The 115,343-nt window shown below is 68.4% G+C and carries 91 protein-coding genes, 8 tRNA genes and 4 pseudogenes (2 of these 103 cut by a window edge); 61 read left to right on the top strand and 42 right to left on the bottom strand.

The genetic code is table 11. From position 1 onward, the window contains the following. Positions 1 to 1,006 carry the 3' portion of an IS630 family transposase gene (locus EGX94_RS01470; RefSeq protein ID WP_081707440.1) on the top strand. 62 nt of this gene lie to the left of the window's left edge, so only the last 1,006 of its 1,068 coding nucleotides appear in the window; the start codon falls outside the window, past its left edge; its stop codon occupies positions 1,004 to 1,006. A 141-nt stretch (positions 1,007 to 1,147) separates the two neighbouring features. Then, a complete protein-coding gene (locus tag EGX94_RS01465; RefSeq protein WP_123825803.1) occupies positions 1,148 to 1,411 on the top strand; it encodes a hypothetical protein in 264 nt (87 codons plus the stop codon). Positions 1,412 to 1,784: 373 nt separating this feature from the next. On the opposite strand, the gene EGX94_RS14150 is transcribed toward EGX94_RS01465, so the two are convergent. Both EGX94_RS14150 and EGX94_RS01455 read right to left on the bottom strand, forming a co-directional pair. Continuing rightward, positions 1,785 to 2,384, bottom strand: a complete 600-nt coding sequence (locus EGX94_RS14150) for a 3'-5' exonuclease (RefSeq protein ID WP_051383836.1) — start codon at positions 2,382 to 2,384, stop codon at positions 1,785 to 1,787. A 684-nt stretch (positions 2,385 to 3,068) separates the two neighbouring features. After that, positions 3,069 to 3,521 (bottom strand): hypothetical protein, encoded by a 453-nt coding sequence (locus tag EGX94_RS01455; protein ID WP_021798172.1) that lies wholly within the window; start codon positions 3,519 to 3,521, stop codon positions 3,069 to 3,071. A 470-nt stretch (positions 3,522 to 3,991) separates the two neighbouring features. Here EGX94_RS01455 and EGX94_RS13595 point away from each other — a divergent pair. The 11 genes and pseudogenes from EGX94_RS13595 to EGX94_RS01405 all read left to right on the top strand — a co-directional run. Then, a pseudogene (locus tag EGX94_RS13595) lies at positions 3,992 to 4,945 on the top strand (DEAD/DEAH box helicase); the annotation flags it as partial. A gap of 18 nt (positions 4,946 to 4,963) precedes the next feature. Beyond that, positions 4,964 to 6,968, top strand: a pseudogene (locus tag EGX94_RS14145) (helicase-related protein). A 178-nt stretch (positions 6,969 to 7,146) separates the two neighbouring features. Next, a complete protein-coding gene (locus EGX94_RS01445) occupies positions 7,147 to 11,829 on the top strand; it encodes a DNA methyltransferase family protein (RefSeq protein ID WP_021798161.1) in 4,683 nt (1,560 codons plus the stop codon). Then, the gene (locus EGX94_RS01440; protein WP_021798171.1) at positions 11,822 to 12,274 is read left to right on the top strand and encodes a hypothetical protein; all 453 of its coding nucleotides are present in this window, start codon (positions 11,822 to 11,824) and stop codon (positions 12,272 to 12,274) included. Before EGX94_RS01445 ends, EGX94_RS01440 begins: the two co-directional genes overlap by 8 nt. Positions 12,275 to 12,281: 7 nt before the next feature. Beyond that, positions 12,282 to 13,349 (top strand): IS630 family transposase, encoded by a 1,068-nt coding sequence (locus EGX94_RS01435; protein WP_081707345.1) that lies wholly within the window; start codon positions 12,282 to 12,284, stop codon positions 13,347 to 13,349. A gap of 185 nt (positions 13,350 to 13,534) precedes the next feature. Further along, the gene (locus EGX94_RS01430) at positions 13,535 to 14,266 is read left to right on the top strand and encodes an IS5/IS1182 family transposase (RefSeq protein WP_021797142.1); all 732 of its coding nucleotides are present in this window, start codon (positions 13,535 to 13,537) and stop codon (positions 14,264 to 14,266) included. A gap of 75 nt (positions 14,267 to 14,341) precedes the next feature. Beyond that, positions 14,342 to 14,728, top strand: coding sequence for a TIGR02391 family protein (locus EGX94_RS14205; protein ID WP_081707439.1), 387 nt, complete (start codon positions 14,342 to 14,344; stop codon positions 14,726 to 14,728). 166 nt (positions 14,729 to 14,894) lie between these two features. Continuing rightward, positions 14,895 to 16,559 carry a hypothetical protein gene (locus EGX94_RS01420; RefSeq protein WP_021798162.1) on the top strand — a complete coding sequence of 555 codons (1,665 nt, stop codon included), beginning with the start codon at positions 14,895 to 14,897 and terminating at the stop codon, positions 16,557 to 16,559. 193 nt (positions 16,560 to 16,752) lie between these two features. Continuing rightward, positions 16,753 to 18,834, top strand: a complete 2,082-nt coding sequence (locus tag EGX94_RS01415) for a DUF262 domain-containing protein (protein WP_021798165.1) — start codon at positions 16,753 to 16,755, stop codon at positions 18,832 to 18,834. Positions 18,835 to 18,837: 3 nt separating this feature from the next. Further along, positions 18,838 to 25,347: a DEAD/DEAH box helicase gene (locus EGX94_RS01410; RefSeq protein WP_192962672.1), complete on the top strand. Its 6,510-nt coding sequence runs from the start codon at positions 18,838 to 18,840 to the stop codon at positions 25,345 to 25,347. Further along, positions 25,340 to 27,811 (top strand): 3'-5' exonuclease, encoded by a 2,472-nt coding sequence (locus tag EGX94_RS01405; RefSeq protein ID WP_021797110.1) that lies wholly within the window; start codon positions 25,340 to 25,342, stop codon positions 27,809 to 27,811. The genes EGX94_RS01410 and EGX94_RS01405 overlap by 8 nt, the downstream gene beginning before the upstream one ends. Positions 27,812 to 28,130: 319 nt before the next feature. On the opposite strand, the gene EGX94_RS01400 is transcribed toward EGX94_RS01405, so the two are convergent. Both EGX94_RS01400 and EGX94_RS01395 read right to left on the bottom strand, forming a co-directional pair. Then, complete coding sequence (locus EGX94_RS01400) at positions 28,131 to 28,712, bottom strand: hypothetical protein (RefSeq protein WP_123825801.1); 582 nt, start codon at positions 28,710 to 28,712, stop codon at positions 28,131 to 28,133. Positions 28,713 to 29,047: 335 nt separating this feature from the next. Then, positions 29,048 to 29,593 (bottom strand): hypothetical protein, encoded by a 546-nt coding sequence (locus tag EGX94_RS01395; RefSeq protein ID WP_043120351.1) that lies wholly within the window; start codon positions 29,591 to 29,593, stop codon positions 29,048 to 29,050. 598 nt (positions 29,594 to 30,191) lie between these two features. On the opposite strand from EGX94_RS01395, the gene EGX94_RS01390 reads away from it, so the two are divergent. Then, positions 30,192 to 30,620 carry a DeoR family transcriptional regulator gene (locus EGX94_RS01390; RefSeq protein ID WP_051383724.1) on the top strand — a complete coding sequence of 143 codons (429 nt, stop codon included), beginning with the start codon at positions 30,192 to 30,194 and terminating at the stop codon, positions 30,618 to 30,620. Here the strand turns inward: EGX94_RS01390 and EGX94_RS01385 are convergent. Further along, the gene (locus EGX94_RS01385) at positions 30,566 to 31,633 is read right to left on the bottom strand and encodes an IS630 family transposase (protein ID WP_021796543.1); all 1,068 of its coding nucleotides are present in this window, start codon (positions 31,631 to 31,633) and stop codon (positions 30,566 to 30,568) included. The two genes, EGX94_RS01390 and EGX94_RS01385, sit on opposite strands and share 55 nt — an antisense overlap. Between EGX94_RS01385 and EGX94_RS01380 the strand changes: the two genes are divergently transcribed. Then, positions 31,565 to 32,098 carry a DeoR/GlpR family DNA-binding transcription regulator gene (locus tag EGX94_RS01380; RefSeq protein ID WP_081707295.1) on the top strand — a complete coding sequence of 178 codons (534 nt, stop codon included), beginning with the start codon at positions 31,565 to 31,567 and terminating at the stop codon, positions 32,096 to 32,098. The genes EGX94_RS01385 and EGX94_RS01380 overlap by 69 nt on opposite strands. A 187-nt stretch (positions 32,099 to 32,285) precedes the next feature. Here the strand turns inward: EGX94_RS01380 and EGX94_RS01375 are convergent, their stop codons facing one another. The 5 genes from EGX94_RS01375 to EGX94_RS01355 form a co-directional block, all read right to left on the bottom strand. Next, positions 32,286 to 32,621 (bottom strand): ArsR/SmtB family transcription factor, encoded by a 336-nt coding sequence (locus EGX94_RS01375; RefSeq protein ID WP_226906038.1) that lies wholly within the window; start codon positions 32,619 to 32,621, stop codon positions 32,286 to 32,288. Between the two features lie 16 nt (positions 32,622 to 32,637). Beyond that, a complete protein-coding gene (locus EGX94_RS01370) occupies positions 32,638 to 33,846 on the bottom strand; it encodes an MFS transporter (RefSeq protein WP_021796548.1) in 1,209 nt (402 codons plus the stop codon). A gap of 585 nt (positions 33,847 to 34,431) precedes the next feature. Further along, entirely contained in the window at positions 34,432 to 35,013 is a 582-nt protein-coding gene (locus tag EGX94_RS01365) for a hypothetical protein (RefSeq protein ID WP_051383721.1), read from the bottom strand. A gap of 338 nt (positions 35,014 to 35,351) precedes the next feature. After that, a complete protein-coding gene (locus EGX94_RS01360) occupies positions 35,352 to 35,801 on the bottom strand; it encodes a hypothetical protein (RefSeq protein WP_123825799.1) in 450 nt (149 codons plus the stop codon). A 1,164-nt stretch (positions 35,802 to 36,965) separates the two neighbouring features. Then, positions 36,966 to 37,050: transfer RNA gene (locus EGX94_RS01355), tRNA-Leu, on the bottom strand. Between the two features lie 34 nt (positions 37,051 to 37,084). Here EGX94_RS01355 and EGX94_RS01350 point away from each other — a divergent pair. The 3 genes from EGX94_RS01350 to EGX94_RS01340 all read left to right on the top strand — a co-directional run bounded on the left by EGX94_RS01350 (position 37,085) and on the right by EGX94_RS01340 (position 39,599). Beyond that, on the top strand, positions 37,085 to 37,939 hold the full coding sequence (locus EGX94_RS01350) for a tetratricopeptide repeat protein (RefSeq protein ID WP_021796546.1): 855 nt from the start codon (positions 37,085 to 37,087) through the stop codon (positions 37,937 to 37,939). A gap of 142 nt (positions 37,940 to 38,081) precedes the next feature. Further along, the gene (locus EGX94_RS01345; protein ID WP_021796530.1) at positions 38,082 to 38,351 is read left to right on the top strand and encodes a GlsB/YeaQ/YmgE family stress response membrane protein; all 270 of its coding nucleotides are present in this window, start codon (positions 38,082 to 38,084) and stop codon (positions 38,349 to 38,351) included. A 165-nt stretch (positions 38,352 to 38,516) separates the two neighbouring features. Further along, complete coding sequence (locus EGX94_RS01340; RefSeq protein ID WP_021796552.1) at positions 38,517 to 39,599, top strand: tetratricopeptide repeat protein; 1,083 nt, start codon at positions 38,517 to 38,519, stop codon at positions 39,597 to 39,599. Positions 39,600 to 39,926: 327 nt separating this feature from the next. On the opposite strand, the gene bcp is transcribed toward EGX94_RS01340, so the two are convergent. Beyond that, positions 39,927 to 40,406, bottom strand: coding sequence for a thioredoxin-dependent thiol peroxidase (bcp, locus tag EGX94_RS01335; protein ID WP_021796547.1), 480 nt, complete (start codon positions 40,404 to 40,406; stop codon positions 39,927 to 39,929). A 213-nt stretch (positions 40,407 to 40,619) separates the two neighbouring features. On the opposite strand from bcp, the gene EGX94_RS01330 reads away from it, so the two are divergent. The 3 genes from EGX94_RS01330 (at position 40,620) to EGX94_RS01320 (ending at position 41,444) form a co-directional block, all read left to right on the top strand. Next, positions 40,620 to 40,916, top strand: coding sequence for a DUF3618 domain-containing protein (locus EGX94_RS01330; protein ID WP_192962671.1), 297 nt, complete (start codon positions 40,620 to 40,622; stop codon positions 40,914 to 40,916). A 43-nt stretch (positions 40,917 to 40,959) separates the two neighbouring features. After that, complete coding sequence (locus EGX94_RS01325; RefSeq protein ID WP_051383725.1) at positions 40,960 to 41,256, top strand: GroES family chaperonin; 297 nt, start codon at positions 40,960 to 40,962, stop codon at positions 41,254 to 41,256. Positions 41,257 to 41,371: 115 nt separating this feature from the next. Beyond that, positions 41,372 to 41,444, top strand: a tRNA-Lys gene (locus tag EGX94_RS01320). A gap of 491 nt (positions 41,445 to 41,935) precedes the next feature. Here the strand turns inward: EGX94_RS01320 and EGX94_RS01315 are convergent. The 7 genes from EGX94_RS01315 to EGX94_RS01285 form a co-directional block, all read right to left on the bottom strand. Beyond that, a complete protein-coding gene (locus EGX94_RS01315; protein ID WP_043120347.1) occupies positions 41,936 to 42,712 on the bottom strand; it encodes a type 1 glutamine amidotransferase in 777 nt (258 codons plus the stop codon). After that, positions 42,706 to 44,007 (bottom strand): MurT ligase domain-containing protein, encoded by a 1,302-nt coding sequence (locus tag EGX94_RS01310; protein ID WP_021796534.1) that lies wholly within the window; start codon positions 44,005 to 44,007, stop codon positions 42,706 to 42,708. The genes EGX94_RS01315 and EGX94_RS01310 overlap by 7 nt, the downstream gene beginning before the upstream one ends. Positions 44,008 to 44,123: 116 nt before the next feature. Further along, positions 44,124 to 45,047, bottom strand: a complete 924-nt coding sequence (locus tag EGX94_RS01305) for a hypothetical protein (protein ID WP_021796539.1) — start codon at positions 45,045 to 45,047, stop codon at positions 44,124 to 44,126. A gap of 302 nt (positions 45,048 to 45,349) precedes the next feature. After that, a complete protein-coding gene (locus EGX94_RS01300) occupies positions 45,350 to 45,868 on the bottom strand; it encodes a GNAT family N-acetyltransferase (protein WP_021796551.1) in 519 nt (172 codons plus the stop codon). Positions 45,869 to 46,200: 332 nt separating this feature from the next. Beyond that, positions 46,201 to 46,273, bottom strand: a tRNA-His gene (locus EGX94_RS01295). Between the two features lie 210 nt (positions 46,274 to 46,483). Beyond that, a complete protein-coding gene (orn, locus tag EGX94_RS01290; protein ID WP_028707057.1) occupies positions 46,484 to 47,101 on the bottom strand; it encodes an oligoribonuclease in 618 nt (205 codons plus the stop codon). 75 nt (positions 47,102 to 47,176) lie between these two features. Further along, entirely contained in the window at positions 47,177 to 48,388 is a 1,212-nt protein-coding gene (locus EGX94_RS01285; protein ID WP_081660783.1) for an MFS transporter, read from the bottom strand. A gap of 204 nt (positions 48,389 to 48,592) precedes the next feature. Between EGX94_RS01285 and EGX94_RS01280 the strand changes: the two genes are divergently transcribed. The 8 genes from EGX94_RS01280 to EGX94_RS01245 all read left to right on the top strand — a co-directional run bounded on the left by EGX94_RS01280 (position 48,593) and on the right by EGX94_RS01245 (position 58,547). Further along, positions 48,593 to 48,665, top strand: a tRNA-Arg gene (locus EGX94_RS01280). Between the two features lie 147 nt (positions 48,666 to 48,812). Further along, on the top strand, positions 48,813 to 50,264 hold the full coding sequence (locus tag EGX94_RS01275) for a PrsW family intramembrane metalloprotease (protein WP_021796550.1): 1,452 nt from the start codon (positions 48,813 to 48,815) through the stop codon (positions 50,262 to 50,264). Positions 50,265 to 50,404: 140 nt separating this feature from the next. Further along, a complete protein-coding gene (locus tag EGX94_RS01270) occupies positions 50,405 to 52,249 on the top strand; it encodes a GTPase family protein (protein ID WP_021796549.1) in 1,845 nt (614 codons plus the stop codon). Continuing rightward, entirely contained in the window at positions 52,246 to 53,901 is a 1,656-nt protein-coding gene (locus EGX94_RS01265; protein ID WP_021796544.1) for a GTPase, read from the top strand. Before EGX94_RS01270 ends, EGX94_RS01265 begins: the two co-directional genes overlap by 4 nt. 390 nt (positions 53,902 to 54,291) lie before the next feature. Next, positions 54,292 to 54,735 (top strand): hypothetical protein, encoded by a 444-nt coding sequence (locus tag EGX94_RS01260; RefSeq protein WP_123825797.1) that lies wholly within the window; start codon positions 54,292 to 54,294, stop codon positions 54,733 to 54,735. A gap of 335 nt (positions 54,736 to 55,070) precedes the next feature. Next, entirely contained in the window at positions 55,071 to 55,652 is a 582-nt protein-coding gene (locus tag EGX94_RS01255) for a hypothetical protein (protein ID WP_123825795.1), read from the top strand. Positions 55,653 to 56,041: 389 nt separating this feature from the next. Further along, complete coding sequence (locus EGX94_RS01250) at positions 56,042 to 57,028, top strand: IS630 family transposase (protein ID WP_226906059.1); 987 nt, start codon at positions 56,042 to 56,044, stop codon at positions 57,026 to 57,028. 397 nt (positions 57,029 to 57,425) lie between these two features. Further along, entirely contained in the window at positions 57,426 to 58,547 is a 1,122-nt protein-coding gene (locus EGX94_RS01245; RefSeq protein WP_081707346.1) for a polyprenyl synthetase family protein, read from the top strand. Here the strand turns inward: EGX94_RS01245 and EGX94_RS01240 are convergent. Beyond that, positions 58,493 to 59,560 carry an IS630 family transposase gene (locus EGX94_RS01240; RefSeq protein ID WP_081707345.1) on the bottom strand — a complete coding sequence of 356 codons (1,068 nt, stop codon included), beginning with the start codon at positions 59,558 to 59,560 and terminating at the stop codon, positions 58,493 to 58,495. The two genes, EGX94_RS01245 and EGX94_RS01240, sit on opposite strands and share 55 nt — an antisense overlap. 119 nt (positions 59,561 to 59,679) lie before the next feature. On the opposite strand from EGX94_RS01240, the gene EGX94_RS01235 reads away from it, so the two are divergent. The 3 genes and pseudogenes from EGX94_RS01235 to EGX94_RS14200 all read left to right on the top strand — a co-directional run. Further along, positions 59,680 to 60,384 carry an ABC transporter ATP-binding protein gene (locus EGX94_RS01235; RefSeq protein WP_021797053.1) on the top strand — a complete coding sequence of 235 codons (705 nt, stop codon included), beginning with the start codon at positions 59,680 to 59,682 and terminating at the stop codon, positions 60,382 to 60,384. After that, complete coding sequence (locus EGX94_RS01230; protein ID WP_021797061.1) at positions 60,381 to 62,753, top strand: FtsX-like permease family protein; 2,373 nt, start codon at positions 60,381 to 60,383, stop codon at positions 62,751 to 62,753. Before EGX94_RS01235 ends, EGX94_RS01230 begins: the two co-directional genes overlap by 4 nt. A gap of 18 nt (positions 62,754 to 62,771) precedes the next feature. Next, positions 62,772 to 63,341: pseudogene (locus EGX94_RS14200) on the top strand (methyltransferase domain-containing protein); the annotation flags it as partial. Positions 63,342 to 63,762: 421 nt separating this feature from the next. Here the strand turns inward: EGX94_RS14200 and EGX94_RS13575 are convergent. Continuing rightward, on the bottom strand, positions 63,763 to 64,830 hold the full coding sequence (locus EGX94_RS13575) for an IS630 family transposase (protein WP_043120840.1): 1,068 nt from the start codon (positions 64,828 to 64,830) through the stop codon (positions 63,763 to 63,765). Positions 64,831 to 64,895: 65 nt separating this feature from the next. Between EGX94_RS13575 and EGX94_RS01215 the strand changes: the two are divergent. Next, positions 64,896 to 65,006 (top strand): annotated as a pseudogene (locus EGX94_RS01215) (IS481 family transposase); the annotation flags it as partial. Positions 65,007 to 66,276: 1,270 nt separating this feature from the next. Here EGX94_RS01215 and EGX94_RS13570 read toward each other — a convergent pair. Next, entirely contained in the window at positions 66,277 to 66,654 is a 378-nt protein-coding gene (locus EGX94_RS13570; protein WP_021797140.1) for a transposase, read from the bottom strand. A 667-nt stretch (positions 66,655 to 67,321) separates the two neighbouring features. Continuing rightward, entirely contained in the window at positions 67,322 to 67,531 is a 210-nt protein-coding gene (locus tag EGX94_RS14195) for a hypothetical protein (RefSeq protein WP_021797139.1), read from the bottom strand. A 54-nt stretch (positions 67,532 to 67,585) separates the two neighbouring features. Between EGX94_RS14195 and EGX94_RS01200 the strand changes: the two genes are divergently transcribed. Together EGX94_RS01200 and EGX94_RS01195 are read left to right on the top strand one after the other, a co-directional pair. After that, positions 67,586 to 67,903, top strand: a complete 318-nt coding sequence (locus tag EGX94_RS01200; protein ID WP_123825791.1) for a hypothetical protein — start codon at positions 67,586 to 67,588, stop codon at positions 67,901 to 67,903. A 1,303-nt stretch (positions 67,904 to 69,206) separates the two neighbouring features. Then, on the top strand, positions 69,207 to 69,938 hold the full coding sequence (locus tag EGX94_RS01195; RefSeq protein WP_021797142.1) for an IS5/IS1182 family transposase: 732 nt from the start codon (positions 69,207 to 69,209) through the stop codon (positions 69,936 to 69,938). A gap of 17 nt (positions 69,939 to 69,955) precedes the next feature. Here EGX94_RS01195 and EGX94_RS01190 read toward each other — a convergent pair whose 3' ends face one another. Further along, positions 69,956 to 71,023, bottom strand: coding sequence for an IS630 family transposase (locus EGX94_RS01190; RefSeq protein ID WP_021797138.1), 1,068 nt, complete (start codon positions 71,021 to 71,023; stop codon positions 69,956 to 69,958). Positions 71,024 to 71,240: 217 nt separating this feature from the next. On the opposite strand from EGX94_RS01190, the gene EGX94_RS14190 reads away from it, so the two are divergent. From EGX94_RS14190 to EGX94_RS01135, 11 genes are all read left to right on the top strand, one after another. Beyond that, positions 71,241 to 71,843 carry a cysteine peptidase family C39 domain-containing protein gene (locus tag EGX94_RS14190; protein WP_404825114.1) on the top strand — a complete coding sequence of 201 codons (603 nt, stop codon included), beginning with the start codon at positions 71,241 to 71,243 and terminating at the stop codon, positions 71,841 to 71,843. After that, positions 71,795 to 72,670, top strand: a complete 876-nt coding sequence (locus tag EGX94_RS01180; RefSeq protein ID WP_021797144.1) for an ABC transporter transmembrane domain-containing protein — start codon at positions 71,795 to 71,797, stop codon at positions 72,668 to 72,670. Before EGX94_RS14190 ends, EGX94_RS01180 begins: the two co-directional genes overlap by 49 nt. A 7-nt stretch (positions 72,671 to 72,677) precedes the next feature. Beyond that, positions 72,678 to 73,745: an IS630 family transposase gene (locus EGX94_RS01175; RefSeq protein ID WP_081707359.1), complete on the top strand. Its 1,068-nt coding sequence runs from the start codon at positions 72,678 to 72,680 to the stop codon at positions 73,743 to 73,745. 70 nt (positions 73,746 to 73,815) lie between these two features. Beyond that, a complete protein-coding gene (locus EGX94_RS01170) occupies positions 73,816 to 74,424 on the top strand; it encodes an ATP-binding cassette domain-containing protein (RefSeq protein WP_021796919.1) in 609 nt (202 codons plus the stop codon). Positions 74,425 to 74,503: 79 nt separating this feature from the next. Continuing rightward, positions 74,504 to 75,217: an ABC transporter ATP-binding protein gene (locus EGX94_RS01165; RefSeq protein ID WP_043120661.1), complete on the top strand. Its 714-nt coding sequence runs from the start codon at positions 74,504 to 74,506 to the stop codon at positions 75,215 to 75,217. After that, positions 75,204 to 75,989 (top strand): ABC-2 family transporter protein, encoded by a 786-nt coding sequence (locus tag EGX94_RS01160; protein WP_021796923.1) that lies wholly within the window; start codon positions 75,204 to 75,206, stop codon positions 75,987 to 75,989. Before EGX94_RS01165 ends, EGX94_RS01160 begins: the two co-directional genes overlap by 14 nt. 322 nt (positions 75,990 to 76,311) lie before the next feature. Then, positions 76,312 to 77,994: an energy-dependent translational throttle protein EttA gene (ettA, locus tag EGX94_RS01155; protein ID WP_021796924.1), complete on the top strand. Its 1,683-nt coding sequence runs from the start codon at positions 76,312 to 76,314 to the stop codon at positions 77,992 to 77,994. 411 nt (positions 77,995 to 78,405) lie between these two features. Further along, entirely contained in the window at positions 78,406 to 81,078 is a 2,673-nt protein-coding gene (gene acnA, locus EGX94_RS01150) for an aconitate hydratase AcnA (protein ID WP_021796925.1), read from the top strand. Positions 81,079 to 81,357: 279 nt separating this feature from the next. Further along, positions 81,358 to 81,900, top strand: coding sequence for a DUF3060 domain-containing protein (locus EGX94_RS01145; protein ID WP_021796917.1), 543 nt, complete (start codon positions 81,358 to 81,360; stop codon positions 81,898 to 81,900). A 77-nt stretch (positions 81,901 to 81,977) separates the two neighbouring features. Then, on the top strand, positions 81,978 to 82,697 hold the full coding sequence (locus EGX94_RS01140; protein WP_021796918.1) for a response regulator transcription factor: 720 nt from the start codon (positions 81,978 to 81,980) through the stop codon (positions 82,695 to 82,697). Next, a complete protein-coding gene (locus EGX94_RS01135; protein ID WP_226906037.1) occupies positions 82,694 to 83,644 on the top strand; it encodes a sensor histidine kinase in 951 nt (316 codons plus the stop codon). Before EGX94_RS01140 ends, EGX94_RS01135 begins: the two co-directional genes overlap by 4 nt. A gap of 68 nt (positions 83,645 to 83,712) precedes the next feature. Here EGX94_RS01135 and EGX94_RS01130 read toward each other — a convergent pair whose 3' ends face one another. The 9 genes from EGX94_RS01130 to EGX94_RS01090 all read right to left on the bottom strand — a co-directional run bounded on the left by EGX94_RS01130 (position 83,713) and on the right by EGX94_RS01090 (position 92,616). Then, the gene (locus tag EGX94_RS01130; protein WP_021797978.1) at positions 83,713 to 84,351 is read right to left on the bottom strand and encodes a TlpA family protein disulfide reductase; all 639 of its coding nucleotides are present in this window, start codon (positions 84,349 to 84,351) and stop codon (positions 83,713 to 83,715) included. Then, complete coding sequence (gene ccsB / locus EGX94_RS01125) at positions 84,344 to 85,027, bottom strand: c-type cytochrome biogenesis protein CcsB (protein WP_021797965.1); 684 nt, start codon at positions 85,025 to 85,027, stop codon at positions 84,344 to 84,346. Before ccsB ends, EGX94_RS01130 begins: the two co-directional genes overlap by 8 nt. A 165-nt stretch (positions 85,028 to 85,192) precedes the next feature. Next, positions 85,193 to 86,626: a cytochrome c biogenesis protein ResB gene (locus EGX94_RS01120; protein ID WP_021797968.1), complete on the bottom strand. Its 1,434-nt coding sequence runs from the start codon at positions 86,624 to 86,626 to the stop codon at positions 85,193 to 85,195. 18 nt (positions 86,627 to 86,644) lie between these two features. Beyond that, positions 86,645 to 87,349 (bottom strand): cytochrome c biogenesis CcdA family protein, encoded by a 705-nt coding sequence (locus EGX94_RS01115; RefSeq protein WP_021797979.1) that lies wholly within the window; start codon positions 87,347 to 87,349, stop codon positions 86,645 to 86,647. Between the two features lie 6 nt (positions 87,350 to 87,355). After that, entirely contained in the window at positions 87,356 to 88,393 is a 1,038-nt protein-coding gene (locus EGX94_RS01110) for a tetratricopeptide repeat protein (protein WP_021797971.1), read from the bottom strand. A 160-nt stretch (positions 88,394 to 88,553) separates the two neighbouring features. Beyond that, the gene (locus EGX94_RS01105) at positions 88,554 to 90,065 is read right to left on the bottom strand and encodes an ammonia-forming cytochrome c nitrite reductase subunit c552 (RefSeq protein WP_021797973.1); all 1,512 of its coding nucleotides are present in this window, start codon (positions 90,063 to 90,065) and stop codon (positions 88,554 to 88,556) included. A 104-nt stretch (positions 90,066 to 90,169) separates the two neighbouring features. Further along, complete coding sequence (nrfH, locus tag EGX94_RS01100; RefSeq protein WP_043122164.1) at positions 90,170 to 90,658, bottom strand: cytochrome c nitrite reductase small subunit; 489 nt, start codon at positions 90,656 to 90,658, stop codon at positions 90,170 to 90,172. 135 nt (positions 90,659 to 90,793) lie between these two features. Beyond that, positions 90,794 to 91,492: a response regulator gene (locus EGX94_RS01095; RefSeq protein ID WP_021797970.1), complete on the bottom strand. Its 699-nt coding sequence runs from the start codon at positions 91,490 to 91,492 to the stop codon at positions 90,794 to 90,796. Then, a complete protein-coding gene (locus EGX94_RS01090; protein ID WP_021797972.1) occupies positions 91,489 to 92,616 on the bottom strand; it encodes a sensor histidine kinase in 1,128 nt (375 codons plus the stop codon). Before EGX94_RS01090 ends, EGX94_RS01095 begins: the two co-directional genes overlap by 4 nt. Positions 92,617 to 92,796: 180 nt before the next feature. On the opposite strand from EGX94_RS01090, the gene dxs reads away from it, so the two are divergent. Continuing rightward, positions 92,797 to 94,677: a 1-deoxy-D-xylulose-5-phosphate synthase gene (gene dxs / locus EGX94_RS01085; RefSeq protein ID WP_021797977.1), complete on the top strand. Its 1,881-nt coding sequence runs from the start codon at positions 92,797 to 92,799 to the stop codon at positions 94,675 to 94,677. A 25-nt stretch (positions 94,678 to 94,702) separates the two neighbouring features. Here the strand turns inward: dxs and EGX94_RS01080 are convergent, their stop codons facing one another. The 5 genes from EGX94_RS01080 to EGX94_RS01060 form a co-directional block, all read right to left on the bottom strand. Then, entirely contained in the window at positions 94,703 to 96,028 is a 1,326-nt protein-coding gene (locus tag EGX94_RS01080; RefSeq protein WP_021797966.1) for a ribonuclease D, read from the bottom strand. Beyond that, positions 96,025 to 96,624: a DUF3000 domain-containing protein gene (locus EGX94_RS01075; RefSeq protein ID WP_021797976.1), complete on the bottom strand. Its 600-nt coding sequence runs from the start codon at positions 96,622 to 96,624 to the stop codon at positions 96,025 to 96,027. The genes EGX94_RS01080 and EGX94_RS01075 overlap by 4 nt, the downstream gene beginning before the upstream one ends. 199 nt (positions 96,625 to 96,823) lie before the next feature. After that, entirely contained in the window at positions 96,824 to 97,240 is a 417-nt protein-coding gene (gene msrB / locus EGX94_RS01070) for a peptide-methionine (R)-S-oxide reductase MsrB (RefSeq protein WP_021797967.1), read from the bottom strand. 179 nt (positions 97,241 to 97,419) lie between these two features. Beyond that, positions 97,420 to 98,208: a sirohydrochlorin chelatase gene (locus EGX94_RS01065; protein ID WP_028706615.1), complete on the bottom strand. Its 789-nt coding sequence runs from the start codon at positions 98,206 to 98,208 to the stop codon at positions 97,420 to 97,422. A 348-nt stretch (positions 98,209 to 98,556) separates the two neighbouring features. After that, positions 98,557 to 98,628, bottom strand: a tRNA-Val gene (locus tag EGX94_RS01060). A 550-nt stretch (positions 98,629 to 99,178) separates the two neighbouring features. Between EGX94_RS01060 and EGX94_RS01055 the strand changes: the two genes are divergently transcribed. The 3 genes from EGX94_RS01055 to EGX94_RS01045 all read left to right on the top strand — a co-directional run bounded on the left by EGX94_RS01055 (position 99,179) and on the right by EGX94_RS01045 (position 99,461). Then, a tRNA-Gly gene (locus tag EGX94_RS01055) sits at positions 99,179 to 99,251 on the top strand. Positions 99,252 to 99,314: 63 nt separating this feature from the next. Then, positions 99,315 to 99,385: transfer RNA gene (locus tag EGX94_RS01050), tRNA-Cys, on the top strand. 1 nt (position 99,386) lies between these two features. Next, positions 99,387 to 99,461 (top strand) — tRNA-Val (locus tag EGX94_RS01045). A 380-nt stretch (positions 99,462 to 99,841) separates the two neighbouring features. Here the strand turns inward: EGX94_RS01045 and EGX94_RS01040 are convergent. Continuing rightward, entirely contained in the window at positions 99,842 to 100,696 is an 855-nt protein-coding gene (locus EGX94_RS01040; RefSeq protein ID WP_043123460.1) for an LppU/SCO3897 family protein, read from the bottom strand. Between the two features lie 206 nt (positions 100,697 to 100,902). Between EGX94_RS01040 and thrS the strand changes: the two genes are divergently transcribed. The 11 genes from thrS (at position 100,903) to EGX94_RS00985 (ending at position 111,022) form a co-directional block, all read left to right on the top strand. Continuing rightward, positions 100,903 to 102,954 (top strand): threonine--tRNA ligase, encoded by a 2,052-nt coding sequence (thrS, locus tag EGX94_RS01035; protein ID WP_021798870.1) that lies wholly within the window; start codon positions 100,903 to 100,905, stop codon positions 102,952 to 102,954. Next, the gene (locus EGX94_RS01030) at positions 102,947 to 103,558 is read left to right on the top strand and encodes an HIT family protein (protein WP_021798871.1); all 612 of its coding nucleotides are present in this window, start codon (positions 102,947 to 102,949) and stop codon (positions 103,556 to 103,558) included. The genes thrS and EGX94_RS01030 overlap by 8 nt, the downstream gene beginning before the upstream one ends. Next, positions 103,551 to 104,183, top strand: a complete 633-nt coding sequence (pgsA, locus tag EGX94_RS01025; protein WP_021798869.1) for a phosphatidylinositol phosphate synthase — start codon at positions 103,551 to 103,553, stop codon at positions 104,181 to 104,183. The genes EGX94_RS01030 and pgsA overlap by 8 nt, the downstream gene beginning before the upstream one ends. Beyond that, the gene (locus EGX94_RS01020; protein WP_021798876.1) at positions 104,180 to 105,067 is read left to right on the top strand and encodes an LpxL/LpxP family acyltransferase; all 888 of its coding nucleotides are present in this window, start codon (positions 104,180 to 104,182) and stop codon (positions 105,065 to 105,067) included. Before pgsA ends, EGX94_RS01020 begins: the two co-directional genes overlap by 4 nt. After that, positions 105,064 to 106,227 (top strand): glycosyltransferase family 4 protein, encoded by a 1,164-nt coding sequence (locus EGX94_RS01015; RefSeq protein WP_021798875.1) that lies wholly within the window; start codon positions 105,064 to 105,066, stop codon positions 106,225 to 106,227. The genes EGX94_RS01020 and EGX94_RS01015 overlap by 4 nt, the downstream gene beginning before the upstream one ends. Positions 106,228 to 106,462: 235 nt before the next feature. Then, positions 106,463 to 106,870, top strand: coding sequence for a glycine cleavage system protein H (locus tag EGX94_RS01010; RefSeq protein WP_021798879.1), 408 nt, complete (start codon positions 106,463 to 106,465; stop codon positions 106,868 to 106,870). 42 nt (positions 106,871 to 106,912) lie between these two features. Further along, positions 106,913 to 107,404 carry an FHA domain-containing protein gene (locus EGX94_RS01005; protein ID WP_021798873.1) on the top strand — a complete coding sequence of 164 codons (492 nt, stop codon included), beginning with the start codon at positions 106,913 to 106,915 and terminating at the stop codon, positions 107,402 to 107,404. After that, positions 107,404 to 108,105, top strand: a complete 702-nt coding sequence (ftsR, locus tag EGX94_RS01000) for a transcriptional regulator FtsR (RefSeq protein ID WP_123825787.1) — start codon at positions 107,404 to 107,406, stop codon at positions 108,103 to 108,105. The genes EGX94_RS01005 and ftsR overlap by 1 nt, the downstream gene beginning before the upstream one ends. A gap of 3 nt (positions 108,106 to 108,108) precedes the next feature. After that, positions 108,109 to 108,585 (top strand): bifunctional nuclease domain-containing protein, encoded by a 477-nt coding sequence (locus tag EGX94_RS00995; RefSeq protein WP_021797145.1) that lies wholly within the window; start codon positions 108,109 to 108,111, stop codon positions 108,583 to 108,585. 227 nt (positions 108,586 to 108,812) lie between these two features. Beyond that, positions 108,813 to 109,370 carry a MerR family transcriptional regulator gene (locus tag EGX94_RS00990; RefSeq protein WP_021797148.1) on the top strand — a complete coding sequence of 186 codons (558 nt, stop codon included), beginning with the start codon at positions 108,813 to 108,815 and terminating at the stop codon, positions 109,368 to 109,370. A 140-nt stretch (positions 109,371 to 109,510) separates the two neighbouring features. Further along, entirely contained in the window at positions 109,511 to 111,022 is a 1,512-nt protein-coding gene (locus EGX94_RS00985; RefSeq protein WP_123825785.1) for a YihY/virulence factor BrkB family protein, read from the top strand. Here the strand turns inward: EGX94_RS00985 and EGX94_RS00980 are convergent. The 4 genes in view from EGX94_RS00980 to EGX94_RS00965 are tightly spaced (each overlapping or abutting the next) and all read right to left on the bottom strand, a layout consistent with a single transcriptional unit that may run on beyond the window. Next, on the bottom strand, positions 110,992 to 111,765 hold the full coding sequence (locus tag EGX94_RS00980; RefSeq protein ID WP_021796916.1) for an adenosylcobinamide-GDP ribazoletransferase: 774 nt from the start codon (positions 111,763 to 111,765) through the stop codon (positions 110,992 to 110,994). The two genes, EGX94_RS00985 and EGX94_RS00980, sit on opposite strands and share 31 nt — an antisense overlap. Then, positions 111,765 to 112,439 carry a bifunctional adenosylcobinamide kinase/adenosylcobinamide-phosphate guanylyltransferase gene (locus EGX94_RS00975; protein WP_021796915.1) on the bottom strand — a complete coding sequence of 225 codons (675 nt, stop codon included), beginning with the start codon at positions 112,437 to 112,439 and terminating at the stop codon, positions 111,765 to 111,767. The genes EGX94_RS00980 and EGX94_RS00975 overlap by 1 nt, the downstream gene beginning before the upstream one ends. Continuing rightward, on the bottom strand, positions 112,436 to 113,506 hold the full coding sequence (gene cobT, locus EGX94_RS00970) for a nicotinate-nucleotide--dimethylbenzimidazole phosphoribosyltransferase (protein WP_021796914.1): 1,071 nt from the start codon (positions 113,504 to 113,506) through the stop codon (positions 112,436 to 112,438). The genes EGX94_RS00975 and cobT overlap by 4 nt, the downstream gene beginning before the upstream one ends. Then, a protein-coding gene (locus tag EGX94_RS00965; RefSeq protein ID WP_123825783.1) for a cobyrinate a,c-diamide synthase crosses the window boundary here: on the bottom strand, positions 113,496 to 115,343 show its 3' portion. 717 nt of this gene lie beyond the right edge of the window; 1,848 of the gene's 2,565 nt are visible here — the last part of the coding sequence; the start codon falls outside the window, past its right edge; it ends in the stop codon at positions 113,496 to 113,498. The genes cobT and EGX94_RS00965 overlap by 11 nt, the downstream gene beginning before the upstream one ends.

Raw genomic sequence — 115,343 nt, 5'->3', positions numbered from 1 at the left:
CAATTATGTGTTGGTGCGGATGAAAGCAGAAGCGATCCTGTACGCTTCTCGAGGCGTTGATGTGAGCATCATCGCTGAAATGGTTGAGCGCAGCGTGAAAACCATCCGGGAGTGGCTGGCCGGTTGGCGGGACAGCAGGATGTGCTCGGTGCTGACCGGGCATGCGGGGAACCAGAACGCGGCGAAACTCACCCGTGCCCAGAAGGAAGAACTCAAGGCCGTCTTGGCCCAGCCGCCCTCACAGTCCGGGATTGATGCCGAGTTCTGGGACGTCCCAGCGATACGTGACGTCGTGAAGATCCTGTTCGATGTCGAGTACGAGTCAGATTCTTCGTACCAGCTGCTCCTGCGGTTCTGCGGCCTGAGTTTCAAGCTGCCGGACCCGTTCGACAAGCACCGCGACGAGCAGGCCGTCACCAGGCGCATGGTCGAGGTGAAAGCCCAAGTCAAGGACCTGTTGGAAGCCGGTTGGGAGGTGTACGCGGCAGACGAGGTGCGCCTGGAGCACGAGGCCGAGACCCGCCGCATGTGGCTCCCGAAAGGACAGCGCACCAAACTGTCCGTGGACCGGAAGAAGACGTCCCAGTCGTTCTTCGGTGCTCTCTCGTTGACCAGCAAGAAGGTCAAGTTGTATCCGATCGAGGGGAACCAGAACACCGAGCAGACAATCCTCGCGCTGGACCGACTTCAACGCGAAACCGACACCGAGAAGATCGCGGTCGTCCTCGACAACGCCCGGTTCCACCACGCCAAGATGCTGACCGGTCTCTACGAGCCCGGTCAACTGCTGAAACGCATCACCCCGATTCATCTGCCACCGTATGCGCCCGACCACAACCCGGTCGAGCACGTCTGGAACACGGCCAAGAACAACATCGCGAACATCCAGCGCGAGACCCCCGAAGAAACCTTCGGCGCGTTCGCCTCATACATCACCGGCCGCACCTTCGACTACGACTTCGAACACCTCCCACCCCGCGACACCGAAAACGATCTTGTTTCATGACCGCCATACCATGGATTTGCGGAAATTGTGCATGAGCATTCTGGTCGGAGTGTCACGATCTGGGCGGAGCTGCTCTCTTCGGGGAGTTTTGATGAGAGGTCATTTCTGCGCGGGATGATTCGTCCTCTTCCATCTGACCACATGCTTGTCATAATCCCTGATTACTTGCCTCCCGAGTCCATGGTCAAAGAAGTGGAGGATGCCGTCGAGAAGGATTACGGGAGAATTCGTAACATACACGGCGGAACGGAGACGGGTAAGGTCATAGCGATATGTGATTCTTCATTCGGCAGTATCCATGCTGCGATCCGTGAGCTTGTCCTTGCTGGCTTGGAAGGTAATTTTCCCATGCGATCCGCTGTTCTCGGCGTGGGGATCCCAGATGCTGGGAGTCTTGGTTCGTAGTAATTAACTTCTCTGAATGGAGCACTGCCCGGGTGCGAATTGCTGGCCCGTCAGCCGGCGGACTCACGATCAATGGTGCTGCGAATGGTCGCCAACTGTGTGGTGTGTGCTTGATCGCCTTGTTGTGGTCCCGCTTCGGCCTGATGGTTCCCCGCCATCCTTGGGGTGGGGGAGGAACTGATCGCAAGGGTAGCGGGCCTCAAGGAGGGCGATCCTGTGCCGCAGGACTTCGGTCATCCGTTCATTCGATGGTCTGACTGTGAAACTTGACGGCCGCGAACCCGCCACGAGCTTGTCGCGCCCCGGCGTGATCGGAGGGGGCTCGGGATCATCTCACGTGGTGTCACACCGTCCGAAGCTGGACGCCTTCGCTTCAGCGGCTGTCCAATCGCTTCCGGAGGACTGGGCTGCACTGGATCGCAGCGACGATTCGGCCGCAGGCCTCCGCGTCGGAACTTGCCTCATGATGGTTGAGGCGAAACTGTGGTGCGCATGCCGAGACCACTGTGGGCAGCTTGTAGTCGGGGAGCCCGGGGATCAGCCTCCGGCTGAGTCGGTAACTGCAGAAGAACTGTTGGGGGAAGGTGGCTGTTCCGAAGAACGAGTCCAGGGAGCGCCAGACTCGCGAGTCGAACGAGGCATTGTGTGCGTACACGGGGCGATTCCCGACGAAGGATGCTGCATAGGGGGCCACATCTGGCCACATCGGGGCATTCCTGACGTCGCTGCTCGTTATTCCATGAATATATGTGAACTGGAACTTATCCAGTCCACGAGGTGGTTTGATGAGTGTTGCAAGTCTTTCGACAGGATTTCCCGTGGAGAACTTGACGAGGGCGATCTGGCAGGCTGATGCGTCGAGGTTGTTCGCGGTCTCGAAGTCCACCGCCACGAACTCCGGGAGCATGAGTTCATCCATGCTGGGAATCAATGAGGGTCTGCGCTGGCTCGTGCTCATGGCTCCGCTGTTCATGCTCTGCTGGCTGCTTGTCCTCTCCTGCTCGGCCCTCTTGGCCGCTTTCTCCTGTTCGACGAAGGCATGCCATTCCTCCTTGTGGGGAGAGGGGTCCAGGCCGTGCTCCCGGGCCGAGCACTCGCGGGCCTTGGCGAGACGCTTCCTCAGGTTCAGCCGCTGGTCCTCCCGCGGCGCTGTGATGTTGAGGCCCAGCCAGGCCTCGATGGTGGAGATCTCGGCATCGTAGGAATGCATCTTGTGCTGGATCTTGCACACTTCGATGACGTAGTGCTCCATGGCGTTGTCAGGATTGCGCAACGCGGCATTCTGCATGGCCTTCATGCATCCTGTGGCGATGGTGAGGGCCCCCTCCAGGTCCCCCGTCCGTTTCAGGGAGACCACGGTGTCATCCCAGTCGCAGATGTTCCTCCCCCTGTACCTCGGCATGCTCGGGGTCGTGAGGCCTGGTGGTGTGATGGGCGTGATGGGTTCGTACGCGGGCTGCACCCTGTGAATCCGCGGTGGTGCGGCGCTCGACTGTCGGGGGGCGGATGGTGCGAAGGATCGTGCGGTTGGCGCGGACCCGGGGCCACCGCTCCTGAAGAGTCTGCTGAAGAATTCGCTCAATGACATGGCTTTCCTATGGTTCAAGCGCCCGGATGCGGCGCGACGGCTCGAAACGGGCTGTTGGGCCCGATGGGGTCACTTCCTGCTCATGTGGATTATGGCCGTAGCTCCCTGCCACTCGATCTTGAAACTGAGCTCATCGTCAGATGCCGAGTAGGTGAAGTCCTTCGTCGAGTCAGTCGAGGCAAGGATCGACTGACTCATGGCTTCCGTGTCTCCCTGGCTCGTCCATGTGTAGTCACCGGCCTCGGTGGGCGCCTCGTAGCTCCCCTGCCAGAACAGGCCGGTCACGTCGCCGGTGTAGTTGACGGTCACGGTGTCGTTGACGATTGTGGCTGCGTAGTGGGTGTCATCTGTTCCTTCGTCGCGCTGCTCCCAGTCGCCGTTCAGGTCGGCGGGTTTCGGGGCCTCGATGGTCGTGCTGCTGGCCGGTGCCGTCGTGGACGAGCTCCCGCTGCTGCAGGAGGTGAGGCATCCGACCCCCAGGGCGAGAACGACTCCTGCGATGGCGATCCGATTGATCTTCATGCTTCCCCCGTTGGTCTTGCGGTCCCTGCATCTCGGCAGGAATCACTGGAGCTGGTGCGCGATGAGAGCACGGTGTCGAACGATGACTTAGCGCTCCCAACTCGCCGCGGCCGCCTTGGACGGGGGTGAGGGCAGGCAACGTGCGCAGCCGCACCCTAGCACTCGACTTTATGGGCTGATTCTGTGATCTGCATGGGAAGGCTTGTTCATAGCCTCCGCTGAGGAGGCTCCGGTTGGGCGGCTCTCTTGATCAAGCTTCTGTGGATGAGTCTCAGGGCTGAGAGTTCGCAGTCCCCGGCGAATCCCGTGGTCATCGTTCCCCGCCGAGGGTCGGAGTGGAGGCGGACGTGGGTACGTGGGCCCAGACCACATCGGCCGGTCCTCCCGGCGCTCGGCTCCCAACCCCACTACACTCGACCCCTAGGGGGCGCGGTCGTGCTCTCACAAGGGGAGTGAGGGGTGTCCCGCGCATGTCTCAGGGTCAGCTGCAACCCGGGTCACGGCTCAACGTCGCGCCGGGGTCAACCGTCGTGGTCCGCGACGAGGAGTGGCTCGTCACGGCGGTCGAGCAGGCCGACGACGGCGACCAGCTCCTCACCGTCCAGGGCCTCACGCCGCTCGTGCGCGGCACCACCGCCACCTTCTACGGGTCCCTCGAGTTCGACCCGTCCCGGCCCGCCGGCCCGGGTAACGGCATCCGCTCCCTCGACCCGCGCGACGCGGTGCCGGTCGCCGACGACTCCCCGCACTACCGCCGCTCCCGGCTGTGGCTCGAGGCCACCCTGCGCAAGACGCCCGTCCCCATCGGCGAGCCGGCCCTGGCCGTTTCGCACCGCGGGCTGGCCGACGCCCTCGACTACCAGTTCCGCGCCGTCGCCAGGGCCCTCGACCCCGCCAACCTCCAGCCGCGCATCCTGCTCGCCGACGCCGTCGGCCTGGGCAAGACCATCGAGATCGGCATGATCCTGTCCGAGCTCATCCGCCGCGGCCGCGGCGAGCGCATCCTCATCGTCTGCCCGCGCCACGTGCTGGAGCAGACCCAGAACGAGATGTGGTCGCGCTTCGACATCCCCTTCGTCCGGCTCGACTCGGTGGGCGTCCAGCGGGTCAGGCAGAAGCTGCCGGCCAACCGCAACCCGTTCACCTTCTTCAAGCGGGTCATCATCTCGATGGACACCCTCAAGCAGGACCGATTCGTCCACGACCTGCGCCGGCACCACTGGAACGCCGTCGTCATCGACGAGTCGCACAACGTCACCAATGCGAGCACCCAGAACAACGCGCTGGCCCGCAACCTGGCCGCCACCACCGACGCCCTCATCCTCGCCTCGGCCACCCCGCACAACGGCCGCCGGGAGTCCTTCGCCGAGCTCGTCCGCCTGCTCGAGCCCACCGCCGTCGGCCCCGACGGCGGGATCGACGAGCGCGCCCTGCGGCGCCTCGTGATCCGCCGCCACCGCAACAGCCCCGAGGTGGCCGGCGTCGTCGGCTCCGACTGGGCCGAGCGTCTGCCGCCGCGCAACGAGCTCGTGCCGGCCTCGCCCGCCGAGGACGCCGTCGCCGACGAGCTCGACGGCGTCTGGCTGCACCCGGCCGGCGGCTCCTCGCCGTACTCGGGCAGCACCCGGCTGTTCCCGTGGACGCTCGCCAAGGCCTTCCTGTCGTCCCCGGCGGCCCTCGACGCCTCCATCACCGAGCGCCGCAGGCGCCTCGACGCCGCCGCCCGGGCGGGCGCGACGGGCACGATGAGCCCGGCCCAGCGCGCCGAGGCCGACGCCCTCGACCGCCTCGCCGGGCTCAACGAGGCGGCGAAGGACTCCTCGGCCAAGTACGACCGGCTCGTCGACTACCTGCGCCGCATCGGCGTGGGCCGCAGAAGCGACATGCGGGCCGTCGTCTTCGCCGAGTGGGTCGCCACCCTCACCTGGCTCCAGCGGAGACTGACGGCGGACTTCGGCTTCAAACCAGGCCAGGTGGGGCTGCTGCACGGCGGCCTGCCCGACGTCGACCAGCAGGAGATCGTCGAGAGCTTCAAGCAGACGAACTCGCCGATCCGCGTGCTCGTCACCGGCGACGTCGCCTCCGAGGGCGTCAACCTGCACCAGCAGTGCCACGAGCTCATCCACTTCGACATCCCGTGGTCGCTCATCCGCATCGAGCAGCGCAACGGTCGCATCGACCGCTACGGCCAGCGCGCCCGTCCGCAGATCACCACCCTGCTGCTCGCCCCCGGCGCCGAGGGCTTCCGCGGCGACATCACCGTCCTGAGCCGCTTGCTCGAACGCGAGGAGGAGGCCCACCGGGCCCTCGGCGACGTGGCCGGGCTCATGGGCGAGTACAGCGAGGCCAGGGAGGAGGCCGAGCTCACCCGGGTGCTCGCCCGGCAGAAGAGCTTCGACGAGGCGGTGCGCACCGTCGACGAGGTCGCCTCCGGCGACGGCCTGGCCGCCCTCATGGCCGCGATCAGCGGCAACACCGCACCGGCCGACGGGCGGGACGGGCCGGCGGTCGAGCTGGCCGAGGCCGGCCCCCTGTACGCCGAGCCCGTCACCTTCCTGCGCGAGGCCCTCGAGGAGTACTACACGACGCCCGCCGCCCCGCCCTCCACGCGGGGCGGCGGAGTGGGCTGGCGCGAGCACCCCGGCGAGGGCATCGTCGAGTTCGTCCCGCCCGCCGACCTGCGCCAGCGCCTCGAGGCGCTTGCCCCAGGGTTATCTGAGCGACCGCGGCGTGCTCACGAGCTTCAAGCTCGCCACCGGTAGGGCCAGGGCCGCCCAGCTGCTGCGCGACGCCCTCACCGACGCCTCCGACAGCTCGTGGCCCGAGGCCCACTACCTCGGCCCGCTCCACCCGGTGCTCGACTGGGCCGCCGACCGCGCCCTGGCGATGCTCGGCCGTAACGAGATCTACGTCGTGCGCGGCCGCGTCGACAGTCCCACTGTGCTGCTGTGCGGAAGCCTCACCGACAGGCGCGGGCAGGTCGTCGCGGTGAGCTGGGTGGGCGTCGAGTTCCCCGGCCCCGCCAACTTGGCCATGCCGCCTGTGACCCTCTACGAGTCCTCGTCCGAGATGCTGCGCGCCGCAGGCGTCGGCGAGCGGATGAGCAACCCCGGGCCCGTCACCGGCGTCGACGCCCTCAAGAGCCTCATCGCCCCGGCCGTCGAGGCCGCCGAGGCGCAGCTGGACCTCACGATGGACCATGCCCGCGAGTCCGTCGCCGAGCGCATCGAGCACTGGAGCGAGCAGAACACGCAGTGGCGCGACGAGGCCGACGCCCTGGTCGCCAGCGAGTCCCTGCGCCGCCACTGGGCGGGCGTCGCCGAGCGCCAGCGGCTCGTCGAGCAGATGGCGCCCGACCGGCGGCTCGTGCGGCCGCTGCTCGTCGTCGTGCCCGAGGGCACCGCGCCCGAGGACGTCGCGCCCGAAGAAGTCGACGAGGAGGCCTGATCATGGCGAGTCTGATCATGGAGAGCAGCGACGTCCTCGTCGTCGGGGCTGGATCGGCGGGTGCTTCGTCCTCAGTGACTCGCCCGAGGGGGTCTGACCGTGGCGACCAGTGATGCCCTCGTCGTCGTGCCCGAGGACGCCGACGCGCCCGACGATTGTGACAAGGAGAACTGACCGAATGGCGACCAGTGACGCCCTCGTCGTCGGCGAGGACTGGATCAGCGAGCACTTCTTCACCAGCGACGCGCTCAACGAGTCCTTCCACGGGCTCGTGACCGACCGCCTCAAGCAGTGGCGGGCCGCGGAGGCGCCCACCCCGCTGTCGCGCTTCACCGCCGCCCGCGCCGACCTGCTCAAGGCGATCACCGGCCTCTACGGCGACGGCGGCGCCGGGGACGAGCCAGCCGACCCGGAGCGGGCCCGCGAGGCCTACCGGCTCGTCCTCGACGTCCTCGGCTACTCCACCGGCCAGTACCGGGTGCGCGACGACGGCCCCGTGCGCTGGTTCACCACCACCGGCGCCGACGCGCCACTGGCCGTCCTCGAGGCCGTGCCGGTGGACGCCCCCGAGGAGTTGCTCGACAAGAGCGCCGCCACCCTGCTGGAGCCCTGGCGGCCCGGGGCCGAGGCGCCCGACTCCGAGCTCATCGACTCGGCGTCGCGCCTGGTCAGCGCGCTCATGGTGCGCCCCGACGGCCCGGCCTTCGCCCTCGTGCTGGCCGGCCGCTGGCTCCTCGTCGCCGAACGGGCCCGCTGGCCCGAGGGCCGCTACCTGGCCGTCGACCTGCAGACCGTCGCCGACCGCAACGACACGAGGCGGGCGGGCGAGGTGCACACGGCGCTGACCTGCCTGGCCGCCGAGTCGCTGGCCCCCGACGCCAACGGCGACATCTGGTGGGCCGGCGTGCTCGAGGCCTCCATCCGCCACACCGTCGGCGTGAGCCAGGACCTGCGCGAGGGCGTGCGCGAGTCCATCGAGATCATCGCCAACGAGGTCATCGCCCGCCGCCGCGCCGGGGGCCTCGGGGCCCTGCCGGCCGACGAGGCCCAGCCGCTGGCCATGCAGGCGCTGCGCTTCATCTACCGGGTGCTCTTCCTGCTCTACGCCGAGGCCTCGCCCGAGCTCGGCGTGCTGCCCGTCGGCGCCCCCGAGTACGAGAACGGCTACTCCCTCGACCGGCTGCGCGACCTGCTGCTCGTGGAGCTCACCGGCGCCTCCCGCGACGGCACCCACCTGTACGACTCGCTGGCCGTGCTCTTCCGCCTCGTCGACCGGGGCAACCTCGAGCTCGGCGTGCCCGAGCGGGACCAGACCGCGGCCCTGCCCTTCCACGCGCTGCGCGCCGACCTGTTCCGGCCCGGGGCCACCGGCCGCATCGACGAGGTGGGCCTCGGCAACGCCGCCCTGCAGCAGGTGCTCGGCAGGCTGCTGCTCAGCAAGGAACGCGCCGGCAGGGACCGCGGCTTCATCAGCTACGCCGAGCTCGGCATCAACCAGCTCGGCGCCGTCTACGAGGGCCTCATGAGCTACACCGGCGTCTTCGCCCCGACCGACATGTTCGAGGTGGCCCCGGGCGGCAACCCCGCCAAGGGCTCGTGGCTGGTGCCCGTCGAGCGCGCCACCGACCTGGCCGACAAGGACTTCGTCATGGTGCACGACCCGGTGCGCGGCGACCGCCGCAAGAGCCACCGCACCGGCCGGTTCGTCTTCCGGCTCTCGGGCCGCGAGCGCCAGCAGTCGGCCTCGTACTACACGCCCGAGGTGCTCACCCGCTTCACCGTCGGCCAAGCCCTCGCCGAGCTCCTCGACCGGGACGGGCGCACCACCCCGGCCGACGAGATCCTGCGCATGAGCATCTGCGAGCCGGCCCTCGGCTCGGGCGCCTTCGCCATCGAGGCCACCGGCCAGCTCGCCGAGCAGTACCTCGCCCGCAAGCAGAAGGAGACCGGCCGGGCCATCGACCCCGAGGACTACCCGGTGCAGCTGCAGCGCGCGAAGGCCTTCATCGCCCTGCACAACGTCTACGGCGTCGACCTCAACGCCACGGCCGTCGAGTTCGCCGAGATCACCCTGTGGCTCGACACGATGGCGAAGGGCCTCGACGCGCCGTGGTTCGGCCTGCACCTGCGGCGCGGCAACTCCCTCATCGGCGCCCGCCACGGCTTCTACACCACCGGCCAGGTGGCCGACAGGAGCTGGCGCACCGGCCCGCCGGCCGACGTGCCGCTGACGGCGATGGCCGAGCGGGCCCGCACCGGCGAGCCCGTCGCTTCGGGCGCCGACGGCCGCATCCCGCACTTCCTGCTGCCCGGCGCCGGCTGGGGCGCCACCGCCGACGCCAAGGAGGCCAAGGAGCTCGCACCCGAGCGGGTCAAGCGGATGAAGGCCTGGCGAAAGCAGTTCCGGAAGGCCCCCAGCCCGGCGCAGACCAGACGGCTCGTCGCCTTCGGCGAGCAGGTCGAACGGCTGTGGACGATGGCCCTGCGCCGGCTCACCGTCGCCGAGCAGCAGACCCGCCGCCCCATCCGGCTGTGGGGCGCCGAACAGGCCGAGGCGCGCGAGCCGGTCGTCACCCGCGAGCAGATCGAGGCCTCGCTGGCCGATCCCGGCGGCGCCTACCGGCGGCTGCGCCGGGTCATGGACGCCTGGTGCGCCCTGTGGTTCGTGCCGCTCACCGGCGAGCAGGTGGCGCTGCCCGACTGGCAGGAGTGGATCGACGCCGTGGAGCAGCTCATCGGCGTCCCCGTGCGCATCAGGGCCGACCGGCGCCACCAGCCCGCCGACCAGCAGCTGACGGCCTCCGACGAGTGGGCGGCGCTGGCCGAGCAGGAGAGCTGGGCGCTGTCGGGCTCGACGGCCACGAGCGTCGAGCGGGCCCTCGCGGACCACCCGTGGCTGCGCGTCTGCGAGCAGGTGGCCGACCGGCAGGGCTTCTTCCACTGGCAGCTCGACTTCGCCACCGTCTTCGCCCGCGGCGGCTTCGACCTGCAGGTGGGGAACCCGCCGTGGGTGCGGCCGCGCAGCGACAGCTCGGCCCTGCTCGCCGAGGCCGACCCGTGGTGGATGCTCGAGAACAAGCCCTCCGAGGCCGCCAAGAAGCAGCGCCGCGCGGGCACCCTGCTCCGGCGTGGCGCCGTCGAGCTGCTGATCGACGGAACCACCGATGTCGAGGCGCTCAGCGCCTACGTCGGCGACGCCACGAACTATCCGGTGCTCGCCGGACTGCAGCCCGACCTGTACCGCTGCTTCATGGCGCAGACCTGGGCGCACCTGTCCGGCCGCGGCGTGATCGGCCTCGTGCATCCCGAGACGCACTTCACCGACGAGAAGGCCGGGGCCCTGCGCGAGGCGACTTATGGGCATCTGCGGCGGCACTGGCAGTTCGTCAACGAGCTGCAATTGTTCAAAGAAATTGATCATCATAATTCCTACGGCGTGCACGTCTACGGGCCCTCGCGGCGGGTCTCCTTCGACCACGCCTGCGGGCTCTACCACCCCGACACGGTGGAGCGCTCCTACCGGCACGACGGCTCGGGCGAGGAGCCCGGCCTGAAGTTCGCGGGAGCCTGGGACCAGCGGCCGCACGCCGGGCGCATCCAGCGCGTCGACGCAGGCGTGCTGGAGACATGGCGGGACATGCTCGAATCGCCTGAATCGCCTCCTGCGCAGGCCCGGATGCTCTACACGGTGAACCGCGCGAGCGCCGCCGTGCTCGCCAAGCTCGCGAAGAGCCCGCGCATGGGAGAGCTGGAGCTTGAGTTCTCACCGGGGTGGCATGAGACGGCGGACCGCCGGAAGGGCTACTTCGTCCAGCGCTGGGGCCGCCCCGACAGCTGGGATGATGTGATCCTGCAGGGTCCCCACCTGTTCGTGGCGAACCCCGCCTTCAAGCAGCCGAACGCGACGATGAAGAGTAACAAGGACTGGTCCGACGTCGATCTGGAGAAGCTGCCCGCCGACTTCATCCCCATCACCGCCTACAAGCCCGCCGGCGACCGCGCCACGTACGACGCCGACTACACCCACTGGGACGGCGAGCCGGCACGGAACCATTACCGGCTGGCGTGGCGCGCCATGGCCGCGAACACGGGTGAGCGGACCCTCATCCCCGCGATCATACCGCCCGGATCAACGCATGTTAATACTGTTTCCAGTGTCGGCGTTGAGAATCCTCGTGATCTGGTTCTTTCCCTTGCGTCGACGAGCTCATTGCTGGCCGATCTTTGCATACGGTCAGCTCCGAAGTCGGCACTGACCGTGGATTCTCTAGGGAGAATACCCAGAGTCTTGCCAAACACACCAGGATCTGATCAGCTTGTCCTGCGCACCTTGCGTCTTTCCTGCGCCACCGCCGCTTACGCTGATCTGTGGTCGGCCTGCTGGGACTCGGCCTTCGCCTCCGACTCGTGGGCGCTGTCGGCGCACAGTTCGGTGCGGCTCGGCGACGTGGGGCCCGAGTGGCGGCCGGGCACCCTGCTGCGCCGCGACCTCGACCGCCGTCAGGCCCTCGTCGAGATCGACGTCCTAGTGGCCCTCATGTTGGGCGTCACCGCCGACGAGCTGTGCATCATCTACCGCACCCAGTTCGCCGTCCTTCATGGCTACGACCACGGCAAATACCTCTACGACGCCAACGGCCGCCTCGTCCCCGTCGAGCTTCAGCGGCTGTGGGCCGTGAAGGGCGACACCCTCGCCGCAGACGAGCTCACCACCGAAAATGTCAGTGGCAGCACCTACACTTACAAACTGCCGTTCACCCGCTACGACAGAGAGGCCGGCATGCGCGCCGCCTACGCCGAGTTTGAATCGAGGCTGCACGGACAAGTATCAGACGAGAAGGGACAGTCGTCAAATGACTGACTTCAGTGTTGATTATCTCAACAAATTGCAAGAAGCTGTAGATCGCTTCCAAGATGCTTTTGAAGAATGGATGAAAACACAAGAAGAATTTGATAGGGAATCTTCACGAAGTCTTTTCCCGACAGTTCGGACGAAGCAGGGAGAAGACATCAACAAGGTGCGTCAGCTAGAACTTGACGTTGCTGCTGCGTCTGGGCCTGCCTCGCGGGCAGTACAGGTCACAGGGGCATACGTAGGTGTTTCGGGTGTGAGAGAACCGATTGATCCCATTGCAAACTGGTTCACAATGTCTCGACCGAAGCCATTGCTTGATCCGAGAGACGTGCGCATGGCTATTTCGACAATCAAAGGACGCTTGGATGCGCTGATTTTAGATGTTCAATCTATGGCCGTCATGAAACGAAACCGTATTTTTCGTGGATTTCCTGTGCTGTTTCGGATATGATTGGGACATGCAGGTTGAGGTCACCGGGGAAGAAACCGCCGTCCTGATCAGGTGGAAGAAGCGCGCGGACAATTATGTGTTGGTGCGGATGAAAGCAGAAGCGATCCTGTACGCTTCTCGAGGCGTTGATGTGAGCATCATCGCTGAAATGGTTGAGCGCAGCGTGAAAACCATCCGGGAGTGGCTGGCCGGTTGGCGGGACAGCAGGATGTGCTCGGTGCTGACCGGGCATGCGGGGAACCAGAACGCGGCGAAACTCACCCGTGCCCAGAAGGAAGACCTCAAGGCCGTCTTGGCCCAGCCGCCCTCACAGTCCGGGATTGATGCCGAGTTCTGGGACGTCCCAGCGATACGTGACGTCGTGAAGATCCTGTTCGATGTCGAGTATGAGTCAGATTCTTCGTACCAGCTGCTCCTGCGGTTCTGCGGGCTGAGTTTCAAGCTGCCGGACCCGTTCGACAAGCACCGCGACGAGCAGGCCGTCACCAGGCGCATGGTCGAGGTGAAAGCCCAGGTCAAGGACCTGTTGGACGCCGGTTGGGAGGTGTACGCGGCAGACGAGGTGCGCCTGGAGCATGAGGCCGAGACCCGCCGCATGTGGCTCCCGAAAGGGCAGCGCACCAAACTGTCCGTGGACCGGAAGAAGACGTCCCAGTCGTTCTTCGGTGCTCTCTCGTTGACCAGCAAGAAGGTCAAGTTGTATCCGATCGAGGGGAACCAGAACACCGAGCAGACAATCCTCGCGCTGGACCGACTTCAACGCGAAACCGACACCGAGAAGATCGCGGTCGTCCTCGACAACGCCCGGTTCCACCACGCCAAGATGCTGACCGGTCTCTACGAGCCCGGTCAACTGCTGGAACGCATCACCCCGATTCATCTGCCACCGTATGCGCCCGACCACAACCCGGTCGAGCACGTCTGGAACACGGCCAAGAACAACATCGCGAACATCCAGCGCGAGACCCCCGAAGAAACCTTCGGCGCGTTCGCCTCATACATCACCGGCCGCACCTTCGACTACGACTTCGAACACCTCCCACCCCGCGACACCGAAAACGATCTTGTTTCATGACCGCCATAGTGCGGAGTCACAGAGGGTTATGCAAAACTCCTGATTTTAATCTTCGGTGATTCCCGCTCCCGGGCGTGTCGGAACAGACAATGAGGACCTGCCCTGAGACAATAAAGCAACCAATGGCCGAAAATCTCAAAACAGGTCCTCACGTGTATCATACAACAGGTTTCTCCGCGGCCGCAATGGCAGCCTTGTGCACGATCCTCATCGAGACCCACCCTCGTCCCCCGCAGAGAACAGGCAGGCCCCGGGCGCTGACCACCGAACAGGAAATCAGACTCACCCTCGTCTATCACCGACGTAACCGCACCCAGGCCGAGCTCGCCGAGTCCTTCGACGTGGACCAGTCCTCCGTCTCCCGGGCCATCTGCCGGTGGACGCCCCGCTTGGCCGAAGCCCTCGAGGACTTCATCCCCACCGTGGACGACCTCGACTCGTCCCGGACCCTGCTCGTCGACGGCACCCTCGTGCCGTGCTGGAACTGGCGGGACCAGTCCGGCCTGTACTCGGGCAAGCACCACCGCACCGGCCTGAACCTCCAGGTCGCCTGCGACCTGGACGGTCGGCTGGTCTGGGTGTCCGACCCGGCCCCGGGCTCCACCCACGACGCGAAAGCCATCCGGCACACCGGCCTGCTCGACCACTTCCCCGACCCCCCGCCGATGGCCGACAAGGGCTACACCGGGCTGGGCATGATCACCCCGGAACGAAAACCTGCCGGCGGTGAACTCACAGAAACCCAGAAACAGTACAACAAGGCCATCAACACGCTACGCGCCCCGGTTGAACGAGCAATCGCCAACCTCAAAACCTGGCGGACACTCCACACCGGCTACCGAAGACCCCTGCACACCTTCCCCGAAACCATCACGGCCATCATCGCCCTAGAATTCTTCAAAAACAGTTTTGCATAACCCTCACAATACCCTGCATTTTCTCCTGCGAAATTCCATGCTGTTGTCTGGTCGAAGGCTGTAGAATTCTGGACGATTCATCAATACAGGGTTGCCGTCAGAGAGGCCGCCGAAGGGCTCACCAATCATTGGAAGAACAGATTGGGGAGAAACGATGTCGGTGGCACTAAATTCTGGCAAGAAACCCTCTCGCCGGGTGAACCAAAACCGGGAATTCCGAAACTTGTATGGCCGGGGGAATCCGCGGACAAGACGGTGAAAAGCGTGCAACGTGGTCTTGAACCTCTGGGCAAAGCATTGAACGCGCTTGCCACAGGGCTCAACATGACTGTACGGAACGTGGCCACACACACTCTAAATGAATTGTCCGAGCAGGAAGGGATGGAGCGGCTGGCAGCCTATAGCTACTTTGCCCGCCTGCTTGATCAGTGTGAGATAAGAAAGGCCGACGGTGAAGAATAGCTAATGTTTGCATGGGGGGTTAGTTTATCCATTGAGTCGATTGATGATTTTCAGATAGCGGCAAGTATCAAATTTATGGTGTGGTAAGAATCTTGGTTTTGAAGACGCTTTTGAAAAAGTTCGGAGGGCGGAGATTGTGGTGCTGTATTTTTGAAAGGATTTACTTGTGAATTTGGATGAGGCGCGAAAAGTTCTGACGCAAGAGAATATGCTCCGTGAAAGCCTCGGCAATGGTAAAAAATCCTGGACGGTCTTGATCGATACTTGGCGCACCGATGCTGACGACGGTGCAAGATATTCCGCTCTGGCTCCGGTGGAATATAGAGAAAAAGCGCTTGCCGGGATTGATTGGGATCTGAGTATTGGGCATGGAGCCCCAGGATTTAGGCGGCGCAAGAGTTCTGTCGAATATTTGAGAAATTGTAGTGAAGACATTGAGCCGATTGTTGTCTGTCAAGAATTCTATAACATCGTTCCAAACTCACGACTGATCTCCCAAGAACTCGTGCTTCTCATGGATCTCTGGCAAGATCCTGACTCGGGAAACTATTACGAGATCAAGGACGATGGGAGCAAGGAGGAGTCCATCCGATTCAGTAAACAAAGAGTCGAGATTCGTACTCCACTGCTCCGTCGCTACCAAGCTGCTCGGCAGCTTGATCTCCTGCTGTTCACCACGTCGACGGTTTCAATCATTACTGATGAACCGTTGTCCTCATTCTCAGACCTGGAAATTCCTGAGTTCGTGGATAATGATCACCATAGTGTATTGTCGCGGACGATTGGAGAACCGTTGTGTCTTGGGAGGAAAGAAATTGTTTCCTCTTTGGATGTCAAGACGATTCTTCCCCCTCCGCCACGGGAAAAATGCGGGGTGTGGCCGTGGAACGAGAATGACTCCGAAGAGTGGGGTGAATTCATAATCGGCGAAGATGGAGATGGCGGGCCAGTGCGCCACACATGCGAGCCCAGTAAACTTGCAGAACGCGGCGGTAATCCGGGTGCGCCATCCTGCTATACGCCAGTGTTCTTCAGACCGGACGTCCTCAAACAATATTATGATGACACCGATCTCTACACAGTCACCAGCGGTCATCTTACATGTGGGCGAAAATGGGGTGTTGACATACACACGGATGAGACTGATCGTGTCATGGTCTATTTGGGAGACATCGGCAGACGCATACCCAGGACCCATCATGCTCACTGGCGCTCCTACAACATCCCGCCCACTCGGAAGATGAGCATGGCAGCGGCTCGAAGAGATTTCTTCAACATCCCCACCGAGACCGAGAATCCCGAGCATCAGTTCAAAAATGCCTATGAAGATCTTCAAACCGCATGGCATGCGGCCTGGGGCTGGTCGCTCCATCGCCCTCTTGAGGGTGGTGATGTCGGAATCATCAAACGCCTTCGCATTCCAGTCGATGACACCCCTGCCGAATTCGAAGCGCAGATTCTGAATTTGACACGACTACTCATCGACTCACTCAACGAGAAAGAGATGGATCACCAGTTGACACGAGTTAAGGGCGAGCCGGGGATTGCAAAACTGAAACGTTTCCTTGAAAAAACTGGGTATGTTCACGTCGAACGCGACATCAGTTTCCTTAAAGGGCTGCAAAAACTTCGCTCAAAAACTGCCGCTCATGTCTCAGGAGTCAGCGGGAAGAAATATTTGGAGAAAGAGCTTGCAGGACAGGGACGGAGAGATTATGCGATTAGCCTGTTCGAGCAAGCTGTCGTCATGCTCAAGGACCTCGCGTCATTCGCCACTGAAGACCCCCGATCCGATGATGGCGACTCAACCAGAGAAGGTGAAGCCATCTGATGGAGATTCCTCTATTGCCAAAGACGCGGGTGTCTGCACTTACCGCAATCGAGTCTCAGCTGAGAAGCGCGAGGGAATGCTACCGGAGGTTGAAGCTTATTCACGGCATTGCAGATGAGGACGTGACAAGATGAGGACGTGACAAGGGGTAGCGCTTCTGAGCTCAACATGTCGGAACAGAGGAGGCTGAACCATGCAGGGCTCGCTTCAGGCGCTCACTGATGTCTTCGAGGGCAAGGACAGATGCCTCGTCATCCCCGTCTACCAGCGCAACTACGACTGGCGGACGGGCAACTGCGCCCGCCTCTTCGACGACCTGCTCGACGTCATCAGGTTCGAGCGCCCAAACCACTTCTTCGGGTCCATCGTCTACAAGGTCGAGGGCGCCATCGGCGAGATGACCATCATCGACGGCCAGCAGCGCCTCACCACGGTGAACCTGCTCTTCCTCGCGCTCCACGACTGCCTGACCGACGGCACCCTGGAGCCCGACGCCGATCTCGCCGAGTGGATTCACGACGACTATCTCAGCTCGAAGCACGCGGCCAACGGGCGCAGACTCAAACTGAAGCCTGTGAAGGCCGACGCCGACGCCTACGAGAAGCTGTTCGCCGCCGGGGCCGACCTCGACGAGTCGTCCAACCTCACGGCGAACTACCGCTACTTCGTCGAGCGCCTCGGCAGGCGCGAGGCCGAACCCGGCCGGCTCTTCGGCGCCATCCGCAAGCTTCAGGTGATGCGCCTGCAGCTGGAGGAGAGCGACGACGCCCAGCTCATCTTCGAAAGCCTCAACTTCACCGGCCTCGACCTCACCCAGGCCGACATGATCCGCAATTTCGTGCTCATGGGGCAGGGCCACGAGGAGCAGGAGCGGCTCTACGAGCAGTACTGGAACCCCATGGAGCAAGACGTCGACTTCAACAGCTCCGAGTTCATCCGCCACTGGCTCACCGCCCGGCTGGGCCGCACCGTGAAGAAGGACCATCTCTACGAGGAGTTCCGCGCCTGGGTGCGCGCCAGCACCCACGGCATTCCCGACGTACTGGCGCAGATGCGGGCCCATGCCCGCCACTACCGCGACCTGCGGAAGGCCACGGTCGGCGAACCCCGCGTCGACCGCCTGCTGCGCCGCTTCAACCTCGTGGACCGGACGGTCACCATGCCCCTCCTGCTGCCGGTCATGGACGCCTACCGGCAGGGCGAGTTCTCGGCCGACGAGCTGCTGACGGTGCTGACCGTGGTCGACACCTATCTCACCCGCAGATGGGTGTGCGGGCTGCCCACCAACGCCCTCAACAAGGTGTTCTCGCTGATCTGGCGCGAGGCCGTGAAGAAGCGCCGCGACGGCGACTCGCTGCCCGAGATCATCGTCCCCTTCCTGACCAGCAGGCAGGGTACGGCGATCTTCCCGGGCGACCAACTGTTCGGCGCCGAACTGATGAAGAGGGGCTTCTACCACATCCCCGCCGCCCAGCGGAACTACCTCTGGGAGCGCCTGGAGAACGGCGACTCGAAGGACACCCGGGACATCGCCGGCGCCCTGGCGGCCGGTGACATCAGCGTCGAGCACATCATGCCCCAGACCCTGAGCGGGGAATGGACGGAGAGCCTCGGGGCCCGCGCCAAGCACGTGCACGACACCTGGCTGCACCGGCTGAGCAATCTCACGGTGACCGGGTACAACCCGACCTACTCCAACGCCCCCTTCGCGCAGAAGCGCGACGGCGAGCAGGGGTTCAGGAACTCCCCCTACCGCATCAACAGCATGCTCCGCGACCTGGACGCGTGGGGCGAGGACGAGATGGTCGAGCGGGGCGCCCGGCTCTCGGAGATCGCCATGACGTGCTGGCCCGAGCCGGTCGTGCGCTACAGCCCGCGCCCCGATGCGCCCGAGGCGGAGCCGATGGGAGAGGAGACCGACTTCACCGGGCGCGCCCTCCGCGGCTGGGAGCACGACGGCGCCACGTACCCCGTGACCACATGGCGGCAGATGCTCACCGAGGCCGTCTTCCTGCTCGCCCGGCAGAACCCCGCCGCCGTGCGCCGCTACGCCGCCACGACGACGAAGTTCCGCACCCGTCCGGCCCAGGACGAGCCCGAGAACGGCTACGTCGAGGTGGCCCCCGGCCTGGACATGTTCGTGCTGACCAGTACGAGTGACAAGATGAGAACACTCCGCGGCCTCTTCCACGCGATGGGCCTCGACGCGGACGACCTGCTCTTCCACCTGCAGCCCGACGGCGATGCTGGGGGACCCGACGGCGATGAGGACTGAACCATGACCGAACTCTGCCCGCCACTGGTCGCAGGCCACCTGCGCGACGCGCTCACCGACTTCCTCGTCACCACCTTCGCGCTGTCCGACGACGACGCCCAGGCCGGCCTGAGCGCCTTCCTCACCGACCCCGCCGACGGCATCTTCAAGGGCCCCTACCTGCGCACGAGCATGCCCTTCGCTCCGGCGCCCGCGCGCGCCGAGCACGCGCTGGCCTGGATGCCCGCCGGCTTCCACCCCTACACCCACCAGGCCGCCGCCTTCGAGCGGCTCGACTCGTCGCGCCCCGGCGGCCCGCAGCCCACCCTCGTCGTCACCGGCACCGGCTCGGGCAAGACCGAGGCCTTCCTCATCCCCGTCCTCGACCACGTGATCCGCGCCAACGCCGCCGGCGTCACCGGCATGAAGGCCCTCATCCTCTACCCGATGAACGCCCTCGCCGACGACCAGGCCGGCCGGCTCGCCCGCCTCATCACCGCCGAACCCGCCCTGGGCGGGGTCAGGGCCGGCCTCTACACCGGCGACGACGCCACGGGCTCGGGCACGCGGGTCACCGACAGCGGGCTCATCGGCGACCGGCGGATCATCCGCGACGACCCGCCCGACATCCTGCTCACCAACTACAAGATGCTCGACCAGCTGCTGCTGCGCGGCGGCGACCAGCGCCTCTGGGAGGCCTCGGCCGACTCGCTCCAGTACCTCGTGCTCGACGAGTTCCACACCTACGACGGCGCCCAGGGCACCGACGTGGCGATGCTGCTGCGCCGCCTGGCCTGGGCCCTCGACGCCCGGCGCACCCGGCCCGCCGGCGACGGCCCCCACCCGCTGCGGCCCGTCGTCCCCATCGGCACCTCGGCCACCCTCGGCGCCGACGACGGCGCCGACTCCGACCGGGCCATGCGCGACTTCGCCCGGCAGGTCTTCGGCGAGGACTTCGACGAGGACTCGGTCGTGCGCGAGAGGCGCCTCGACCACGAGGAGTGGGCCGAGGGCGCCGCCGCCGGGCTCGACCGCATGCGCGTGCGGCCCGTCACCGTCAACTCCGTCACGGCCGCCCGGCTCGCCGACGAGGTGCGCGACCTGCCCCTCGCCGACCGCTGCCGCCGGCTCCTCGCGGGCATGTACGAGTACACCGACCCGAACGTGCAGGACCGGCGCTACCGGTACACCGGCGAGCAGCAGCTCCTGCTCGCCGAGGCCCACCCCTTCGTCCGCGCCTACCTGAAGGCCACGGCCCGGGCCACCGCCGTGCGCGACCTCGCCGAGACCCTGCTGCCCGGCGCCCCGGACTCCCTCGCGGACCGCAGCGAGTTCATCCTCGACCTGCACGCCGCCCTCGCCCACCTGCGCACCGCCCTCGGCCGCGTCGCCCCGAGCACCGAGACCCACCTGTGGATCCGCGAGCTCACCCGCATCGACCGCGAGGCCGCCGACGTGCCGCGCTTCCGCTGGGCCGACGACGGCGCGCCCGAGCAGGCCGCCCCCGCATTCCCCGCCGTCTACTGCCGCCGCTGCGGGCGCAGCGGCTGGGGCGTGCTGCTGGCCACCACCGGCACCGCCCTCGCAGCCCCCGACAAGGACAAGACCATCCGCGGCAGCCACGCCCGCCGCGAAGGACGCTTCCGCGCCCTCATCAGCGCGCCCCGCGAGGGCGCCCTCGACGCCGACGAGGACGGCCGGCCCCCCGGCCTGGCCTGGTTCGACCCGGGCAACCGCGCCTTCACGGCCGCCCCCGGCGCCGACGACGCCGCCGACCCCGACTCGCGGCCGCTGCCCGTGCTCGCCCTGACCGGCCCCGACGCCGACGCCCGCTCCGCCAAGGACCAGTGCCCCAGCTGCGGCGCCGACGACGCCATCAGATTCCAGGGCTCGGCCATCGCCACCCTGCTGTCGGTGAGCCTGTCCACCCTGTTCGGCGAGCGGGACCTCGACCAGGCCGAGAAGAAGGCCCTCGTCTTCACCGACTCGGTGCAGGACGCCGCCCACCGCGCCGGCTTCGTCACCGCCCGCTCCCGCGCCCTGGCCCTGCGCACCATGCTGCGCTCGGGCCTGAGCGAGCAGCCGTGCGGCCTCGACCGGCTCGTCGACGCCGTCATCGCCGCCGCCGGCGACGACCCGGGCGCCCGCCACCGGCTGCTGCCGCCGTCCATGGCCGACAACGAGAAGTTCCGGCCCTACTGGGCCGGGGCGCCCTCGGCCGTGCCGCCGGGGCTCGCCGACACGGTGCGCAAGCGGCTGCTGCTCGACGCCTCCCCCGAGTTCGGCCTCGTCTCGCGCTACGGCCGCACCCTCGAGCAGACCGGCACGGCCTGGGCGCAGGTGGACGCCGGCCCGGCCGCCTCGATCGCCGCCCTCGCCCGCCGGGTGCTGACCGGCTCGTCCCAGCAGCAGCTCAACGGCGCCCTCGTCGGCCTCGACGAGGCCACCTGCGTGCGCTGGGTGCGCGGCGTGCTCGAACGCATGCGCATGCAGGGCGCCATCGACCACGAGTGGTTCGGCCGCTTCATGGAGCGCGACGGCGCCCCCTACGAGATCTGGGGCGGGCGCCGCCCCAAGGACGCCATGCCCGCCTTCACCCCGTGGCGCTCCACGCCCGCCTTCCCGCGCCTGGGCAGGCCCGGGCCCAGGAGCCTGCTCGACCCCGTCACCGTCCCCCAGTCCTGGTACGCCCGCTGGACCGCCCGGGTGCTCGGCGTCGACGCCGGCCACGCGGGCGCGCTCATGCGGGCCCTGTTCGGCGCCCTCGAGGAGGAGGGCGTCGTCGTCGGCCGCGCCATCGCCGGCGGGGGAGCGGGCGACCGGGCCCTCGCCGTCCCCGCCCGCCGCATCGCCGTGGCCGCCGCGCCCGACGACCGGGGCGACCGGGTGATGATGCTGCGCTGCGACGTCTGCCGCACCCGCCACAGCGCTGGCCCCGACAGCGTGCGCGAGCTCGCCGGCGGGCCCTGCCTCGTCGGCCGCTGCCCGGGCCGCCTGTCGGCCGAGCCCGCCGGCCCCGGCAACTTCTACCGCCGCATGTACACGGGCGGCCGGATGGAGCGGGTCGTCGCCAAGGAGCACACCTCCCTGGTCGAGGCCTCCCTGCGCAGGCAGTACGAGAGCGGGTTCAAGAACGGCTCCGCCGACCCGGGCGCCCCGAACGTGCTCGTCGCCACGCCCACCCTCGAGATGGGCATCGACATCGGCGACCTGTCGGCCGTGTTCCTGGCCTCGCTGCCGCGCAGCGTCGCCAGCTACGTGCAGCGCGTCGGCCGCGCCGGCCGCGCCAACGGCAACGCCCTCGACGTGGCGCTCGTCACCGGCCGCGGCGAGCACCTGCCCCGCCTCAACGACCCAGCCTCGCTCATCAACGGCGCGGTGCGCCCGCCCGCCACCTATCTCAACGCCGTCGAGATCGTGCGCCGCCAGTTCATCGCCGCCCTCGCCGACGCCCGCGCCCGCGAGACGGGGACGAGCCCGAGCCGGGCCGACGAGACGATGACCCTCGCCCCGGGCGGCCTGCTCGCCGACATCGTCGAGCGCGCCGAGGCCGACCCCGACCGGCTCGTCGACCGCTTCGCGGCGGGTTTCGACGGAATCCTCGACGACGGCCTCGTCGACGAGCTCCGCGCCTGGGCCCGGCCGGATGGCGGCCCGGCGACGAGCGGCCTCGCCCGGTACGTCGAGCGGGCCGTCGACCGGTGGGACGCCGAGCTCGACGACCTCGACCGCCGGCGCGCCGACATCGACGAGGCCCTGCCGCACCTGCACGCCCTCGCCGCCGGGGCGAGCGAGGGCGGCGACGAGCAGAGCGCCGTCCGCGAGGCCGAGGCCGCCCGCCGCTATCTGGGCAGGCAGCTCGCCGAACGCCGCCAGGCCTACTGGATCCAGCCGCTGGAGCTGCACGGGCTGCTGCCCAACTACACGCTCATCGACGACCAGGTCGAACTCGACGTGCAGATCAGCTGGTTCGACGAGGACGCGCACGAGGTCAGGAACGAGCCGTACACCTACACCCGCGGCTCCGCCCGCGCCCTGCGCGAGTTCGCGCCCGGCGCCACCTTCTACGTCGACGGCCGCCGCATCCAGGTGGACAGCGTCGACCTGGGCAACCAGGGCCAGCACCTGCGCACCTGGGCGCTGTGCCCCGAGTGCGGCTACCGCGAGGACGTCACCGGCGGCCGCGCCCAGCCGGCCAGGTGCCCCCGCTGCGCCGGCACCGGCATCGCCGACATCGGCCAGCAGTACCAGGTGGTGGAGCTGTCCCGGGCCTCAGCGCAGGTGAGCCGCGACGGCTCGCGCATCGACGACACCGACGAGGAGCGAGCCAGGGCGGGCTTCACCGTCGTGCCGATGGCCGACATCGACCCCCGGCACGTCACCGAGCGCTGGTACGCCCAGGACGTCGGCCTCGGCGTCGCCTACGCCCAGCGGCTCGACCTGGCCTGGCTCAACCTGGGCCCGCGCAGGCCCGGCCCCACCCGCCGGATCGGCGGGCACCGGGTCGAGGCGCCGCTGTTCCGAGTCTGCGAGAGCTGCGGGCACCTCGACCAGGACCCCAACTCGAACTCCGCCCGGGAGCACCACCCCTGGTGCCGGCACCGCAACGACCTCGACGAGCACGCCCGCCAGATCGTCCTCAGCCGCTCGCTGACCACCCAGGGCCTCCTCATGACCCTGCCCTGGCAGACCGCCGCAGGCGACCTCTACGCCATCCCGAGCCTGCGCGCCGCCCTGCGGCTCGGCATGCAGAGGGCCTTCGGCGGCTCGCCCGACCACCTCGGCGTGGCGAGCGTCAACGCGTCGGCCGGGCCGGGCCGGCCGGTCGCCGACGGCCTGCTCATCCACGACCTCGTGCCCGGCGGCACCGGCTACCTGGCCGACGTGGCGCGCCCCGACAAGCTCTGGCAGATCCTCACGCAGGCCTACCTCGCCGTCCGCGACTGCCCCTGCCGCGACGAGGGCCGCCTGGCCTGCCACCGCTGCCTGCTGCCCTTCGCCGACTTCCAGGACCTCGACCTGGTGTCGCGCACCAGCGCCGAACGCAGCCTGCGCGAACTGCTCGGCGGCGAGGCCGAGACCGGCTCACAGCCCGGCTGGCGGATCACCGACCAGCCCCCGCACATCGACCGGGACGACGAGTCCTTCCTCGAGAAGCGCTTCCGCCGGGCCTTCACCCGGATGGTCGAGGCCGCCGGCGGCGTCTGCCACGAACAGGTGACCGGCAGGGGCAACATCATCACCGCCGGCTTCGGCCCGCTGACCTGGCGGCTCGAACCGCAGGTCAACGTGCTCGACAGCCGCCCCGACTTCGTGCTCCGCGGCGGCGGGCCCGACCTGGTGATCTTCACCGACGGCTTCGCCTTCCACGCCACCGCGGACGCCAACCGGCTCGCCGACGACGCGGCGAAACGGCAGGGCCTGCGCGAGGCCGGCACCCCGGTGCTCGCCGTCACCATGGACGACATCAACGCCTTCGAACAGCCCCCGGACGAGCGGGCCACGGCCGAGGGACCCTTCTGGTTCGACGAGCGGGTCATGGACGGCGCGAAGAACCTGCCCCCGTTCACCTTCGGCCAGGGCACCCAGCAGGCCGTGCTCGACGGGCCCTTCGGCATCCTGCGCCACTGGATGACCGCGCCGGGCGAGGCCCAGAACGACCTCGAGGCCTTCGGCTCGGCGGCGCCCATGTGCCTGTTCACCAGGGGCGAGCCGTGCGCCGTCGGCGACGATGCGGCCATGCCCCGGGTCGCCCGCGAGCTGCTCGTCGGTGCGCAGTCGCAGGGCTCCTTCCGCTGGGCCGACCCGGACGCCGCGCGCCCGCCGCGGGATCCTGATGGCGTGCGGTCGCAGGGCCCCAATGGTGCGCGGCCGCCGGGCCCGGTCGGCGGCGCGGAAACACGGCGTCCGGCTGGTGAGGCGGCGCATGGTTCGGCCGGTGGCGCGGAGGCGCAGGGCAGGGCCCCCGACGCCTGGTGGTGGCGCGACGGCCCGCTCGGCGTGCTCGTGCGCGCCGTCGAGGAGTCGCAGGTGCGCATCGGCGCCGTGCTCGTCCTCGACGACGGTCCCGAGGCCCTCGAACAGCCGGAGTTCAAGGACGCCTGGCAGCGTTGGCTCGGCTTCTCGAACGCGCTGGCGCTGCGCGGTCCCACGCATCCGACGTGGATCGCCACGGCCGGCAGCCTGGCGGCGACGGGCGCCGGAGCCGTCCCCGCCCAAGCCGTGGCCGCGCAGGGCGCGGCGGATGCGGCGCTGGCTCCCGAGTGGCTCGACATCCAGCAGGAGCTGGGCGCCGAGGCCGGCTTCTCGCCCGAGTTCTTCGGCAGGCTCGCCGGCGCCGGGCTGCCGCTGCCCGAGGTGGGCGAGGAGCTCGGCCCGGGCATCCCCGTCGACCTGTCGTGGCCGAAGCAGCGCGTGGCCGTCATGGTCGAGCCCGGCGAGCAGGACGTCGGCGATCTCGCGACCGAGGGCTGGCGGCTGCTGCCCGCCGACGCCGCACAGATCCTGAAGGCGATGGGGGAACATCATGGTTGAATCCTTTATCATTATGAGCAAGCAGGCCACCAGGCTTGACAACTCGCTCAAGCAGAAGGCCTACACCTTCCTCGAGAAGCTCGGGAAGGACGACTCGACCTCGGGCCTCCACATCGAACCCATCGAGAGGGCCGCCGACCCGCGGGTGCGCACCGGGCGGGTCGACCGGAAGTACCGGGCGGTGCTCTTCCAGCTCGACGCCGACGGGAAGCGCTACTACGTGCTGCACGGCATCTACAACCACGACGACGCGATCGACATCGCCCTGCGGACCAGGCTGAGCCTCAACCCGGTCAACGGCATGCCCGACTTCGACACGGCGGAGCGGACGGACCCGGCCGGCGCGGGCGAGGGGCCTCGGGAGCGGTCCGCGGCGGTTCGTTCGGGGGAGTGCTCTTCAGCGGGCTCGTCCTCTGCTGTCCGGTCTGCGGGGGGCTCACTCGCGGCGGGTTCATTCTCTGCGAGCTCGTCCCCGAAGGACCCGTCTTCTGCGGGCGAGGGGCCGGGGGGCGCGTTCCCGGAGGGCCTGTCCTCTGCGGGCACGGGGCTGGGGGAGCGGTTCCCGGCTGGCCCGTCCTCGGCTGTCCCGTCTTCGGAGGACCCGTCCTCTGGGGACACGGGGCCCCGGGAGCGGCCCGCCGCGGCCCGGGCGGAGGAGCGTTCTCCGGCGATCATCGCCACCGTCGACGAGCTCGTGAACGGGCTCGGCTTCAGTCCCGAGCTCGCTGCCCGGGCCGTCGCCCTGCCCGACGAGGACGCCCTCATGACCCTGGCAGTGGAATTGGAGGGCTGGCGCGCCTACGCGCTCATCGACCTGAGCGCCGGGATGTCGATCGACGACGTCCGCGAGGACCTCGGGCTCGACACCGGCGGCGCCGTCGAGGACACCGACGAGGCGATCGTCGACAGCCTGTGGGCCCCGGCCGCCCGGATGGAGTTCGCCGTCATCGAGGGGGTCGACGAGCTGCGCGCCGTCATCGACGGCGGCGACTTCGGCGCCTGGCGCGTCTTCCTGCACCCCACCCAGCGCCGCTACGCGGAGGGCCGCTGGAACGGGCCGTTCCGGCTGACCGGCGGCGCCGGCACCGGCAAGACCGTCGTCGTGCTGCACCGGGCCGACTCGCTGCTGCGGCAGAACCCGGATGCCCGCGTCATCGCCACCACCTTCACCCGCAACCTCGCCGACGAACTCGGCCGCGGCCTGCGCGTGCTCAACCCCGGGCTGACCCCCGCCAGGGGTCTCGGCCGTCCCGGCGCCTACGTGTCGGGCATCGACGCGCTCGCCACCGCCGTGCTCAGGAGCGCGGGGGAGAGTCTGGACGAGGCGACGGCAGCGGTGCTCGGCGCCGGCCGCACGGACCTGTCCGGGCGCACCAACGAGCAGAATGCCTGGCGCGAGGCGCTGGACGTCGCCGGTGAGGCGCTCGCCCCGCGGCTGCGCAACACGGCGTTCCTGAGCAGCGAGTACGAGCAGGTCGTCCTGCCGAATCTCATCACCGACGAGGCCGGATACCTCAGGGCGCGGCGCGCCGGCCGCGGGGTGCGGCTCAACCGCGCCGCCCGCAAGGCGGTGTGGGCCGTCGTGGAGCGCTACCGCGCCGACACCCGCCTCGCCGGGACGATCAGCCACGCCGAGGCCGCGGCCATCGCCGCCGCCTATCTGGAGCGGACCGGCCCGCTCGCCGACCACGTGCTCGTCGACGAGGGGCAGGACCTCTCGGCGAACCACTGGCGCCTCGTGCGTGCCCTCGTGGCCGACGGGGCCGACGACATCTTCATCGCCGAGGACTCCCACCAGCGCATCTACGGCGCCCGCCTCGTGCTGTCGCGCTACGGCATCGGCACCCGCGGCCGGTCGCGCCGACTCACGCTCAACTACCGCACGACCGCCCAGATCCTCGGCTGGGCCACGAACGTGCTCGAGGGCGGCCGCTACCTCGACCTCGACGAGGCCGAGGACAGCGTCGAGGGCTACCGCTCGGCCCGCAGCGGGCCCCGGGTGCGGCTCATCAGGGCCGACACGCTGACCGACGAGCTCGACAGGGCCGCCGAGACGATGCGGGCCTGGCGGGACGCCGGGGACACCGCCCCCGAGACCCTGGCCGTGCTCGTCCGCGCCCGGAGGACCCGTGACCTCGTGGTCACCGGGCTGGCCGAGCGCGGCGTCCCGGTGACGCCGGTCGACCAGGGCGGGGTCAGGCCCGGCCGTCCGGTCGTCATGACGATGCACCGGGCCAAGGGCACCGAGTTCGCCAAGGTGCTGCTCTTCGACGTCTCCCGGGGCTCGATCCCCGCCGCTCTGCGCGTCTACGACTACGACGAGGCCGAGCACGACGACGCCATGCTGCGCGAGCGCTCCCTGCTCTACGTCGCCGCCTCCCGCGCCCGTGACGAGCTGGTCGTCGCCTGGAGCGGCGAGGCCAGCGAGCTGCTGGGGCGGGAGCCGGGCCCGGCGCTTCACTGAGGCTTGTTCACAGGAGTCGCTCGCAGGAGCGTTCCCCCTTGTCAGATCTTTGTCCTGTCGTGCTGTGAATGAGCCTCACTGTGCGGTGATCGCTCGTCAATTCGCAATCTCCGCACAGTCAGCGCCACCCCGGGAATCTCCCGGCGGACTCCGGGAAGCTTATTCAAGGCTCTTGGCGAATCCGACTCTGGCTGGGTGTTTCCCTTGATGGCGCGCTTGTTTTGGACAATCCTTGAGGTTTATTCGCGGCGTCGACAGAGACGATCGTGACAAGGAGTGGCACTTCTGTCGAGGGGCCCTGTGAATAAGCTTCCTCCTGTCATCGGTCTGGTTCGGTGAGGACGGAGACGAGTTCGATGACGGTGATGGCACGAGTGCCGGCGGGTCGGGTGACGGTGTCGGTCCCGGATCGGCCGGCGGCGGTCCATGAGACGTTCCATGTACGGGTCGCTGTGACCGTGTACTCGCCGGTGTGTTCCCAGGTGTGTCCGCAGTACGGGGATGGGGCGTTGACTCCGTCCGGGTTGCGGTACGGAACTGTATGGTGGCAGGTCTGCCGGCGGCCGTCGCCGGTGTCCACGGTGAGGGCGCCGGGTGTGGCGGTGATGTCGATGGTCAGGCCGTCGGCTGTGACGCTGGTGTGGAGGACGCCGGGGTCGGGGGCGTGGAACCAGGTGTGGAATCCCACTGCGGTGGCGCCCCATTCGTTGGCGGCGGGGTCCGGGTCGAGGAGAAGGCCCGGTTCGGTCAGGGTGAGTGAGGCGATCGCCCGGCGGGCGGCCTCGGCGGGGTCCACGGCCGGGCCGGCGGCCGGGCCGCCACTGGCTGGGGTGTCCGGGCCGGTGGTATGGGAGACCGGGTAGAGGCAGCTGGTCGTGACAGTCGGATCAGGGTTGGCCACGAGTCGGCGACATTCCTCGACAGGATCAACCCCGCCACCACCGCCACCGGAGCCGGCGGGGGCCCAGTCCCCGGCCGCCGCCGGGGCCCACTGCCGGCCCGGCCCCTCGGAGACCGCTGGAACGAATCCGCCACCAGCGCCGGCGGCATCACCGGCAGACCGATAAGCATCCGACGCCGACACCGAATAATCAGAACCAAAATCAGACGTTTCAATACTGGTGTCGTGAGAAGTATAGCTGTCCTGTTCAGAACAATTAGTCCCAGTGCATGCGCTTGCCATGGGAGGGAAGCAGACGGATGCTCCCAGAAGAAGCAAAGTACTGCTTATGGAGATCAATTTCCGTTGCATGAGTCGATCGCCTCGCTTGTGCTTCCATAAATCTTGAGAGACCCATCCATGTCGTACTTGAAAAATAGAACGTGAGCGTTGTATCCGCCACCGACAATGGCACCGTTGGCGTCAACGAGGGGACTCTGGGAAGAGTCGACGCACACGGACAGGGTCGCTACCGAGTCTTCCCTCGTGATCTCAGGCGACCGCCGGACATAGGCGATCCATGATCGCGTACCCGGCTGTGACCGCCACCCCTTACTGGCCACCTGCGACAGACTCTGCGCCTCCAAGCCCGCGAAAGGCTGCATGACGTATTGGTTCATCTCAAGCGGCAGACTCTCAGCACCGCCTGCCGCGTAGGCGTCTTCCTCGAGCTCGAACAGGGCCCGGTAGACCCGCTCGGCCTCCGCGTACAACTCGTCCTGCGACAACGACGCCGACGCAGACGACACCAGCGCAGACGACGCCGGCGCCGACGGGCCGGCAGACCCCTGCCGGCCGCACGCCGGCACCACGACCACCGCGCAGAACACACCCAGGACCACGGCCCGGCACCATCGCCGACTCACGGAACGACCTCCACAGGGGGTGGGAAGTACACGACGCCATCATCGTCGCATACCCACCCCCGCCACCGAAAGGCCTGTGGAAAACCCCGCAACCGGCCGGCCTCGCAGAACCCGACCAGACCCGGCCCGCACCAGCCGGCCCGCATCAACCGGCCCGCGCCCAAGGGGCGGCGCCCAGGCGAACCCGGCACGCCGACACCTCAACCCGGCCAGACCGAACCAGCCGCAGACGGCGGGCGCAACACCCACGCGCGCACCTTCCCCGGACGGACGTACCTGGCGTCCGCGACCGGCCCCCCATCCCAGCGGACCACCCACTGGCAGGGCCGCCACCAGTCCCTGCTCCGATCCGGCACTGGTCGCACCGCGCATGACCGTCTGACGGCACCAGCGAGAAAGCACCGGCCCCGGGTCAGGTCAGGGGGCATTCCCGGCATCGGTGGGCAGCGCTCCGACCAAGAGGGATCCTCATGGCCGGACCGCGGTGAATAAGCTTTTCCTGCAGTGCCGATTCAGGTCATCTGTTGGGGGTGTGATGACAATGAGGAGAAACCAGGAGGAACGATCCCCGGGAATGGGCATCCGGGCACGCCAGCTGGCCATCGCCAAGGCGGTCATGGCCGGTGACGCCGCGACGGCCGAGGAACTCGCCGGTCTCATCGGCGTGTCGGTGATGACGATCTACCGGGACGTGAGCATCCTCGAGGACTGCGGCGTGCTGCGCAGGAACCGGGGCCGCATCGTCGCCGTGGTGAACGGCCTGCACGCCGTGGACGCCATTTTCAGGGTGGAGCAGGGCTCGGAGGAGAAGAGGATCATCGCCCGAGCCGGGGCCTCGCTCGTCGCGCCGGGGAGCTCCGTCCTGCTGGACGATTCCAGCGCCGGAGTGTGGCTGTTCAGATCCCTCGACCGCGTCGACACCCTGACGATCGTGACCAACTCTGGCTGTCATGAAACAAAATCGTTTCTGGTTTCGCGGAGTGGGAGGTGCTCGAAGTCGTAGTCGAAGGCGCGGCCGGTGATGTATGAGGCAAACGCGCCGAAGGTTTCTTCGGGGGTCTCGCGCTGGATGTTCGCGATGTTGTTCTTGGCCGCGTTCCAGACGTGCTCGACCGGATTGTGGTCGGGCGCGTACGGTGGCAGATGGATCGGCGTGATGCGCTCCAACAGCTGACCCGGCTCGTACAGGTCGGTCAACGCTTTCGCGTGGTGGAAGCGGGCGTTGTCCAGGACGACCGCGATCTTGCCGGTCTCGGTTTCTCGTTGGAGCCGGTCCAGGGAGAGGATCGTCTGCTCAGTGTTCTGGTTCCCCTCGATCGGGTACAACTTGACCTTCTTGCTGGTCAGGGAGAGCGCGCCGAAGAAGGACTGGGACGTCTTCTGCCGGTCCACGGACAGTTTGGTGCGCTGCCCTTTCGGGAGCCACATGCGGCGGGTCTCGGCCTCGTGCTCCAAGCGGACCTCGTCTGCCGTGTAGACCTCCCAGCCTTGGTCCAACAAGCTTTTGACTTGGGTCTTCACCTCGGCCATGCGCCGAGTGATGGCTTTCTCGTTCCGGTGCTTGTCGAACGGGTCGGGCAGCTTGAAACTCAGCCCGCACAAGCGCAGGAGCAACTGGTACGAGGAGTCCGCCTGGTACTCGACGTCGAACATGATCTTCACGACCTCACGTATCGCCGGGACGTCCCAGAACTCGGCGTGAACACCGGACCGGGAGGGCGGCTGGGCCAAGATGGCCTTGAGTTCTTCCTTCTGGGTGCGGGTGAGTTTCGCCGCGTTCTGGTTCCCGGCATGGTCGGTCAGGACCGAGCACATCCTGGTGGCCCGCCACTCGGCCAGCCATTCCTGCACGGTCCGCTCCGTGCGCTCAACCATTTCAGCGATGATACCCACATCAACGCCACGGGAGGCGTACAGAATCGCTTCTGCTTTCATCCGAACCAGCACATGATTGTCGGAACGCTTCTTCCATCTGATCAGGACGGCGGTTTCTTCCAGGGTGACCTCAACCTGCATGCCTCAATCATATCCGAAACAGCACAGAAAATCCACGAAAAATACGGTTTCGTTTCATGTCAGCCATCGTTGTTCATCGCGAACCAGGCGATATCGATGAAGGCGTCCGGGCTGGTCATCATCGGCGGGGAGTACCGTCCGTGGGCCCATTCGTCCATGGGGTCCATCACGATGGAGGCGCTCAAGAGGATCGCGACGGATTACTGCTTCCTGTCCGCGCCCGGGATCGTGGCCGTGTCCTGCGTCCACCCCTACGAGGAGGTGGCCGAGGTCAAGAGGGCCATGCTGCGGGCCGGGAGCGAGTCCGTCCTGCTCGCCGACCACGCCAAATTCTCCAGGAGGGGGATTTTCAGGTTCGCCGATGTCGGTGAGTTCGACCATGTCATCGTGGATTCGGGAACCCCGGAATCGATCCGTCTCGGAGCTGCGCATGAGGAGCCCAGACGTCATCGTCGCAGGCGATGAGCCCGTGGTGGCCGAGGGCTGATCCCGGTCCGGGGCGCTCGGGTGAGCCGGCAGAAGGGGCCCGACGCTTCACTGTGCGGTGATCGCTCGTCAATTCGCAATCTCCGCACAGTCAGCGCCGCCCGGGGTGCCGGTGACGCCGAGAGGGGCTGGTGATGCTCGCCCGGTCGCCGAGCGGGGTCTTCCCTCAGCGCGCCGCCCGGTGATGCGGTGGCGTCTCGTACAGGGCGTGCTCGCTGAGCTGGAGCGCATTGGTCACGAGTGCGATCACGTGCTCGCTGGGGCTCTGGTAGTGGTTCGTCGTGCCGTTCTTGCGCACCCCGATGAGCCCCGCAGTGCGCAGCTTGGCCAGGTGCTGCGAGACGGCCGGCATCGGTCGGTCGAGTGCCCGCGCGATCTCGGTCACGGACATCTCTCCCTGACTCAGCATCGCCAGGATCGACAGGCGTGTGCGGTCGGCGAGCAGTTTGAGCACCTCGGCCGCGTACTCGGCCTCATCGTCATGGGGTGGCTCGGGGCTCACGATCATCCTCACTGCTCTACGTCCGGTCCCACAGTACGACGCCCGCCCCCGCCGCGGCAGCACCGAGCCCCGCCATGACGAGCGCCGTCCGGCTCAGCCCCCAGTCCGCCAGCGCGCCGGTGAGCGGATAGCACACCAGCCAGCAGCCGTGCGAGAGCGAGAACTGCCCGGCGAACGCCGCCGACAGCCTTCGCTCGGGGACCGCGCGGGGGATCAGGCGTCCGATCGGCATCTCGACACCGGCCCAGCCGACGCCGATGAGCGCCCACAGCACCGCGATCGCCCCGGGTGCCCACGGGGCGGAGGCCCGGGCCAGGACCGCGGCAGCCGCCACGAGGGCCGTGCACAGCAGCGCAGCTCCGGGCAGCATCACGGCGCGCTCGTCCAACCGGTGGAGGATGCGCGGCAGGGCCAGCGCCGTGGCGATCGAGCCGGCCCCGTTCGCCGCCAGGAAGAGCGCGACGGCCGTCTGCGACATGCCGAAGTCCGAGCGGACGATCACCACCGTCTGTACCAGTACGTAGGAGACGACAGCGGCGATTGTCACATTGAGCGCCACGACTGGCCGCAGCGCCGGGGTCCGGAAGAACAGCTCGATGCCGACCCTCGCGCGAGTGCCGAAGGGCTCCTCGTCGTCATCGGTGGTGATGCCCAGGCCGTGCGGGATCGCTGCCGACAGCACGAGCAGTGCCGAGGCGGCGAAGCCGATCGCCGTACCGAAGAAGAGCGCGTCAGCCCGGACCACCAGCAGCAGCGCCGCGGCGAGCATCGGCGAGACGATCGTCTCGAGGTCCTCGGCCAGGCGTGCCAGTGAGAGGGCATTCGTGTAATCGTCCTCGTCGGGCAGCACAGCCGGCACGACCGACTGGAAGGTCGGCGTGAAGATCGCCGAGGCGGCCTGCAGGACGAAAACGAGCGCGAAGATCTGCCAGATCGCGTCGACGAACGGCAGGCACAGCGCCGCGGCCAGGCGCAGGCAGTCTGAGCCGACCATCACGGCTCGTCGCGGGAGACGGGCGACGGCTGCGTTCGCCAAGGGGGCGATGACGACGTAGGCGATCATCTTCACCGTGAAGATCGCCCCGAGCACGGCGCTCGCGTCGGCGCCCGCGATGTCGTAGGAGACGAGCCCCAGCGCGACCGTCGCCAGACCGCTGCCCAACAGTGAGCAGACCAGCGAGCCGAACAGGTGCGAGTACACCCGGTGGCGTAGAACCTTCATCATAGATGCATGATTGCACAATTATGAAAATAAAGACAGAGGGTGCGCACACGGGGCCTGCTCGGTCGGGGGCAGTCGGGAATGGGCCGCCCATGGCGTCGACACAGCCCGCGGGTCCTGCGCCGCCGGGGCAGCTCCTGATGGGCACGCTCGCGGAGTCAGGGAGGCTCGCGGTGATTGGGAGGAGGGATCCATCGGTCATCCTCCCGCCCAGAGGCGCAGCGGGGCGAGGCTCGCGCGGCTGAGGACGAGGGGCTGAGGGGTGGTCGTCCACGGCGTCACGCAATCCTGATCGTGTCTGCCGGGGTCGTGAAGAAACCACCGTGAACCTGCGAACACCGCGAGGCCTGTTCACAGCCTCAATGAACCAGGTCATGGCCAGGGGTTGCGTCTCTCGCTGAGCCTCCGTGAACAAGCCCCCACGGACAGGTCTCAAGGCGCCGATGAAGTCCCTTGGTCGGAAAAGACCGCGCGGAGCCCCCGCGCACGCCCCCGCACCCCCGGGAAGCTCATTCAAGGCTCCTGGTGAACTCTACTCTGGCTGGGTGTTTTCCCTTGGCAGCGCGCCAGTTTTGGACAATCCTCCTGTCATCGGTCTGGTTCGGTGAGGACGGAGACGAGTTCGATGACGGTGATGGCACGAGTGCCGGCGGGTCGGGTGACGGTGTCGGTCCCGGATCGGCCGGCGGCGGTCCATGAGACGTTCCAGGTACGGGTCGCGGTGACCGTGTACTCGCCGGTGTGTTCCCAGGTGTGTCCGCAGTACGGGGATGGGGCGTTGACTCCGTCCGGGTTGCGGTACGGGACCGTATGGTGGCAGGTCTGCCGGCGGCCGTCGCCGGTGTCCACGGTGAGGATGCCGGGTGTGGCGGTGATGTCGATGGTCAGGCCGTCGGCAGTGGCACTGGTGTGGAGGACGCCGGGGTCGGGGGCGTGGAACCAGGTGTGGAACCCCACAGCGGTGGCGCCCCATTCGTTGGCGGCGGGGTCTGGGTCGAGGAGAAGGCCCGGTTCGGTCAGGGTGAGTGAGGCGATCGCCCGGCGGGCGGCCTCGGCGGGGTCCACGGCCGGGCCGGCGGCCGGGGCGCTACCTGCTGGGGTGTCCGGGCCGGTGGTGCGGAAGACCGGGTAGAGGCAGCTGGTCGTGACGGCCGGGTCGGGATCGGCCACGAGTCGGCGACATTCCTCGACGGGATCAACCCCGCTACCACCGCCCCCGGAGCCGGCGGGGGCCCAGTCCCCGGCCGCCGCCGGGGCCCACTGCCCGCCCGGCCCCTCGGAAACCGCTGGAACGAACCCGCCACCAGCACCGGCGGCATCACCGGCAGACCGATAAGCATCCGACGCCGACACCGAATAATCAGAACCAGAATCCTGGATCGTGACGTCGCCCCCGAATCTCGGAGCATTCGAATCGACACAGCCGGAGTCATTCAAACTGCACCCGTGAGCTGGACTTTGCTGCAGAATAAAACACCCTGCCACTAGAGGAAAAGAGAGTAAAGCGGTCAAGCGCTTGGACATGATTTCACCGTCTCTCCGGTCGCATGAAATATTTTCAAAAATCCATCGGAATCATATTTGAAGAATACGTTGTTGATGTCGTATCCGCTGGCCACGAAATTCCCGTCGGCGTCGACGAGGGGACTCGCCGTGGAGTCGATGCACACGCTCAGGGAGACGAGGGAATCCGAGGGCGGGTCATCGGGCACCTGCTCCAGGACCGTGTACTGCGACCGTGTCCCTTCCTGCATCCGCACACGCCGCTCGGCCATCTGAGTAAGCATGGAGGACTCGCCGCTGGCGTATCCGGCCATGATGTACTGGTTCATCTCGACAGGGACACCATTGACCCCGCCCTCGAGAAAAGCCCGCTGCTCCAACTCGAAATACGCCCGGTAGACCCGCTCGGCCTCCGCGTACAACTCGTCCTGAGACAACGACGCCGACACCGACACCGACGACGCCGACGACGCCGGGCCGGCAGACCCCCGCCGGCCGCACGCCGGCACCACAACCACCACACAGAACACACCCAGGACCACAGCCCGGCACCATCGCCGACTCACGGAACAACCTCCACAGGGGGCGGGAAGCACACGACATCGCCATCGTCGCATACCCACTCCCGCCATCGAAAGGCCTGTGGAAAACCCGCCACCTGCCGGCCTCGCAGAACCCGACCAGACCCGGCCCGCACCAACCGGCCCGCGCCCAAGGGGCGGCGCCCAGGCGAACCCGGCACGCCGACGCCTCAACCCGGCCAGACCGAACCAGCCGCAGACGGCGGGCGCAACACCCACGCGCGCACCTTCCCCGGGCGGACGTACCTGGCGTCCGCGACCGGCCCCCCATCCCAGCGGACCACCCACTGGCAGGGCCGCCACCAGTCCCTGCTCCGATCCGGCACTGGTCGCACCGCGCATGACCGTCTGACGGCACCAGCGAGAAAGCACCGGCCCCCGCCCCTCACCTCGCACCGACCCCCGCGCCCCCACCTCGCATTCGTTCCCACCTCACGTTTGTGCTCCCACCTCGCGTTTGTGTTCGCACCCGGGATATGTCCGAGGTGTTGGCGGAAAAGTGAGGTGGGAACTGTGGTCGTCCGGCAGCCCGTCGGAGCGTGGACGATGGCGCCCGTCCCCACCTCGCACCGACCCCCGCGCCCCCACCTCGCATTCGTGTTCCCACCTCACGTTTGTGTTCGCACCCGGGATATGTCCGAGGTGTTAACGAAAAAGTGAGGTGGGAACGGGTCTGGTGGGTGGGGCCGTCATGAGAGATCGTCTTCGACTTCAGTGAGCGCGACCTTCGACTTCAGTGGGCGCGACCGCCCCGGCGAACGATTCGCTCCGGACATCATGAGGCTTATTCAAAACTTTTGACAAACCCGGCCCTGACTAGGTGTTCGTCTTTGACGACGCGCTGTTTTGAATAACCCTCCATACTCCGGCCCCGCCGTGGTGCGTGTGGGGCGACCAGTCGCAGTCGGAGGCCTTCGACGATGAGCTGGGTCCCGCCGCGCGTGGGGTGGCCCTGCCCTGCAGGGAGTTGAGGCGCCGCTTCGCCGCTGGATCCCGCCGCGTGTGGGGCGGCCGCGGGGCCCGGACGGTGCTCAATCGTGGTGCCGGAGAAGGGGCTCGAACCCTCACGCTGCGAAGCACAGGAACCTAAATCCTGCGTGTCTACCAGTTCCACCACTCCGGCGGGGCCCGGCCAGTCTAACCGGTAGGGTGCGGGCATGCCGCAGCAGAACCAGCCCTCCGAGCCCGCGCCCACGATCGACGAACCGGCCCGTGACTACGGTCCGGACCATCCGCGCGTCATCGCGGCCCGGCTCGACGCCGCCGACGGGCTCGGCGAGGCCGGTGATCCGGTCGAGGCAGCGCGGCTCTACGAGGAGCTCATCGCCGACTGCACCCGCATCGGCGGCCCCGACCACGAGGCCACGCTCGTGACCCGCAACGACCACGCCAACTGGGTCGGCAAGGCGGGCGACCCGGCCCGCGCCGCCGACCTGTTCGAGGCCCTCGCCGTCGACATGGAGCGCGTCTACGGCCCCGACGACCCCAACACCCTCGCCGTCCGCGCCGGAACCGCGGGCTGGCAGCTGCGCGCCGGGCGGACCGACGAGGCCGCGCGCATCTACGACGAACTCGTCCCCGACCTGGTGCGCGTTCTCGGCGATGACGACCCGCAGGTGCTCGACGCCCGGGCCGCCCACGCCGCCGCCCTCCGTGACCAGGGCCGCCTCGAGGAGGCCGTCGCGGTCTACGAGCTGCTGCTGCCCGCCCAGCTGCGCGTCCTCGGCCCCGACGACGAGAGCACCGGGGCCACGCGCAGCCAGCTCGAGGTGCTGCGGGCCGGCGCGTCCCGGAGTCCCGCTGAGGGGATTGGGGACGGTGCGAACGCGGGGGTGGTGACCATCGACCAGGATCCGTACTTGGCCGTCGTCGGGCCGGGGCGAACGCGGGGGCGTTCGGCTGCGGGGTGGGCCGTGAGCCGGCACGGGGGCGCGAGGACGGCCGCTCGGCGCTGGCGGGCTCGGTATACCCGATCCTTTTCGGCGAGCCGGTGGGCGCAGGATGCCCGCTGACGGGCTGAGCCGACCCTGAGCGGCCCACGACGGGTCGGGGTGCTTGTCACAGCTCGGTAACATAATGTGTTCACCGCGGACCGTCAGGGCCGCGGTGGGCACCTGCCGACAACGGCCGGTCAGCGACCGAAAGGACATCATCATGGGACTGCTCGCCTTCCTCCTGCTCGGCCTCATCGCGGGCGCCATCGCCAAGCGGATCATGCACGAGGACCGGGGCGGCTGCCTCGTCACGACGTTGCTCGGCGTCTTGGGCGCCATGCTGGGCGGCTACCTCGGCGCCTCCTTCCTGGGCGTGTCGCTGGGCTCCTTCTTCTCGCTGCGCACGTGGCTGCTGTCCATCGGCGGTTCACTGGTCGTGCTGTTCCTCTACGGGCTGCTCACCAACAACAGGCGCTCCGGACGCGGGTGAGGCCGGCGCCCGGCGGGCTCGTTCTGCCAGTTCTCGGCGGCCGCGGGCGAGGTGAGCGTCGGCGCGGGTGGGGCGGGCCCGATGGTGCGCAGCCGGGCCCGCCAACCCCCTCGTCCGCCGCCCGCGGCTCGGTCTGCGACACTGGCACCGGGCCGGAACCGGCCCGTGACGAGCCACGACCAGCAACACGACGAGGAACAGGTGACGCGGATGGCGCCCGAGCAGATCAGCCCGCTGGAGCAGACGATCATCAACCAGACCCGCGAGCTCGGCAAGGACCACCCCACGGTGCTGTCCAGCCGCGCCAACCTCGCGGCGCAGGTGGGCGAGGGCGGCGACCCGGCCCGGGCCGCCCGCCTGTACGAGCAGCTGCTGCCCGATCTGGAGCGCGTCCTCGGTGCCGACAGCGCCGACATGCTGCTCGGGCGCAGCAACCACGCCCACTGGGTCGGCTGCGCCGGCGACCCGGCCCGCGCCGCCGAGCTCGACAAGGAGCTCGCCGCCGACATGGAGCGCCTGCTCGGCCCCAACCACCTCAACACGCTCACCACCCGCGCCAACTACGCCGGGTGGCTCGGCGAGGCCGGCCACCCGGACCAGGCCGCCGAGCTCTACGAGAAGTTCGTCGCCGACCAGACCGCCGTCCTCGGCAAGGACAACGCCGACGTGCTCGTGAGCCGGGCCAACCACGCCGACATGCTGCGCCGGGCCGGCCGCAGCGACGAGGCCGCCGACGAGTTCGAGCGCCTGGTCGCCGACCAGACCCGCGTGCTGGGCGCCGACCGCCCCGACACCCTGGCCCTGCGCGCCAACCTCGCCGAGTGCCTCCTCGAATCCGAGCAGCCCGAGCGCGCCGTCGAGGTCTACGAGGGGCTCATTCCCGACGAGCGCCGCGTCCTCGGCGCCGACCACCCCGACGCGCTCGTCACCCGCGCCAACCATGCCGAGCTGCTCGGCAGGCTGGGGCGCGCCGACGACGCCATCGCCGAGTTCGGCCGACTCGCCGACGAGGTCGGCCCAGCCATGGGTCCGGCCCACCCGTTCACCGTGGCCGTGCGCGGCAACATGGGCAATCTGCTCGCCCAGCAGGGACGCATCGCCGAGTCCCTTGAGGTGTTCGAGGCCATCCTCGCCGACATCGAGCCCGAGTTCGGGTCCGACGACCCCAACACGGTCACGGCCCGCACCTCGGTCGAGTACCTGCGCGAGCAGCTGCGCCAGCGGGGCCCGACGTCCCGCGACCTCTGAGCCCGCGGCGGAGGGCCCGCCCGAGGATGGCCTCCAGCTGCGCCAGCAGGGCCCGACGACGACCTCTGAGTCGATCCGGCGTCCGTGACCGGTCTGTGCGATCATCCGCCGGTGCGCCCGCGCCTTCCGCTTACCGACGGCCGCCGGCTCCTTACCGACGGCCGCCGGCTCCGCAGGGCTCCCGCGGCCCCAGGGGCTCCTCGCGACCCGGTTCCCACGGGTCCGGGCCCCGGGGGACGTCGCCCGTCCCACTCCGGCCCCTGGTTCCCACGGGACCGGTCCCGTGGCGCCCCTGGACCGGACCCGCCGCTCAGTCGATCCCGCTGCTCAGCCGATGCCGAGTTCGCGGGCGATGCGGTCGACGTGCCCCTTGGCGCGCACGTTGTACATCGCCCTGCGAACGGTGCCGACCCCGTCCGCGTCGACGTCGATGATGAAGGTCGAGCGGATCAGGCCGGTGATCATCTTGCCGTAGATCATCCGCTCGCCCCACACGCCGTACGCCTCGATCGCCTCGTGCTCGGGGTCGGACAGCAGCGTCACCCGCAGTTCCTTGCGCTCGCGGAACTCCGCGAGCCTGTCCCGGGCATCGGGCGAGATGCCGATGACGTCGACGCCAGCCGCCGCGAAGGAGTCGACGTGGTCGGTGAAGTCGACTGCCTGCGTCGTGCAGCCGGGGGTGAGGGCGGCGGGGTAGAAGTACAGGACGACCGTGCGGGAGCGGTGATCGGCGAGACGCACCGTTCTGCCGTCCGCGTCGGGCAGGGCGAACTCGGGGGCCGTGGCGCCATCTGTCAGCTGAGTCATGACCCCACCCTATTGAGCCGGTGTGCCGCCGCCCGCCATCGCCGCCCACCGGCCCCGATTCGCCATCGGGGTCGGGGGTGGGAATAGGCTGTGGGCACCACCACCGGCGGTTCGGCCCCGTGTACGTGTAGGCGCGAACGGCCCCGGTGGTCCGAATCGAGGTCCCCGCACCGGCGCCGACACCCGGAGCGGATCTGAGCAATGGAGGAAGCCGTGGCCAAGTCCGAGACCAACATCGACCAGATCAGGGCGCGCATCGCCGCCTCGCGCCGTCAGGTCGCCGGCGGAGTGCAGGGTCTGACCGCGACTGTGCACCCCACCGCCGTGAAGAACCAGGCCGTCTACGAGGCCAAGACCTTCGCCAACGACAGCTACGAGAGCGCCAAGAACGCCTTCATCGATGAGTCCGGCCCCCGGTGGGACCGCATCGGCACCGTCGTCCTGGCCGTCGCCGGCGTCGCCGTCCTCGGCCTGTCCGTGCGCGGCCTCGTGCGGGCGATCCGTGGCTGACGAGCAGACGGCGCCCGACCCCGTCCCGGAGCTCCCCATCCGCATGCTCCACGAGCGCGTCCTCGTGAGCATGGACGAGGACAGGGGCGAGCGGCGGTCCGAGGGAGGGATCCTCATCCCGTCGACGGTGCAGATCGCCCACCGCCTGGCCTGGGCCCGCGTCGTCGCCATCGGCCCCAGCGTCCGGGCCGTCTCGGTGGGCGACAGGGTGCTGTTCGATCCCGAGGACCGCGCCGAGGTCGAGGTGCGCAACAAGGCCTACGTGCTGCTGCGCGAGCGCGACCTGCACGCCGTCGCCGACGAGAACCTGCCCGGGGGCCAGACCGGCCTGTACCTGTGAACGGGGCCGGACAAGGACCGATGCGTCCCCGCACCGGACGGCTCGGGGACGAGCGGGCCCGGCGCGGGCACGATTTGCGCGGCGGTGCCGAAGGACCTATAGTTCTTTGACGCACGCGCTGCTAGCTCAATTGGCAGAGCAACTGACTCTTAATCAGTGGGTTCAGGGTTCGAGTCCCTGGCGGCGCACGACAGGGGATTCCCGCCGTGATCGGCGGGGATCCCCTTTTCCGTTCCGTGCCGGTGGGGCCCACGGCAGATGGACGCCCACGATGGAACCCTCGCGAGGTCGCAGATGAGTTGGGTGGGGGATCCCTTTCCTTCGCGCCGCACCGGTGAGCGGCCCACCCGTGCTCACCGGACCGGCGTACGACGGCGCAGAACCGTTCTCGAACCACTCGCCCCCCCGGTCTCGCTTGCACGGAGACTCATTCACAGCGCCTGCAGATGACGCTGTGACCAGGGGCGACGAATCGCAATCCGGCCCCTGTGAATAAGCCTCATGGGCGCACGACGGCGCGGACCGACCGGCGCGGAACCGCGCGTGCAAGCCCTCGACTACCGATTCCACGTCGTCCTGGCGCGAACCGGCCGCCGCGGAACCGCGTGTGCAAGAAACGGTTGTTCGCAGTGGGGGTGCGGGCGTACGGCAGTGCGGACCGACCGGCGCGGAACCAGGCTCACTCGCGTTCGCCGAGCCAGCGGGTGTCCTCGGCCAGGTTCCTCGAGTGGCGCGCCACGGCGATGCGCTGGCGGCGCAGCTCGTCGAGCTCCGCGCTGATCCGCGCGTTCGGCAGGGGCCCGAGTTCGGTGCCCAGGGCCAGCTCGAGCAGGTGATCGGCCAGCGCGGGGTTGCGCGGCAGGTTCGGGCCGTGCGGGTATGACCCGATGACCCTGCCCTGGACGGCGCCCTCGGTGCCGTCGCCGCAGTTGCCGACCCCCAGCTCGACCTGCGCGAACGGCCTCGCGTCGGGGCCGAGCGTCGTGTAGCCGCCGTGGTTCTCGAAGCCGGTGATCAGGCTCGTGGAGCCGTCGGGTCGCTCCCAACGGGTGAGGATCTCGCCGACGGCGCGTCGAGGCCCGCGGCGGGTGGTGACGTCGAGCAGCCCCAGGCCCTCCATGACCTCGTCGTGGTCGCCCACGGTGAAGCTCCGTCCGCAGATCTGGTAGCCGGCGCACACGGCGAAGAGCACGGCCCCCCGGTCGAGGGCCCGGAACAGGCCGCCGTCCGCCTTCAGCTCGCGCACGGCGGCGATCTGGGCGAGGTCCTCGCCGCCGCCCAGCAGGTAGACGGCGCCGTCGTCCGGCACGGGCCGGCCGGGCTCGACGGTGACGAGCTCGGCGTCGATGCCACGCCAGACGAGGCGCTTGGTGAGCACCGTGCCGTTGCCGTGGTCGCCGTAGATGCCCAGCAGCGACTGGTAGACGACAACGATCTTGACTGGTTCGTTCACCATTCCACGCCGCCCATCTTGCAGAGATTGAGGAAGGCCGTGTAGGTGGCCAGGACGTCGACGGTGTCCTCGTAGGGGCGGGCCATCGCCTCGCGGAGCGAGTCGACGACCTCGTGGTCGACCTCGGCGTACGACAGGCGCACGGCCAGATCCTGGGCCCGCGGGCCGGTGCAGATGACGTGCCGGCCGGCGAGCCTCTCGAACTCGACGTCCCACAGCCAGCTGACGTCGGTGCCGTCGGCGATCGCCGAGTCGATGGCCAGGACGACCGGGTCGGAGGCCATGACGAGCAGGGACTCGGCCCAGCCGGCCGGGTTCTTCGCCAGGAGCAGCCGGGCCCGGTTGTCGCCGAAACGACCGATCGAGAAGCGCCCGGCGGGGGCCCGCACCGTGCCCATCGCCGCCAGCGCGACGGTCGGGTCGATGCCCATCTCGATGGCCGCGGCCAGCGCGCAGGTGGCGTTGCCGCGGTTGAAGCGTCCCGGTACCTGCAGGTCGAGCGTCCAGCGGGCGCCGTCCGGGCCGGTGACCTCGTCGCCGCGTACCGCGTAGTCGGCCCGGTGCTGGCCGAGCGCGCAGCCGGGGCAGTTCCACGAGCCGTCGCCGTCGTACTCGAGGATCGCCCCGCAGGACGGGCACAGGGCGGCGTCGGCGGTCCACCCGCCGATGCCCATGTCGACCCAGATGACCCGGCGGGCGGCCTCCGCCGACCAGGTGACGAGCGGGTCGTGGATGTTCGCGACGACGGTCGGCCCGTTCTCGCCGGCGTCAGTCAGGGCCGCGCGCCACTTCTTGCCGAGCGAGGCGATCTCGTGGTGGCGGTCGAGCTGGTCGCGGCTGAAGTTCAGCATGACGAGCACCTCGGGGCGGCCCCTGGTGATCATGTCGGGGACGATCTGCTCGTCCGTCTCGAGGATCGCCACCGGCGCCCTGACGTTCTGGGACAGGGCCGAGGCGATGCCCTCGCGCAGGTTCGCGCCGTCGGCGTTCGTCACGACGTCACGGGTGCCCCAGGCGGTCTCGGCCGCGGCGGCCAGGAGATGCGTCGTGGTGGTCTTGCCGTTCGTGCCCGAGACGGCCGCGATGCGCCGGCCGGCGATGAGCTCGGCGAACATCATCGGGTACAACCGGGTGATGACCTGGCCTCGGATCGAGGCGCCGGAGCCGCGTCCTGCCTTGCGGGAGGCCCATGCGGTGAGGTTCCCGATGCCGATCGCGGTGTTGCGCCAGAGCTTCCGGCCGATCGTCGGATCAACTGGTCGCGCGTGCCGGAACCGCTGGCTGGGTGATGAGGCCATGACCCCATTGTGGCAGCCCCGCGCGCCCACCTGGGCCCGGTGCCGTCCTCACGGGACCCGGCACGCAGCGCACGGGACGACGATGGTGCCCCGCGCGTCCGGTGCGGTGCCCGTCGTCAGCTCTGCGGATGCTCGTAGGGGTTGCGGGGCGACGTCCAGGCATCCTGTCCGGGGGCCTGCTGGCCCGGGAATCCTGGAATCTGCTGCGGGTAGGGCTGCTGCGGGTAGGGCTGTCCAGGGTAGGGCTGCCCGGGATAGGGCTGTTGGGGGCTCGGCTGGGGCGCAGCCGGCTGGCCGTACTGCTGCGGCGCCATGGTCTGCGGGGGCTGGCTGAACTGGGGTCCGGGCTGCTGGCTGTTCGCCCGGGGTGCGGGCTGCCGGCCGCTGTACTGCTGAGGTGTTCCGGTCTGCGGGGTCTGCTCCTGCTGGGGTGTCGCGGTCTGCGGGGGCCGGTCTTCGTATCGCTGGGACTCGGGCTTCTGCCCGTACTGCTGCGGTGCTGGGGTCTGCGGGGTGTACTGCTGGGGTGCGGGATCGGTGGTCCTCCTGGGATCCTGCGCCGTGTCGGGTGCTGGGGTCTGCGGGGTGTACTGCTGGGGTGCCGCGGTCTGCGGGGCCCGGCCGTACTGCTGAGGTGCGGTCGGCTGGCCGTACTGCCGGGAGGGGCCCGGCGCGCCCATGATGCTCTGCGCTGCCGACATGGGTTGGGCGTAGGGCTGTTGAGCCGGGTTCACGGCCGGTGGGGTGCGTTTGGCCGCGGTCTGCACGGCGGCCAGGGTCAGCAGGGCGACGCCCCCGAGGAGCAGCAGTGTGGTGGTGACCGAGTTGATGATGAGGATGCTGTTGGAGCTGCCGTGGATGAAGAAGCTGAAGGTGAGGCTCCACAGATGCCGGGCGATCAGGACACCGATGCCGACCGCCGCCATGGTGCGAGCACGGTCAGCGCGCATCTGCACGAGAACGAGGATGAGCAGGGCGACCAGCACGAGGAGGCTGAGGACCACCATGATGGTGGAGACGGCGGAATAGGCGGCGTACATGAATGGCACTTTACGGGACGACGGCCTCTTCCGGCGGGGGTGGGGCGACCGGGCGCTCGTGACGGGGCGGCGCTCCACGGGGCGATGTCCTCTCTCTCGACGAGGGTTCCCGTGTCCGGCGTCCGTGGTTCCGTCGTGTCCGGCGTCCGTGGTCTCCGTGCTTCCCGCCTCGTTCTCGTGTTGACACCCGGCTCATGTCCGAGGTGGAAGCGCAAGCAAGAGTGAGGTGGGAGCGGGCCAGCGGCCTCGGCAGCGGGTCAGCGAGTCCGACATGGGGAGTGGATCAAGGACGAGGGAGTGGATCAAGGGGCCGGACGGACGGCGAGGGTGAGATCCGCGTAGTGCAGCGTGGTGTCGACGTATTCGCCACCATCGCGACGGAAGCCGCCGGGGACGTGCCCGATCTCGGTGAAGCCGAGTCGTTCGTACAGCGCCCGTGCGGGGCGATCCGTCGAGACCACTGCGTTGGACTGGAGGGCGCGGAGGCCCAGCTGCGCGGCCGTGCTCATGCTGTGCCGCACCAGCCGCTCGCCGACGTCTCGGCCTCGGCCGGACGAGGCCACCGCATGACTGGCGTTGGCGATGTGCCCGCACCGCCCGATGCTGTTGGGGCGGAGGACGTGGACGCCCAGGACCCGACTGTCGCCGGTGCCCCTGGCGACGCCGGTGAAGGACTGGGCGGCGAAGAAGCCGGCCGCCTCGTCGGCGCCGAGCTCGTCGGTCTGCGGGAATGCGTCGCCTGTTGCGACGACCTCGTTCCAGACGGCGCGGACGCCCCCGACGTCCTGTGACGTGAGCCGCTCGACGGTGGTGCCCGTCATCGCTTCTGCTCCGTGTCCCTCCTTCGGGTCGGACCGGTGCGGGGCCCGATGCGGCCGGGACGCCCTGGGCGTTGCCGAGGGTGGTGGCGCCGGACCCGTGCGGGCCCGATCGAGCTCCCCGCGTCCCGTCCCCCTGCTCGACCGTTTCTCCGGCCTGACTCGCTTCCCGCCCCGCTTTTGTGCTGACACCTCGGACATAACCCGGGTGTTGACGCATACGTGAGGTGGGAACGGGTCGGGGAGAACGTCGAGGCCGGTCCGGAGGAACGTCGAGGCCGGTCCGGAGGAACGATGAAGGGTTCGGAGCGCAAGACTCCGAACCCTTCTCTCCGGGTGGATGACGAGATTCGAACTCGCGACCACCTGGACCACAACCAGGGGCTCTGCCAACTGAGCTACATCCACCATCGCCGTCCACGGCCGCGGAACCCGGGAGTTCTGCGAACAGACAGCCCGGTCATCCTAGCCGACGCCGGCATCAGGCCCCAAATCGGGCCGGGCGTCGGAGGCCCCGGGCCGGCGGCGGTTCCGGCGGCTGCTCGGTCGACGGTCCCGAAAGGAGTCGGCACGGCCGGAGGTCCGTCACCCCGCCCGCCGTGCCCGGGGACACCGGACTCAGGCCTGCTCGCGGCCGAATCCCGTGATGCTGCCCTGGCAGCGGGCCGCGATCTTCTTGGCCTCGCTCGCGGTGGGGCCGGGCTCGGGCACCATGACGGCCTCGCGGAAGTACATGAGCTCCTCGATCGATTCCTTGATGTCCGCCAGGGCGCGATGGTTGCCGTTCTTCTCCGGCGCGTTGAAGAAGGTGCGCGGGTACCAGCGGCGGGCCAGCTCCTTGATCGAGCTGACGTCGATATTGCGGTAATGCACGTAACCCTCGAGCTCGGGCATGTCCTTGAGCAGGAAGCTGCGGTCGGTGCCGATCGTGTTGCCCGCCAAGGGCGCCTTGCGCGGCTCGGGCACGTACTGCTTGATGTAGGCGAGCACCCGCTCCTCCGCCTCGCGCATCGTCGTCGTGCAGACCCGCAGGTCCTCGAGAAGACCCGACGTGGTGTGCATCTCGGTGACGAACTCGCCCATGTTCGCCATCGCCTCGTCGCTGGCCCTGATGACCACGTCGATGCCGTCCCCCTGGATGTTCAGCTCGCCGTCGGTGACGAGACAGGCCACCTCGATGAGCTCGTCATGGGCCAGGTCGAGCCCGGTCATCTCGCAGTCGATCCACACCAGCATGTTGTTGTTCACATCGGTCAACTCTAGTCGGGCGGGCCGGCCGTCCCCCGCGACGCTCCGGACGTCGCAAGGGACTCAGCCATCGGTCCTGCGCGGCACGTAGCGCGAGAGCCACCAAGTGCCGACCAGACCGATGACACCCACGGTCAGGGCGCTGGCCGGAAGACCGGCCGCCCCGGCGACGGCGCTCACGACGAGTGGGCCCACGGCGTTGCCGGAATCGGCGAACAGGCGCCAGCCGGCCAGGAACTGCGAACGGCCCCAGGTGGGGGAGACGTCGGCGCCGAGCGTTATGACGATTCCGGACGAGACGCCGTTGCCGACGCCGAGCAGGGCCGCGACGAGCGCGATGGTCGCTGCGTGGTGGGTCAGCGGCAGGACGAGGAGGCCGGCGCTCATCGTGGCGATGGCCGGAAGCGTCACCCAGCGGCGCCCGAGACGGTCCATGATGAGGCCGCCGGGGAAGAAGAGGAGAACGTCGCAGCCCATCGACATGGAGTAGATGAGGCTCGTCGTGGCGGCCGGGATGCCGTGCGCCTCGCACCACAACGGGATGATCGTCTGGCGCACCGCTCGGATGAGCATGAGGCCCAGGCATCCGGTGCCCAGGGTCAGCAGGACGCGGCGGTTCGCCCGCAGCACGGAGAGGGTCCGGGCGTGGTCGCCGCGGCTGCGCTGCCTGATGGCCGCCAGCCCGTGCTCCTCGCCGGGCAGGTCGGGCATCGTGAACGTGACGACGGCGGCGACGAGTGACATCCCCGCGGCGAAACCGAACGCCGCGGGAAGGCTCCATCGGTTGATGATGGCGGCGGCGGCCAGCGGCCCGATGAACCAGCCGACGCGCATGACACCGCCGAGCGTCGACATGGCGCGGGCCCGCCAGCTCAGCGGAATGCGCTCGGTCAGATAGGTCTGCCGGGCCAGGCTGAAGACCGACCCGGTGAGTCCGTGGCAGAGCACGGCCAGGGCCAGCAGGACGAGCGAGTGCGAGGCGAAGACGACGGCCATCATGACGGCGTCGACGAGGCAGGCCAGTACGATCGAGTACTTCTCGCCGATGCGATCGGTGACGAAACCGGCGGGCAGGTCGCCGATCGCCTGGGCGATGCCGGTCAGGGCCGTGATGAACGCGGCGACGCCGACGCTCGTCCCCAAAGCACGGGCCTGGATCGCGATGAGCGGGATGACGGCTCCGAAACCGATCGAGGCGAGGACGGTGGGCCCGTAGACCGCGGTGAGCGTGCGGACCCACGACCGCCGCGCTCGTTCCCCCTCCACGGACCCCATGGTCCCACCGCGCGCACCGGCTCCGTGGGAGCGTTCACCCATCGTCCGGCCCAGCGCGGGGCGCGACGACGCTCCACGTCTTCGCGATGGAGTCGGACGGGGCGGCCCTCGCCCGCGAGGGGCGCGATGTGCGCGTCCCGCCCCGGTGCCGCACCCGCCACTGCGGTCCGGTGCTGGTGCCGCTCAGTAGAATGCAACGAGCAGGGCCCGGTAGCTCAGCGGATAGAGCAGCAGCCTTCTAATCTGTCGCGCGTGGGTTCGATTCCCACCCGGGCCGCCTTCGCGGGACGGGGCGCATGGGGTGCGCCGCCCCGCCCCGCGCCCGGGCCCACCGCGCGTCGGGGCCGTGATCCTGCGCGTCGGAGCCGTGCCCGTCCCGTGCGTCCCCCGAACGGGTGTCGGCGGCCCCGGGTAGTCTTGCCGCGTGTCCACGCAGCTGCCCGCACCCGCCGCCCCCGCCGAGCACGGGGGCGAATCGATCGCCCGCGAGCGTCGCGACCGCAGGATCGCGGGCCTGCCGCGTCCGGTCGAGCCGGGGCTGACACGTTGGCAGCGTTTCCGCAACGGCCCGCTCGGCTGGCTGACCCTCGCGTTCCTCCCGTTCTGCGCCTTCCTGCTGTGGCTCACCTACCGCATGTACGAGGTGACGATCACCACCGCCGTCGGCGACTACACCGAGCAGCAGACCGGCACACGCTCGACGCCCACCATCGCCCAGTTCAACGAGGCCCTGTGGAAGTGCACGAGGCTCGCGTTCGTCACGCTCGCCATCGGCCTGGTCCTCTACTTTCTCATCGACCGGCTCCGCCCCACGACACTGCGCCTGAAGGCCGTCGCCCTGGCCTGGGGAGGGGCGGTCGCCGTGTTCGCCTCGTCGATGATCAACACGTGGGCCTCGACAATGGTCACCGCCGACGAGACCGACGAGCTGGGCAGCGTGCGTGCCGCCATCTTCATCGCGCCCTTCGTCGAGGAGGCCGCCAAGGCGACGATCCTGTTCCTCCTGGCCATCCTCGTGCGCCACCGGCTCCTGTCGGTCATTCAGATGGTCACGATGGCCGGTCTGTCCGCCGTCGGCTTCGCCGTCGTCGAGGACATCGTCTACTACGTCCGGATGTACCTGTACGGCTCCCTCGCCTACGGCGTCGACGCCGACGGCGCGTTGCGGCAGATCTTCTACCTCCGTGGCCTGCTCACCTGCTGGGGCCACCCGCTGTTCACGACCTTCACCGCCATCGGTGTGGGCGTGGCTCTGCGCAACCGCAGCAAGGTCGTGCGCGTCGTCGCGCCGCTCGCCGGCTACTGCTTCGCCGTGTGCGCGCACATGGGATTCAACGGCTCCCAGTCGGTCGGCGTCAGCACGGGGCTGCTGATCGCCGTCGGTGCCTTCCTCATCGTCTTCCTCCTGCTGCGCTACATCCGCCTGGTGCTCGCCGAGTCACGTCAGATGCGCGCCCGCCTGCAGGACTTCGTCTCGAACGGCTGGCTCGGCGTCCACGACCCGATCATGTTCAGCCGCTACCGAGCGCGCCTCAAGCTGATCTGCGCCGCTGCGCTGCGCGGGCCGCGCTGCCTTGTCGCCACCGTCCGCCTCATCCACGACATGTCGGAGCTGGCCCAGGTGCGCCTCGGCGTCGTCAACGGGCTGACCGGCGCCGCAGCCGTCGGGCGCGAGCGCGAGCTGCTCCTGAGCATCCGCGCCCTGCGAGGCCGGGCGCTCGACAACACCGACGGTCTCACGGTCAAACCGCCCACCTGGACGTGGCACAATCTCACGGCCTGGGTTCGCGCCCATCTGCCACGCCGCCGCCCCAGGACGCCCTTCTACGCGCCGCCCCCGCCGTCGCAGGTCCCCATCGGCGCTCCTCGGCGATAGCCTTGTGGAGTCCGCCGTGCGCACCGTCGGCGGACGGACCCGGTACCGGCGACGGCCCTCCGGGCCCGAGTCGGCCCGCACCGTCCGTGCGGGCCCGGCCCAGGCCCGCACCTGCTGTGCTGCGGCGGAAAGGAATCTGCATGGGTGCCACAGAGCTCGCCAGCGCGTTGAAGGGACTGCGCGGCGCACTTGAGTCCGTCCGCCTCCCCCTGCCCGGCCCCTCGGTCGGGGAGCATCGGGCGCGGCGCCGGGCCCTGCTCGACCAGCTCGACGACTATGTGCTTCCGCGCCTGGCCAATCTCGAGGCCCCGCTGCTGGCCGTCGTCGGCGGCTCCACCGGGGCGGGCAAGTCCACGCTGGTCAACACGCTCATCGGCCGCGAGGTGTCCCGCTCGGGCGTCATCCGCCCCACGACGATGAGCCCGGTGCTGGTCTTCAACCCCGCCGAGCAGGACTGGTTCGCCGACGAGCGCATCCTGCCGGGCCTGGCCCGCACCAACGTCAGCTCGACCGGCACGAGCTCCATCCAGCTGGTGCCCGAACCGAGCCTGCCCAGGGGCCTGGCGCTGCTCGACGCCCCCGACATCGACTCGGTCTCGCAGGCCAACCGGCGGCTCGCCTCCCAGCTGCTGCAGGCCGCCGACCTGTGGCTGTTCGTCACCTCGGCAGCGCGCTACGCCGATGCCGTGCCGTGGCAGTTCCTCACTTCGGCCGCCGAGCGCGGTGCCGCCGTCGCCGTGGTCTGCAACCGGATCCCGCCGGCCGGCATGAACTTGGTGCCCGGTGACCTGGCGCGTCTCATGAGCGAGCGCGGTCTTGCCGAATCGCCGCTGTTCGCCGTTCCCGAGACCGTCGTCGACGAGGCCGGGCTGCTGCCCGATGCGGCCGTCGCGCCGATCCGCGCCCATCTGGCCTCGCTGGCCGTCGACAACCAGCGCCGCGACGGCGTCGTCGCCCGGACCCTGGACGGCGCCGTGCGCGCCATGACGGAGCAGTCCCGCACCCTGGCCGGGGCCGTACGGGACCAGGCGGGCGTCGCCGACCAGCTGCGCCACGACGCCGAGACGGCCTTCGACGAGGCGGCCCGCGCCGTGAGCGTCCGCTCCGCCGACGGCACGCTACTGCGCGGCGAGGTGCTCACCCGCTGGCAGGACTACGTCGGCACGAGCGAGTTCACGAGGGCCATCGACAGCAGGATCAGCCGACTGCGCGACCGGCTCACCGCCCTGTTCAAGGGCGAGCCCTCGCAGGCCCTCCAGGCCTCGGCCGCGGCCGGGTCCGGCCTGGAGGCCCTCATCATCGAGCAGGGGCGGGCCGCCGCGGAGCGGGCGGGCGTCGCCTGGCGCGCCAACCCGGCCGGACGCGAGCTCGTCGCCGCCCACCCCGAGCTCGCCCGGGCCTCCGAGGGTCTCGACGAGCGCGCCCGGGCCGCCATCCGCGACTGGCAGGCCGACGTGCTCGCCCTCGTCACCGAGCAGGGCAAGGGCAGGCGCACCACTGCGCGGGTCGCCGCGGCCGGCGTCAACGGTGTCGGCGCCGCGCTCATGATCGTCATCTTCGCCCACACCGCCGGTCTGACCGGCGCCGAGATCGGGGTCGCCGGGGGCACCACCGTCGTCGCCCAGCGCCTTCTCGAGTCGATCTTCGGCGACGACGCGGTGCGGCGTTTGGCCAACACCGCCAAGAAGTACCTCGACACGCGCGTCGTGCGACTCATGGACTCCGAGCTCGAGCGCTACCGCTCGCTGCTCGACGAACTCGGGGTGGACGAGTCCGCCGCGGCCCGCCTCGAGGCCGCCGTCGCCGCCGTCGAGGACGTGAGGGCCGGCCGTCCGTCCGACCCGGCGCAGATCACCGCGGGCGAACAGCAGGATCCGCCGGTCGGGGCCCCGCGCGAGTCGGTGCGGATCGAACGGGTCGACGCCGACGGGGCGGGCTCCGTCGTGGATGCCGAGATCATCGACGAGACGGGGGAGCGCTCATGAACCTCGGGTCGGAACGCAGACGCAGGGCCGCGCTCACCCGGCTGAGCGAGCGCATCGGCGCCCTGTCCGAGGCGGCCGCGCTCAGTGAGGGGCGCGTCGAGGACGACGTCGTCGACTACGTGAAGGGCATCACCGAGAGGGCGGACCAGCGGCTGGCCTTCAGCGGCGACAACACGATCGTCGCCCTCGCCGGAGCCACCGGCTCCGGCAAGTCCAGCCTGTTCAACGCCCTCGCCGGCGCCCAGCTCGCTCGGAGCGGCGTGCAGCGGCCCACCACGAGACGCGCCATGGCGGCGTGCTGGGGTCCGTCGAACCCCGATCGTCTCCTCGACTGGCTCCGCGTCCCGGTCCGTACGAACGTGGGCCCCGGCAAGGGGCTCGACGGCCTCGTGCTTCTCGACCTGCCCGATCACGACTCGACCGAGCGCGAGAATCGGCTGGAGGTCGACCGCCTGGTCGCCCTCGTCGACATGCTCGTCTGGGTCGTCGACCCGCAGAAGTACGCCGACGCGGCCCTGCACGAGGGCTATCTGCGTCCGATGGCCGATCACGCCGACGTCATGGTCGTCGTCCTCAACCAGGCCGACCGTCTCACGGGCCCGCAGCTGGACCAGGCCACCGGCGACCTGCGCAGGCTCCTCGACTCGGAGGGGCTGCGCGAGGTGCCGCTGCTGTGCACCTCGGCGCTCACGGGCGCGGGCGTCGACGAGTTGCTCGACCGGCTGACCGGGACCGTCCGGACCAAGCGGGCCGCCTCGGCCCGCCTCGGCGACGACATCACCTCGGCCGCCGCGGCGCTGTCCGAGGGCATCGGCGGGGACGTCCCGGCCAACGTCAACTCCGACCGCGTGAAGCAGCTGGACGCGGCGCTGGCCCGTGCCGCCGGCGTCGAGCGCGTCGGCGAGGCCGTGCTCACCTCGATGAGCCGCCGCGGCAGGGCCGCCACCGGCTGGCCGTTCGTCTCGTGGGTCCAGCGGCTGCGCCCGGACCCGCTGCGCCGCCTGCACCTCGACCTCCCGGCGGGCAGGCGGAAGGATCTCGACGAGGAGCCGCCCGGCCCGACGGTGATCGAGCGCACCAGCCTGCAGACGGCCACCGGCGGCGTCGAGCAGGCTCGGGTCGGCACGGCGCTGCGCGCCCTCAGCGACGACTCCTCGCGCGGTCTGCCGCAGGGCTGGGCCGATGCCGTGCGGGCCGCCTCGAAGGCCCGCTCCGACCAGCTGCCGGCCGAGCTCGACCGGGCCGTGGCGGGCGCCGATCTCGAGCTCGGCAAGGGGCAATGGTGGTGGCGGATCGTGCGCCTCCTCCAGTGGCTGCTCATGGCCGCCGTCATCGTCGGCCTCGGATGGCTCGGCATCGACCTGCTGCTCGAGCACCTCGGGATGGGTACGATCCCCGCGCCCGGCTGGTGGGGCATCCCGGCGCCGGTCGTGCTGGCCGGCGGGGGATCGATCGCGGGCATCGTGCTCGGCGTCCTCGCCCGGTTCGGTGTCGCCGCGGGCGCCCGCGCGGCCCAGCGCAGGGCCGTCGACGCCCTCGTGGACGCCGTCTCGGAGGTCTCCGACCGGGCGGTCATCGACCCCATCGAGGCCGAGCTGGAGCGCCACCGCGATGCGCTCGTCGCCGTGCGGAGGGCGGCGCCGAAGAACTGATCGCCGGGCGGTTCATGACGGTCGGTCGGGTTCGTGGCGGGTCGGTTGTGTTGTTCTGCTGTCAGGACAGCGCTCGGTTGGTCTCCGGGTGCCTTCTTCTCGTTTCCGGTTGGGTTCTCGGTTTGGGCGGTTCGGGTAGTTGTCGGGTTCGGTTGGGTCTGCGGGGGTGGCCGGCTGGTGGGCGGTGGGGTTTTCCACAGGTCTTCCGGTGTGGGGGCGGGCATGGGACGATGGCGGTGTCGTGTGCTTCCCGCCCCCTGTGGAGGTTGTTCCGTGAGTCGGCGATGGTGCCGGGCTGTGGTCCTGGGTGTGTTCTGCGCGGTGGTCGTGGTGTCGGCGTGCGGCCGGCGGGGGTCTGCCGGCCCGGCGGCGCCGGCGTCGTCTGTGTCGGTGTCGGCGTCGTTGTCTCAGGACGAGTTGTACGCGGAGGCCGAGCGGGTCTACCGGGCGTATTTCGAGTTGGAGCAGCGGGCTTTTCTCGAGGGCGGGGTCAATGGTGTCCCCGTCGAGATGAACCAGTACATCATGGGTTGGTACGCGAAGTCGGAGAACACGGTCCTCGCCCAGATGGCCGAGCGTCGTGTGCGGATGCAGGAAGGGACACGGTCGCAGTACACGGTCCTGGAGCAGGTGCCCGATGACCCGCCCTCGGATTCCCTCGTCTCCCTGAGCGTGTGCATCGACTCCACGGCGAGTCCCCTCGTCGACGCCGACGGGAATTTCGTGGCCGGCGGATACGACATCAACAACGTATTCTTCAAATATGATGTCGACGACAAGATTAAGATCTACTCCAGTACTGCGAGAGGAGCTGATTCATGCACCGTCGCGTGACTATTTCTTGTTTGGCCGCCGTCATTTCTTTGGCGGCCCCTATTGCAGTCCAGGATTCCGCCCACGCATGCGATGTGGCATCAGGCGCATGTGACAGCCAAGGGAGAAGTAACTTCACGGGAAACGTGTCTGTGTCTGATTCTGGTTCTGATTATTCGGTGTCGGCGTCGGATGCTTATCGGTCTGCCGGCGATGCCGCCGGCGCTGGTGGCGGGTTCGTTCCGGTGGTTTCCGAGGGGCCGGGCGGGCAGTGGGCCCCGGCGGCGGCCGGGGGATGGGCCCCGGCCGGCTCCGGGGGCGGTGGGGATGCTCGTGTCGAGGAGTGCCGCCGGCTCGTGGCCGATCCCGACCCGGCCGTCACGACCAGCTGCCTCTACCCGGTCTTCCGCACCACCGGCCCGGACGCCCCGGCCGGTGGCGGCCCGGCCGCCGGCCCGGCCGTGGACCCCGCCGAGGCCGCCCGCCGGGCGATCGCCTCGCTCACCCTGACCGAGCCGGGTCTTCTTCTCGACCCGGACCCCGCCGCCAACGAGTGGGGCGCCACCGCTGTGGGGTTCCACACCTGGTTCCACGCCCCGGACCCGGGTGTTCTCCGCACCAGTGCCACTGCTGATGGCCTGACCATCGACATCACCGCCTCTCCTGGGCTGCTCACCGTGGACACCGGCGACGGCCGCCGTCAGGCCTGTCGCCGTACGGTCCCGTACCGCAACCCGGACGGGGTCAATGCCCCGTCCCCGTACTGCGGGCACGCCTGGGAACACACCGGCGAGTACACGGTCACAGCGACCCGTACCTGGAACGTCTCATGGACCGCCGCCGGCCGGTCCGGGACCGACACCGTCACCCGGCCCGCCGGTGCTCGTGCCGTCACCGTCATCGAGCTCGTCTCCGTCCTCACCGAACCGGACCGATGACACCCGAGAGCACACGGACCGGGACCATGCGCGGGGCCCCCCGCAGCTCCAGCCGGGCGACCCCACCCGACGCCTCGAGGCCTGCTCACGGTGCCCGCGGATCCATGGAGGTTTATTCACAGCACGACAGGGCGAGACCTGACAAGGGGAAACGCTCCTGCGGACGACTCCTGTGAATAAGCTTCACTGTGTTCGCAGAGAGTGCTGCGACCAAGAGGATTATTCAAAAGGCTGTTTGTACGGCTGGCATGAAACGGAATCGTATGTTTCGTGGGTTTCCTGTGCTGTTTCGGATGCGGTGGGGGCGTGCGGGTCGGGGTCGCCCCGGAAGGAGACCGCCGTCCTGGTCGGGGGGGAGGAAGCGTTCCGACAATCATGTGCTGGTGCGGATGAAGACCGAGGCGGTCCTGCACGCCTCCCGTGGCGTCGACGTGGGCGTCATCGCTGGGATGGTCGAGCGGACGGAGAGGACCGTGCAGGAGTGGCCGGCCGAGTGGCGGGGCACCAGGATGCGCCGGGTCCCGGCCGGGCATGCGGGGAACCAGGACGCGGCGAAACCCGCCCGCGCACAGAAGGAAGAACTCGAGACCATCCTGGCCCGGCCGCCCTCCCCGGCGGGTGTCCACGCCGAGTTCCGGGACGCCCCGGCCCTGCGCGAGGTCGTGAAGACCCTGTCCGACGCCGAACACCAGTCGGACCCCTCCCACCGGCTGCTCCCGCCCCTGTGCGGGCCGAACCCCGAACCGCCCGACCCGTTCGACAAGCACCGCAACGAGAAAGCCACCACCAGACGCGCGGCCGAGGCGACGACCCGAGTCAAGGCCCTGTTGGACGCCGGCTGGAAGGTCTACACGGCAGACGAGGCCCGCCCCGAGCACGAGGCCCGGACCCGCCGCATGCAGCCCCCCAGAGGACAACGCACCAGACCGTCCGTGGACCGGCAGAAGACGTCCCAGTCCTTCCCCGGCGCGCTCTCCCCGACCAGCAAAACAGTCACGCCGTACCCGATCGAGCAGAACCAGAACACCTGGCAGACAATCCTCGCGCTGGAACGACTCCAACGAGAAACCGAGGCCGGCAAGACCGCGGTCGTCCCGGACAACGCACGATCCCACCACGCGAAAGCATTGACCGCCCTCCACGAGCCCGGCCGGCTGCTGGAACGCATCACACCGATCCATCCGCCGCCGTACGCGCCCGACCACAACCCGGCCGAGCACGTCCGGAACACGGCCAAGAACAACACCGCCACCATCCAGCACGAGACCCCCGAAGAAACCCTCGGAGCATCCGCCCCATACATCGCCGGCCGCACCGTCGACTACGACTTCGAGCACCTCCCACCCCGCGAAACCAGAAACGATCCTGCTCCATGACAGCCATAGATTATCAAAGGTTGCGTGGCCATCTGCTGTCAACGGAGCCCTCCGCTTCCTTCGGATTAGTGGGTCACACGGCCGTTGCTGTCGTTGGGCAGCCGCAGGCGGGCATCGTGTTGGCCGCAGCCTGTCGGCACCTTGGGGCAGCGCTGCGTTTGGATGCCATCTCTCGATCGGTGCCGGACGCAGTCGTGGAGGAATCTGTCGTTTCGGACGAGACCCGTCTGCCTGAAGCGTTTCTGCGAGTGGATGCCGACTTGGCCGCGCTCGCCGCTGAGCAAATGTGTCTGGCTCTCGGATTCGCCAAGCGTTCCCTGCCAGGAGCGGATCAGGCGGTTCTCAAATTCACCAGGCTTGTCGCCCCTCGGCTCTACGAAATAATAGGAGTTAGTCCATGAGCGTCACCCGCGCCCCCGGAATGACCGGCGCTTGGGCCGAGCAGTACATGGTCTGGCTGCCTTTCATCCGGCAGGCTGTCTTGGAAACCGTTGATCGGTGGGGCGCTGCTGAGGCGATCCGCGAACTGGCCGGAACCGATCTGGCTGACGAGATGACCGAGTTGCTGGTCCGCGACTGGTACGAGCCCTTCCGCTCCTACCTGAATCGGACTGGCAAGATGATCCGGCCGGTGCTGGTCTGCTTGACTGCCCGCTCTTTGGGCGCTGACCCGGTGAAGGCCCCCAGTCTCGTGGCAATGGCCGAGATGATCCACTCATCCTCGCTGGTGCTGGATGACATCGCCGATGACTCTGACCTGCGCTGCGGTGAGCCGACCGTGCATCGAATGGTTGGCATTCGCACGGCGGGAGCGCTCGGATCATCCTGGCTGAACATGTGCTTCTTCATCCTGGCCAACTCCAAGTCGGACTTGCATGACAGCTCAAGGAGGCGGCTGGGACGCGAGCTTGCCTGGGAGCACTGGGTGATTGGTCTTGGCACCACTATCGATACGATGTGGCCGTCCGAGAAAACCATGGATCACGATCCACTCGAGTATCTGCAGTCGGTGTTGCATCGCTCGACTTCCTACACCTGTCGAATGCCACTCAAGATCGGCGCGAGTATAGCCAATGCCGACGACCGGGCATTCACGGCTTACTCGAGACTCGGTGAGGAGATCGGGCTGGCTTTCCAAGTGATCGATGACCAGCTCAACGTGGCTCCCGTGAGCGAAGAATGGGGCAAGACTACCGCCGAGGACATCACCGCGGGCAAGGTGACGCCGCAAGTACTGCTCACACTGCGACGAGCTGACCGCAACCGTGCTTCTGAACTGGTCCGTATTCTGCGGGCAAACACGACCGACCAGTCCGAGTTGCGAAACGCGGTCGGCATCATGCAAGAGTATGGTGCGCTCGCCGAGGCGCGAGAAATCGCAGACCAGCACTTGGAAACCTGTTTGCGCATCATCTCCGACGTGGACTTCCTCCGCGGCGATGATCATGAGCTGTGGTATGGCGGTCATGAAACAAGATCGTTTTCGGTGTCGCGGGGTGGGAGGTGTTCGAAGTCGTAGTCGAAGGTGCGGCCGGTGATGTATGAGGCGAACGCGCCGAAGGTTTCTTCGGGGGTCTCGCGCTGGATGTTCGCGATGTTGTTCTTGGCCGTGTTCCAGACGTGCTCGACCGGGTTGTGGTCGGGCGCATACGGTGGCAGATGAATCGGGGTGATGCGTTCCAGCAGTTGACCGGGCTCGTAGAGACCGGTCAGCATCTTGGCGTGGTGGAACCGGGCGTTGTCGAGGACGACCGCGATCTTCTCGGTGTCGGTTTCGCGTTGAAGTCGGTCCAGCGCGAGGATTGTCTGCTCGGTGTTCTGGTTCCCCTCGATCGGATACAACTTGACCTTCTTGCTGGTCAACGAGAGAGCACCGAAGAACGACTGGGACGTCTTCTTCCGGTCCACGGACAGTTTGGTGCGCTGTCCTTTCGGGAGCCACATGCGGCGGGTCTCGGCCTCATGCTCCAGGCGCACCTCGTCTGCCGCGTACACCTCCCAACCGGCGTCCAACAGGTCCTTGACCTGGGCTTTCACCTCGACCATGCGCCTGGTGACGGCCTGCTCGTCGCGGTGCTTGTCGAACGGGTCCGGCAGCTTGAAACTCAGCCCGCAGAACCGCAGGAGCAGCTGGTACGAAGAATCTGACTCGTACTCGACATCGAACAGGATCTTCACGACGTCACGTATCGCTGGGACGTCCCAGAACTCGGCATCAATCCCGGACTGTGAGGGCGGCTGGGCCAAGACGGCCTTGAGGTCTTCCTTCTGGGCACGGGTGAGTTTCGCCGCGTTCTGGTTCCCCGCATGCCCGGTCAGCACCGAGCACATCCTGCTGTCCCGCCAACCGGCCAGCCACTCCCGGATGGTTTTCACGCTGCGCTCAACCATTTCAGCGATGATGCTCACATCAACGCCTCGAGAAGCGTACAGGATCGCTTCTGCTTTCATCCGCACCAACACATAATTGTCCGCGCGCTTCTTCCACCTGATCAGGACGGCGGTTTCTTCCCCGGTGACCTCAACCTGCATGTCCCAATCATATCCGAAACAGCACAGGAAATCCACGAAAAATACGGTTTCGTTTCATGACGGCCATACAATTTCATTTCATATCTTTCGAACCGTGATCGGTGAGAGGAGACATCCCCATGACCACCACCGTTGAAACCAGTCGCGGGGTCATCCGCGTCAGTTCACTGACCAAGACATACCCCGGGCCCGCCCGCGGCCTGAAGGTGCTCGACAACGTTTCGGTTTTCTCCGAGCAGGGCAGTTACATTGCTCTGCGGGGCGTCTCAGGTAGCGGCAAATCGACCCTGCTCAACATCTTGGGGGGTATTGAGGTGTTCGATTCAGGCACGGTTGAGGTGAGTGGGGCAAACCTGGGCACCTTGCTGCGCAGGCAACGCACTGCCTTCCGGGCCAGGACCATCGGTTTCATCTTTCAGTTCTTCAACCTCCTGCCCACCCTCACTGCTCTGGAGAATGTGTCTGCTGCGCTTGAGCCGCTGGGCAAGGCAATTACAGAGCGACGCGAGCAGTCGATGGCCATGTTGGACGCAGTCGGGATCTCACACCTTGCCAACAACTTTCCTGCCCAGATGTCCGGTGGCGAGCAGCAACGCGTTTCGATTGCCCGGGCGATGGTCAAGCGGCCTCCCGTGATCCTGGCCGATGAGCCAACCGGTGCTCTCGATCACAAGAATGCAACGCAGATACTCGATTGCCTGGCCAGGTTGCAACAGCAGATCGGCACCACGATCGTCGTCGCCACCCACGATCCGATCGTCATCGGCTATGCCACCGAGACCTGGGAGATGCGCGATGGCGCCATCGAGGTCAGTCACTCATGATCCAGATCCACAATCCTGCCCGGTTCCTTCCGCTCAGCTCATTGCAGAAATTTGCCCTCGGCTCTGCCTGGTCGGTGGTCGGTCGGCTGATGTTGTTGATTGCAGTCGCGTCCGTGGCTTTTTCGATGTTGGTCGGTGAGTACTCGGCCATGTCGAGTGTCACGAAGGCGCGCGACACCTGGTATTCCGACGGTCAGCTCGCAGACATGGAACTGAGGTTCACTCCCTCGCCAAACCAGCCGTTGCCGCATTTTGATGGGCTGCCCGGGCTGGCCGATAGTGCGTCCCGCCAGATCCTGTCCGGACGCACGAGGCTGGCTGGATCCGGTGACCTAGCGCTGACCGTAATCTCTACCGATTCGGTGTGGGCAGGGACTCGGTTGAATATTCTGACACCTCTTGAGGGGGCCCTTCTTGCGCAGGATGACGAGTCTGGTGTATTGATCGACCAAGGCATGGCGAAGTACCACTCGGTCGGCGTTGGTGACTCACTGAACATCGAGGTTGGCGGTACCACGCGAACCGTGACCGTGCGCGGGGTCGTCCGAGACCCTGAGTTCCTCATCGCCCCGCTCAATACGAGCCTGTTCGTCTCAGCCAAGGGTTCCATGGGGGTGGTCTATCTGCCGCCGTCGTCGTCGACCGTGAACAGCGTCGTTTTCAACTTCGAGCCAGGCCAGGATCTCGACGCCGCCCGGCAGGTCGTTCTCGATGAGGCCGCCGCGCAGCACCTGACCGGGGCCTACGTCATGAAGCAGGATGAGCAGTTTTCCTACCAGTACGTCGAGAAGAACTTGGACGTCTTCGGCATCGTCATCCCCCTGATGGTGCTGGTGGGAGCGCTGTCGGCTGCCGTTGTGTCGATGTTCCTCTCGGCGCAGTGGATTGCGCGAGAGCGCAAGAGCATCGCAGTACTGCTCGTGCAGGGTCACGAACCCGCCGCAGTGGCCCGCGCCTACGTGCTGCCCTACATGTGGTTGGCCGCTTGGACAATCCTGATAGGTTTGTTGGGATCGATATTCGTGGGGCGTGTATTCCTGGGGAACTTCGCATCCTCGGTCGGGTTGCCGAGTGTGCCGTTCATCCTTGACCCCGTGATGATCGCCATCGGTTGTGCTGGCACAGGGGTCGTGTACGGGCTCGGCGCAGCGCTCGCCTTCGTAGGGATCTTCCGGATGTCGCCGCGCGATGCCATGACCCGCACTATCGATACCGCTCGCAGCGGCCGAATTAAAAAGGCCCGGCTGGGGGCTCTGGTGACAAGCACTACAACCCGCCTTTCAGTCAGAAACATCCAGCGCAACCCGCGGGTGTCTGCTCTGACCGTGCTGGCCATCGCGATCGGTTTTGGCCTGACGGCGGCTTATTTCCTGTCGTATTCCTCGGTGATCGCCACTTCTCGGTCGGCTGTTGACGGCAACCAGTGGGACCTGACTGTCGACTTCGCCCAGCCACAGTCAAACGCTCAGGCGGCAGCCCTCATGACGGAGACTGGCGTGAGCGAGTGGACGCCTATCATCAAGACGGTGGCCCAGGCGACCAACGGTTCGGCCATCGAGAACCTTATGATCGGCGGCTTCGACCCGAAGAATACCTGGCACAAGGTGACTCTTGTCGAAGGCTCTGACATCTCCGAATCCGATCCGGATGGCGTGGTCATAGAGGCCGGGCTTGCTCACCAGTTGGCGCTTGAACCGGGCGATGCCCTCACGGTGAACTCGACCGGAACTGAGCACGAGGCACTGGTAGCGGGGATCATGTCGTCTGCGTTACCCGGTGAGGTTCGCTCGACGCTGGAGTTCGCGAGCTCCCTCACGGGGAGTGACCGGTTCTCGGGTGCCCTGGTCAAGGCCCCACCTGGCGAGATTGCCTCGACCGCCGATGCACTGAACTCGGAATTGGTGGTGCAGCAGGCTCTGAGCAAGGAAGAGATAGTCAAGCTGATTGTCGCTTCTTCCGACCAGATCACAGCCTTGCTGTGGCTCGGTGCACTGACGAGCATTGCGGTGGCGCTGTTGTTCGTTGGGGCGTGTCTTGGCTACACGATCCTGGAGCGGAGGCGTGAGTACTCGTTGCTCAGCCTGCTCGGTTTCCGCAACCGGGCGATTCGCAGCACGGTGGTCATGGAGGCGTCGCTGCTCGGGCTGGTCAGTATCGTGATCGCCTTCCCGGTTGCCTGGCTGGTTTCGCGGCTGCTCGACGAGCGCATCTCGAATGCATGGTTCAACATCAACACTCAGTTGTCGGCTCAACCATTCTTGATCACCTTCGTTCCTGGGCTCGTTCTCCTACCGCTCGCCGCGTTGCCACTGGCCCAGTGGGCGCTGCGCGCCAGCAATCCAGGAAACCGCGAGCGAGGGATAGGCTGACATGAGAAAGAAACTGTCATGCGATGCACTTTGTTGACGGTTCTGCGGTGCCCTGCCTGCGGTTCGGCGGTGGTGTTCGTGTCCTCGGCGACAGACGGTTCGCAGATTGAATCAGGGACGCTGAAGTGTTTAGGCTGTGAACGGTCGTATGCCATCATCGATTCTGTTCCACGCATGCTGGTGGAGGAAAATCTGGACCGCCACTCAGTCAAGGGGTTCAGCTTCCAGTGGCGAGTCCGTCAGAGCGGTGCAGGCGAGGAAACTGGTGTGATCTATGGCTACCGGATTCCCCAGCCCGTCGAGTGGATGTCGCAGATCTTCTTCAGTCACCTGGATACCGCCGGACAACAGCAGTGGATTTTGGATGCAGGCTGTGGCTCGGCCGAGAAATCAGCCGAGCTGGCGGTGCGTTATCCCCAGCACCAAGTGGTGGCAATCGACCAATCAACTGCGATCAGGCAAATCGCAGCCCATTTCGGTGACGTCGCTAACCTACACTTCATTCAAGGTGGCGTGCTGCGACCGCCGTTGTTGGCTGGAGTGTTCGACCAAGTGGTGAACATCGGCGTCCTCCACCACACCAGGTCAACCCAAGCTGCCTTCGATAAGGTTGCCGACTTGGTCGAACCAGAAGGGAGACTGTTCGTCTGGTTGTACCCCCGCGAGGGGGAGGATTCGTTTTTGGACGGTCTATACCGACAGCGGGACCGTCACTTCGCGGGGCTGGGCAGTAAGCTGCCCAGCCCGTTGGTCATGGTATGGTGCCGCTTCTATGTAAAGATGTTCTCTAATCAAATTAAGGATTTCCTCGTGCGCGAGCACAAACGGAACTGTCAGATCTTCCCGCCTGAGATCTACCCGGTTTTCCACAACCGGGCCGAGATGACCCGCTCGGCAGTGTTTCTGTCGTTCGACAACGTCATGCCACGCTACCGGTTCCGCCGCGGCAGTCAGGAGGTTATCGGATGGTACGAGACCAAGGGATTCGGCGCTCCCAACATTATGACCGTCATGAAACAAAATCGTTTCTGGTTTCGCGGGGTGGGAGGTGCTCGAAGTCGTAGTCGACGGTGCGGCCGGCGATGTATGGGGCGGATGCTCCGAGGGTTTCTTCGGGGGTCTCGTGCTGGATGGTGGCGGTGTTGTTCTTGGCCGTGTTCTGGACGTGCTCGGCCGGGTTGTGGTCGGGCGCGTACGGCGGCGGATGGATCGGTGTGATGCGTTCCAGCAGCCGGCCGGGCTCGTGGAGGGCGGTCAATGCTTTCGCGTGGTGGGATCGTGCGTTGTCCGGGACGACCGCGGTCTTGCCGGCCTCGGTTTCTCGTTGGAGTCGTTCCAGCGCGAGGATTGTCTGCCAGGTGTTCTGGTTCTGCTCGATCGGGTACGGCGTGACTGTTTTGCTGGTCGGGGGGAGGGCGCCGGGGAAGGACTGGGACGTCTTCTGCCGGTCCACGGACGGTCTGGTGCGTTGTCCTCTGGGGGGCTGCATGCGGCGGGTCCGGGCCTCGTGCTCGGGGCGGGCCTCGTCTGCCGTGTAGACCTTCCAGCCGGCGTCCAACAGGGCCTTGACTCGGGTCGTCGCCTCGGCCGCGCGTCTGGTGGTGGCTTTCTCGTTGCGGTGCTTGTCGAACGGGTCGGGCGGTTCGGGGTTCGGCCCGCACAGGGGCGGGAGCAGCCGGTGGGAGGGGTCCGACTGGTGTTCGGCGTCGGACAGGGTCTTCACGACCTCGCGCAGGGCCGGGGCGTCCCGGAACTCGGCGTGGACACCCGCCGGGGAGGGCGGCCGGGCCAGGATGGTCTCGAGTTCTTCCTTCTGGGCGCGGGCGGGTTTCGCCGCGTCCTGGTTCCCCGCATGCCCGGCCGGGACCCGGCGCATCCTGGTGGCCCGCCACTCGGCCGGCCACTCCTGCACGGTCCTCTCCGTCCGCTCGACCATCCCAGCGATGACGCCCACGTCGACGCCACGGGAGGCGTGCAGGACCGCCTCGGTCTTCATCCGCACCAGCACATGATTGTCGGAACGCTTCTTCCACCTGACCGGGACGGCTGTTTCTTCCGGGGTGACCCCGACCTGCATGCCCCGATCATGTCCGAAACGGCACAGGAAACCCACGAAAAATACGGTTTCGTTTCATGTCAGCCATAAACCTGCTGTCGCATGTCGACCGCGCGACCGGGGAGTCCGTGCGGCGTTACGAGCACGACCATCCCGGGGTAATGCTGCACGTCGACGTGAAGAAGCTCGGCGAACTGGAGTGTTTGGTGTTTTTCGGGCGGTGGGTGGAAGTGATCGTGAGGTGGGGTTGGGTCGTGTCGGTGCCGGGATGCGGTGCGGGGTTTGAGGGGCGGGTCGTTCTCGGGGTCGTCCCGGGGGTCCGGGCCGGTGGCTGGGGTGGCCGGATCGTACGGTCTTGTGGCGCGGGCGGTCGGGGGCCGGGTCGCAGGATGGCGGAGGGAGTACCCCGGTCTCGGCGTTGATGCCGTGACCGTGGAGGGGCGCGCCGGGATCGGACGTCTGAGGGCGGGGCTCCGGGAGGCCCGCGTGGGGAACGGGTTCCTGGAGGGAGCGGTGGTCTTCTTCGCCCGGGGGTCCGGGTGGGCGTGGGACGCCGCCGCATCCGCCGCGGAGGAGGCGACCGCCCCGTCCGGTCCGTGTGCCGGTGGGTGGAGGTATCCGGGTCCGGCTGCTGCGCCCGGCGGAGCCGTCCCGGGTCCTCGACGGCCCGGCGGGGGAGGACCCGGCGGCCGTCATCGTCGGGTTCTTCGACGAGTCTCTGAACGGGCCTGCGGTTGCCGCCGGGTCCGCGCGGGGCCGGCCCGGAGCGGCGTCGAGGCCTCTCGCTCGGCGTGGTCCGCGGGATCGTGGTGGCGGCGGGTCCGGTTGCCCGTCGGCCTCGGGGACGGGCCGGGACGGATCGTGCCGGCGCCGGATCTTCCGGGCCGGCCGGGCCGGCTGGCCGGGGCGTCGTCGCCGCCGCGCCCGGGATGAGGCGGGTGGGCGGCGTCGCGCATGGTCCGGCCCGGCGGGGATTCGCCTACCTGGCGGTCGTCGTGGATTGCTCCCCGGGGGAGGGGTCGTCGGGGGCGCGATCGCCGGTCGCATGCGCGTCGGGCTCGTCGCCGGGGCCTCGGCCGTGGCCGTGCCGGGCCTGTCCGCCGATCCGTGGTGTCGGGGTCCTCCGCTCGGGTCGGGGGGGCTCGATGCGCGTCGGCCGGATGCACGGGGTTCATGGCCGGCCGCGGGGTCCTCCCGTCCGTCGGGCGGGCCGGTGGCTGCTGTGGCAGTGCCGCCGCCGAATCGTTCACCGCGGTCTCGGGGAAGGAACTCGTGAACCGTGGGGTCCGCTCGGCCCGGGACCATGCGATCCGGGACGTGACAGCCCGGACCGGGTCACGATGCGATCACGAGCGTCTCCACTCGGCGATCGACCACCGGACCCCCGACCAAGTCGACACAGAATGGAGACAACAGCACAAGGCAGCAGCCCGAGACCACCCATCAACCACTGCCTAAAAACCCATATCACTCCATGATGGAGTGCCGGACGGTGTTCCCGGAGGACGCGGGGATCGGGCCGACGCCGGCGAGGCCGGCGAAAGCGGCCTCGATCCTGACACGCCCCGGGTGCGACCACGCGGTCAGCGCGACCGCGGCGACGACCGGCCCGATCCCGGGCTGGTGGAGGAGGGCGGCCGCGGGGCCGCGCCGGGCCAGGTCGGTGATCCGCTCGGTGACGTCCCCGAGCTCGTTGTCGAGTGCTGTGACACGCTGGGCAAGCCTGACCGCTCCACCGCGTGCGGTTCGGGTGGCGAGGTCTTCGTTGCGTGTTCTCCACGCGGTGACCGTGACGACCCGCGTGGCGGTGAGCGGGTGGCGTGCGTCGATGCCGGGACCGACCACCCGCAGCAGCGCGGTGAACGCGTCGATCGTCGCGGTGCGCTCGGGCTCATGCGGTCGCGGGAGGCCAGCAGCACCTCGACGGCGGCGCGGAGGCCACCGTCGGCTCGTGGTCCGCGCAGCTGCATGTCCCGGAGCGGGAGCGCCGCGGCGGCAATGCGGCGGGAGTAGTCCACCGAGTCGGACTCGCCGATGCCGTGGTTCGCGCGGGCGTTCATGCGCGGGGCCTCAACGACCGCGTGTCCAGCATCCGATGCGGCACGCGCCAGACGCGCCCCACAGGTGCCAGCACCCAGAGCACACCGGCATCGCCACCGGCGCATCGCGCGGCCCGGGACACGGCGCGTGACAGACCCGCTGCAGTGGCGGGGAACTGCGCCTCATCGACGATCTCACCGATCGGGCGGGCCAGGATCGAGATGGCGTGGTTGCACGGGCGTGGGTGTCCGCACCGATGACGAACGGGCGGGTATGCGCGACGACGGCCATGACGATCGACGCTCCTGTCCTCATGATGGATACGGTCACGGCCGCTGAGCGGCCGGCGCCTGTCCGGGAGGAGGTCACGTCGGGGCGAATCCGTGATGGGCCACGACCTGCGGGGCCGGGCAGTCCCCCGATGAGGTCACCGAACGGAAAAGCACCACGAGCGGGCCAATGGCTTCGAGAATCACACCCGGATCGACACGACCTGCATCCATCCTGACCAGCCGACCCCGGACCAGCCAGGATCACACCCACACACGGCCTCGATGGGCCCGTTGCTGGAGCCGAGGCGCTCGAAGCAGACCAGGATGTCGGCCCGGCGTCTGGCCAGGGCGGTGACCTCGGTCAGCACGGTGGGGGCTGCCTGGCTGATGGAGTCGATGAGGCTGGTCATGACCTAGCGGCTCCGGCGCCGGTCGGGGTGGCGGTAGATGCTGATCGTCTTCTGTTGGACAGCTCAGATGGCCTCGACCTCGACGTGCTCGTCGCGACGGCGGCTCCGGCGGGCGATCGGCCCCTCGAGACGGGGGAGGTCCTGCTGCTCACGTGCCGCGGCGCATTCGTGCTCGCTCTTGCGGGGCTCATCGGGGCCAGCCTGGCTGTCATCGCCATGTCGGTGTCCGTCGCGGTCATCATCCTCGCGCTGTGCTTCGGACTGGGCCAGATGCTCGCCACCATGGTTCCGGCGCTGTTCAGCGGCGGTCGATTCGCCCTCATCGCACCCGACTGGGCGAACACGATCTTGCTCGGCGCTTGGCTGGAATAAGCGGTATGGCATTGAGTGCGCTTCGTTTTAGCAAGAAGTTGCCAGATAGTACCATCCCGTTAGTGCTTTCATCGGATATACCAAAGATAAATTAAATTGTACGTATGAGGGGTTTTGCAAAACTGTTTCTGAAAAATTCTGGTGCGATGACTGTTGTGATGGTCTCGGGGAAGGTGTGGAGGAGTCTTCTGTAGGGGGTGTGTGGTGTGTTCATCGGGTTCTATGGAGTTGACGATTATTCGTTTGACCGGAGCGCGTGGCATGTTGATGGCTGTTTGTGTTGTTTCTGGGTTTCTGTCGGTTCACCGTCGGCGGGTTTTCGTTCCGGGGTGATCATGCCCGGCCCGATGCGGCCATTGTCGGCCATTATCGGGGGTGTCGGGGAAGTGCTTGAGGGGACCGGTGAGTCGGAGGGCTTTTGCGTAGTGGGTCGTGCCCGAGGCCGGGCCCAGGTAGCCAGGCCGGGGTTCCGGTCGGATCGCAGGCGACTTGAAGGGTTGAGGCCGGTGGGGTGGTGTTTGGGTGGAGGCCGGGCTGGTCCTGCTGGGTCCGGCAGGTCACGAGGGTGCCGTCGCACGAATCACAAGGGTTGGGGACGGGTCGAGGTTCTCCACGGCGGGGGCGAAGTCCTCGAGAACCTCGCCCTGGGCGAGGTGTCCACCGGCAGATGGTTTGGGAGATTTGGAGGCTCGGCCTGCGCCGAAGGACTCGGCGAGCTCGCCCTTGGGCGCGGTACGGCGACGGTGGATGATCGTGGCCCGTGTTTCCTGTTGGGTGGTCAGTGTCTGGGGCCTTCCCGTTCTCTACCAGGAACGCGGGTGTGTCTCGATAAGGATCGTGTACAAGACGGCCGTTGTGGCTGCCATGAAAACCTGTTGCAGGACACATGCGAGGGCCTGTCTGGAGATCATCGGGTGTGCTTACCCCAATCATCTCTGCGGCAGAACCCTCCCCGCGCTTCCGACGCCCCGACAGAGACATGGACAACTCATGGAGACAAAGAGTTTTGCGTAACCCTCGTATGCCTAAAGACTATCCCAGTCAAGGATCTCACATATTGATGAAAATTATCCATAAAATAAAATCAAGTATAAGAATAAATAAAACATCAAATTTACTTCCAATAATATTATTATGTAGAGGGTTATGCAAAACTCCTGATTTTAATCTTCGGTGATTCCCGCTCCCGGGCGTGTCGGAACAGACAATGAGGACCTGCCCTGAGACAATAAAGCAACCAATGGCCGAAAATCTCAAAACAGGTCCTCACGTGTATCATACAACAGGTTTCTCCGCGGCCGCAATGGCAGCCTTGTGCACGATCCTCATCGAGACCCACCCTCGTCCCCCGCAGAGAACAGGCAGGCCCCGGGCGCTGACCACCGAACAGGAAATCAGACTCACCCTCGTCTATCACCGACGTAACCGCACCCAGGCCGAGCTCGCCGAGTCCTTCGACGTGGACCAGTCCTCCGTCTCCCGGGCCATCTGCCGGTGGACGCCCCGCTTGGCCGAAGCCCTCGAGGACTTCATCCCCACCGTGGACGACCTCGACTCGTCCCGGACCCTGCTCGTCGACGGCACCCTCGTGCCGTGCTGGAACTGGCGGGACCAGTCCGGCCTGTACTCGGGCAAGCACCACCGCACCGGCCTGAACCTCCAGGTCGCCTGCGACCTGGACGGTCGGCTGGTCTGGGTGTCCGACCCGGCCCCGGGCTCCACCCACGACGCGAAAGCCATCCGGCACACCGGCCTGCTCGACCACTTCCCCGACCCCCCGCCGATGGCCGACAAGGGCTACACCGGGCTGGGCATGATCACCCCGGAACGAAAACCTGCCGGCGGTGAACTCACAGAAACCCAGAAACAGTACAACAAGGCCATCAACACGCTACGCGCCCCGGTTGAACGAGCAATCGCCAACCTCAAAACCTGGCGGACACTCCACACCGGCTACCGAAGACCCCTGCACACCTTCCCCGAAACCATCACGGCCATCATCGCCCTAGAATTCTTCAAAAACAGTTTTGCATAACCCTCGTAGTATGGCTGTCATGAAACAAAATCGTTTCTGGTTTCGCGGAGTGGGAGGTGCTCGAAGTCGTAGTCGAAGGCGCGGCCGGTGATGTATGAGGCGAACGCGCCGAAGGTTTCTTCGGGGATCTCGTGCTGAATGTTCGCGATGTTGCTCTTGGCCGCGTTCCAGACGTGCTCCACCGGATTGTGATCGGGCGCGTACGGCGGCAGATGGATCGGCGTGATGCGCTCCAACAGCTGACCCGGCTCGTACAGGTCGGTCAACGCTTTCGCGTGGTGGAAGCGGGCGTTGTCCAGGACGACCGCGATCTTGCCGGTCTCGGTTTCGCGTTGGAGTCGTTCCAGCGCGAGGATCGTCTGCTCGGTGTTCTGGTTCCCCTCGATCGGGTACAGTTTGACCTTCTTGCTGGTCAGGGAGAGCGCGCCGAAGAAGGACTGGGACGTCTTCTGCCGGTCCACGGACAGTTTGGTGCGCTGCCCTCTGGGGAGCCACATGCGGCGGGTCTCGGCCTCGTGCTCCAAGCGGACCTCGTCTGCCGTGTAGACCTCCCAGCCGGCGTCCAACAGAGCTTTGACTTGGGTCTTCACCTCGGCCATGCGCCGGGTGATGGCTTTCTCGTTGCGGTGCTTGTCGAACGGGTCGGGCAGCTTGAAACTCAGCCCGCACAGGCGCAGGAGCAGCTGGTACGAGGAGTCCGCCTGGTACTCGACGTCGAACATGATCTTCACGACGTCACGTATCGCTGGGACGTCCCAGAACTCGGCGTGGATGCCCGTCTGGGAGGGTGGCTGGGCGAGGATTTTCTTGAGTTCTTGTTTCTGGTCGCGGGTGAGTTTCGCCGCGTTCTGGTTCCCGGCATGGTCGGTCAGGACCGAGCACATCCTGGTGGCCTGCCAGTCGGCCAGCCATTCCTGCACGGTCCGCTCCGTGCGCTCGACCATTTCAGCGATGATGCCCACGTCGACGCCACGGGAGGCGTACAGGATTGCTTCTGCTTTCATCTGCACCAGCACATGATTGTCGGGCCGCTTCTTCCATCTGATCAGGACGGCGGTTTCTTCCAGGGTGACCTCAACCTGCATGCCTCAATCATATCCGAAACAGCACAGGAAATCCACGAAAAATACGGTTTCGTTTCATGTCAGCCATACTTCTTTTTCCTGGATCGCAGGGTTTCTAATATATTCAATACTATTAAGGTAGTGTAAATTGGTTAAATTGGGATTTAAGCATCTTTCTCGAGTCCCTGATGTCGTTTTTCAACAATCCGCTACAGAGTGCGGGTTGGCGTGCGTCAGCATGGTGTCATCATATTTGGGAATATATGTATCTTTGGAGGAACTTAGGAGGTATAGTGAATTGGGGCGGGATGGGATACCTCTTAAGGGGATAACGGATCTTTTGGAGGATCTACAGATTAGTTATAATGTGTTCAATTGTGAGGTGGCTGATTTATTTAAAGATTCGAATATCGGGATATATATTGCACACTGGAATTTTACTCATTGGATTATTATTGAAGGAGCTTCTTCTCGTGGTGTGAGGATTGTAGATCCTCAAAGCGGAAGGCGCTGGGTGTCAATAGAAGACTTTTCACGATTTTTTACTGGAGTCGTTATATCTTTTAAAAAATCAAAGAAAAGGAAGACTACTAATATTTTATCTTCGATAAAAATTTCGTGTGAACGTTTTTGGATCCTTTGTAAAGAACCAGTGCTCGCCAATAAGCGTTCTATAGGACTAGCTATACTTGCTGCTGCAATTGTTCAACTAATTCCTGCTATAGTGGCTGCGTGGACGGGATTTTTGTTCGATAGGGTTCCTTCAGGAGTTTCAAGGAATTGGCTATTTTTTTGTATTATGACTCTAATCTTTTTTCGATCGGGGTCGCTTCTTCTGTAGCTTCGCGTGGAATTCTTTCTGCTCAAATTGGAGGACGAATTAATTATTCCATTGGGGAGCAGGCTATGAAATCCCTTTTGAGATCCCGATTTTCATATTTGGAAACTCGATCTGCAGGAGACATAGTAAACCGCATCTCGAGCATTCAAGTAATTCAAATTCTTGTGTCTGATGTATTACTGAATGCTATTTTTGATTTAATTGCAACCCTTTTTTACGGAGTAATTTTATTACGTGTTTCTATTTTAATTGGAATCATTGTTCTTGGAACGATCTTGTTGTATGTCATTACTCTATTGATTTCTGGTAGCAAGATGTATCAGTTAGCTATGGGTAGTGCTCAAATGGCGAGTATTACGCAAAGTAAGACCGTCCAGATCGCTTCAGCTATGGAAATCATAAAGGTATCACAAGCCGAAGAAAAAGTGTTGAATCAATGGAGAAATAATTTTCTTGACGAAATTAATTATGATATCCGTTACTCATCGTTTCAGTCGTTGATCGCAGCTATTGGTTCATTAATTCAATATTTTCTTCCTCTTTCTGTAACTGTGTATGGCTTGTATTTGGTGTCTATTAACGTTCAATCAATAGGAACGGTTGCAGCGATTAATACTCTATTGGGGTCACTGTTAGGTTCTACATTAAGTATTTCGTATGTCGTTCAACACTTCCTTTCTTCTCGTAGTGCTCTTGATCGTGTTCGAGATATCGTTTCGGCTCCTTGTGAAGATGATGAAGTTGAAAATTTATCTAAAGAAGAAGCTATGGCCGTCATGAAACGAAACCGTATTTTTCGTGGATTTCCTGTGCTGTTTCGGATATGATTGGGACATGCAGGTTGAGGTCACCGGGGAAGAAACCGCCGTCCTGATCAGGTGGAAGAAGCGCGCGGACAATTATGTGTTGGTGCGGATGAAAGCAGAAGCGATCCTGTACGCTTCTCAAGGCGTTGATGTGAGCATCATCGCTGAAATGGTTGAGCGCAGCGTGAAAACCATCCGGGAGTGGCTGACCGGTTGGCGGGACAGCAGGATGTGCTCGGTGCTGACCGGGCATGCGGGGAACCAGAACGCGGCGAAACTCACCCGTGCCCAGAAGGAAGAACTCAAGGCCGTCTTGGCCCAGCCGCCCTCACAGTCCGGGATTGATGCCGAGTTCTGGGACGTCCCAGCGATACGTGACGTCGTGAAGATCCTGTTCGATGTCGAGTACGAGTCAGATTCTTCGTACCAGCTGCTCCTGCGGTTCTGCGGGCTGAGTTTCAAGCTGCCGGACCCGTTCGACAAGCACCGCGACGAGCAGGCCGTCACCAGGCGCATGGTCGAGGTGAAGGCCCAGGTCAAGGACCTGTTGGACGCCGGTTGGGAGGTGTACGCGGCAGACGAGGTGCGCCTGGAGCATGAGGCCGAGACCCGCCGCATGTGGCTCCCGAAAGGACAGCGCACCAAACTGTCCGTGGACCGGAAGAAGACGTCCCAGTCGTTCTTCGGTGCTCTCTCGTTGACCAGCAAGAAGGTCAAGTTGTATCCGATCGAGGGGAACCAGAACACCGAGCAGACAATCCTCGCGCTGGACCGACTTCAACGCGAAATCGACACCGAGAAGATCGCGGTCGTCCTCGACAACGCCCGGTTCCACCACGCCAAGATGCTGACCGGTCTCTACGAGCCCGGTCAACTGCTGGAACGCATCACCCCGATTCATCTACCACCGTATGCGCCCGACCACAACCCGGTCGAGCACGTCTGGAACACGGCCAAGAACAACATCGCGAACATCCAGCGCGAGACCCCCGAAGAAACCTTCGGCGCGTTCGCCTCATACATCACCGGCCGCACCTTCGACTACGACTTCGAACACCTCCCACCCCGCGACACCGAAAACGATCTTGTTTCATGACCGCCATACTTTCTATAAGGAATTAACTGTTTCTTCCATTGGAAAGACTTTTACTGGATCCAACTGTCCAGTGTTCAAGGACGTTTCCTTCAGTCTTCATCCTGGTGAATTTGTTGGGTTGGTTGGAAAAACTGGAGCTGGCAAGACGACTCTTTTACGAATTTTAATTTCTTTGGAAAAAGCAACTGAGGGAGAGATCAAGTTTGATGGATGCAATTTGATTGATTTAAATTTGCGTTCCATTCGGTCTCTATTTGGTGTTGTAGCTCAAGAAAATGCATTTATTCCCGGTACAATTCGAGATAATCTAGAAATTTCTGTACCTGGTGAGATTTGCGACGAGAATATTATGAAGGCTCTTCGAGTGGCTGCACTTGATAAAGAGATCGAAAGAATGCCAATGGGGCTTAACACGTATCTAGGAGAGGGGGGAGGTGGGATTTCTGGTGGACAGCGTCAGAGGCTCTCAATCGCACGGGCTGTGCTTCGATCTCCTTCTGTTCTCGTGCTTGATGAAGCGACCAGTGCGCTTGATACGAAAACTGAACTTGAAATATTTAAAAATCTTAAAAATCTGGGCGTTACTATTATTTGTGCTACGCATCGTGAATCAACGCTTAAAAATGCAGATTTCGTAATGGAGCTTTCCGATGGGAAGTTATTCATCAAAACTCAATGAGGCTTGTCCATAGGAATCGAACCACGATTCGCATAAATCATGTAGTTCGTTTTATCTGATTTTGATGAAGGGAAAAGATATGGTAATGCAGCTCGTTAACGCCACGAAGCGGTATCGGGGTGTTCTCGCGCTGGCGGGGGCTTCTTTCACGGCCGAGGACGGTCGAATCTCATGCCTGGTCGGTCCGAACGGGGCGGGGAAATCCTCGGCCATCAGGGCGATGTGCGGGCTGCTCGTGCTCGACGAGGGCAGCGCATTGGTCGACGGGGCGCCGCTTCCGCTGCACCTCTGCCCGTTGAGGAGCTTGGGCGTTGTGCTCGGCCCGGAGTGCTGGGTTGGCTCCCGCACCGGTTACCAGAGCCTGCTCGGCTTGGCCCTGTCCAATGGGATCACGGCGTCGAGAGTGCGCGAGTGCATGGAGAGGACGGGCATCGCCGATGTTGCGGACCGCAGGGTCGCCGCCTACTCGCTGGGAATGAAGCAGCGGCTCTCGCTGGCCGCCGCCCTGCTCGGTGATCCCTGTAACCTGATCCTAGACGAGCCTCTGAACGGTTTGGATCCCAAAGGGGTGCGTTGGCTGCGCGGGCTCCTGCGCGAGCAGGCTGGCCGGGGACGGGTCGTTCTCCTCTCGTCCCACCTGCTCGACGAGATCGAGACGCTTGCCGACCGGGTCATCGTGCTCGACGGCGGTAGGGTCCTGGCCGAGTGCGGGGCTGACGGGCTGCGGGAGGCCGGCGGCTTGGAGGACTGGTTCTTCGCCGTCACAGAGGAGGCGTCCGATGCCAAAGGCTGATCGTGTCCATGTCGTGGGGGTCACAGCGGAGCGCGTGATGCGCGGCGAGCTGTACCGGGTCGTGACAACGCGCAGTGTCTGGTTCCTCGTGGGGGCCGAACTCCTGATCGTGGCACTCTTCTCCCTCTTGGTCGGTGTTCCTGGTGTACAGACGGCGGTACTCCTGGCCGGGATGCTCGGCGCCGTCATCGCAGGGGCCGAGTACTCCAGTGGGGCGCTTCTGATGACGCTCGTGGCGGTCGGGCGTCGGGGTCTGCTTTTCTGGGCGAGGGTTCTCTGCGCCGTGCTGGCCGCCGCCCTACCGGCCTTCGTGCTCATGGTGGTGCTCGTCCTCGTCCGCAACCCGTACCTGCACTTCGCCCAGGACGGTTCCGGCGGAGCGATCGGCCCCCTCGGGACGGGAGAGGCCCTGCTGCTCGTGTGTCGCGGCGCATTCGTGCTCGCGCTTGCGGGGCTCATCGGGGCCAGCTTGGCCGTCATCGCCAAGTCGGTGTCCGTCGCGGTCATCATCCTCGCGCTGTGTTTCGGACTGGGCCAGATGCTCGCCATCATGGTCCCGGCGCTGTTCAGCGGCGGTCAGTTCGCCCTCATCGCACCCGACTGGGTGAACGCGATCCTGCCCAGCGCGGTCCTCACCCGGTTGCTGGGCGGTGACTTCGCCTCGGGCACGGGTCTGCTCGACGCCCTACCGCTCACCGTCCTGTTGGCCCTGGCATGGTGCCTGCCCTTCGTCCTGTGGGGGCATCACACATTCGTGCGATCCAGCCTCTGACCAACCAGGGCCGTGGTTTCGGAAGTGGGTTGCGCGAGGAGCGACGAGCCGGAGTCCGAGCCCGCCCTGAGCGGGTGAGCCGGGTGCGACCGGTTCTGCGACGGCCTGCTGCGCTGGCATACTTGGTCGAGTTGCACCGGCATCACCCGATGCCCTCGCAGGCGCCGCGGCCCCGGCAGTCCCCGTCACGGGGCGCCGGTGGACGACCCGCCGCGCGGCACGGCGGCCGGTGCCAGGCCCGGTTCGCCGGACAGCAGGCAGTCGACCGCGCCGGTCCTCGGCGAGCGGTCACCACACAGACGCGAAGGAAGACCACGCCCTCATGGCTGAATTCATCTACCAGATGCACGACGTGCGCAAGACCGTCGGCGAGAAGCTCATCCTCGACAACGTCACGCTGTCCTTCTTCCCGAATGCGAAGATCGGCGTCGTGGGCCCCAACGGCGCCGGCAAGTCGACCCTCCTCAAGGTGATGGCCGGCCTCGAGCCCATCAACAACGGCGAGGCCTTCCTGGCCAAGGGCGCCACGGTGGGTCTGCTCCAGCAGGAGCCCCCGCTCACCGAGGGCAGGACCGTCCTCGAGAACGTCCAGGAGGCCGTCGCCGACGTCAAGGGCATGCTCGACCGCTACAACGAGATCAGCGCCGCGCTGGCCGATCCCGACGCCGACTACGACGCCCTGCTCTCCGAGTTGGGCGAGCTGCAGGAGGCCCTCGACCACCGCAACGCCTGGGACGTGGACTCCCAGCTCGAGCAGGCGATGGACGCCCTTCAGTGCCCGCCCCCCGACACGCCCGTCGACGTCCTGTCCGGCGGCGAGCGGCGCCGCGTCGCCCTGTGCAAGCTGCTCCTCGAGCAGCCCGACCTGCTGCTGCTCGACGAGCCCACGAACCACCTCGACGCCGAATCCGTCAACTGGCTCGAGGGCCACCTGAAGAACTATCCGGGCGCCGTCCTGTGCGTCACGCACGACCGGTACTTCCTCGACAACGTCGTGGGCTGGATCTGCGAGGTCGACCGCGGCCGCCTCTACCCCTACGAGGGCAACTACTCGACCTACCTCGAGACCAAGCGCAAGCGCCTGCAGATCGAGGGTCAGAAGGACGCCAAGCGCGCCAAGATCCTCGAGAAGGAGCTCGAGTGGGTGCGCTCCAGCCCGAAGGCCCGCCAGGCCAAGAACAAGGCCCGCCTGGCCCGCTACGAGGAGCTCGCGGCCGAGGCCGAGCGCTTCCGCAAGATCGACACCGGCGAGATCAACATCCCGCCGGGCAAGCGCCTCGGCGCCGAGGTGCTCCGGGCCGTCGACCTGCACAAGGGCTTCGACGACCGTCTGCTCTTCAACGGCCTCGACTTCACCCTGCCACGCGCCGGCATCGTCGGCATCATCGGGCCCAACGGCGTCGGCAAGTCGACCCTGTTCAAGATGATCGTCGGTCAGGAGAGCCCCGACTCCGGCGAGCTGACGGTCGGCCAGACGGTCGAGATCAGCTACGTCGACCAGGGCCGCGCCGGCATCGACCCCGACCGGACCGTGTGGGAGGTCGTCTCCGACGGCCTCGACCACATCAGGGTCGGCGCCTTCGAGATGCCCAGCCGCGCCTACGTCGCCTCCTTCGGCTTCAAGGGCCCCGACCAGCAGAAGCCCGCCGGGGTGCTGTCCGGCGGCGAGCGCAACCGACTCAACCTGGCGCTCACGCTCAAGCAGGGCGGCAACCTGCTGCTGCTCGACGAGCCCACCAACGACCTCGACGTCGAGACCCTTCAGAGCCTCGAGGACGCCCTGCTGGAGTTCCCCGGCTGCGCCGTCGTCATCAGCCACGACCGCTGGTTCCTCGACCGCATCGCCACGCACATCCTCGCCTTCGAGGGCGACGAGGACAACGACCCGAAGTGGTTCTGGTTCGAGGGCAACTTCGCCGACTACGAGAAGAACAAGATCGCTCGGCTCGGCGAGGAGGCCGCCCGGCCCCATGCCAGCCGTCACCGCCGCCTCACCCGCGGCTGAGCTCACCGGCGCCGTCCTCCCGGCGCACCGCGCGGGCCGGCCCCTCGAGGCCGGCCCGCGTTCCGGTCCGGGGCCCAATCCCCCGCGGGCCGGGGCGATTGCTCCAACGTCACACCGTACTTCCCGGCGATGCCGCCCATCCCCCGCGGGTCGGGGAGATCGTGTCGATCGGGGGACTCGTCGCTGTCCATGACGTGCCCGTCCCCCGCGGGTCGGGGCGGTTGCGGACCGATGGCGTCCGCCGCGGGCACGACGGACCCGGTCTCCGCTCCACGGTGTTATCTTGATGCCGAGATGAATGGCCGGGGCGTCGTCCCGCGACCCCCGTGCCCACACATCCCGTCCACATCCCGCGGGGCGCCCGCATCGTGCGGCCCTCCGCAGTCGACACCAGATGCCCGGGAAGAGTCAATGAGTCTGAACAGTTTCGATGCCCGCCACGATCTCGTGGTGGGGGACACCAGCTACGAGGTCTTCCGCGTGAACGCGGTCCCCGGCCACGAGCACCTGCCCTACAGCCTGAAGGTCCTGCTGGAGAACCTGCTGCGCACCGAGGACGGCGTCACGGTGAGCGCCGACGACATCAGGGCCCTGGCCGCCTGGCGGCCCGACGACCAGCCGCACCACGAGATCCAGTACTCGCCGGCCCGCGTCATCATGCAGGACTTCACCGGCGTGCCGTGCATCGTCGACCTCGCCACCATGCGCGAGGCGATGTCCGCACTCGGCGGCGACCCGGCCCGCATCAACCCGCTCAGCACCTCGCAGATGGTCATCGACCACTCGGTCATCGCCGAGCACTTCGGCACCCCGCAGGCCCTGCGGCAGAACACCGACATCGAGTACGGCCGCAACCGGGAGCGCTACCAGTTCCTGCGCTGGGGCCAGGGCGCCTTCGACAACTTCACCGTCGTTCCCCCGGGCACCGGCATCGTCCACCAGGTCAACATCGAGCACCTGGCCCGGGTCGCCTTCACCCGCGAGGTGGACGGCGTCCTGCAGGCCTACCCCGACACCTGCGTCGGCACCGACTCGCACACCACCATGGTCAACGGCCTCGGCGTCATCGGTTGGGGCGTCGGCGGCATCGAGGCCGAGTGCGCCATGCTCGGCCAGCCCGTCTCGATGCTCATCCCGCGCGTCGTCGGCTTCAGACTGAGCGGCGAACTGCCGACCGGCGCCACGGCGACCGACCTCGTGCTCACCATCACCCAGATGCTCCGCGAGCACGGCGTCGTCGGCAAGTTCGTCGAGTTCTTCGGCGAGGGCGTCGCCCGGGTGCCGCTCGCCAACCGAGCCACGATCGGCAACATGAGCCCCGAGTACGGCTCGACCATCGCCGTCTTCCCGATCGACGAGGCCACCCTCGACTATCTGCGCCTGACCGGCCGCGACGAGCAGCAGGTCGCCCTCGTCGAGGCCTACGCCAAGCTGCAGGGCCTGTGGCACGACCCGTCCCGCGAGGCCGAGTACTCCGAATACCTCGAGCTCGACCTGTCGAGCGTCCGCCCCTCGATCGCCGGCCCCAAGCGCCCCCAGGACCGCATCGGCCTCGACGAGGCACAGCGGGTCTTCCGCCGTGATGTCGCGGACCACGTGAGCGAGGCCACCCGGCCCCTCGAGACCGAGATCGACGGCCGGCCGGTGCGCCTCGACAACGGCGCCATCGGCGTGGCGGCCATCACGAGCTGCACCAACACCTCGAACCCCTCGGTCATGATCGCCGCCGGCCTGCTCGCCAAGAAGGCCATCGGGAAGGGCCTGCGCCGCAAGCCCTGGGTCAAGACGACCCTCGCGCCCGGCTCCCAGGTGGTCACCGACTACCTCACCAAGGCCGGCCTCATCGAGCCCCTGGCCGCCCTCGACTTCGACGTCGTCGGCTACGGCTGCACCACCTGCATCGGCAACTCCGGCCCGGTCCTCCCGCAGGTCAGCACCGCCGCCAACGACAACGGCCTGGCCATCACCTCGGTGCTCTCGGGCAACCGGAACTTCGAGGGCCGCATCAACCCCGACGTCACGATGAACTACCTGGCCAGCCCGCCGCTCGTCGTCGCCTACGCGCTCGTCGGCACGATGGACGCCGACCTCACAAGGGAGCCGCTGGGCATCGGCGCCGACGGCGAGCCCGTCCGCCTGGCCGACATCTGGCCGAGCGAGGACGAGATCGAGCAGGTCGTGAGCAGCTGCATCGACCCCGAGATGTACCGGGCCGACTACGCCGACGTCTTCGCCGGCGACGAGCGCTGGCGCAGCCTCGCCACGCCCACCGGCGATCTCTTCGCCTGGGACCCGGACTCCACCTACGTGCGCCGCCCCCCGTACTTCGAGGGCATGCCCGCCGAGCCCGAACCGGTCGAGGACATCACGGACGCCCGCGCGCTCCTCAAACTCGGCGACTCCGTGACCACCGACCACATCAGCCCCGCCGGCGCCATCAGGTCGGACACCCCGGCCGGCCAGTACCTGCTCGAGCACGGCGTGGCACCGCTCGACTTCAACTCGTACGGCTCGCGCCGCGGCAACCACGAGGTCATGATGCGCGGCACCTTCGCCAACATCCGCCTGCGCAACCAGCTCGCGCCCGGCACCGAGGGCGGTTTCACGAGGAACTTCGCCAGGCCGGAGGCGCCGGTCACGACCGTCTACGAGGCCTCGCTCGACTACCGGGCGGCGGGCGTCCCGCTCATCGTGCTGGCCGGCAAGGAGTACGGCTCGGGCAGCTCGCGCGACTGGGCCGCCAAGGGCACGCTCCTGCTCGGCGTGCGGGCCGTCATCGCCGAGAGCTTCGAGCGCATCCACCGCTCGAACCTCATCGGCATGGGCGTCCTGCCGCTCCAGTTCCCCGCCGGCAGCAGCGCCGACTCGCTCGGTCTCACCGGCGAGGAGACCTTCGCGATCAGGGGCGTCGAGGGGCTCAACGACGGCTCGGTCCCGGAGACGATGACGGTCGTCGCCGCCGGACCCGACGGCTCCGAGGTGAGCTTCGACGCCGTCGTGCGCATCGACACTCCCGGCGAGCGCAACTACTACGTCAACGGCGGCATCATGCAGTTCGTGCTGCGCAACCTCGCGCGCGACTGACCCGTCGGCGCCCGGCGCATCCGGGGCCGAGCCGGGACCCTGACGACGACATCGGAAAGGTTGACACGGCGCCCGGCGCATCCGGAGCCGAGCCCCATGTCGCCGGACTGCGACATCGCCGCGACAGCCCTGCGGCATCGTGTCCGTAGGCTCGACTCAGACGGGATGAACGGGAACGGGCGGACGCTCCCCGGGCCCACTCATCCGGTCCCGCCCAGAAGAGAGATCACCGCCCCGGCGCCGCAGAACCGCGGGCGGGCCGACGAAAGGACCACGATCATGTCCCCGATGAACCGCGGCGCGAAGTCCGTCCTCTCCCTCGCCGGCGTCGTGAGCGCCGCGCTGCTGGCCTGCGGCTGCTCGCTCAGCGTCGACGACTCCTCGTCGTCCGCCACGACCGCCTCGACGTCCCAGACCACTGCGAACGCCCCGGTGTCGTCGGCGTCCACGAGCCCGCGCGACACCACCGCGAGCGGGGCGCCCGGCCAGGACGCCGGCATCACCGACCCCGACTGGCTCGACGCCCTCTCGCGGGCCGAGCTCGAGATCTCGGCCGACGACGCCGACGACATCGTGGGCGACGACCAGCTCCTGCGGGTCGCCGTCGACTGCCCGGAGGTCGAGATCACCGGCAGCAACAACACCGTCGTCGCCCGGACGGCCCCCGAGGTGACGGTGACCGGCGCCAACAACACCGTCTACGTGATGGGCGTCATGGAGGTGACGATCAACGGCGCCGGCAACACCATCGTCTGGAGCGGGGACTCCGCCCCCGAGGTGGAGCAGGTCGGTACGGACAACGTCGTCCGCCGAGCCGGGTGAGAGCCGGCCCGGCGGACCGTCGGGGCGGGCCGCGGGGCACACGACGTCCCGCCGCCCGCCCGCCAGGAGGAGCAGCCATGAGCGATGACCAGTCCAGGCGGACGGTCCTGCTCGTCGACGACGAGCAGGCCATCACCGATGCCCTGGCCCCCTGCCTGCGCCGCTGCGGATTCGTCGTCCACGTCGCCCCGGACGGCGAACGGGCCCTTCTCGTGCACGACCGGGTCCGGCCCGACATCGTCGTGAGCGACGTTCTCATGCCCCGCATGGACGGCCGCGAGCTCGTGCGCCGCATCCGCGCCAGGGGAGGGTGGACGCCGATCATCCTGCTCACCCAGATCGACGTCTCCCACGAGTGCTCGGCGGCACTCGACGAGGGCGCCGACGACTACCTGTCGAAGCCCTTCGACCCCCAGGAGCTCGTCTCCCGCATCCGGGCCGTCCTGCGCCGGGCCTCGGGCGCCCCCAGACCGCTGTCGGCCGCCGACAGGGTGACCTGCGGCGAACTCGTCGTCGACCGCGTCGCCCGCAGGTTCTTCCTCGCCGGCCGCGAGCTGTCCCTGACCCCGAAGGCCGCCATGCTGCTCGACTACCTCGTGACGCACCCCGGGGAGCTCCACACCCGTGAGCGCCTGCTCGCGGCGCTGTGGGGCATCGACTTCGCCACCTCGACCCGGGCCGTCGACCACCGCATCCGCGAGATCCGCCGCGTGCTCGGCGACGACCCGCTGGCCCCGCGGTACGTCGAGACGGTGCCCTCGGTCGGCTACCGCTTCATCGGACGGTCCCGCGCGTGAGCCCCGATCCGCTGAGCCCCGGCCGGGACGCCGGCCAGGAGAACGTCGGCCGCGGTCGCCGGGGCCTCGTCCTGCGGCTGGTGCCCGTGCTCGTCGCCGCGCCCGCCGCGCTCGGCTGGTGGCTGGCGGGGGAGCGGCGCGCACTGGTGCTGGCGGTCGGGCTGCCGGTCGTGCTGCTCGCCGCCGGCTCGGCGCTCAGCGCCGTGCTGCTCGCCGACCGCCTGCTGCGCGCCCGTTCCGCGACCCGCGCGGAACGGGCGCGTCGCGACGCCGAGGAGGCTGCCCGCCGTGCGCACCGCCAGTTCCTGCGACGTCTCGACCACGAGCTGAAGAACCCGCTGACGGCCATGCGCGCCGCCGCGAACAGTCTCGATGACGACGGGAGCAGGGCCATCATCGACGCCCAGTCCCTGCGCATGGGACGCCTGCTCAAGGACCTGCGCAGGCTCGCCGAGCTCGAGGTCGCGCCCCTCGAGGCGGAGCAGGTCGACCTGGTCGAGACCGCCCGCGACGCGGTGGCCGCCGTCGAGCAGGACCTGGCCGTCTCCGGGCAGGGGCGCTCCTTCGCGCTGAGCTTCCCCGAGGCGCCCTGGCCGCTGCCCCCCGTGCGCGGCGACGCCGACCTGCTCTACTCGGCGGTGCACAACATGGTGTCCAACGCCGCGAAGTACACCGGCCCGGATGCCCTCATCGAGGTGCGGGGCTCCCAGACCGGGGGATTCGTTGCGCTCGAGGTGGCCGACACCGGCATCGGCATCCCGGCCGAGGAGATCGACCAGGTGTGGGGCGAACTGAGCCGGGCGAGCAATGCGCAGGGCCGGCCCGGACAGGGTCTCGGGCTGGCCCTCGTCGCGACGATCGCCGCCCGCCACGGGGGCAGCTGCTCCCTCAGCTCGCGGCTCGGCGTCGGGACGAGCATCACGATGAGCCTGCCGGCCGACGGGTGAGTCCGCCGGCCGGCGGGATCCGGCGAGCGCCGCTGCTGCGGCGTCCCGGTCCCGTGCCAGCCCCGGGGTCAGCCCTGCCCGGTCACCTTGTTCACGTCGGCGATCATCTGGCTCGCGCTCAACGCGCCCGGATGGGCGATCTGCACGACGCCGTCGGCGTCGATGAACACATGGCTGGGAATGCCCATGACGCCGAACGAGGCGGCGATGCGCGAGCCCTCGTCGGGCACCTGGGTGTACGTCAGCCCGAGCGCGTCGACGTAGCGCTGCACGTCGGAGGAGTCCTCCGACAGGTACAGGCCGATGGCCTCCAGCCCGGCCTCCGCGCCGTGCTGGTAGGCCGCCTCGACGTCGGGCGCCTCGGAGCGGCAGGAGGCGCACCAGCTGGCCTCGAAGACGAGCCAGACCGGACGGCCGCGCAGGGCGCTGAGCGTCACGGTCCGCCCGTCGATCGTCGTCGCCGTGAAGTCCGGTGCCGTCTGGCCGGTCTCGACGAGCCGTCCGGTGCCGCCGCTCACCTGCACGGCGGTGATGGCGTCCTCCTGCGCGTCGCCGTGGTGGTTCACCAGCCACACGCCGGCGATGACGACGCCGGCCGTGACCGTCAGGACGAGCAGCGTGAACAGTGGGCTGCGCCGGAACCTCGTCCAGGCGGACCCCTCCGCCCCGGCCCCCGGTCCCGTGTCGCTGCCGTGACGGTCAGGCATAGGAGTGCAGACCTCCGAAGAAGAGATTGCCCAGGAACGTGAAGATCACCGCCGCGAAACCCAGGATGAGCAGCCACGCGGCCCGTTTGCCGCGCCAGTCGCCGACGACCCGCGCGTGCAGATAGGCGCCGTAGAACAGCCAGGTGACCAGCGACGCGGTCTCCTTCGGGTCCCAGCTCCAGTAGCGCCCCCAGGCCACGTTGGCCCAGATGGCGCCCAGGATGATCATGAGCGTGATGAGGGGGTACGCGATGACGACCGCGTGGTAGCCGAGCTCGTCCAGGCGCTCCTTGCCGGGCAGCCGGACGCGCCCCAGATGGCCGTGCAGCAGGTAGAGCACCGCGGCGGCGAACGAGACGGCGGCGGCGCCGTAGCCGAGGGAGGCCGTGATGACGTGCAGGGGCAGCAGGAAGCCGTTCTGCAGGGCCGGCATGAGTTCGGTGGCCTCGTCGTCGAGGGTCAGCGAGTACAGGCTCAGCGCCAAGCACACCGGCAGCACGGCGAGGGCCAGGACGCGCAGCCTCGTGCGCCACTCGACGACCACCATCGCCAGCATGATGCCCCAGGCGAACGAGACGGCGAACTCGTACTGGTTCGACAGCGGCGCCCGGTGCACGACGATCGTGCGCAGCACCAGGCAGGCCGTGAAGCAGAGGAGCGCGAGTTGGCTGAGCACGGTGGCGTAGTGCGCCAGGCCCCTGCTCCTCGGCCTCGCGAGCTCGGCTGCTCCCCCCTCCCGCGGTGCGCGGTCGTGGTCGTACGGGCGGTCGCGACGACGATCTGGGCGATGAGCGCCAGGGCCACCGCGATCGTGCCCGCGACCAGGCAGTACCGGGAGATCTCAAGCATTGTCGGCGTCCTCCTCGACGGTGTCCCCAAGGCTCGCGGCCATGCGGTCAAGACGGTTCTCGAACGACGTGTCGTGGCGGTCCGGGCAGGCGAACCGCACGAGGGCGCCGCCGGAGGGGTCCTCGCTGATGCGCACCCAGACGCGGCGGTGACGGGCGAACATCGTCGTGCAGATACCGACCAGGAGCAGCCCCGAGCCGACCCACACCCAGGCGGCGCCCGGGTCCCGGGCCACGAGCAGCCCGGCGTAGGCCTTCTCGCGGTTGAAGGTGAACTTCAGCCCGCCGACCGTGCCCTGCGTGCCCTGCTGGACGGTCCCCGAGCCGCGCAGGGTCCGCTCGCCCTCGCCGTAGACCTCGATGCGCACCTGACCGGGCGCCAGCTCGGACGACGTCGCCCCCGAGGCCGCGGCCATCACGTAGACGTCGAGGTGCTGGTCCGGCAGCGTGACCATGCCGTAGGCGTTCTGCTCGTCGTCGGTGGTCCACTGCAGCGGGATCACCTGCGTGGTGATCCCGACGCCATCGGCGTCGGCGATCGTCACGTCGGCGGCCGTGCCGAAGGAGCTCTGGTTGAAGGACACCCCGTCGACGGTGAGCGGGTGGTTGACGCGCACCGACTGGCGGGCCACCTGCTGGTCGCCCCGGTAGACGGCCAGATCGCTGACGTAGTCCTTGGGGGAGCCGTCGTCGTAGTAGCTGTCCTCGAAGGAGATGAGCTCGGCCTGCAGGCCGGTGCCGTGGCCCACGTCGACGCGGCCCTCGAGCGGGATCGTCACGTTCTCGTCGTGGAATCCAGCCGCGCCGGTCAGGGTGAAGCCGACCAGGATGATGATGAAGGCCGCGTGGGCGAGCACAGTGCCGAAGGGCGCGAAGCGGAAGCGGTCGGCGTAGAGCTGGTCGGGGCGCTCCGGGTCGGTCACCACCCGGAAACGGGCCTTCGACAGCATCGACCGGACCCGGTCGTGGGCCTCGTCGACGCTCAGCGGGGTGACCGCCCGGGAGCGCGTGCGGGCGCGGGCGTAGAAGCCCTCGGTGACACGCGTCTTCGGGTGCACCGCATTGCGCCACAGCACGGGGATGCGGTGCACCGTGCAGGCGATGATCGACAGGGCCAGCAGCACGAGCACCGCGAGGTACAGCGGCGAGCTGAACATGTGGAAGAAGCCGATCGTGTCGAGCACGCTCGTCCAGCCGCCGTACTTCGTCCTCGCCTGCTCCAGCCAGGAGTTGTACATGTCGGCGTCGGCGCGCACCGTCGAGTCCGCCTGGTCGATGAGGATGCCGAGCAGGCTCAGGACGCCCATCGCCAGGATCAGGACCAGACCGACCTTCTTGTTGTGGAAGAAGCGGTAGATCGCCCCGAAGAAGTCGCCGATCCCGATCTGGGGCGCCTCCTCGTCGTACTCATCATTCGCTGTCGCCATTGTCTCCCCACCTCGTCATCAGGGGGCCAGGACCGGCAGGTAGCCGGCCAGACGCCCGAACAGGTTCGTGATGATCAGGAAACCCGTCACCGCCAGCAGCGCGCCGCAGACGCGCGAGACCGCCACGTGGTGGCGCCGGAGCCAGCCGAGCCGGTCGCACAGCTTCGAGGCCCCCGCGGCCACCAGGATGAAGGGTATCCCCAGCCCCAGGCAGTAGACGATCATGAGGAGGGCGCCGCGGCCCGCCGAGGAGCTCATCCGGGCGAGCCCGATGATGCCGCCCAGGACGGGGCCGATGCACGGCGTCCATCCCGCGCCGAAGCCGACGCCCAGCAGGAGCGAGGCGAGTCCGGGGCGGGACGACGAGCGCCCGGCGCGCAGCAGCGGCTGACTGCTCCGGTCCAGCGGACCCAGTGGGACGAGGCCGGCGACGTGCAGGCCCAGGAGGATGAGGATCGCCCCGCCGACGGTCCGCAGCACCGCCCGGTGGCCGGCCAGGAGCTCGCTCAGCGCCCCGAGGGACGCCCACAGCGCCATGAACACCGCCGAGAAGCCCAGGACGAAGAGCAGCGCTCCGGTCACCGCCCGCCGTCGCGAGCCCGTCGCGCCGTCGCGCCCCTGGGCCACGTAGCCGATGTAGACCGGCACGATGGGCAGGAAGCAGGGCGACGCGAACGAGACGATGCCCGCGAGCAGCGCGATGGGAAGGGTGACCGGTTCCATGGTTCCTCATGGCGTCGAGGAGGCGCTGGGCGTGGGGGTCCCGGTCTCGTCGAGGCTGCTCATGTGCGTCCTGACGGTCTCGGCGTACTCGCCGTTGGGCTCCAGCTCGAGGTACTTGTTCCACTCCTGCTTGACCTTGTCGGCGTCGGGCGGGTCGATCGACAGGTAGTAGTAGCCCAGGTCGAAGTGCAGCTCCGCGTTGTCCGGGTCGAGGGTGTTGACGATGTCCCAGTGCTCCTTGGCGCAGTCCAAGTCGTTGCTGTTGAAGCACGAGACGCCGAGGGTCAGCTGGGCCTCGGCGTCGTCGGGTTTGAGCTCGACGACCCGGGCCTGCCACTTCGAGGCGTTCGCGTAGTCCCCAACCTTCGCGTAGAGCGAGGCGAGCCGACCCATCGAGTCGGTGTCCTGCGGGTTGTCCCGGACCTTCTGCTCGAGCTCGGCCACCTGGGCCGCGTCGAGCGTCGGCGTGGCGCTGGCCGAGGCCATCATGGCGGAGGACGACGCGTCCGAGCCCGAGGAGCCCGAGGGCGCCCCGAGCTTGTAGACCGCCAGCACCACCGCCACGACGAGGGCGACGATGACGACCCGCGCCACCCAGGCGGTGGCGTCGGCCCGCTGCCGGCCGGCCCCGCTGCGCCGCTGCGCGGTCGCCGTGGCGCGCTGCTGTCGCGTGGACGGGGCGGGGGAGTCGTCCGCGTCGGCCCCGGTGACGGGTGCTCGCCGGCCGGCCCCGCGGGCCGTCCGGCGGCGGGTCTCGGACGCCTCGTCGATCTCGTCCAGGGCGACCGGGTCATCGGGGTCGGGTTCCTCGTCCGCGTCGGCCTCGATGATCTCCCCCGATGCGTCGAGCGCGGTGATCGCGTCGATCCTCGCGAGCTGCTGCTCGATCCATTTCCGGCGGGCCTGCGGCGCGGTGTCCAGCGATCCGCGCAGCTCCTCCCTTCGGTCGGCCAGCTCCTCGTCGCTCGCGTCCGGGGGCATCCCCAAGGAGTCCAGCAGCGTGCGTCTGACCCCTGACAGGCTCGAATGCCGCGTCATCATCATCTCCGGTTCGTCATCGATCCGAATTTCTCGCTGTCCGACAGTGTGACAAGCGCGAACCCGGTGCGGTATCCACCGTCGGATATGTGCTGGGCACAGGAGGTGCGGCGCCGGTACACGTACCGGTGCCGCACCTCCTGGCTCGTGGCCGACCGTCACCGCCTCACGACGGGGAGTCCGATGGGGTCGGGGCGGCCGCCGTGGCGGTGTTGATCGGGGCCGAGCCGGCCGGCTGCGGGGCGGCCTCGTCATGGGGCCGGCCGGGTTCGGGCGTGCTCGGGACATCGGCCCCGGCCAGTGCGAGCTGGCCCTGCCGTGCCGTGTCGGTCACGTCGTTGAGGATCCGCAGCGAGTACTCCGGGGCGTGGAAGCCGTGGGAGTTCTCGGATTCCACGTAATCCATGTAGAAGTTCGCCTTGCGCTGGTAGTTGCGCGCCGCGTCGATGCGATCCTGCGGGGTGCCGTTGGTCTGGGCCGCCTCGATGTCGTCGATGAGGTCGACGAGGGCGTCGAAGGAGACGTCGCGGGCCTGGTAGAACCGGGTCTGGATCGTCGCCACGCGCGCCTTCATCTCGTCGTCGGAGGCCTTGTGGCAGGTGCCGCAGGTTCCGTTGACGTCGGCCATCGGCGAGGTGACGTGGTGATTGCTGACCTTCTTCGCGCCGGCGCTCTGGTAAGCCATGTGGCAGTCCGCGCAGGTGACGCCGGCCTGGGCGTGGGGCCCGTTCGACCAGGTCTCGAAATCAGGGTGCTGGGCCTTGATGATCGAGGCGCCGGTCAGCTTGTGCGTGAAGTCCGTGAAGTTGATCTGCTGGTAGTAGTTGTACTCGTCGTCGATCGTCAGACCGTTGTTCCACGGGAATGTGAGGTTCTTGTCGGTCGGCGACTGGTAGTACTCGACGTGGCACTGGGCGCAGACGTAGGTGCGCATCTCCTGGGTGGAGGCGTCGCTGTTCACGTCGTAGTCCTTGACGCCTTGCGAGGCCTTGTAGGCCGCGATGCCCTTGATGAAGGCCGGACGGGTGACGCGCAGCTTCATCGTCGCGGGGTCGTGGCAGTCGATGCAGGACAGCGCGCCGTAGTGCTCGGCGATCGGGTAGGCCTCGTCGTAGGTCATCGAGTTCATCTTCGACCAGCCGGCCTCGGCGTCGCCGTTGCCCAGGTCGGTGAACAGCTTCGGCACGCTCACGTGGCAGTTGAGGCAGTAGCCGGGCTGCTTCACCTGGGTCGTGCGCTTGGTGTGGCGCTGGTCGACGAGCATCCAGTTGTGCCCGCGGGGCTCGGTGTAGTCGAGCGAGAACGCGTAGCCGGCCCACATGGTCACGAGCCGCTGGTCATGCGCCAGGTTGTCATAGCTGGTCCACTCGCGGGGGTCGTCGGCCGTCGGGGTGCGCGGGAAGTAGTTCCCCGGGTCCGGGTCGCTGGTCTTCATGTACGACTCGTACTCCTCGGGGAAGTTCTGCCCCCAGACGGCGGGATCGATCGTCGTCTCGTCGAGCGCCACCACCTCGGTGAACTGCTCCTTGCCCTCCTCCTTGTGGTTGAAGATGCTCATGAGCAGTGCGGCGATCCCGATGATGATCAGGGCGCCGGCGACGAGGAACACGATGAACATGGCGGTCCTGTTCATGCGCGAGATCCGCGGCACGTGCCGCGACTGGTTCGATCCGCTCATCCTCTTCTCACCTCCTGTGCCTGTGCTCGTGGCGCCGACCGGCCGGGTTGGCCGGATCGGACCCCTCCTGTGGGACGGCCGCGGCCGTCGGTGATCCCGTGCGCTCACTTGTCATGGCCCACGCCCTCGTGGCAGCGGATGCACATGATCTGCTCGTCGTCCTTCTGGCTGGCGAGCACGTCGTGGGTGAATCCGCCGTGGCAGCGGATGCAGTTCTCGTTGACGATCCGCAGCGAGACGTCGCGCGCCCGGATGTTCTGCGGGTAGTCGCCCGTGGTGAACGCGATCGAGTGGTGCAGGCCGTTCTCGGCCTTGACGGCGTACTTCCCGATGAGGTCGTGCGGCGTGTGGCAGTCATTGCACTCCGCCACGTGGTGGTGCGGGCCGGCGGTGTAGGCGTCGTAGTAGTCCTGCATCACGTGGCAGCTGGCGCAGGCCTTCGGGTCGTGGCCGAGGTAGGACATCCCGTTGGCGTAGACGAAGGTGAAGGCCGCCAGCCCCACCAGGACTCCGACGAGCAGCCCGCAGATCCCGGGAAGCCAACGGCGCGCAACGGCCAGCGCGCCCTGCGTTCGACGGCGCCCGCTCGTCATGATCGTCCTCCTCCGCCGCGATGCGGATCTCACACTCCCATCATGATGGGGACGGGTTGTCGCGTCCATGGGGACGAGGGCACAACAAGGGCACAGAACGGATAGAAAAATTCCCGGCGCGGGGTTGTGCCCGGCTCAGGTCCGGGCGGCGAGGCCGTTCCGGACGAGGTACGCGGCGGCCTGGCCGCGGGTGCTCATGCCGAGCTTGCGCAGCGCATTGTGCACGTGGTTCTTGACCGTCCCCTCGGTGATGGTCAGATGAGTGGCGATCTCGCGGTTCGACATGCCCTTGGCCACGAGGGCCATGATCTCGAGCTCGCGTCGGCTCAGGCCGTGCGCGGCGTCGAGTCGGGGCCCGATGATCCGGTGCCCGTCCAGGCCGTTGCGCAGCTGCTCGAGCAGCCCGCCGACCAGCCGCGGCGACAGCGGGGACTGGTCGGCCATGACGCCGCGGATCATCCGGAGCAGCTCGGCGGGTTCGAGGTCCTTGAGCAGATAGCCGTCGGCCCCGGCGCGGATCGCCTCGGCCAGCAGTTCGTTCTCGTCGTGGACGGTGAGCATGACGATCTTCAGGCCCGGGTGGCACTCGCGCAGGATCGCGGCGGCGCGGGCCCCGCCCATGACCGGCATCTCCAGGTCGAGGATCACCACGTCGGGATCGCTGGAGTCGATCGTCTCGAGCGCCTCCAGCCCGTTCGAGGCCTCGCCGACGACCGTCATGTCGTCCTCGCGGTCGATGAGGGCTCCGACGGAGCGGCGGAAGAGCGTCTGGTCGTCGGCGATGACGACGCGGATCGGATTCCCGCGCTCCTGCTCCGGCGGGATCGTGCTCATGCATGCATCCTTTCGCCGTGGTTCTCGTCGCGCAGGGCGAGGGGCACGACGGCGCTCACGCACGTACCCGCCCCGGGGATGCTCATGATGCTCAGACGCCCGCCGATCCCCTCGATGCGTTCGCGCATCGACAGCAGCCCGAAGCGGCCGGGGTCGGCGGGCGAGCTCTCGAAGCCCACCCCGTCATCGCTGATGTTGACGGTGGTGCCGCCCGGCCCGGTGCGCACCGTCACGTCCACGCAGCTCGCCTTCGCGTGCTTGCGCACATTGGTGAGCGCCTCCTGCACGACGCGCAGCAGCTGCAGGCGCGTCCCGGCGGGCAGGGGGGCGTCCGGGCCGGTCAGCTCGACCCGGCAGGTGATGCCGGTGCGGCGCTCGAAGGCGCTCGTCGCCGAACGGATGCACGAGGCCAGCGGACCGGTCGCCTCCTCGGGCAGGTGCAGGTCCCAGATGGCTTCACGGACGTCGGAGTAGGCCAACGCGCAGTCCTCGCCGATCCGGGCGAGCTCGGCGGCCGTCCCCTCGTCGAGCTCCTCGCGTTCGGCCAGGGCCGACAGCCTCAGGTGGGTGGCGCCGAGGACCTGCGCGACGCCGTCGTGCAGCTCCCGCGAGATCCGTTCGCGCTCGCCGGCGATCGTGCGGGCCTCAGAGTCGTCGGCCCGCACCGCCCTGGCCATGAGCCGCTCGGCCATGCCGGCCAGCGCCGTCAGGACGAGCTCGGCTGCCAGGCGCCGATCGGGGTCCGTGCTGCGCGGGTCGACGTGCCACAGCCAGCCGAATCCCTCATCGGGGTCGCCGAGCTGCACCCCGACGACCTCCTCCTCGGCCATCGTGCGCGGACAGCTCGGCTGCGAGCCGGTGAGGATGCAGGTGCTTTCCGGGTCGAACAGGCAGGCCATCGGGGTCAGCTCCCAGTCCGAGCGCACTCCGGCCTGCATCTGGACCGTCCGGCAGCACGTGGTGTTCAGACGGCGGCGCACGCACAGGCCGCTGAGTCTCGGGCCGAGAGTGGCGTGGACCTGCGCGACGACGTCGGTGAGCGCGGCCACCAGCTCGGCGACGGGCAGCGCGAGACCCCCGCGCTGCTGGTCGTCGTCGCCTGCCGGCGTGCGTCGTGAGGTCATCAGGGGCTGCCCGTCCTCTTCGTCAAGCCCGTCCTCCTCCCGAGGAGGTCGCGGCGTCCGCTTCGGCCCCACCATAGCGGGAATCGCCCCGCAAATGTTGGGGCGCGGCCGTGGATAATCTCCCGCTGTGGAACGGTACCGGCTCCGTCCGGTTCGGCGACCGGCCCTAGACTGACGCACATGGCGCTGCTGGACCGTATTCGCAAGCCCTCCGACCTGCGCACCCTCACCGCGGGGGAGCTCCGGTCGTTGGCGCAGGAGATCCGTCAGTTCCTCGTGACGAACGTTGCGCGCACCGGCGGCCACCTCGGTCCGAACCTGGGCGTCGTCGAGCTCACGATGGCGATCCATCTCGTCTTCGACTCGCCGAAGGATCCCATCGTCTTCGACGTCGGGCACCAGAGCTACGTCCACAAGATCCTCACGGGGCGCGCCGACGGATTCGACCGGCTGCGCCAGAAGGGCGGGCTGTCCGGCTACCCGAACCGGGGCGAGTCGGAGCATGACTGGTTCGAGAACTCCCACGCCTCGGCTGGCCTCAGCTGGTCCGAGGGCATGGCGCGCGCCTTCGCCCTGACCGGTCAGCGCGACCGCACCGTCGTGACGGTCGTCGGGGACGGCGCGCTCACCGGCGGCATGGCCTGGGAGGCGTTCAACAACATCGCGGACGAGCCCGAGCTGCCCATGGTCATCGTCGTCAACGACAACGGGCGCTCCTACTCGCCGACCGTCGGCGGCCTGTCCCGGCAGCTGTCCGGGCTGCGCACCGATCCGCGCTACGAGAGGGCCATGGAGAGCCTCAAGGCCAACGTCTCGCACACCCCGCTGGTCGGCAGGCCCGCCTACGACCTGCTGCACGGCCTCAAGATCGGCCTCAAGGATGTCCTCGCCCCGCAGGGGCTGTTCAGCGACCTCGGGCTGAAGTACATCGGTCCGATCGACGGCCATGACCTCGAGGCGCTCACCGTCGCCATGCGCCAGGCCAAGGGCTTCGGCGGGCCGGTCATCGTCCACGCCATCACCCGCAAGGGCAAGGGCTTCGTGCCGGCGGAGAACCACGAGCGCGATCGCTTCCACGCCATCGGGAGGATCGACGAGTGCACCGGCGAGCCGCTCACGCCCTCGGTCGAGGCCACCTGGACCGACGCCTTCGGAGCCGAGCTCGTCGCGCTGGGCGCCGAGCGCGAGGACCTCGTGGCGCTCACTGCGGCGATGCTCCACCCGGTGGGCCTGGGGCGCTTCGCCGCCGCCCATCCCGACCGGGTCTTCGACGTCGGCATCGCCGAGCAGCACGCCATGGGTGCGGCCGCAGGCATGGCCCGGGCCGGGCTGCACCCGATCGTGGCCGTCTACTCCTCCTTCCTCAACAGGGCCTTCGACCAGCTGCTCCTCGACGTGGGCATGCACCATCTGGGCGTCACCGTCGTCCTCGACCGCGCCGGCGTGACCGGCTCGGACGGTGCGAGCCACGACGGCGTCTGGGACTGCTCGATCGCGGGCCTCGTGCCGGGCATCCACCTGGCCTGTCCGCGCGACGCGACGCGGCTGCGCGCCGCGCTGCGCGAGGCCGTCGACATCGACGACGCTCCGAGTCTCATCCGCTACTCCAAGGACAAGCTCCCCGACCCGATCGAGGCCGTGGACAGGCGCGACGGCGTCGACGTCCTGGCCCGCGGCGAGCGTCCGGAGGTGCTCCTCATCGGCTTCGGCCAGCTGACCGGCACGGCGCTGGGCGTCGCGCGGATCCTCGCGGCCCGGGGCCTGTCGGTCACCGTCGTCGACCCGCTGTGGGCGCTGCCGATGGCCGAGCCGCTGCTCGCAATGGCGGCCGAGCACGCCCTCGTCGTGACGATCGAGGACAACCAGGTCGTCGGCGGTCTCGGCTCGCAGCTCGAACTCGCCCTCGACGCGGCGAGCGTCGAGGTGCCGATGCGCCAGTTCGGCATCCCGCAGGAGTACCTGCCCGTCGCCACGCGCGCCGAGGTGCTGTCCGATCTCGGTCTCACCGCCGAACCGATCGCCGAGTCCGTCGCCGCAACCTGGAGCCGCCTGGCCCGCTAGCGGTCGGGCGCCGGACCGCCCGGTCTCAGTCCCGGTCCGCGGGCGGCGTCGCGCCCAGCGCGGCGACGAGCACCGGCGCGCACAGCCGGCACTGCCATTCGCGGGCGCCGTGGGCGGCCAGCCTCGCCGCGGCGTGCTCCGCGTCGACGGCCTCGAGCGGCTCCCAGGCGAGCCAGCGCAGCGTCTCGGGGGCGATGAGGTTCTCCGGCGGCACCTGGAGCGCCTTGGCCAGGCGGTTCATCGCCGGGCGCACACGTTGCCAGCGGCGCCAGGCGTCGGGGTTGGTGCGTTGCCAGTTGCGCGGCTGGTGCGAGGGGCCCTCGTGGGGCACCCGCAGGCGGGGCAGCTCGGACTCGGGCATTCGTGCGACGCGCGTCGCCGCGGCGACCCAGCGCCCCCGGTAACGGCGGGCGTTGCGACGCTTGAAGCCCACGATGGTGTCCATCTGCGCCATGCCCGGCACCTCGGGGCTCTCCTTGGTGATCCGCCCGGCCAGTTCGCTGATCGCCTTGTCAGGGAGGATCTTGCCGGGGGCCCGGTCGAGGTCGTGGGCCAGCCGGTCGCGTTCGCCCCAGATCTCGCGCACCAGCGCCAGGCCGCGGCGGCTGTGCACCGTGTGGAGACCGTTGACGTGGCGCCACGGCTCGGCGGGCGGGTCCGGCGGGGTGCGGTGGGAGTCGATCATGTGCGCGAACTCCTGCTGCGCCCAGGCCCACTTGCCCTCCTCGTGCAGCTGGCGCCACAGCAGGGCGCGCAGCTCGATGAGCAGTTCGACGTCGAGGGCCGCGTAGGCGACCCAGTCGGCGGGCAGGGGGCGCTTGGACCAGTCGGCGGCCGAGTGCTCCTTGAGCAGATGGACACCGAAGTAGCTCTCCGTCATCGGGCCGAGCCCGACGCGCGGCAGCCCGAGCAGGCGCCCGGCGAGCTCGGTGTCGAAGAGCCGCTCGGGGAGCAGGCCGAGCTCCACGAGGCAGGGCAGGTCGGAGCTGGCTGCGTGGATGATCCACTCGGCGTCGATGATCGCCTCGCGCAGCGCGCCGAGGTCGGCCACCGAGCCGTCCCCGGGCTCGAAGGCCTGCGGGTCGATGAGCCAGGTGCCCGCGTCGGAGCGGCGCAGCTGGAGGAGATAAGCACGGCCGCTGTAGCGGAAGCTCTGGGCCCGCTCCGTGTCGATGGCCACCGGGCCGGTGCCCGAGCCGAGCGCCTCGATGCACTCGGCGAGCAGCGCGTCGTCGTCGACCAGGGGCGGCATGCCCTCCCGGGGCATCGCGAGGATGGGCAGTCCGGACTCGGGGTCGATCCGGCCGTCGAGCTCCGTCTCGGTCTGCGTGCCGTCAGCCGGATCCTTCATCGTGTTCCTGTCGCGAGGGGAGCGGTGCGGAGAGGGGTGATTTTCTCGGGCAGGGGAGGCAGGCCCGCCGCCTGGCACATGAGCTGCTGCCATGCGCGCAGATGGGCGGTGATGCCCGGGGGATCGTCGAGCAGGGGGGTCCAGCTCGCCCGGATCTCGATCTCGGCGCGATCGGGTTCGGCGCCCAGCGATCCGAACGAGCGGCTCGTCACGGTGGTCACCGTGCCGGCCGGGGCGGTGAGGGCCGCACCGTGCTCGTCGAGCGCCTCGACGAGCCAGCTCCAGGCGACCTCCCCGATGAGGGAGTCGGCGACCATGTCCGCGTCGGTGTCGGCCCGTACGAGGGTGACGAGCCGCCAGTCGCCGTCCCAGGCGTCGTTGCCGGCCGGGTCGTGCAGCAGGATGAGTCGTCCGAGGCCCTGGTCCTCGTCGCCGGCCCCCAGCCCGGCCTCCATCGCGTGCCCGTACGGCGCGATGCGCTGCGGGGCGCCGATCGTCTCGACGTCGATGCCCGGCCTCCAGCGGAACGCCTCGAGCTCGGCGACGACGCGGTCGAAGTCGTCGCGCCCGGGGCGAGCGCGCAGGTCGGTGGACATGCCTCGACCCTATGGTTCACCCGCTCGCCGGGCCGGGTGCCACGCCGCGGCCCCCGGTGACCGGCCCGTCCGCCGGGCGGTTCCGTCCCCCCGCCGGCCGAGGCCCTCGGCTCCGCGACCGTCCGGTGGACGGACGGCCCTCGGTGCTCGTCCACGCGACGAGCACCGACGCTCCCTCGACAAGCCGCCGGTGGGCGCCTCAGTGCTCGTCCGCGGGGACGAAGCTCAGGCAGATCGAGTTGATGCAGTAGCGCTGGTCGGTGGGGGTGCCGTAGCCCTCGCCCTCGAAGACGTGGCCCAGGTGGGAGTCGCAGCGGGCGCAGCGCACCTCGGTGCGCGGGCGTCCGGGGATCGAGGCGTCGGGCAGGTAGCGCACCCGGTCGGCGGCCAGCGGCGAGTAGAAGCTGGGCCAGCCGCAGTGGGAGGCGAACTTGGTCTCGGAGCGGAAGAGCTCGGCGCCGCAGGCGCGGCAGCGGTAGACGCCTTCGGCAACGAGGTCGGTGTACTCGCCGGTGAAGGGGGCCTCGGTGCCGCCCCTGCGCAGCACCTGGAACTCCTGCGGGCTCAGCTGCGCGCGCCACTGCTCGTCGGTCCACTCGTCGCGGTGCTCGTCCATGGGTCCTCCGAATCCTCCGTCCGCCGCCCCAGGCCGGTCCCATCCGGCCCGCGCCCATGAGCGATGACAGGGTCCCGGGCGGCGCTGCAGGGGCCGCCGCGGGCCCGCCCCGGTGGAGCGCCCGGCGGTGCGGGCCCGCGGGGGACCCGCGTTCCCGCGTCAGCCCGTCGCCCGGCGGATCACAGGGCGATGAGCTCCGGGGAGCTCGTGATGACGTCGTCGCCCAAGTGCTCGTCGGCCGGGACGTCGTCGAGCATGTCCATGGTGGTGAACGCGTAGCGGCTCATGACGAGCTCGATGATCCGCTCGTCGGCGCCCAGCGGGGCGCTCACCGTGAGCGCCCCGGCGGCCAGGGCCTGCTCGGCGGCCGCCATGAAGCGGTCGGAGGCGGTGAGAAAGAGCGAGCCGACAGCGATGCTCCGGCGGCCCTGGTCGCGCAGCAGGCCGATCGCGGCGGCGATGGACGAGCCGGAGCCGTCGACGCAGGCCATGGCGACCGGCAGGCGGTGGTGCGAGCTCCACTGACGGGCGCGGCGGGCGATGAGGCTCTGACCCCGGACGTCACCGGTGTCCGGGGTGGCCAGCACGAGCCCGTCCAGCTCGAGCGCGTGGCAGCTCGACAGGGCGTTGCGCAGCCGGATGTCGAGAATGTTGAGCAGCTCGGTGGCCGGGCCGATCGGGCGGGCCATGGCGAGGTTCATGTCGGGATGGGTCGTGCGGACGAGCTTGAACATGTCGACGGCGGCCTGACCGGCGTCGACCGCCTGGGTCAGGGACATGGGGACGAACACGGCCTCCCGCGTCCCGTGGGAGGCAAGGGCGCTGATGACCTGCAGACCGCTCGGCGGGCAGTGATCGAGGAAGGCGAGATGGACGGGGAGCTCGGGGCGCTGGATCTGCATCTGCTTGCGGAGCAGCCGAATCTCCTCGGCGCCGTCAGCCAACAGGATCAATGCCGGTGCAGTCATCTGCGTGCCCTTGTCTCTTGTAGTGTCAGGGCGGCGCCATTGCCGTTGTCTTGTCTCAAGCTTCGGACATCTCGGAGGGATTGGCAAATCGTCTGTCCACGATGTGACACGAAAAATTCATGTCACCCTTCGGTGCGTCTCCGTCCTGTGGGCTGCGGGGCTGCTCGCGAACAGAAGAATCTTCTGCTCAGGCCGGGGTCGGAGGGCTTTTCCCCAGATTCGCCCAGAGCGTGCCGGTCGGGTGCGCGGAGGCGTGCTGCGCGGAGCGCTCGTCTCGCATGGTGAATGGATGGCCGGTCGGAAGGACGGCCGGGGAAGCGTCGGCGCATCGCCGACGGCTCGGTGGGGTGGGCGATACTGGGTTCGAACCAGTGACCTCTTCGGTGTGAACGAAGCGCGCTACCGCTGCGCCAATCGCCCGGGGCGGAACAAAGCTAGCGCACCGTCGCGCGCCGGGACAAACCGGACACGGCGGACGGGCCCGGTGCCGGCGTCCTGTGCCGGGTGTTCCCGCGGGCCCGACGGGGCCGGTGCGCCCGGCGGTCACTCGGGAGGGGGCGCTCCCGCGACTGCGGGCCCGACGTACGCCGGTTGCGCGGCCGCGGGCTGGTCCCAGGGCACTTCCGCGGGCCGTGGGTCCTGCCGGTGCCGAGGCCGCTTCCGGCTCATCATCGAACCGCACTTCCGGAGGCCGACGGCTTCCAAGGGACCTCGTCCGGAGGGCCCTCGCGGGGTCCACTGGCGGGTCCCGGGGGGCGTCGGGGCGTGAGGCGTCGCGACGACCCGGGCATCTCGGGGAAGGAGAACTTTTCGGTGTGACATACCTGTGACATACCTGGTCGGAGTCGTGTCGGCACGGTCGGGCCGGATCCTGCGGGAGCGCCCGAGTTGTGCCGTCAGGGTGAGTTCGCTAATGTGGTCCCCGCACTTCGGCGAGGTGAGCCGGCGAGGCGGCCTGCCGAGAAGCGCTGCGGACGTGGCTCAGTTGGTAGAGCATCACCTTGCCAAGGTGAGGGTCGCGGGTTCGAGTCCCGTCGTCCGCTCGGAGAGGTCTTGGCCCCATCCACTGACCACGAGACTCCGTGGTGGAGGCAGGCTCTTCACCCGGTGGAGTGGCCGAGAGGCGAGGCAGCGGACTGCAAATCCGTATACACGGGTTCAAATCCCGTCTCCACCTCGGGCGGCTGGCGCAGTGGTAGCGCGCTTCCCTGACACGGAAGAGGTCACTGGTTCGAACCCAGTGTCGCCCACCAGAACGATCCCCCGGCACCCGCCGGGGATCGTCGTTCTCCGGGCGCTTGCTCCTTCCGTGCGTCGGCCGACCGTCTCTCATGGATGGGGGGTGGACGCCCGGTCCTCCCGGGCGCGCTCGCCCCTTTCTGTTCCCGCCCGACCCCTGCCCGGCCCGCAACGTCTCGTCCGGTCCGCCGCCCCTCCTCCCGAGTGGTCGTCGCCCGCGCCGGCCCGGCCCCCTCCCGTCGTCCGAGCCGCCTCGTGGCCCCGGCCTCGTGCCCCCGTGTCCGGCTGGACGGACTGGGGGAGAGGACGGCTGCGGGTGGCGGACCGCAGTCCGCCACCCGCAGGATGGTCGTCGTCGGGACGGGACGTCACGACGGAGTCGTCGGCCGTCGGCTCACTCCGGCTGCGAGATGCAGTAGGTGCGGGCCGGCGTGTCGTAGGTGAGACCGCCCGTCGAGGTGTCGGGGCAGGTGGCGTCGTACTCCTCGATGATCTGGTCGACGCGGATGTAGGCGTCGGGATCGCTGCAGTCGATGCTCTGGTACGTCAGGTCGTTCAGGTCCTCGGCGTAGCAGCTGCCCTCGACGAGCTGGGGAACCAGGCACATCTTGGCCGACGAGCCGGACCTCTGGACGGTGATCTCGTCGTAGGTGCCGCCGTAGTTCTTGTCCGTGTCGGTCACGTCCGTGCAGGTCTCGGCGGCGCCGGCCTTGGCGACGTAGTAGGAGCCGGCGGTGCTGCAGTCGACGCGCTTGGTCTTCACGTCGTCCTTGCTGCCGGACAGGGTCACGCACTTGCCGACGTCCTTCGTCGCGTCGTGCGAGGTGCGCAGGTGGTTGATGACCAGACCGGCCGCCGCGAGAAGGACGACCACCAGGATCGCCGAGACGATGGCGACGGCCCGGGACCTGCCCTTCTCGGCCGGGACGCTGCCGCCCATGAGGGCATCGCCGCCGGGGACGGGGCCGCCCGGGGGGATCTGACCGGCCGGCGGGACGGGGCCGCCGGGAGGAATCTGACCGCCCTGCGGGGGCTGGGCCCCGGTGGGGGCGAACTGCTGGGGCTGAGGAGGCTGTTGGGGCTGACCGGCCCGCTGGGGCTGGCCGTACGCCTGGCTGAGGGCGTCCTGGCCGGTGAGGGGCTGACCCTGCGCCCTGGTGGGCGCGTCGGGTCCGGTCGAGGGCTGCGGGGCCCCGGCGTCCTCGGCGGGACCGGTTCCGTTCGGGCTCGGGTTCTGCGGATCACTCATAGTGCGTGAGTATCGCACACCGGGCATGTCGGCGACAGGGGCCGGACGGGACCGGGGCGCAGGCGACATGACCGTCGACGGTCGAATACGCCGTCGCTCCTGACGGATGGGGCAGAATGTTACGAGGCTCCCCGCATCGGGGCCCGCTCCCGTCCGCGCGGGGGCGTCATCACGAGCGGCCCGGTTCGCCGCCGAAAGGAACAGAAGTGTCGGTGTCAGTCGTCATCGTCAGCGATCCCGGGGAGGAGTCCAGGGCGGTCGACAGGGGGACCACGGGTCTGGACCTCTTCGGCGACGACACGTCCGTCGTCGCCATGCGAGTCAACGGCACCACCGTCGACCTGGCCACCGAGCTCGCCGACGGCGACCGGGTCGAGCCCGTCCTCGCCACGAGCGGCGAGGGCCTGGCGATCATCCGGCACTCCGCCGCGCACGTGACCGCCCAGGCGCTCCAGGAGCTCTTCCCACAGGCCCGGCTCGGCATCGGCCCGCCCATCACCGACGGCTTCTACTACGACTTCAAGACCGACCCGCTGGGCCCCGAGGACCTCAAGGCGATCGAGAAGCGGATGCAGGCGATCATCAAGCAGCGCCAGCGCTTCGTCCGCCGCGTCGTCACCGAGGAGCAGGCCCTGGCCGAGGAGGCCGACGAGCCGTTCAAGCTCGAACTGATCGCCGACAAGGGACGACCCGGTGCCGACGACGGCTCCCGGGTCGAGGTGGGTGGCGCCGAGCTGACCGTCTACGACAACGTCCGCCGCGACGGGACGGTGGCCTGGAAGGACCTGTGCCGGGGCCCCCACGTGCCGAACACCGGCTACCTCAAGGCGGTCGCCCTCACGAGGACCAGCGCCGCCTACTGGCGCGGCGACCAGAGCAGGGACACCCTCCAGCGCGTCTACGGCACCGCTTGGGCCAGCCGCGAGGACCTCAAGGCCCACCAGGAGCGTCTGGCCGAGGCCGCCCGGCGCGACCACCGCACGCTGGGAGCCGAGCTCGACCTGTTCAGCTTCCCCGAGGAGATCGGTCCCGGCCTGGTGCTCTTCCACCCCAGGGGCGGCATCCTGCGCCACGAGATCGAGTCCTACGTCATCGACCGCCACCTCGAGGCCGGCTTCGACATCGTCCACACGCCCGAGATCAGCAAGGGCGGCCTGTTCCGCACCTCGGGCCACCTGCCGTACTACGCCGACACGATGTTCCCGCCCATGGCCGTCGACGAGGGGCACGACGCCGACGGCGCGCTCACCCGGGCCGGCCAGGAGTACTACCTCAAGGCCATGAACTGCCCGATGCACAACCTCATCTTCCGGTCCCGCGGGCGCTCCTACCGCGAGCTGCCGCTGCGCCTGTTCGAGATGGGGCACGACTACCGCTACGAGAAGTCGGGCGTCGTCCACGGCCTGACCCGCATGCGCGGCTTCACGCAGGACGACTCGCACACCTACTGCACGCCCGAGCAGGCGGGGCGGGAGATCACCGACCAGATCGCCTTCTTCCTGTCGATCCTCGAGGCGTTCGGCCTCGACGACTTCCACCTCGAGCTGTCCACGCGCGACGAGGAGGGCCCCCGCAAGGACAAGTTCATCGGCTCGGACGAGGACTGGGCCGACGCCACCCGGACGCTCGAGCGGGCCTGCCGGGCCACCGGCCTCCAGCTCGTGCCCGACCCGGGGGGCGCGGCCTTCTACGGCCCCAAGGTCTCGGTCCAGGTCAGGGACGCCATCGGTCGCACCTGGCAGATGTCGACCATCCAGTACGACTTCAACCAGCCCGAGCGCTTCGGCCTGGAGTACACCGCCCCCGACGGCTCGCACCGGCGGCCCGTGATGATCCACTCGGCCAAGCTCGGCTCGGTGGAGCGCTTCATCGGCGTGCTCACCGAGCACTACGCCGGGGCCTTCCCAGCCTGGCTGAGCCCGGTCCAGGTCGTCGGCATCCCGGTCGCCGGCGAGTTCAACGACTACCTGGCCGGGGTGGCCGCCCGGCTCAGGGCCCGGGGCGTGCGCGTCGAGATCGACGACTCCGACGACCGCATGCAGAAGAAGATCCGCAACGCCACCCGCCAGAAGGCGCCGTTCATGCTCATCGCGGGGCAGACCGACCGCGCGGCCGGCGCCGTGAGCTTCCGCTTCCGCGACGGCAGCCAGTTCAACGGCGTGCCCGTCGACGAGGCGGTCGAGCGGATCGTCTCGCACATCGCCTCGCGCGCCAACGAGGACCCGACCGCGGCCGAGCAGGCGGGTACGGGTGAGTAGCGGTCCGGGGGGTGCGGACTCCGCCGGGGACGTCGAGTGGGTCGAGGACCTGCCCGGCGTGCCCGACGCCCTCCAACGGCTGTGGACACCGCACCGCGCCGTCTACATCGGCGGCCAGGGCAAGCCGGCCGACTCCGGGGCGGGCCCCCAGTGCCCGTTCTGCCGGGCGCCGAGCACCGGCGACGACGAGGCCTCGCTCATCGTGCGCCGCGGAGCGACGGCCTTCGTCGTCCTCAACCTGTACCCGTACAACCCGGGTCACCTGCTTGTGTGCCCCTACCGGCACGTGGCGGGCTACGTGGACACCACCGAGGACGAGGCCGTCGAGATCGCCCGGCTGACCAAGCAGGCCGTCGCCGTGCTGGGCGGCGTCTCGGCGCCCGCGGGGTTCAACATCGGGATGAACCAGGGCGACGTCGCCGGCGCCGGCATCGCCGCCCACCTCCACCAGCACGTCGTGCCCCGCTGGCTCGGCGACGCGAACTTCCTGCCCATCATCGGACGAACCAAGGCCGTCCCCCAGCTCCTGTCCGACACGCGCAGGCTCCTCGCCGACGCGTGGATCGAGCTCTACGGCCCGCACCAGGAGGTCACGAATGCTTGAGCATCTTCGCTCCCGCTGGACGAAGGTCATGGCGCCGATCGCGCGCGCCCTTCTCTCGGCCCACGTCACGCCGGACATGGTCACCTGGGCCGGCACCATCGGCGTCGTGGCGGTCTCGCTCATCTGCTTCCCCCACGGCTGGCTGTGGCAGGGCGTCCTCCTGCTGCTCGTGTTCATCTTCTCGGACTCGCTGGACGGCATCATGGCCCGCACCAGCGGCCGCAGTTCCGATTGGGGCGCCTTCCTCGACAGCACCCTCGACCGCATCGCCGACGGCGCCGTCATGGGCGGTCTGGCCCTCTACTACGTGGACGCCGGGAACAACGCCTGGTGGGCTGGCCTGGCCATCGTCACCCTCGTGCTCGGCCAGGTCACCAGCTACACGAAGGCCCGCGGCGAGTCCCTCGGCTACGAGGTCAACGGCGGCCTGGCCGGACGCGCCGACCGGCTGCTCGTGAGCCTGCTCGGCGCCATGCTCACCGGCCTCGGCCTCGACTGGGGCCTTCCGGTCTGCCTCGTCGTCCTGACCGTCGCCGGCGTCATCACCGTCGCCCAGCGCATGACACTCGTGCGCCACGCCACCACCGTGGCCAGGGGGCGGGCCGCCGGGGAGTCGCAGGCGTGAGCCCTCGTCGTCACCACCGCCCGGGCGCGCTCGCACTCCTCAGACTCGGGGCCCACCTGCCCTGGTGGCTCTGGCGCCCCGTGAGCGTCCTCGGCACGGTCGTCCTCGCGACGGCGCCCGGGGGCTTCACGCCGGTGCGCCAGTGGCGGCTCAACTACGAGCGCGTCCAGGGCCGGCCCGCCGGCTGGACCACCACCTACCGGGCCTTCATCGGCTGGATGGAGAACACGATGATCTCGCTCCAGCTCGCAGGCTGGAGCGAGGCCCGCATCCGCCGTCGGATCGTCATGGAGGACTCCGACGCGTGGGCGCGCCTTGAGGCGGCCCACGCCGAGGGCGGCGTCGTCGCCGCCCTGCCGCACATGGGCAGCTGGGACCTCGTCGGCGCCTACGCCTGCCTGGAGGGACTGCCGGTCACCTCTGTGGCGGAGGGCCTGCCGGACGGCCAGTTCGAGTACTTCCGCGATCTGCGCGCCCGGCTCGGGTTCCGCATCTACGACGTGCGGGACCGGGCCGTCTTCACACGCCTGCGCGACGACCTCGACGAGGGCCGCGTCGTCTGCCTCGTCGCGGACCGCGACTTCAGCCGCCGGGGAGTGCCGGTCACCTGGCACCTGCCCGCCGGCGACGCCCGCATCACGATGCCCCCCGGGCCCGGGCTGCTCGCCCAGCAGACCGGCCGCCCGCTGTTCGGCGCGGTGACCTGGTTCGGGCGCGCCGGGCGGCTCCACGTGCTCGTCCGCGGGCCGATGGACGTCGCCCGAGGGGCTGACGGGCTGGAGGCCGGCGTGCAAGAATTAGCCGATTTCTTCTGCGCGCAGATCAGCGAGCGCACCGTGAACTGGCACATGATGCAGAGGTTCTTCAAGGGGGTCGTGGCATGAGGGTGGGAATCGTCTGCCCCTACTCCTTCACGCACCCCGGCGGTGTGCAGAACCACGTCCTGGGGCTGGGCGGCTGGCTCAAGCAGCACGGCCACGACGTCTCGATCCTGGCCCCCGGCCAGGCGAGCCCCGCGCTACTCGCCGAGACGGGTCTGCGGCCGGAGGAGTTCACCAGTGCCGGCCACGCCGTGCCCATCAACTTCAACGGCTCGGTGGCCCGCATCAACTTCGGGCCCGGCCCCGCCGCCAAGGTCAAGGGATGGCTCGACACCGGCCGCTTCGATGTCGTGCACCTGCACGAGCCCATCGGCCCGAACATCGGCCTCGTGGCGCTCTACCTGACCGATCGTCCGGTCACCGCCACCTTCCACACGTCGATGCCGACGATGCGGGCCATCAAGGTGCTCAACTCGGCGCTGCCGAGCGTCGTGAGCCGCATCGACTCCTCGATCGCCGTCTCCGAGGCGGCCGCTCGGGTCGCCCACGAGCACTCCGGCGTCAACCCGGTGATCATCGGCAACGGCATCCACGTGGACGACTACCCGCTCGAGCGCGTCCGGGGCCGCTGGCGCGGGGGCGAGGTGCCGCGTCTGACCTTCCTGGGCCGCTACGACGAGCCCCGCAAGGGCTTCGAGGTGCTCACGCCCGCGCTCCCGCTGGTGCGCTCCCAGTTCCCCGACCTGGACGTCGTCGTCATCGGTTCCGGCTCGGCGCGTTCGGAGCAGGGCGTGCGCTTCCTCGGCGGGCTCGACGACGAGGCCCGCAACTACTGGCTGGGACGCTCCGACGTCTACATCGCCCCGCAGACCGGCCGCGAGAGCTTCGGCATCGTGCTGCTCGAGGCGATGGCCTGCGGCGCCCCCGTCGTCGCCTCCGACCTGCCGGCCTTCGTCGACGTCCTCACCGACGACGAGGGCCTCATCGGGCACGTCTTCCGCAACGGCAACTCGGCAAGCGCCTCGCGGGCGATCACCCGCAGCCTGTCCGAGCCGCGCGACCTGCGCCTGGAGCGCGGCCGGGCCCAGGCTGCCCGCTTCGACTGGTCGCAGATCGGGCCCCAGGTCGTCCAGATGTACCGCACCGCGCGGCGCAACTCGGCGCGCATGCGCCTGAGCGGGCGCCGGAGCCGGCTGCGCCAGCATCGCTCCGTCGAGGCGTGAGCACCGGGCCTGCCTTCCTGTGCGCTTCGTGTGCACTGCGACGGCCCCGCGCGCCCGGGTGGACCCGATGGCATCCGCCGCGACAGCCGGGCCCGCGACGGCCCCGCGCGCCCGGGTGGACCGGTCCCGCGGCGGATGATTGACTTGACATCAGGCCGGGTGCTGCCCGGCCCGCTCCGTGCCCCGGTGCCGTGCCAGGAGGCGGAGGCCTTCGCGTTCCCCGAGGGGTGAGGACATGGCGCAGTTCCCGGCCGGACTCCGGCGCGGCGGCGAGCACGAATGGGTGCGCTCCGGTGAGGGCGGCGCCACCGCCCGCATCGGCATCACGGCCGCCGCAGCCGCCGACCTAGGCGACGTCGTCCGCGTCGAGCTGCCCACCGTCGGCAGCGAGGTCGTCGCCGGGGACGCCTGCGGCGAGCCGGAGTCGACGAGCACGGCGCTCGAGGTCCACTCGCCGCTCACCGGCGTGGTGAGCGCGGTCAACGAGGCCGCCGCGGCGGCGCCGGAGACCATCTGCTCCTCGCCGTACGACGAGGGCTGGCTGTTCGAGGTCGAGTCCGATGAGGCCCAGGGGTCCGACGGACCGCCCGACCACGCCGGCCCCACGGGGTCTCAATCAGTCGCAACCGGCCCGCTACGATAGGGACAGGGCCTAGCCACAGTGTCCCGACGGGGGAGTCACATCATGATGATCTGCGCCAAATGCGGCCACGAGAATGCCGATGGCAGCAATTTCTGCGCCCAGTGCGGGGAGCGGCTGTCCACCGCGTCCGACACCACGTCGGTCATCCCCGCCATCGACGAGGACTCCGCGCCCCACGCCGAGATCAGCGCCGAGGACTCCGCCGCGGTGCACGCCCTGCCCGCCGGGCACGCGCTGCTCGTCGTCACCCGCGGCCCGGACGTCGGTGCCCGCTATCTGCTCGACCAGCCCGTGACGCTGGCCGGGCGCAGCCCCGACTGCGACATCTTCCTCGACGACATCACGGTCTCGCGCCACCATGCGAAGTTCACCATGGGCGAGGAGGGCGTGACGATCACGGACCTGGGCAGCCTCAACGGCACCTACGTCAACCGCACCCTCGTCGACGGCTCGGCCCTGCTGCGGCCCGGCGAGGAGGTGCAGATCGGGAAGTTCCGCATGGTCTTCTTCGTGAGTGAGCTCGGACTTCGCTGATGCCCCCGGCTCAGCTCGTCGGTATCGGCCGCGTGGTCGAGACCCTCAAGACCGAGTTCCCCGACATCACGATCTCGAAGATCCGCTTCCTCGAGACGGAGGGCCTCGTCCTGCCCGAGCGCGCACCCTCCGGATACCGCAAGTACTCGCCCGCCGACGTCGACCGGCTGCGCTACATCCTGCGCGTCCAGCGCGACCAGTACCTTCCGCTCAAGGTCATCCGCGAGCACCTGGAGATGATGGACGCCGGCCAGCAGCCCCCCGCCGCCGACGCCCCGCCGCCGCCCCCGGCCGCCACCCACGCCCCGGTCGACCCCCCCGACCCGCCCTCCGGGCCCGCCCCGCGCAGTCCCCGGACGGTGCGCCTGACCCGCCGCGAGCTCATCCGCGAGTCGGGGCTTCCCGAGGCCACCCTCATCGAGCTGGAGCGTCAGCAGATGGTGCTGCCGCGGCGTAACTCCATGTACTACGGGCGCGACGCCCTCATGATCTGCGTGGTGGCCCGCCGCCTCCAGGACTACGGGATGGACACCCGCCACATGCGCGCCATCAGGCAGTCCGCCGAGCATGAGGCCGGTCTCATCGAGCAGGGCGCCCAGCCGCTGCGCCGCGGCGGCAACGGCAATCAGGTGGTCGCCGAGCTCGCCAACCTCATCGTCCACGCCCACGCCGCCCTCGTCCAGACGATCCTGGAGCACTGAGTCATGGCCACCGTGTCGATCGTCGGGGTGCAGATGCTGGAGTCCAGCGACCAGCCCGTGCTCATGCTCGGTCAGGCCTGGACCACACGCTTCCTGCTGGTCTGGGTGGACGCCCAGGTCGCTGCGGCGCTGTTCTCAGCGGCCGACCCCGACAGCCAGGACGACCCGAGCCTGCGCGCCTACGAGCTCTTCGCCAGGGCGCTCGCCGCGACCGGCGAGCACGAGCTGAGCGGCCGCATCACCGGCTGGTCCGACGGGGTCTTCAGCGCCGAGCTCGTCATCGACGGGGAACCGGTGCCCGGCAGGCTCTCGGACATCGCCGTCCTGTCGCACACGATGGGCTTCCCGCTCGAGTGCCCCGACGAGCTCATGGCTCAACTGGCCGTTGAGGCTTTCGAGGACGAGAACGACGTCGTCGAGGAGTTCAGGAGCTTCCTCGACGAGGTCGAGGCCGACGACTTCGGCGAGGAGAATCCCTAGTCAGCGCGATGAGTTGGCGGGTTGCGGCGACTCCTGGGCCGCGTCGGGCCGGTCCGGCCGGAACCGACACGCCGGGATCGGGAAGATTGCACGGGTGCGGGCCGGGCGCTTACCGTCAGTGGTGCAGCCGCACGCGCGAGGCTGCTCGGGCTGGCCTCGACTGGCTTGGGAACGTGTTCACGATGCAGCCGCACGCGCGAGGCCGCTCGTTCGACGAAAGAGGCACCGTGACCCACCCCGCCCCCGAGGCCGCAGCGCTCACCGCCGCCCAGGACGCGCTCTTCGAGGGCGACTTCTCGGCGGTTCCCGAGGACGCGGGCTTCCGCGGCCCGGTCGCCTGCTCCGCGGCGGGCATCACCTACCGTCAGCTCGACTACTGGGCCCGTACCGGGCTCGTGACCCCCGGGATCCGGTCCGCCGGCGGCTCGGGCACCCAGCGCCTCTACTCGTTCCGCGACATCCTCATGCTGCGCGTGGTCAAGAACCTCCTCGACGCGGGCATCTCGCTCCAGCAGATCCGCCGGGCCATCGACCACCTGCGCTCCCGCGGCGACGAGAACCTCACCGGCATCACGCTCATGAGCGACGGCGTCTCCGTCTACGAGTGCACCAGCGAGCACGAGGTGCTCGATCTGCTGCGCGGCGGCCAGGGCATGTTCGCCATCACCCTCGACGGCGTCGTGCGCGACCTCGAGGGCTCGCTCACCGAGCTGCCCACCGAGCGCACCGACCTGACCAGCGGTGACGACGAGCTCGCCCGCCGCCGGCGCCGCGCCGCCACCTGAGGACCCGCGCCGGCCCCGGACGCCCCGTCGTCAGACTCGTGCGTCGTTAGACTCGTGCCCATGGTTCCTGCTGCAGCCGAGGGGGCGCGCCCGCGGCCCGTTGCCGGGCCCGCAGCGGGCCCGCGCACCGGTGGTGGGCGATGAGCAGGCTCTACCACGAGCCGCCCGCGTCGGCCCCCGCGAGGAACGAGCCCCGCGGGGCGATCGGCCGCATCAACCGCGTCCTGTCCTGGGCCTCGCGCAATCCCGTCGCCGCCCATCTGTGGCGCACCAACGACCGCTTCAACAACCGCCTCGGCAACCAGTTCGCCGGCGGCATCACCTACTTCAGCGTCCTGGCCGTCGTGCCGGTGCTCATGTTCGCGTTCAGCGCCCTGGGCTTCGTCCTCACGCGCATCCGCCCCGCCTGGCTCGCCCAAGTGAAGTCCGTCATCACCCGCAACGTCTACGCGGGCCCGCTGCGCGACACGATCCTCACCTACGTCGACCAGTACCTCTACAACTGGCAGGCCGTCGGTCTCGTCGCCCTCGTCGTGGCCCTGTGGGCCGGCGGCGGCTGGGTGGGCAACATCAAGAGCGCCATCCGCGCCATGTGGCGGCCCGAGTTCGACATGGACGAGAACAAGCACTTCTTCTTCGTCGAGGTGCTCATCAACATGGGCCAGCTGATCGGCTTCATCGTGCTCATCCTGCTGGCCTTCGCGGCGAACACCGTCTTCATCACCTGGGGCGAGGATCTCGTGAGACTGCTGCCGTTCGACGCCCTCGGTCTGTCGAACTGGCTCGTCCGGCTCGTGTCGGCATCGGTCTCGCTGGCCTCCGGCTGGCTGCTCTTCTACGCCTTCTTCACCGTCCTGCCCGCCGACAACAAGGCCCCGCGCCGTTCGGTGCGCCGAGGCTCCCTCATGGCCGCCGTCATGTTCTGGATCCTCCAGGCCGGCGCCGGCACCCTCGCGAGGATGTTCGCCCGGAATCGCAGCGCGGCCCTGTGGGGCGCCTCCTTCGTCGTGGCGCTGCTGTTCCTCAACCTCTTCGCCCGGCTGATCCTCTACGTCGCGTGCTGGATCGCGACGGCCAACCAGCCGGCGGTCGCCCGGCGCTGGAGCGACTTCGACCAGCCGCTGCGCCACCGCGACGACGCCGTCACCGTGCCCGGCCACTGGGACGCCGCCGACGAGGACCACGCCCGCCGCATGGCCGAGGAGGGCGCCGATCCGGACGTCGCCGCCCGCCGCACCACCGCCCAGGCGCTCGACACCGTCATGGGCAGCCTCATGTCGGGGCTGGGCGGTCCGCCCGCCGACGCGTCGACCCGCCGCACCCCGCTCGTCATCCGCCAGACGCGGCGCGGCGCGGTGCGGCGCCGGAGCGGCCGGCGGGGCCCGGTCGAGCCTCCCTGGACCGTGCCCGAGCCGGCCCGGCGCCGGCGGGTCCCCGGCCGCCACTGGCTGAGCGGGTTGGCGGCCGGCCTGGGCGCCGGGACGCTCCTGTCCCGGCTCGCCGACCGGCTCCTGGCGCGTCACCGGGGCGGGGGAGCGAGCAGCGGCGCGGACCGCGCCGCGCAGGGGCGCGAGGTCGATCGTGCCGCGCCGGGGCGCGGGGCCGACGGGCCCCGGGACGCTCAGACGGCGAGCGCGAGGACGAGCAGATAACCCAGCCCCGTCAGCTCGATGAGCGAGCCGAAGGTGTCGCCGGTCATCCCGCCCAGACGGGTCAGCAGATGGCGCTGCCACAGCGCCTCGACGAGCCATGCGAACGCGCAGGCGGCGACGGCCGCGAGCCCGGTCCGGGCGCCGAACAGCAGCCAGCCCCCGGCGGCCGAGACGACGAGCACGCCGGCCAGGTCCAGGACCACCGCGACGGGCGTCATGAGATCGGCGAAGAGCCGGCCGAGACTGCTCGTCGGGGCGCACGGGACGCCGCGCCTGGTGGCCAGGACGGCGGCCGTGCGGCCCACCATCGGCATCGTCGCGAGCGCCCAGAGGCAGCGCGGGCCCGCCAGGCGCGGCGAGGCCGCGGCCGCGATCTCCAGGACCAGCACGAGGATGATCGCGACGACGCCCATCGGACCGATGTCGGAGCGCTTCATGATGCGCAGCGCCTCCTCGGGGGGTCTGCGCGAGCCCAGCCCGTCGGCCGTGTCCGCCAAGCCGTCCAGGTGGAAGCAGCCGTTGGCCGCCGCGAGCACCGCCAGGGCGCCCGCCGTGGCGAGCAGCCTGCCGCCGCCGAGCAACTCGACGAGGGCGGCCGTGGCCGCGGCCAGCACGCCCAGGCACAGCCCGATGAGGGGGATCATCCGCATCGCCCGGGCGCAGGCGGGACGGCTGAAGTCGTCCACCCGGGGCGCGGGGACGATGGTGAACATCGCCCAGGCGGTGACGAAGCCCCCGGACATCAGGCAGGCCCCCCGCCCGCCAGGCCGTGCGCGGTCGTCGTGGCCGGCAGGTCGAGGGCGCGCCCGGCCACGCACAGGACGACCCGCTCGCAGGCGTCGGCGACGGTCGCGTTGAGGACGCCCAGCCAGTCGCGGAAGCCGCGGCCGCCGGCGTCGGCGGGGACGATCCCCGCCCCGACCTCGTTGGTGACGAGCACGACGGTGCGCCGGCTGGCGGCCAGGGCGGCGGTCAGCGCGTCGACGCGCTCCCGCACGAGGGGCCCGGCCGCGTCGCGGTCGGCCCAGAAACCGGTCCCGTCGAGGACGCGGGTCAGCCACACGCCGAGACAGTCCACGAGGACCGGAGGGCCGTCGGCGGCCAGCACCCCGGCCACGTCCATCGTCTCGACCGTGCGCCAGTGGGCGGGCCGACGGGCCACGTGGGCGGCGATGCGGGCCATCCACTCGGGGTCGCCCTCGTCGCGCTCGCTCGTGGCCACGTAGTCGACCGCCGGCGCGCCGGCCAGCAGCGACTCGGCGTAGCTCGACTTCCCCGAGCGGGCCCCGCCCGTGACGAGGGTGCGCCGACCTCCGACCGGCTCGTGGACGACCCGGGCGCCGAACGCCTCCAGCGCTTCGACGAGGGCCGCCGTGCGCGGGTCGTCGTCGGGCAGCTCGACGGCGAGGCGGCTCATGACTCCTGCTCCGCGCTCACCCGGCCGTCCGAGAAGTGTGACATCTCCCGCATGATCCGGGCCGCTGCGGTGAGCACGGGCAGGGCCAGGGCGGCGCCGGAGCCCTCGCCCAGACGCATGCCGAGCCGGATGATCGGGCTCAGCCCGAGCCGCTCGATGGCGACCGCCAGGCCGGGCTCGGCGCCGAGGTGCCCGGCGAACAGATAGCCCCCGGCCTCGGGGGCGAGCGCGACGGCCGCCAGCGCGGAGGAGACGGCGATGACGCCGTCGAGGACGACGGGCACCCGCGCGGCGGCGCCGCCCAGGACGAAGCCCGCCATCGCCGCGTGCTCGAGGCCGCCGACGGCCGCGAGCACGCCGAGGGCGTCCAGGGAGGCGACGTCGTTGACGGCCAGGCCCTGCGCGACGGCCCGCGTCTTGCGGGCAAGCATCTCGTCGTTCGCGCCGGCGCCGCGGCCGGTGACGGTCTCGGGCGAGCCGCCGGTGTAGGCGGCGATGAGGGCCGCCGCCGGGGTGGTGTTGCCGATGCCCAGCTCGCCGGGGGCGAGCGCCCGCGCCCCGCCGTCGACGGCGTCCAGGGCCGCCCGGACGCCGATCTCGAGGGCGCTCGTGGCCTGCTCGCGCGTCATCGCCGGGCCCCGGCTCAGGTCGGCGGTGCCCGCTGCGACGCGACAGTTGACGATGCGCTCGCCCTCGGGCAGCTCCTTGAGGCCGCCCACGTTGTAGAGACGGTAGTCGGCGCCGGCGTGGCGGGCCAGGACGCTCACCGAGGCGCCGCCTCCGGCCAGGTTCACGCCCATCGAGTAGGTGATCTCCTGGGGCCACGGCGAGACGTGATGGGCCTGCACGCCGTGGTCGCCCTCGAAGACGCCGACGAAGCCGGGGGAGGGCAGCGGCGGCGGGCACTGGCCGGAGATGGCGCACAGCTGCACTCCGAAGGCCTCGAGGTCGCCGAGCGAGCCGGGCACCTTGGTCAGGTCGTCCTGCCAGGCCAGGGCCCGCTCCCGGGCGTCCTCGTCGACCGGGACGATCCGTCCGATCGTGCCCTCCAGCAGTTCACCGCTCATGATGCGCTCCATCCGATTCGTGGTTGTGTCCGTGGTCGTGGTCCCCGCCGCGGCGGGCGGCGAGATGCTCGTCGAGGGCCGTGACGAAGGCCCGGCTCGTCCCGGGCCCGCGCACGGCCAGGCGCAGCCAGCCGGGCCCCAGTCCCGGGAAGGACTCGCCGCCGCGCACCGCGAACCCGGCGGCCCGGAGGTGCGCGCGCAGCGGCTGGGGCTCGTAGTCGCGCAGATCGGCCAGGACGAAGGGCCCGGCCGGCTCCGGCACGGTGCGCACCCCGATCGAGGCGAGCCCGTCGACGAGGACCCGCCGGTCGGCGGCCGTGGCCCGGGCCTGGGCGTCGGCGAGCGCGACGGCCCGCGGCCCGCTCGTGGCCAGCGCCGCGTCGAGGGCGGGCGCCGAGACGGGCCAGGCGTGCTGGTGGGCGGCCAGGGCGGCGATCAGCACGGGGTCGCCGACGACGTAGCCGATCCGCACGCCGGGGATCGACCAGGTCTTCGTCAGCGAGCGCACGACGAGCACGCCGTCCATGTCGGGGCCGATGAGAGAGGCCGGTTCGCCGGGCACGGCGTCCATGAAGGCCTCGTCGACGACGAGGATGCGTCCGGGCCGGCGCAGGGAGCGCAGCGCCTCGGCCGGGTGCAGGACGCTGGTCGGGTTCGTCGGGTTGCCGACGACGACGAGGTCGCTGCGCGGGTGGACGCGCTCCGGGTCGAGGGTGAATCCCTCGCCTGCGCGCAGGACGACGCGCCCGACCGGGTGGCCCCGGGCGCGCAGCGCCACCTCGGGCTCGGTGAACTGGGGGTGCACGACGGCCGCCCAGCGCGGTGCGAAGGCGGCCGCGATGAGGGAGAAGGCCTGCGAGCCGCCGGCCGTGACGAGCACCTGCTCCGGCGCCACGGCATGCCGGGCGGCGAGGGCCAGGCGGGCCGGCCCGGCATCCGGGTAGCGGGCCCAGCCGTCGGTGCGGGCGGTGAGCTCGCGCACGAGCCAGTCCGGCGGGGCCGGGGCGTGGACGTTGACGGCCAGGTCGGTCGCGCCCGGCACGTGGTCCCGGTCGCCGTGGTGGCCCAGGTCGGTCACGCCGGGCAGCGTGCCGCGCCGGGCGCCGACGGCCCGCCCGACGGGACGGCCGGAGAACGCCGCGGCGGCCGCGGCGAAGCGCTCGGCGAGCCGGGGACAGCCCGCCCAGTGCAGGTGCTGGTAACTGGCGTGGACACTGGCCTCCCCGCCCGCCGGGGCGGCGACGACGCCCTCGCGGCGCTGCCCGCCGACGGTCCAGGCCGGTGTCAGAGGGCCGGCGCTCCCGCCGGGCTCGACGTCGGTGCGGTGGAACTCGTGGGCGCGGACGGTCTCGCCGGCGCGCAGCAGGAAGCTGTCGGCCGCGGCCGTCGCCTCGTGGTAGCCCATCGTCAGGCGCGGGGTCATCGCCGCGTCGAGGTCGAGGGCCCCGGTCATCGCCAGGCCGTCGAGGCTGCGGCACAGGTACAGCAGGCCGGCGCACTCGGCGACGACGGGCATGCCCCGGTCGACCGCCGCCGCGATCCGGGCTCGCAGGGGGCCGTTGGCGGCCAGCGCCGTGGCGTGGATCTCGGGAAAGCCTCCCCCCAGGTAGATGCCGGCCGTGCCCGGCGGCAGCTGCTCGTCGTGCAGCGGGTCGAAGGGGACCACCGTGCAGCCCGCCGCCTCGAGCAGCTCGGCGGTCTCGGCGTAGCGGAAGGTGAAGGCCCGGCCGGCGGCCATGGCGATGACCGCGCCGGCGCCGACCCGGGCGAGCTGCTCGGCCGGGTCCCACGGCGCGTACGGCAGTGCGGGGGCGGTCGACGCCAGCCCCAGCACGGC

It is taken from the genome of Propionibacterium acidifaciens (assembly GCF_003798325.1).
Classification (GTDB): Bacteria; Actinomycetota; Actinomycetes; order Propionibacteriales; family Propionibacteriaceae; genus Propionibacterium; species Propionibacterium acidifaciens.
This window is presented reverse-complemented; position numbering and strand designations above follow the sequence as displayed.

Bases quoted from the DNA above. Each gene is read 5' to 3' on its own strand.
- EGX94_RS01195 (WP_021797142.1), top strand. From the start codon at position 69,207: ATGGCAGCCTTGTGCACGATCCTCATCGAGACCCACCCTCGTCCCCCG.
- EGX94_RS01345 (WP_021796530.1), top strand. From the start codon at position 38,082: ATGGGACTGCTCGCCTTCCTCCTGCTCGGCCTCATCGCGGGCGCCATC.
- EGX94_RS00995 (WP_021797145.1), top strand. From the start codon at position 108,109: ATGGCCACCGTGTCGATCGTCGGGGTGCAGATGCTGGAGTCCAGCGAC.
- EGX94_RS14195 (WP_021797139.1), bottom strand. From the start codon at position 67,531: ATGACCAGCCTCATCGACTCCATCAGCCAGGCAGCCCCCACCGTGCTG.
- EGX94_RS01040 (WP_043123460.1), bottom strand. From the start codon at position 100,696: ATGAGTGATCCGCAGAACCCGAGCCCGAACGGAACCGGTCCCGCCGAG.
- bcp (WP_021796547.1), bottom strand. From the start codon at position 40,406: ATGACTCAGCTGACAGATGGCGCCACGGCCCCCGAGTTCGCCCTGCCC.
- EGX94_RS01230 (WP_021797061.1), top strand. From the start codon at position 60,381: ATGATCCAGATCCACAATCCTGCCCGGTTCCTTCCGCTCAGCTCATTG.
- EGX94_RS01175 (WP_081707359.1), top strand. From the start codon at position 72,678: ATGCAGGTTGAGGTCACCGGGGAAGAAACCGCCGTCCTGATCAGGTGG.
- EGX94_RS01010 (WP_021798879.1), top strand. From the start codon at position 106,463: ATGGCGCAGTTCCCGGCCGGACTCCGGCGCGGCGGCGAGCACGAATGG.
- ftsR (WP_123825787.1), top strand. From the start codon at position 107,404: ATGCCCCCGGCTCAGCTCGTCGGTATCGGCCGCGTGGTCGAGACCCTC.
- EGX94_RS01245 (WP_081707346.1), top strand. From the start codon at position 57,426: ATGAGCGTCACCCGCGCCCCCGGAATGACCGGCGCTTGGGCCGAGCAG.
- orn (WP_028707057.1), bottom strand. From the start codon at position 47,101: ATGCTGGTGTGGATCGACTGCGAGATGACCGGGCTCGACCTGGCCCAT.
- EGX94_RS01430 (WP_021797142.1), top strand. From the start codon at position 13,535: ATGGCAGCCTTGTGCACGATCCTCATCGAGACCCACCCTCGTCCCCCG.
- nrfH (WP_043122164.1), bottom strand. From the start codon at position 90,658: ATGACGAGCGGGCGCCGTCGAACGCAGGGCGCGCTGGCCGTTGCGCGC.
- EGX94_RS01240 (WP_081707345.1), bottom strand. From the start codon at position 59,560: ATGCAGGTTGAGGTCACCGGGGAAGAAACCGCCGTCCTGATCAGGTGG.
- EGX94_RS01165 (WP_043120661.1), top strand. From the start codon at position 74,504: ATGGTAATGCAGCTCGTTAACGCCACGAAGCGGTATCGGGGTGTTCTC.
- EGX94_RS01160 (WP_021796923.1), top strand. From the start codon at position 75,204: ATGCCAAAGGCTGATCGTGTCCATGTCGTGGGGGTCACAGCGGAGCGC.
- EGX94_RS01130 (WP_021797978.1), bottom strand. From the start codon at position 84,351: ATGCCTGACCGTCACGGCAGCGACACGGGACCGGGGGCCGGGGCGGAG.
- EGX94_RS01385 (WP_021796543.1), bottom strand. From the start codon at position 31,633: ATGCAGGTTGAGGTCACCCTGGAAGAAACCGCCGTCCTGATCAGATGG.
- EGX94_RS01315 (WP_043120347.1), bottom strand. From the start codon at position 42,712: ATGGTGAACGAACCAGTCAAGATCGTTGTCGTCTACCAGTCGCTGCTG.
- EGX94_RS01310 (WP_021796534.1), bottom strand. From the start codon at position 44,007: ATGGCCTCATCACCCAGCCAGCGGTTCCGGCACGCGCGACCAGTTGAT.
- EGX94_RS01465 (WP_123825803.1), top strand. From the start codon at position 1,148: ATGCTTGTCATAATCCCTGATTACTTGCCTCCCGAGTCCATGGTCAAA.
- EGX94_RS00985 (WP_123825785.1), top strand. From the start codon at position 109,511: ATGAGCAGGCTCTACCACGAGCCGCCCGCGTCGGCCCCCGCGAGGAAC.
- msrB (WP_021797967.1), bottom strand. From the start codon at position 97,240: ATGGACGAGCACCGCGACGAGTGGACCGACGAGCAGTGGCGCGCGCAG.
- dxs (WP_021797977.1), top strand. From the start codon at position 92,797: ATGGCGCTGCTGGACCGTATTCGCAAGCCCTCCGACCTGCGCACCCTC.
- EGX94_RS01120 (WP_021797968.1), bottom strand. From the start codon at position 86,626: ATGGCGACAGCGAATGATGAGTACGACGAGGAGGCGCCCCAGATCGGG.
- EGX94_RS01140 (WP_021796918.1), top strand. From the start codon at position 81,978: ATGAGCGATGACCAGTCCAGGCGGACGGTCCTGCTCGTCGACGACGAG.
- EGX94_RS01350 (WP_021796546.1), top strand. From the start codon at position 37,085: ATGCCGCAGCAGAACCAGCCCTCCGAGCCCGCGCCCACGATCGACGAA.
- EGX94_RS01440 (WP_021798171.1), top strand. From the start codon at position 11,822: ATGACTGACTTCAGTGTTGATTATCTCAACAAATTGCAAGAAGCTGTA.
- EGX94_RS01075 (WP_021797976.1), bottom strand. From the start codon at position 96,624: ATGTCCACCGACCTGCGCGCTCGCCCCGGGCGCGACGACTTCGACCGC.
- EGX94_RS13575 (WP_043120840.1), bottom strand. From the start codon at position 64,830: ATGCAGGTCGGGGTCACCCCGGAAGAAACAGCCGTCCCGGTCAGGTGG.
- EGX94_RS14150 (WP_051383836.1), bottom strand. From the start codon at position 2,384: ATGAACAGCGGAGCCATGAGCACGAGCCAGCGCAGACCCTCATTGATT.
- EGX94_RS01090 (WP_021797972.1), bottom strand. From the start codon at position 92,616: ATGACCTCACGACGCACGCCGGCAGGCGACGACGACCAGCAGCGCGGG.
- EGX94_RS01390 (WP_051383724.1), top strand. From the start codon at position 30,192: ATGGGCATCCGGGCACGCCAGCTGGCCATCGCCAAGGCGGTCATGGCC.
- EGX94_RS01265 (WP_021796544.1), top strand. From the start codon at position 52,246: ATGAACCTCGGGTCGGAACGCAGACGCAGGGCCGCGCTCACCCGGCTG.
- EGX94_RS01105 (WP_021797973.1), bottom strand. From the start codon at position 90,065: ATGAGCGGATCGAACCAGTCGCGGCACGTGCCGCGGATCTCGCGCATG.
- EGX94_RS01190 (WP_021797138.1), bottom strand. From the start codon at position 71,023: ATGCAGGTTGAGGTCACCCTGGAAGAAACCGCCGTCCTGATCAGATGG.
- EGX94_RS01015 (WP_021798875.1), top strand. From the start codon at position 105,064: ATGAGGGTGGGAATCGTCTGCCCCTACTCCTTCACGCACCCCGGCGGT.
- EGX94_RS01065 (WP_028706615.1), bottom strand. From the start codon at position 98,208: ATGACTGCACCGGCATTGATCCTGTTGGCTGACGGCGCCGAGGAGATT.
- EGX94_RS14190 (WP_404825114.1), top strand. From the start codon at position 71,241: ATGGTGTCATCATATTTGGGAATATATGTATCTTTGGAGGAACTTAGG.
- EGX94_RS01300 (WP_021796551.1), bottom strand. From the start codon at position 45,868: ATGACGGGCACCACCGTCGAGCGGCTCACGTCACAGGACGTCGGGGGC.
- ettA (WP_021796924.1), top strand. From the start codon at position 76,312: ATGGCTGAATTCATCTACCAGATGCACGACGTGCGCAAGACCGTCGGC.
- cobT (WP_021796914.1), bottom strand. From the start codon at position 113,506: ATGAGCGGTGAACTGCTGGAGGGCACGATCGGACGGATCGTCCCGGTC.
- EGX94_RS01095 (WP_021797970.1), bottom strand. From the start codon at position 91,492: ATGAGCACGATCCCGCCGGAGCAGGAGCGCGGGAATCCGATCCGCGTC.
- EGX94_RS01325 (WP_051383725.1), top strand. From the start codon at position 40,960: ATGCTCCACGAGCGCGTCCTCGTGAGCATGGACGAGGACAGGGGCGAG.
- EGX94_RS01080 (WP_021797966.1), bottom strand. From the start codon at position 96,028: ATGAAGGATCCGGCTGACGGCACGCAGACCGAGACGGAGCTCGACGGC.
- pgsA (WP_021798869.1), top strand. From the start codon at position 103,551: ATGCTTGAGCATCTTCGCTCCCGCTGGACGAAGGTCATGGCGCCGATC.
- EGX94_RS01110 (WP_021797971.1), bottom strand. From the start codon at position 88,393: ATGATGATGACGCGGCATTCGAGCCTGTCAGGGGTCAGACGCACGCTG.
- EGX94_RS01380 (WP_081707295.1), top strand. From the start codon at position 31,565: ATGATTGTCGGAACGCTTCTTCCATCTGATCAGGACGGCGGTTTCTTC.
- EGX94_RS00980 (WP_021796916.1), bottom strand. From the start codon at position 111,765: ATGTCCGGGGGCTTCGTCACCGCCTGGGCGATGTTCACCATCGTCCCC.
- EGX94_RS01455 (WP_021798172.1), bottom strand. From the start codon at position 3,521: ATGAAGATCAATCGGATCGCCATCGCAGGAGTCGTTCTCGCCCTGGGG.
- EGX94_RS01115 (WP_021797979.1), bottom strand. From the start codon at position 87,349: ATGGAACCGGTCACCCTTCCCATCGCGCTGCTCGCGGGCATCGTCTCG.
- EGX94_RS01005 (WP_021798873.1), top strand. From the start codon at position 106,913: ATGATGATCTGCGCCAAATGCGGCCACGAGAATGCCGATGGCAGCAAT.
- EGX94_RS01410 (WP_192962672.1), top strand. From the start codon at position 18,838: ATGACCGAACTCTGCCCGCCACTGGTCGCAGGCCACCTGCGCGACGCG.
- EGX94_RS01235 (WP_021797053.1), top strand. From the start codon at position 59,680: ATGACCACCACCGTTGAAACCAGTCGCGGGGTCATCCGCGTCAGTTCA.
- EGX94_RS01370 (WP_021796548.1), bottom strand. From the start codon at position 33,846: ATGATGAAGGTTCTACGCCACCGGGTGTACTCGCACCTGTTCGGCTCG.
- EGX94_RS01285 (WP_081660783.1), bottom strand. From the start codon at position 48,388: ATGGGGTCCGTGGAGGGGGAACGAGCGCGGCGGTCGTGGGTCCGCACG.
- EGX94_RS01145 (WP_021796917.1), top strand. From the start codon at position 81,358: ATGTCCCCGATGAACCGCGGCGCGAAGTCCGTCCTCTCCCTCGCCGGC.
- EGX94_RS01305 (WP_021796539.1), bottom strand. From the start codon at position 45,047: ATGTACGCCGCCTATTCCGCCGTCTCCACCATCATGGTGGTCCTCAGC.
- EGX94_RS00975 (WP_021796915.1), bottom strand. From the start codon at position 112,439: ATGAGCCGCCTCGCCGTCGAGCTGCCCGACGACGACCCGCGCACGGCG.
- EGX94_RS01415 (WP_021798165.1), top strand. From the start codon at position 16,753: ATGCAGGGCTCGCTTCAGGCGCTCACTGATGTCTTCGAGGGCAAGGAC.
- acnA (WP_021796925.1), top strand. From the start codon at position 78,406: ATGAGTCTGAACAGTTTCGATGCCCGCCACGATCTCGTGGTGGGGGAC.
- EGX94_RS01435 (WP_081707345.1), top strand. From the start codon at position 12,282: ATGCAGGTTGAGGTCACCGGGGAAGAAACCGCCGTCCTGATCAGGTGG.
- EGX94_RS01270 (WP_021796549.1), top strand. From the start codon at position 50,405: ATGGGTGCCACAGAGCTCGCCAGCGCGTTGAAGGGACTGCGCGGCGCA.
- EGX94_RS01445 (WP_021798161.1), top strand. From the start codon at position 7,147: ATGGCGACCAGTGACGCCCTCGTCGTCGGCGAGGACTGGATCAGCGAG.
- EGX94_RS01405 (WP_021797110.1), top strand. From the start codon at position 25,340: ATGGTTGAATCCTTTATCATTATGAGCAAGCAGGCCACCAGGCTTGAC.
- EGX94_RS01250 (WP_226906059.1), top strand. From the start codon at position 56,042: ATGAAGACCGAGGCGGTCCTGCACGCCTCCCGTGGCGTCGACGTGGGC.